The sequence below is a fragment of the Cytobacillus purgationiresistens genome, assembly GCF_030813235.1.
GTDB lineage: Bacteria > Bacillota > Bacilli > Bacillales > Cytobacillaceae > Cytobacillus > Cytobacillus purgationiresistens.
In genome coordinates this window covers 114926-230268 of record NZ_JAUSUB010000002.1, presented here as the reverse complement: position 1 = coordinate 230268, position 115343 = coordinate 114926, and the positions used below count along the sequence as shown (strand labels likewise).

Sequence of the window (115343 nt, the reverse complement as noted above, 5' to 3'; positions counted from 1 at the left end):
CTTACAGTATATAGAAATTTACCTATTATTTTTATATCATCACAATTCTCTTGACTATATTTTTGATCAGTATATCTTTCATCATATGAATACGGTTCTAAAATTATTAAATCTGTAAATTTATATACTTTTTTAAGAGTTGCAAAATGTCCATTCACTATAACTGCCGCAATTTCACCGTTTTCGACTTCTTGTTGTTTCCTAATAATAGCGTAATTTCCTGAAGGGGCAATTTTATTCATACTCTCACCATGAACAACTAACCCAAAAACCTCACTAGGATTAGCGATATCATATGATGGATAAACTTCATCGACTATATCTTCAATCGCTTCTATTGGCTGTCCAGCTGATATCTTACCAATAATAGGTATCTTAATCTCGCTTGCTTCATACGATGTATCCCTTTCGTTAAGTACCAATTCGTTAGCAATAATGCCAACTTGCATATTTTTATAAGTTGTATCAATATCAGATTTTGTAACACCAAATACTCTAGCCATTTTTTCCAGAACACCCGAACTAGGCTTTGCTCTGTAATTCATGTAATCGCTCATAGTACTTTTAGCAATTTCAATTTTTTCAGCAAGATCAGATTGAGTCATTTTATTTTCTTTAAGTAATTTCTTTATATTTCTTACAATCACTTTCTTTTGTTCCTCAATCATTAATTTCACCACCTTTAAATTATAATTTGTTATTGCATATTTACATTACCATATTACGAAAAATTCGTAAAGAATAATTTTTGTATGATTTTTTCGTATTTTGATATTGTAATTGCAGAAAATTAGTAATATCATGGAAAGCATAAGGAGGAGATAACATTGATAACTACACAATGGGCAATAAGTGAGCTTCGCGAACGAACTGGGTATAGTCAGGCAAAGTTTGCAACAGATATTCTACATGTCTCACCTAAAACACTCTGGCTATATGAACAAGATTCTTCGAATCTACCAGAAGATTTAATTAAAAAGTACATGTACCTGTTCAATTTAGCTTACGAGGACATTTTTTTTGGTCCTAAGTACGAAAAAATCGTACTAATACGAAAGGAGATTAATAGAAGAATTGAAATGTTAAAGAAAGCTGAAATTGTAGAGCAGTCCTCATGAAAGTTCAGCATATGTTTTATCAAGAGGTGATCAGAGTGAAGTTAAACATGACGGAAGAAAAACTTCTTAAATTAAAACCTATTTTTGAAAGCATCTTATCTAGGAAGTATGGAAAGGAAATAAAAATTACAGCTTTAAGATATGGACAACATATAAGTGTAGGAGATAAATAGTTTGGCAGCCAGCCAGAAATGGCTTTCTCTTTTTACCATCATTGCGAAATTTGAAGAACGAAATCAGTTCTACTTGAAGGGAGGTGAGCATAGTGGAAGAGAGCAAAAAAATAACTACTATTTCAAAAATTGTTGGCACTTTAGTTGAAAGTGAATCTAGTGCATTAGAAGCTTTAGAAGTGTTAGAAAAAGCAAAAGAAACTTTTTTAGAAAGATGTTGGCACATATCAGCAAATAAAAAAGCAGACTAAAATAGTCTGCCCAAAATATTTAACCATACATGTCAATGATTGTTGTAATGCAATTTGTCTGTAAAATCAATGGTTTGTTTCCTTCGAAATTTGTGTTTTTGAAAGCGAAAGAATGAGTTCTATATTCCATCTTATGACTTGAATCATTCCGTTCAATACCAATGAACTTGTATCTAGTTAGATTGTTCATTAACTCATTGTAGTAGTCCTTTTGCCAAGAATAACCTGAATGAGTTACTTCAATATTAGGTATTTCATTGTAAAAGGAAATATCGTCAAAGCCATCAACAATGATTTCCAAGCCATCAGAAATACAAATGTTAAGAACCATATCCATACGTATCACCTACCTTTCTAAGCAAATTGTAACAGAATTGTAATCGGATGTAGTGGATTAAATTGAGATTAATACCAAATTAAGGAGGTGAGAAAAGTGGAATGGACAGAGTCAAAAGCAAGACCTGACCTTGTGGGACAAACAGCAACGGTTACTCGCAATTTAACAATTGTGGATGCACGGGAGTACTCAACTGGAATTTCCGTGAGAGTACAGGATGAAATGGGTGATGAATACTGGACTGGATTAGATGATATTGATTTGGAAAGATAGGAGGAAGGCATAATTGAACCAATCAAAACGCTATACAGTGGTTAATCATTACAACAAGTATTACAGTTTCTTAGATCGATTACCTAGGAAGAAACTTAAATGTAAAACATGTGGTCATAAATCTTCATTTCATAGAGGGAAAATTAGATTTGCTAAAAAGTATTATGACGGGCCATTTTGTGCAAAGTGTGGAACTAAAATCAAAAAAGGGAGTTGGAATAAATGGAAATGCAGGAAGAAAGCATGAATTTTAAGATTAGTGAAATGTTCTTACAATTTGCTCTTGATATGACATTAAAAGAAAAATTTAACGCAGCCGATTGGGCTAATAAGGCGAGTAAGACATATTACAAAAGGTATGTTGCAGAAAAAAAGACCCGTTGCGCCAACAACGAGTCAGAAACATTTAATATACATTAACCAACTTCAGTTTAAATAATGTTGTAAAAAAAATCAACTGGAGGTTTAGAAAATGCCATATTTTGATTCAAAGGAGAGGACAGTATTCAGTCCACATAATCCTAAACTAGAGCCTTTCTATAGTTATCTAGATCAATATCAAAAAACATTCAGTGGTAGTAATTTCTTTGAGGAATTAATTGATACTTACGAATACCTAGATCAAGTATTTAAGGAGGAAAAATAAATGAACCAACTGCAGCAAATGGAAGTAGAAATTGATGTTAACCCTGTAAGTGACGAGGAATCGAGGTTTGAAGTAACTGATTTATCAAGTCTGACTTGGGTGTTCAAAAAGCTTAAAAAAGAAAAAGATAAAGAAAAAGAAATTAAACAGGTAGCTGCTGAACAGAGGCAGGAAATTTTAGAATGGGAACGCAGTGAGTTATCCACAATTTCTAATAGAGTTGAATTCTTTGAAAATATGATTTCTCAATATCACGCTAAACAGCTTGAGCAGGATCCGAAAGCTAAAACAATTAGCACTCCTTATGGAAAATCAAAAACGCGGAAATCAAAAGAAGCACCTGAAAAGGGTAATGAAGAAGCTATCCTGCAGCATGTCATTGAAAACGGGATGGATGATTATATAAAAAATAGTGTGAAATGGGCTGAGTTAAAGAAAACCCTCAAGATTGCAGAAGTATCCGGTGAGAAAGTTGTTGTGGATGAAAATGGACAACTAGTACCTGGTGTAACTGTTAAGCCAGAATCAATCACTTATTCTGTGGAGGTGTAATTTTGCAAATCACTAATGGCTCAGATATTAAGAAAAGTGAAAGGGCAAAAATCATCATCTATTCCAAACCAGGTGATGGTAAAACAACGGTTGCAGGACTACTGCCAGGTAAAACTTTGGTACTCGATATTGATGGTACCAGCCAAGTGTTAGAAGGATATGCAAATGTAGATGTGGCCAAGATTGATGTTGGTGATCCTCATCAAAGTATTCTAGATTTTTTTGCAATAGCAAAAGCAAATATATCAAACTATGACAATATCTTTGTGGACAACCTTACACACTATCAAAAGCTATGGTTGATGCATAGAGGTGAAAAAACCAAGAGTGGAATGCCGGAGTTAAAGGATTACGCTTTATTCGATAATCATTTGTTAAAGGTTGTTGAAACTTTCAATGGGTTAGATGCAAACATCATTTATAGTGCTTGGGAAACTACACGCAGCATTATCCATGATGATGGACAACAATATAACCAATTCATACCGGATATTCGAGATAAAATAGTCAATCACGTTATGGGTATTGTTCATGTAGTTGCTCGTCTGGTGAGAAAAACAGACGGTGCAAGAGGTTTTATTCTCGAAGGTAATCAAAGTATCTTCGCTAAAAATCATTTAGATCAGCGTATAGGCTGTATTCAAGAAGAATTAATAGTGTCATCCACAATTGAAAACACAGGGGGAAATAAATAATGTCATTCTTTAAATTTGATGAAGAAAACGCAAGTACAGGCTTTGAATTGGTTGCAGAAGGTAAATATGAAGCAGTTATTCAAAATGCGGAAGCAGGAACTACACAAGGTGGTAAGCCGAAATTACAGGTTGATTTTGAGATTCGTAGTGACGTGCCTCAGAAACATCAAGGTGCAAAAATTCTTTATAACACTTTCACTTTTGAACATGAGGTTGCAGTTAAAATTGTGAACTCATTGTTAAAATCTTGTGGGTTTGCTAATGGTCATCCATTTAAATCAGCAGATGACATGGCAAAGCAGTTGATCAATAAAAATTTAAAAATCACTGTCAAACATGAAGAGTATGAAAAAGAAGTTGATGGTGTTAAACAAAATCGTACAGCTGCTAAAGCTAAATATTATGATGCATCAGATGTAAATCCAGTAATGGAACCCGGTGCATTCACAGTAAATGATGAGGATATTCCATTTTAAAACTAAATAGAGAGGTTGGTTTTACCGACTTCTCTTTTTTATACCCAAAAACAGTGATTATACAATGGGACGCAAAGTGCAAAGGAGATAGAACGATATGGAGAAGATATATAAGCCTATTGTTCCTAAATGGGTTGGTGAAATTCTTGAAAGAGAAAGAAATCAAGATATGTTTGCTTCTCACGGACGAACAAAAAAATGGGATGAGTGGAAACGTAGATATTCACGAAAGTTAAAATATGCAAGGCTGAACGGTTGGATTACTGATAGATATTAATGCAACCTTCTGATCATTAAGTGAACTAATAAAAAATGGAGGGCGAAATGAAAGAAAATCCATACAATTTCAACGAAATCCCTGCTGAATTAAAAGCCCTTCCTCAATGGATTTTGTGGAGATCAGAGAAAAGAAATAACAAACCGACAAAGGTTCCTTATCAGGTAAATGGAGAAATGGCACAGGCTAATAATAGACGTACCTGGTCAACCTTTGCAACGGCAGTCAAATTCTATTTAGAAGGCGATTATGATGGTATAGGTTTTGTCTTTAGCAGACAGGACAACTATATAGGGGTTGATATTGATAACTGTGTTGTGGAGGGCAAACCTAATACATTTTCAACTGAAGTTATTGACACTTTAGATAGCTATACAGAATTTTCCCCATCGGGCAAAGGTGTTCACATCATTATCAAGGGAAATCTTCCACAATCTGTTTTAGGTACTGGAAGGAAAAATACTAAACATGGATTAGAGATTTATTCATATGGTCGCTATTTCAGTTTCACAGGGAATCGTGAAAATTCTAATGATGTTTATGAACGTACAGATGAACTTGCAGAAGTTTTTGAGAAGTACTTTGACGATAGTGATATTCAAGGCCGAGTGAATTTAGCAGAATTTGAGAAAGATGAAATTAAAATATCAAATGATGTTTTATGGGAAAAGATTTTTCGGAGTAAAAATGGAGATGATATTCGCTCATTGTACAACGGTAATTTAATCAATAATGATCATTCTTCAAGTGATTTAGCCCTTTGCAACCATCTAGCATTTTGGACAGGTAAATCCTCAACTCGAATGGATACCATGTTTCGTGAAACAGGTCTCATGAGGGATAAATGGGATGTTATTCATTTCAGAGATACCAATGAGACATACGGAGAAAGAACAATAGCAACAGCCATATCTTCTACCTCTACTACTATATTAGACAACAAAGAGCAATTCCAAGAATTTTCTTTTGAATTTGCTACTGGTGATGCAGATGAAGTTGTGGAGAAGAAACCAAGAAAGAAATTCCGTTTAACTGAACTTGGTAATGCCGAACGGATCGCGTATGAATATGGCCATGTTATCAAATATGTTTCAGATATGGGTTGGCTAATATGGGACGGTAAACGGTGGAAAATTGATACTAAAAAAGAAATTGAACGAATTACAGCTAAGGTACTACGTGGCTTGTATAAATCAGATGATGAAATGGAAACAAAATGGGCGCGTATGTGCGAAAGAAGAAACATTCGAATGAACAGCATTAAGGACCTCATGCCGTTGGTTCCAGGAGAGCGTGATGACTTTGACCGTCATAAATATTTACTAAATGTCGAAAACGGCATTGTAGATTTAAAAACAGGTAAGTTGCAGCAGCATGATCGTGAGTTGGGGCTAACTAAAATTACCAATATTACATTTGATAGAAATGAGAAATGTCCTGAATGGATAAGTTTCCTAGAACAGATTTTTCAAGGTGACAAGGAGCTTGTTGAATACATGCAGCGACTCATTGGATATTCTTTGACTGGTGAAATAACTGAGCAAATAATGGTATTCCTAATCGGTGGTGGCTCTAATGGTAAATCCACTTTTATCAATACTATTAAGGACCTAACAGGTGAGTATGGGAAGCAAGCTAAATCAGATACCTTCATCAAGAAAAAAGAAACTGGAGCAAATAATGATATTGCTAGGTTAGTAGGTTCGCGCTTTGTCTCAGCTATAGAAAGTGAAGATGGCGAGCAATTATCTGAAGCATTTGTTAAGCAAATAACTGGCGGGGAACCTGTACTAGCTCGATTCCTTAGACAAGAATATTTTGAGTTCATACCAGAGTTTAAAGTATTCTTTACCACTAACCATAAGCCAGTAATTAAAGGAGTAGACGAAGGTATCTGGAGGCGTATTCGATTAATCCCTTTCAACTTGCAGCTACCAAAAGAAAAAAGGGATAAAAAACTTCCTGAGAAATTGAGTCTTGAAATGTCCGGCATATTGAATTGGGCGATTGAAGGTTGCATGAAGTGGCAGCAGTCAGGATTAAATGATCCAGATATTGTGATGAAAGCAACAGGCGATTACAAAGAAGAGATGGATATTCTCGGACCATTCATATATGAATGCTGCTTCAAACAAGTAAATGTACAAATTGAAGCAAAAGAATTATATGAAGTTTATTCCAACTGGTGTTTTAAAAATGGTGAACATCAATTAAAAAATCGTGCTTTCTATCGAATTTTGGAATCGCAAGGTTTTAAAAGAGAACGAGGTAATAGAAATAAGTATTTCATCCATGGTGTTACTTTAATAGAGCGAAAAAATACTTTTATACAGCAAAAGTTACTAGAAAACGATGAAAATAGCGAAAGTGTTACTAAAAATAACACATTTAAATTCTCTTAAAAGCCTTATGTACCAAGGGTTCATCATACTTTTACTTTCGTTTTTGTTATTTTTGTTAATAAAAATATATATAACAAAAAAATATAAATATATATAAGTACTTATTAGGAGCATTAAAGCCCAAAATAGGTAACGAAAGTAACCAAGGTGCTTCAATCCCTTGGGGCTGTAAGGTTGAAAGGTGTTACTTTTTAGTAACACATGCTAATTTTAGGCGTTTTTTCGTAACACATTTAGTAGTTTTGAATAACAGAGGTGATAGATTTGCAAGTTTTAATGATTCTTAGTCAAATTTGGAAATCGGGTGCAAATATCTATCTTGATAAAGATGATGATCGTATTTCGATAAAAAACCAGAATTTAATACCTGTTGAAGTTATGAAAGCAGCGGAACAAGATTTCGTAGCAATTGATGACTGGTTTAAATCTTGGAAAAACTCAAGCGCGGAAAAAATCACGCTCATGAAAATGGTCCATCAAATATGCGGCTGGCAGCATAATGAAAAATTGAATGATTGGTTATGCGCTGAAGAGAAATCTCTTTCAATGTTCGATGACTGGATGATAGTCCTGGCTAAGAATGGCTGGAAGGACATCTATGAAGATTATCGGCAATTTGAAAATGATGAATCTAATGCAATGGCACATGAACTGTATAAGCGGGCTGTTGCATATGCGAAGAAAGGGGCATGACGATGAGGGAAATTAAATTTCGCCTTTGGTGCAAAGATTTAGAGGAAATTATTGAGGTAAATGAAGTGGGTTTCGAAAACAATAAGTTATGGTACATCGAATGCATTGACCATGATAAAGAGTTACTTTACTTTCCTGAAAAAAATGACCATGTATTAATGGAATACACCGGATTAAAAGATAAGAATGGTAAAAAAATTTACGAGGGGGACATTGTAAAGCATCTAGGAAGAATTGGGGAAATAACTTGGGAATGTGAATATAAAGCTTTAGGGTTTTATTTGAAATCTGGTGAAGACTTATTGGATGTTGTAAATCCATATTCATCCTGGGCATTAGTAATTATCGGAAATATTTATGAGAATCCAGAATTACTGGAGGAATCAAAATGATTTCTTATCATTACACAGATACAGAACTAAATAAAATCCTTAAAACACTCACGATCGTGATTGATACTCGTGAAAATGTAAATGGACATATTCTTGAGTATTTGCGTCAAAAAGAAATTCCAATTAAGAATCAGAAATTAGATACTGGCGATTATGGCTGCATGATTCCAAAAAATGAAGAGTTGGGGATAACTCGAGACATATTTTTAAAAAGCCGAGTGGAGCGTAAAGCTCACATGGATGAAATAACAGGTAATTTGCAAAAGGATACTCAAACAGCCTTTGAAAATGAATTGATTCGCTCAAAGGACATTCCATTCACATTAATTGTGGAGGACTTAAATGGATATGAAAAAATGCTTAAAGGTAAATATCGTTCAAAATATAACCCGTTAGCATTGCTTGGAAGGTTAAATACATTTAAAGCAAAATACAATTTTGAGATCGTGTACTTAGATCAAAAATATAGCGGCAATTGGATATACCACCATTTTTATTATCAAGCGAAACATTATCTTAGGACAGGCGTTTTCTAAAAACTTAGCTAAGAAAGTGGGGATAAGATGTGGATAAGTTAGAAGAAATCAAGTCATTTATAAAAGCTGGCAGGGTTAGGTTAATTCATATTAATTGGATGGTTAAAGAGATTGAAAGACTCAGAGAATTGAACCGAGCAATCAAAGAAAAGAGTCGATTCAAAAATTATTTAAATGTTGTTGAAGAAAATCTTGCTTTGGAAGAGAGCCTTAAAAAGGTTCGGGCACAAAGGGATTATTATAAAAAGCTCTACTCAACAAATACCGATATGAAGAAAGCTTTGTAGGTGATTGATATGGGAAGAGCTAGATTAGTAAACAAAGCGAAGCTGCAGCAAAGATTGAAGTATAATTTTGTACTAGAAAAATTGGAAAAGCTCGGAGTTAAAGAATCGCAGCAAGGTGTTCCCTTACACAAATTATCCTATGAAGAATTGAAATATGAATTAACTCTCGCTTCATTCCGTGAGATTGATGTCATTAATGATGAAAATAGGTGGTTCTAATGAGAAACATCAACTTTGAGGATTTACCTAAACATGAGGTATCACAAAGGTCCTTAAGGAAATTAGAGCAAGTCATGTTTGCTCAAGATGACTTTGGCATTCAAAAGTACGGTGTCCCTTTATCCCATAGTCATAAATATGATTGGTTGCAAATGTTCCTGGAAGAAATTGCTGACGGTATAAAATACATCCAATGCGAAATTGATCGTAAGGATTATATCATTCAAATGCTGCAGGCGGGATTGAGAGCTAATGACCCAAAGGAATATATAGAAATTGCTCTTAATCTGCTCACTGTGAAAGGAACAGGGAAATGAATCCAATTGATGAACTTAAAGAGATTGTTAAAACACAAAAATCAATCTCGACAAAAAAGCTTGAAGAAATAGTTTTCAAATTTGAAAAGATGTATATTGCACAAGGCAAAAGGATCCGAACTCAACAAAATAGTTTATCTCTTTTGAATGTTCGATATCAAAGAGAAAGAGAGAAGTCCTTGAAGAGAAAAGAAATGGTGGAACAATATGAAAATCTTAAAAGGCATCATCGAAATTTAACGCGAGAATACAATTTATTGATTGAAAAATATGAAGAAACAAGGGCGGTTAAGAAATGAATCTAGATACATTGTTTGCGCAGCAACAAATACTTAAAGATCGTATTGGCTATAACGGACCTGATCGTTTTGACAAATTGATTTTAGCTTTACTTGTGGAATTGGGTGAATGTGCGAATGAATGGCGCGGGTTTAAGTTTTGGAGTAAGGATCAGGAGCCGAGGACAAAAGTTCCCGTAACTGGATGGGGTGAACCTTATAAAAACCCACTCCTTGAAGAATATGTGGACGGGTTGCACTTTGTACTTGAATTAGGTTTAGAGATTAATGTAACGCCAGTTGTTTGTGACTTGTATCTAAAAGCAGATGATATTAATACCCAGTTTATAGGCTTATATCAAGCTATAACACATTTTAAAGTAACTAGAAGTAAATTAGCGTACTATTCTTTAATTGAAATCTTTGCAGGATTAGGTGAAATGCTTGGCTTTACATTGGATCAAATAGAGCAAGCGTATATAGAGAAAAATGCAGTAAATCATGAACGACAAAATACAGGATATTAATTAGGGGGACTAATCAATGGCAAAAGTACAACTTAATCAAAAAGAACAACATTACGCAGATACACGTGAGCAAGCGGAGGAAATTGTTTTAGATGCTAAAGAAAATGAGAATCTTCAAATGCACAAAATTACAGAGAAATATAACAAGTATGGTCAGTATTTCTTAATTGATCTAACTTACGCTTATCAAACTCCTAAAGAAGTAATGGAGAGTCGTCCACAAAATGATAATTTACCAGATGGACAAATGAGCATTGATGATCATGAAGGCATTGAATATAGTGTGGACGGTAATGGTGCTGTATCTGTTCCTGATGGTCAATTATCTCTTGATAATGAAGAAGATGAGGACGAGCCTAAATTACAGAGTGTTAAGTAATGGCAAAGAATAAAAGGCAGCGTAAATGGATGCTTCTCTTTCGAAAGGAAGAGGGGCAAGCTGTTTACTTATATGAACGTTTGCAAAAACATGATTTGAAACGGCGGTTAAAAGATGGCTGGAGAATTTGGTATTAACTTATTTTGTATTATGTTCACTAAATTTAGGAGGAATGAAAATGTACGAATACGAGCAGGAAGATTATTTCGAGATTGATGAAAACTTTGAATTTAATACTGGAATAAACAAATTGTTAGATGAGGAAGTTGAAAAACGTTTAGCCGAAAGGGTTAAAAACTATCAAGAGGCTATTGATCGTGATAAAAAATCACAAAAAACCATTAGTGATTTAAGGAGTGACATGCATAAATTACAACTTAATCTAGGTGCTGCTGAAAAAACATTCAAAAAGGAAGGTGCAGACGATACTTTAAGAGAGTTATTAGGCGGGTTTAAATTAGGAGATGAAGTGTGGTTTGTAAGGAGACGTTATAACCGGGTACAATGCGACACTTGCTTGGGAGATGGTAAGGTCATTGCTGAATTTAAAGGTGAGGAAATGAAAGTGCAATGTCCAAAATGTAATGGGTATGGACACAATTCAGATATTACTAAATCTGTTGAAAAAGGAATTATAAAAGAGATTGAAATGCACACTTGGGCAAATGGGAAAAAGTTTGAAGTGAAGATGTATATTGATCCAACCACATATAAACCTGGTGACACTGTTTCTGCAAGAACGGGAGAATTCTTTAAAACAGAAGAAGAGTGTGAAGCAACTTTAAAGGAGGAATGAACGTGCGTGAAGCAAGGAACGGATTAAGACCAGTAACAGCTATTTCATATCAAAAAGAATTAAAGGGTTACTTTCATTGTTTTAGTCAAGAAGGGAGCCTTGAGGAAGGTATAGGAACTTATGCAACTATCGAATTAGAAGACGGTTCCGTTCATCAAGTGGATGCTTTCCAGATGAAATTCGATGATGTTGAGGAGGGATGAACGTGCGTGAGAGAAAGATTAGGGGCTATGCAGTAGAGGAAATGGTCGGTAGCCAATGGGTTTATGGTTTTGGTGTATACGCTGTTGAGTTTGCTGAGCATTATGCAAAGGAAATCGGTAGAAAAAGAGATTGGCACTTGTATACAGAGGATGCTGGAATAGTCAGAGTTCATGAAGATTCAATTGGTGACTATATAGGCAAAAAAGACAAGGACGGTAATGAGGTTCATGAAGGGGATATTGTTACTCTTTTCTGCCAAGAAAACAAAGGTGCTTGGAATGACTTCAAAGTTACTGGGGTTGTCACTTACTTTGAACAGTTTGCTCAATTTTTGGTTAAACGTGAAAACTCACATCCTCAATTAGGGTTCGACTTATTTGAATTGTGTGACCATGAGGATTATGAATTATTGGAAATTGAAGTGATCGGCAACATTTACGAAAATCCAGAGTTAATCAACTCTTGAATTAATCAGTTTACTAGATAAGGAGGCAGGCTATGAAGCAGCTTGATCTATTTAGAGAAATAATCGTTGATAATTTCGCAGGCGGCGGCGGGGCGAGTACAGGCATTGAAATGGCAACAGGCTTATCAGTGGATATCGCAATTAATCATGATCCAGCTGCCATTGCCATGCACAAGTTAAATCATCCGGATACAGAACATTATTGCGAATCAGTTTGGGATGTAGATCCAAAATTAGCATGTCGTGGCCGTAAAGTTGGATTAGCTTGGTTCAGTCCGGATTGTACCCATCATTCAAAAGCAAAGGGTGGAAAACCAGTTAAGCAAGAAATACGAGGGCTGGCATGGATAGCCGTAAAGTGGGCGCTTGCTGTTAAACCAAGGGTAATCATGCTTGAAAACGTTGAGGAATTCAAAGATTGGGGGCCACTTGAACATGGTAAGCCAATAAAAGAATTGAAAGGTATCACTTTCAATAGTTTTGTTAAATGCCTTGAAGCATTAGGCTATGAAGTTCAATTTAGGGAGCTGCAGGCTTGTGATTACGGAGCACCAACAATTAGAAAACGGTTTTTCATGATTGCTCGTTCGGATGGTAGGCCCATTATCTGGCCAGAACCTACTCATGGTAATCCCAACAGTATATTAGTTAAACGAGGCAAGCTGGAGCCTTGGAATCCTTCCGGCGATATTATTGATTGGTCTATCGGTGTCCCTTCTATATTTGGCAGGAAAAGACCACTTGTAAAAAACACTTTAAATCGAATTGAAAGAGGCATGGAGAAATTTGTTATTAACGCAGAAGATCCTTACATTGTTCCTGAAAAGCACCAGGCAGCATTTCTAATTAGTTACTACACTGAGCAGTCTGATAAAGAAGTTAGGGGATTATCGCTTCATTCTCCTTTACACACAATTACTGCAGGCGGTAATCGATTTGGTCTTGTTACAGCCTTTCTTACAAAATATTACGGGCAGGGAGTTGGCCAAAGCTTAAAAGAGCCACTTCACACAATCACAACAAAAGATCGTTTTGGATTGGTTGCTATAAAGTCGGACGGCTATGCAATAAAAGATATCGGACTTAGAATGTTGCAACCGCATGAGCTTTTTTTAGGACAAGGATTTCCAAGTAACTACATTTACAATATCGGTAAAAAAACTGATCAGATACGGAGAGTAGGAAACAGCGTTCCGCCTCCATTTGCAGAAGCACTTGTAAGAGCGAATTTGCCAGAGTATTGCGTGGAATACAGCCGTTATAAGCCGGCTTTGGCTAATTAACACAAGAGTAATAACGATGTGCGCCCATAAGGGCTTGTAAGGATGCACTAGGTAGCACTAGTGTAGGTTAATCCCAAATGTAAACCTATCGTCATTCACCTTATCCGAAAGGGAAACCAGACGGGGAGTGTAGCATGGTGAAAAAGCCATAAGTTGGTTAGTTACCAAATCACGACTGAATGGCAAGACGAAAACTGTAAATAAGGATGAAAGCTATACTGCTTCAATGATAGCTCAAGGGCGAAAATTACTGCGTGTGATGTAAGGTAACTATCCGTCACAAGAGGAAAGGGCTTACGATGAAATGTGGCGTAAGAACGAATTGGGATTTCTTCTACCAATCACTATAAGTGCTTAAAGAGTGAATATCACATCCGAAATTACAGAAGCTTGTCCTTACTAACCTAAATGGGGATTACCTAAGTTGGAAAGCCTAACAGGGCTATAGCAGTGGTGCTTGAATATCCAATAAGGTAACGGAGTCCTCGTATTAGTCTGAGATAGGGAAAGCCTATCACATGGCGAAGGAGGACAGCTTGTCTAGTTTAATACAACAAAGGTTAATGCGTGAGGCATTAGATAATCTTTAATAAGTATTAAATACTTCCAACGGAAAGACAAGTGGAGAGCCGTATACATTGAAAGGTGTACGTACGGTTCGGAGGAGAGCGTTTGGAAACCTACCATAGCAATATGGAAAGGCGCTAGGCGCTTATCCTACAATTAAGGAGGGGTTTTAGTGAAATGCGAATACTGTACAGGCAGACCTTTATTGGAAAGAAAAAATTTAATGGTCAGTTACAGTAGTGATTATAAAGTGTTTATAAATCAGTGCAACTACTTAGAGGATAGTGTGATTGGCAACACCGTACCTCATTCATTGCATGGTGTAAAAATAAACTTTTGTCCTATGTGTGGGAGAGACTTAGGAAAACATTCTTAATGAACATTTCGAAGATTCAGCGAAACAAAATGATAGGAAAGTTAAATTTGGAATTGGATATTATGTGGAAATAACATTGTGGATTGATACCTATAGAATAAGGCAGAGGTGAATGAAAAAAGTGGTTATTCCCGCCTCATTCGAACTTAATTACTAAGTACAATAGAAACTTAGTATTGAATCCAACATTGCGTATCTCTACACCAGTCGGGGTTTACTTCACCAGCAGCAGATGCAGGAGACACAATTGCTATAGTAAGTATGGAAACTAACCCAAGTCTCACAAACCATTTTTTCATGATTTCACCCCCTTTGTATGAATCTGTAAATATTTTAACAGGAAAAGGCAATAGGGTGAATGTGAATTTGTATATTCTGAATAAATGGTTATTTATTACTATAAGGAAACAAAAGGTAGGAAGTGTTGACTAGAAAGAAAATGCGAAAGAAGGAGTGTTATTATGGATAGAACATTTTTTGTGATGATTGAAGGAAATGAACCTATTATTATAATCGTTAAAAATGATGTAAACAGACCCAAACTTTTAGACTGTCACAGCGTTTTGGAGAAATGGGTGACTGATAAAAACGACTTCAAACCCTACGATTATTGGGAAATTGATACTTGCGAAAAACACAATATTTAATGTTGCATTTCGATAAGTTTATGAAACAAAAGATAGAAATTGTTAAATAGAGGTGAAACGATGGTAATTAAGGCTGAAGATTTAGATTTTGTTCAAATAGAGGAATACAAAGATGAAAAATCAGTAACTACTGTGATATGCATTCAATTTAAAGACGGACAGATGAAGATATTTGAAATGGAAAATAGAAGATAGAAGGAATTTCCTAATTAAAAAGAGCCCATGTCGAGGCTCTTTCTAAAGGAGGATAGATTTGAATAGGATTTATATACTTTATGATATATATCCATAAGTGCTTGGACAAATTTACAAAAAGAAGAGCCCATTCCAAGGCTCTCTTAGAGGATTTATACATTAGTTGAATGTAATCTATATTTCTTACGAAATTCTTTATTAAATTGCTTGGACAGATTACCTATTTTTAAAAATAGAAAAGAGCCTTTTCAGGCTCTAATTACGTGAAACGTATCACTTGTTGTTAAGGGATTAAAGTGATGGGTGTTGGAGCATGGAATTAAAAAATTGTAGTTTTTTAGGAGATTAACCTTGCCCAACATTATTAGTATTTGAAGAGTTAAATAAATTATTCATTCTTACATTTTTTCTAAGTGAGAAAGGCTTAGAGTAAGTAACCGTTTAAATATGTAAGAATGAACTTTAAGTCAAAATGTAGTACTACCCATATTAGTTGACTTAATTTTCTTTGTTAAAAACCTTGTCTGTACGAGGCCTGTAATGAAAACAAAAAATGCAAATCCTAATTGAACATATTTCGTTTCCTTGGCATTTCTCTTAATTTTACGTGATTGGACTTGGGAAACAGTTATAGCAATAACGATTTGAATAATACTGACTATAATGATGAGCTTATTTGTATGCATGTCATTCAATTATTTCACCTACTTTTTCTTGATAAAACCGTGTACAACAACATTATTAATATGTCTTCAGAGATCAAAAAGTATACATGATATTTATTAAACTGGATAAGCAGAGAATTTCATTACAAATACAAATAGCGAAGGAGGAAAAATTCATGCTACAAGTAGGAGATTTTGTGGAAGTGGTAAAACCGTTTTATTGGTATCGGGATGAACGTTATGAAATTGGTGAAAGATTTATGTTTGAAGAACAGCATAAAGGGCATGATTTTCAGTTTTGGGTTAGAAAGGTTACAGCATAGTTCGATAATTTAGCGAAACAAATTGATAGGAGAGTTTCACTGAAATTTATGGTTCAAGCGAATTAAAAAGAGAGGAACATTAAGTCCTCTCGTTTAGCGATTATAGCTCAAAAATAAATTCTTCTCTGAATTTTCTCTTATGAACACTGTTATCATTTTTATCTATCCAGGTAACAATTACTTTTAATCTTGTAGCCTTAGTAAATAAAGGGAAGTTTGAATGGTGAAACATTGGTTCTGCTGTTTTAATACTTTCAGTAAACAATTCATATTCCGAAGTTGAACCAGGATGATCTCTATATGCCTCGACTCTAACTAGTTCTACATTGTCTTTACCAATATTATTGATGTCCAAGCTGTAAAGGTTATATAAATCTGGTTTATCCGATTTATTGCTTTGGGGATCATCATTGTCGGGTTCAGCTATTTCAACCTTCCATTGATTTGAAGAGACTGTTACAGGCAGGTTTTCTAATGTTTTCGCGAAGGTGTTAATTGAGACAGAGAACGATAGTAAAACAATAAGTGAAATTGCAATAAACTTTTTCACTACACTCACATCCTTATTTTTAAAGTTAGTGTTTTTATTATTTGTAAATTTTATACACATCACATTTTAAAGAATAAGGATATAAGAAACAAAAGGTAGGAAGTGTAAATTAGTAAAAAAAGCAACTCTATTCAGAGTTGCCGTGTAAATTAACCTTTGGAGGCTGATATAAGTCGTTGTTTCTCAGCGTCAAAAACTGCAGTTGTCATATGTTTTCCATCCTTTGAAACAGTAACAAAAACATATACTTGCCTTTGGGGATGAAATCCATCACCACTAGTTCTTGAGGAACCATATTTATCTGCTTTCTCAAACACTTTGTTTATATCTTTAAAAAATACCTTTTCGCGTATGTTTAATTCTGCATTCTGATATTCCTTGTAAAGATTTTTGTCGAGTGAATTATAAAATACGTCAACATCCATAAAGTTTTTCTCAGAGTTATCGGGATACTTATACCAAGGTTTAGCATTATTATTCTGTTCAGCAAGGGAATGATAACCACCCAAAATAAGGGATATAAGTAAAAAAGCAATAAAAGATATCTTTTTCATTTTATAGATAGCTCCTTTTTTACAAATAGCATTCCATTAAATTGAAATTTGATTCATGTAAGAAGAGAATTTTTAGGAAACACAAGATAGAGGGAGTTTATAAGTGGAACATGGATATTTAACTTGAAGAATTGGAATAATAAAACTGATATTTGGAGCACAAGCGAGAAGCTTTACCAATGACTAATATAGGAGGTTGAATTAAATTAATCATAAACATATAAAATGGATTTTTTTTGCTCTTGCTATATTGGCCATGGTGATTTGGGGAGTGTTATATATATATGATTTATTAGTAGCTTTATACGGAACAATGCTCGCTACTATTGTCTCGGTATCTTTAATAAATCTATATAAAGAATAGCATTAAAAATAAAAAAAGACAGGATTTCTCCCGTCAGAGCTAAGAAAATTATAACATTTGGGAGGGGTTCATGTGCATCAACAAATGTCATTTGTACTTCCAAAGATAGATAGAAAAGCTACTCAAGAAGCTGTGGAAGCACAATTAGAAAAGTATCGTTTATTCAAATACCTTTCCTTCGAAGAAAGAGAAGCGAGTGTAACAGCGAGCACCGAAGAACGTTTTCATGGGCCAACTAATGAGACATCCGATCAAACAGGTGATATTGCCATTTATAATGTTGAGCAAAGAAAGTTAAGAGAGGACTTCTGCAATCATGTGGAAAGAGCTGTTTCAAGGCTTCCAAAATTAGAAAGGTTTTTAATTGAAAAGAGATACATGTCTGTAGAGGCTGAATACACCTCAGATTTCCAAGTTTATTGCTTTGAATACCAACCTCCAATAAGTGCTGTAACGTACGGGAAAATACGCACCAAGGCGTTCTACAGGCTTGCGTTGAATTTGAACATTGCAGTTATCGAAAATGTATAAAAATAGTTTAAAAAAACTTTAAAAATATTAACAAAAAACTTTAAAAACTCTTTAAAACATTTGGCTTTGGACATGGTAAATTTATATTATCGAGAATAAAGCAAAGAGGCATTCCTTATGGAGTGCTTTTTGTTTTGAATAAAGAATATAAACAAAATTAAATGCGTATAACTATTTTAAAAATTACTCAGGGAGGTAGATATATGATTCCAGATAAACTGGATGCAGTCATAAGAACATATTGTGAAAGTGTGAATACAGGAAAACCTGCGGCATGTCAGCCAGTTCAAGAACGATATAAGGATATGGCAATAGATATAATTCACTCATATGGAATTTTAAGTTATACCGAACCATTATCTGATGGGTGGATAACAATATGGATGTATCGCTATACTCATATTCTTGACGTGATAAAACAGAGTCCGCAGGTTCCTAAATCACAATATGATCATTGGGTCATAGGTAAACTTTTCGGATATGATGAAAATTCTATTGAAAAGTTTTTACTTAGACACGAGTAAAATCTGTTTTATGACATTTAGGGCAAGGTGGTAAAGTGTCAGTATGGTCATCTAAGTAGATAACTGTACCACAAGATTTGCATTTGTAATTACCTTTACCTGGTTTTTCTCCTGTACTTGGCATATTATCACCTCCTAGGTTAATAGTTCGGTATACTCTGTGAAAATCCTCCTAAAAAGAAGGAAAATATCACCTTTTGTCGTATATTATATTCGAGATAAGGTGGTTGGTAAATTGAAAAAGTTCTTGGAAAAGTATCTTGAATGGATACTGATGATTTTATTAATTTTATGTATGATTATTATAATTGGCTCATTACTGTTTTTTATTTTCGATTTGGATGTATCAATAATTGCTGGACTCATCGGATTCGTTGGTACGATAATAGGAGGAATTATAACGTATTTGGGAGTAAAGTTAAGTCTAAAACATAGAGATAAAGAATTGTTTTTACAAACTGCAACTAAAAAAATGATAGAACTTGATAAAATATATCCCAAATATAAGGCAATTGCTGATGAAGCCTTTATATGTAAGTATGATATAGCTTTTAATGAAGGAACTCCTAAAAGGTTACAGTCTCTTTTAGAGAAATATATAGCTTATGCTGAAGGTGATATAGAGGTTTTATATAGTGTCATGGAATATTATGATATCCAATCATTTAAAGCATATTTAACTGAAATGAGATTCTTATCTCATAAAAATATTGAAACAACAAATTTTTCTACAAAAGAAGCAATCAAAGTAATTAATGATTGTACTAATTTATTCCTTAAGACTGAGTTTTATTTAAAAAAGAACTACGATAAATACAAAACAAAAGAAGGTGAATTTTTCTAGAGTTCTTCAAGATGCTCTTAAAGATTTGCTTGGTATGAAAAATAAATAATTATTTAAAGTCATCTCTTAACGAGGTGGCTTTTTATTATGTCAAAAGGGTGATGGTAAATGAAATGCATTAATATTATATTCCTTTCGTTCATCATAATTTTATTCAATACACAACCAGGAATAGAGAATGATCCATTAAGAACAAGAGATTGGAAGTACATGTGTTAGAGGGGGGAGGTAAATGGAATGGATGTTCAATGTGATAATTGCAATCAATTATATAATGTTAATCCAATAGATAAGAAGCATGGCAATGGAATAGTCGAGACATATTTCACTTGTCCTCTATGTAATCACCATCACTTAGTATACGTAACTAATCAAAGTATAAGGCGGCAGCAATACCAAATTAGAAAACTATATGAATCAATCCCTGTGTATGAACTAGGCACTGATTATAAAAAGGATTACCTGAAAAAATTCGAAGCTCATTTCAAAAAGATTAAAGACAAGAAAAAGAAGTTGGAAGTACAAATGAATAAATTGAAAGAGCAATTCGCATCCAGCTGATGGGTGCTATTTTTATGAGAGGGTGAGCAGTTGTGTAATGATAACTAATCATCAATACTATGACAAATACAAGCGCAATAAGAAAGCAAAGAAGTTTTATGACAGTGACCCATGGCAGAAGTGTAGGCTGCTTGCTTTACGGCGTGACTACTATCTTTGTCAATCTTGCTTAAGGAATAAGCTCATTACATTTGCTAACATAGTCCATCATATTAAATCATTGGAGGATCATCCTCATCTTGCGTTGGTATTAAATAACCTTGAAACAGTATGTGATGCATGTCATAACGCTGAACATCCTGAGAAGGGTGGAGGAAAGCCGAAGGAGAAAACAAAGGTAAGAGTCCTTGCTGTGGATGGGAACAGGGAGATAACATAGCCCCCCTACCATAGAAAAGAAAAAAATCGAATTCTCCAGACCGGGATGCTCCGTCGCTTGTAACGCGGGAAAAAAATTCATGAAAGGGGGGTAACGCATGGCAATTCCTACAGCATCGAAAATTAGAGAATATCTTGGTGAATCTTACAAAGAATCGGATGAAGAGCTAATTCAGCTTTATTTAGAGACTCATCAATTTTACAGAAGGTTAAATAAAGAAGTTAAAAATGGAAGTTTAATGTATGAACATACGAATAAGGCAGGGGCCACGAATTTAGTGAAGAACCCCCTTTCAATTGAGCTTACTAAAACTGTCCAAACCTTGAATAATCTGTTGAAATCATTGGGATTAACTCCTGCTCAAAGGAAGAAATTAAAAGATGGAAACGGCTCTGGTAATGGAGACGATGACGATGATTTCGATGAGTTCTAATCTTTTAGAAATGAATCCAGTTCAACTTGATAAGTGGTACCAGGACTGGAGAAGAAAACAGGTTCATTACGGCTTCATCCTTGTGGACTTCTCACCGCGACTTCTGACAACATGGTATGCGGAACAGGTTGTTAATCTCAAGATTAAAGCAAGTAAAAAGGTGATTTTAGCCTGTAAACGGCATCTAAATGATCTAAAAAGAGCAGGAACAGATGATTTTCCATATGTATTTGATGAAGTGAAGGGATTTAGACCAATCCAGTTTGTAGAGAAGTATTGTAAGCCATCCAAGGGTGATTATAAAAAATTAGTGCTGCAACCATGGCAGCATTTTATATTTGGCTCACTATACGGTTGGGTCCATAGAGATACTGGTGTAAGGCGCTTTCGTGAGGGCCTTATTTTTGTTGGTCGAAAAAATGGTAAAACAACCAAAATAAGCGGATTGTCTAATTTTGCAGTCTCAAAAGATAATGAAAATGGTGCAAGGGTTTATGTATTAGCAAACTCCAAACAACAAGCAGGGGAATTATTCGATGAATCTAAGGCAATGGTAGAAAGCTCTCCTAAACTCCGTAAGAGGTTTAGGACTAATCAGAAGGGTATCTTCTATGATAAGACAAAATCACGTGTAGAACCCCGTGCCTCGGATTCAGAGAAGCTAGATGGATTGAATACCCACCTTGGGATATTTGATGAGATTCACGAATTTAAAGACTATCGCTTAATAAATGTTATAAAAAAATCTCGTGGATCACGTAAGCAGCCTCTCATCCTCTACATCACAACAGCGGGCTATCAGCTGGACGGACCTTTAGTTGATTACTATGCACAAGCAGAAGAAACGCTTGAGGGTGCTGTGGATGATGAAAGAACATTTTATTATATGGCGGAGCTGGATGAAGAATCAGAGTTTGATAAGCCAGAAGAGTGGATTAAGGCTAATCCTAATATTGGCGTTTCTCTTGATTTAACGGTACTCATTGACGATTGGAAAAAAGACAAGCGCACACCGCAGGAACGTAATGACTACATTACTAAACAATTTAATTTCTTCGTCAATAATTCCAAGCAATCATTTTTAGATTATAAGACGATCCAGAAAAACAAGAAGGTTGTAGCTCTTTCTGATTTCAAAAGAAAGACATGTGTTGGGGCATTTGATTTATCGGATTCAGAAGACTTTACCAGTGCTTGCTTGGAATTTCCTATTTTAAATTCAGAAGAGGTTTTTGTCTTATCTCATTCCTGGGTGCCTGAAAAGAAAGTAAAGGAAAATAATGAAAAGATCCCATACTATGAATATGAAAAATTAGGATTATTAACCATAATACCGGGTGAATACGTAAAAAAAGAATATATCTTTGATTGGTTTGTTGAACAATCAAAAAAGTATCAAATTAAAAAGATAATGTATGATCCAGCTAAAGCATATCAGCTTGTTGAATCACTAAACTCATACGGTTTTAAAACAGAAGTAGTAAGACAAGGTTATCTTACACTTGGTCCAGCTGTGGATGATGTGAAAGAACGGTTCTTGGATGGGAATGTTATTTATAATTACCAAGAGGAAGGCAAAGATAAACCAACTATGAATAGGCTTTTCCGATGGTACGTGAATAATGTGAAAATGGTTGAGGATCGTAATAGAAATAAGCTTCCGCAAAAACAAGGTCGCTACCGTAAAATAGACGGTTTTGCGGCCTTTTTAAATTCACATGTGGAAGTGATGACATATTTCGTAAAACCACAGGGGGAAGGGAATGTGAAGTTTGTTTCTGTTAATGATTTATAGCAATTGAAAGGTGGTGATAAATTGAATTGGTTTCCTCGTTTTAAAATGGCTTTTAAAGGAGCAGCGGCAGGGTGGAAAGGTAAAGGGTTTGATTTTGTTAACTGGGCTGGTAGAACGTTTTGGGGTATAGATAATTCAAAATTAGCATCAAATGAAACTATATTTAGTGTAATCAGCAGGCTTGCTAATACCTTATCTTCGTTACCATTAAAATTATATAAAGATTATGATATTGTCATGAACAATACAGCGGATGTTCTAATTAACAGCCCTAACTCAAATATGTCAGGTTATGAATGGATTAACAAAATTGAAGTATCTAGGAATGAAACAGGAAATGGTTATGCAATTATTATGCGTGACATTCGTATGCAAGTTGAAGCTTTATGGCCGTTAGATTCTGCATATGTAACACCTTTTATAAATACTGATGATAATGAGCTGTGGTATGAGGTAAGAGGCGGCAGCACTTACTATATTCATAATATGAATATGTTTCATGTAAAGCATATAACTGGTACGAGCCGTTGGGAAGGTATTAGTCCATTGGATGTTCTAAAAAACACCTTGGAGTATGATAAGGCTGTTCAGGAATTTTCACTAACAGAAATGCAGAAAAAGGAAAGTTTTATGCTATCTTGGGAAACTAATGTAGATACTGATAAGAGGAAAGAAATTATAGAAGACTTCAGACGGTTTTATCGTGAGAATGGGGGCATTTTGTTCCAAGAACCAGGCGTTACTATAAATCAGATGGAAAAGAAGTATTTTGCTTCTGATACTCTTTCGTCTGAGAAGGTGACAAGGGTTAGGGTAGCGAATGTATTCAATGTTCCTGTGTCCTTTTTAAATGATTCTGATGGTGTGAACTTGAGTAGTAATGAGCAGATGATGATTCAATTCACACAAATGGGGCTTACTCCTATTGTTAGGCAATATGAACATGAATTCAATAGAAAGTTACTTACACCAGCTGACAGAAAAGCTGGTTTTTATTTTAAATTCAACCTTGGCGGCCTCCTAAGAGGTGATACCGCAGCAAGAACACAGTTTTACCAGGTCATGTTACGTGGTGGTGGAATGGAGCCTGATGAAGTAAGGCGATTAGAAGATTTACCTCCTAAAGGTGGAGCTGCTGCTCAACTATGGGTATCGGGCGATCTATATCCAATTGATATGGATCCAAAAGATAGAAAAGTAACTTCGAAAGGGGGTGAGGGATAGTGGGAAAAGGAAAGCAAAATAAATTCTTTGATATGAAGATGTCTGCGAATAATTCCAATTCAGCAGATATTTTTATTTATGGAGAAATTACCAAATACGCTTGGGAAGAGTATGGTGAACACTCAGCAACAACCTTTAAGAATGAATTGGATGCACTTGGAGATGATCTTGAAACTATTAATCTATACGTTAACAGTCCTGGGGGAAGCGTTTTTGAAGGGGTTACCATTCACAATATGTTGAAGCGTCACAAAGCAAGAGTTATTGCACATGTTGATGCATTAGCAGCATCAATTGCCAGTGTGATTATTATGGCAGCTGATGAAATAAGAATGCCATCTAATTCTATGCTTATGATTCATAACCCATGGACATTTGCGATAGGTAATTCAGCAGAATTACGCAAGCAAGCTGATGATTTAGATCGTATAGGTAATTCAAGTAAACAATCATACTTACAAAAAGCTGGTGACAAAATTACTGATGAAAAGCTACAAGAATTATTGGATGCTGAAACATGGTTATCCGCAGAGGAAGCTTATTCATATGGTCTGTGTGATGTTGTGGAAGATGCTAATCAAATGGCTGCATCAGTTAGTGATGATTTGTTTGCAAAATATAAGAATGTACCTAAGCATTTGAAGTTAGTAGTCAATAATAGCCAGATAGAAGATTCAGGGGAAGAAATTGCTATGAGAAAGAAAATAGCAGAAGAAGCAAAAGTAAATGCGAGTTATTTAAACACAATTTTAGGAGGAATTATTTAATGAAAACACTATTTGAATTGAAGCAGGATTTAATCACAATTGGTCAACAATTACAAAAGGTTGAAGGTGATCTTTCTCAAAAAGCCGTAGATCCGAAAGCAAGTATGGAAGATATCAAAGCATTGCAGCAATCAAAGAAAGATTTACAAATGCGTTTTGATGTAATTAAGGAACAACATGACACAATGGAAGCTGAACAGCAAGCGAAATTAGCTGCTCAAGCTACAACAAATTCAGCTGGTATTGCAAATGAAAATGACCCGAAACAAAAAGTTATCAAAGCAAAAGCCGAATTAATTAAAAACGTTATGGCAAACAAGCCTGTTTCAGGAGAGGTTTATCAAGCACTTGGAGACGATAATACAGGTGGTGGAAAATTTTTACCTAAGACAGTCTCAAATGACATTATCACAGAACCAAGCGTAAAAAATCAGTTACGCGAACTTTCTACTTTTACACAGATTACTAACTTAGAGATTCCGAAAATCAGCTTTACGCTTGATGACGATGATTTTATTGCTGATAAAGAAACTGCTAAAGAATTAAAAGCAAAAGGGGATACTGTAACCTTCGGCCGAAATAAATTCAAGGTGTTTTCTGGCTTATCCGAAACTGTATTGCTTGGGACAAATGCTAACATTGTCTCTACTGTTGAAAACGCCTTGCAATCTGGTGTAGCAGCTAAAGAAAAGAAAGTGGCATTCTCTGAATCTCCAAAAACTGGTGAAGAACATATGTCTTTTTATTCTGGTGATGTTGGAATTAAAGAAGTTACAGGTGCAGATTTATTTGAGGCTATAACTAACGCCATTGATGATTTGCATGAAGATTATCGCGATAACGCAACTATTGTAATGAGAAAAACTGATTTTACAAAAATCATTAAAGAGTTAGCAAACGGAAATACAACTCTTTATGGTGCACAACCAGAGCAAGTTCTTGGCAAGCCAGTAGTATTTATTGATGCGGCAAAAAAACCTATTGTTGGTGACTTTTCTTACTCGCATTACAACTATGATATTGCCACTACTCAATATGAGCGTGATAAAGATGTCAAAACTGGCATCGAGCAATTTGTGGTAACGGCATGGTTTGACCATAAAATCAAGTTGGCATCTGCTTTCCGTATCGCGAAGGTTGAGGAAACTCCCTAAGCAGCCCCAGCAACTATTAGCAACTAAGACAGACACTTCGGTGTCTCTGTCTTGGTCCTAAAGGAAATGGGGATTTTAAAGGAGGATTATGATGTCAACAACATACAATGTTTATCGGGACGGGGAGAAAATTGCGACAGGCCTTTCAGAGAAAAGTTTCACTGATAATGACCTAACCCCAAATACAGTATATGAATATCAAGTTAGTGCCGTTAATCAAATCGGGGAAAGTGAGTTGTCTACTTCAACGTCTGTCACAACGGATTTTAGCCAGCCAACGGAGGTTTCCGTATCTCCTGCGACGAATAACCTCACAGTTGGCGGGAAAAGGAATTTAAGTTTTTCTATCCTTCCTGACACAGCTAAACAAGAAGTTATTTGGTCTAGTAGTTCGAATGCAACAGCAACTGTCAATGCCGCGGGTGAAGTAACAGCGATTGCTCCAGGATCAGCCACTATCACTGCTAAGGCAAAAGATAAGGAAGTCATTGCTGGTACAGCTAGTGTGAGTGTTACACAGCCTGTTACCAGCGTTACGCTCAACAAAACAATTCTATCTTTAGATGTTTCTGTTAAGGAGAAGCTTACAGCTACTGTATCTCCAGCAAATGCAAGTAACAAAAACATTACTTGGTCTAGCTCTTTGGAATCTATTGCCACTGTTGGGTCTGATGGCACAGTTACTGCTGTTTCTGCAGGAGAATCTACAATTACAGTTAAAACTGCAGACGGAAATAAAACGGCTACTTGTGTAGTCACTGTGAACGAAGTTGAACCAGATCCGCCAGAAGAAGGTGAATGATATTGACTGAGACAGTGAAAGAATATTTAAGAATTGATGGAACCGAGGATGATAAGCTCCTCGGTTTTTTGATTGATTCTGCAAAAGAATATCTTACTGGAGCAGGAGTTAAAGGAACAGACTCCAAAAGATACGAGCTTGCTGTGATTATGCTAGTAACCCATTGGTATGAAAATCGAGAAGCAGTTGGAAAGGTACTAGGGAAAGTGCAGCTAGGACTACAGAGCATTATTTTACAACTGAAAGCTGAGGGGTTAAAAAGTGAGTAACCCAGCAAAGTATCGTCAAAGAATAACTTTTCAAAAGAAAGTCTCTATGAAGGATGAAGAGGGGAACAACGTAACTGATTGGCAAGATCAATTCACTGTTTGGGCCTCAATCAAAGGGTTACGCGGAAGAGATTATTTAATCGCTGGTGCTGATGCCGTAAAGATATCCACTCGAATCTATATTCGTTTCAGACTTGGTATTACCCATGATATGAGGATTCTTTTTCGTGACAAAGAAACAAAAAGATATTTCGATATCACTAATTCCAATAATGTGGAAGAAAAGAATATTGAAATAGAAATTTTAGCAAATGAGGTTGGTCTAAATGGCTAATTCATCTTTTCAATTTGATGGTATTAATGAGCACATTGAATTTTTCGATTCAATCGGTAGAGATATTGATAAGGTTGATGATCAGGCGTTAAAAGCCGGGGGCGAAGAAATAGCAAAAAGGCAGCGCAGTCTAGTAAATCGGAGCAAGAAGAACCAGGCACATATTGAAAATAACATCACAGTGACTAAAGCAAAAGAATCTGATGAAGGTAAATTTGTTAACGTTGGCCCAAATCAAAAAGTAGCATGGAGAGCCAAGTTTTTAGAATACGGGACATCTAAAATGCCTGCATATCCTTTTATAGATAAAGGTGCAGAACAGGGTGAAAATGATGCAATCAGTGCAATGGAGCAAGTTTATATGAGGGCGTTGAGCCAATGATGGAAGCGAATTTTGATGCAAAAAAGGAACTTTTATCAACCTTGGAAGGGAATCCATTACTATCTGAATGGGTAAAAGGCGGCTTTCATAACCTATTTGCGCCAGATTCAATAATTTATCCAAGAGTTATTTATCAAGAAATTAGAAATAGTGACAGTGATTATGCTGACAATGAACCACAATCAGCTATTGTGGGTTATCAGATTAGTATTTATTGCGACCAACAAACTATTTCTTCTCAAACTAAGATTGCTAAAGAAATAGATAAAACACTCAAGTCCATTGGGTATTATCGCTATGACTCACAGGACTTGTATGAAAAAGAAGATAATATTTCACACAAAGTGATGAGATATGAAAAAAAATTCATGTGAATGAGGGGATGAAGTAATTATGGGAAAAGTGATTCATGGTCTAGATATGTTTCATACTGCAATAGTAACCGAAGATAACCAAGTAGGTGTTACTTTTGGTGAAGTGGAGCCATTGTTAGGCGCAGTAAATGTATCGGTAAATCCAACTACTGAGCGTAACTCCTTTTATGCAGACAATATGTTATATGCTGTTCTGGATTCATTAGGGGATATTGATATGGATATGGAAGCGGCTGATCTTCCTTTCGAGATGCAAAAGAAAATCTTCGGTCACAAAGAAAAGAGTGGCGTACAATTTGCAAATGCTGATGATATTACAGCTGAATTAGCTGTAGGCTTCCGTGCAAAAACTTCTGGTGGCGGTTATCGTTTCTATTGGTTCTTGAAAGGAAAGCCTGAATTACTGCCTATCGAGCATCAAACAGATGAAGGGAACGTTACTCCACAAACAGCCAAGCTCAAGCTTAAATTTATGCCATTACAATATAATAAAAACTGGAAGGCACAAGCAGATAGTGCACAACTTAAGGGGTTAAATTGGTTTGAAGAGGTCATCTATGATGAATCTCAATTAACTGAAACACCCTAATCAACCCCTAAATCTAAAAACTAGCTCCAAGACAGATACAAGTGTGTCTTTGTCCTGGAGCTAGTTGAGGTTATAGGGGCTTTTAAATTTTTAAGGAGGTATTTATATGAAAAATATATCAGTTGTGCTAAGAAAAGAAGAAAAAGAAGAGCGGTTCGTTTCACCAGAATATGTACCAGGAAGTTTATTTCGAAGGGCTGCAGATGTAGCTGAACTTATCGAATCTCAATCATTATCATCTGACGATCTCGATGTACTAATTTCATTTGTATGTGATGTTTTTGATAACAAATTTACAATAGATGAATTTGAGGATGGGACAGATGCAAGAAGAATGATGGATACGATCTATGGTGTTGTCAATTTCGTATTAGGGAATATCACAGCTGCTAGTAAGCTGCTTGGAGGTAGCGAAGGTGAAAACAATAGCGATGAGGGAAAGTAACCCTGAGTGAAGCGGTCATGGATATGTACAATGCTCTTATAGATGTTGGCTTTACTCAAAATCAAATTGATGAAATGGATGTTGTATATCACTTGAAGTTGTTGGCTCAACGGAAAAAGGAAAAACAGAAAAAAGATGTCGTATTTATTGATCAAATACTCGGTTAGGGGAGGGAGATAATTTGGCAAAAGACATTAGAGTAAGGTTATATTCCAACTCAAAACAGTTTAATGGCGAAATGTCTGCTATCTCCCGTCAAATGAAGGTTGTAAAAGCTGATTTTGAGGCTAACCGGACATCTGTTACAAATTGGGGGAACCAGTTAAAGCAAGCTCAAGTAAAAGCAGATTTCCTTACACAGAAGCTGGCTTTACAAAGAACCAGAGTTAAAGAACTAGAGAAAGCATTTAATGATTCTGCAGCTAAAAAGGGTAAGGATGCAAAGGAAACTCAAAACCTTGCTATCCGATTAAAAAATGCTACAGCTGAAATGAACAAGATTAAGAATGCTATTACAGATACCAACCAAAAGATGAAACAGTTAGGCGATCAGAAGCATTCTAAGAAGTTAGAAAATGATCTAAAGAACCTTGCTTTGCAATCTAAGCTAATCGACTCACAATTTAAAGCGGCTAAGTCATCTGTAGATAATTTTGGAAATGAGTTAAAGCAAACAGGATTGCATGCGGAGCAATTAAATCAAAAAATGAAGGTTCAAAAACAAGTAGTAAGCACCCTTGAAAATGAATATAAAAGGGTTGCGAGAGCAAAAGGTAAAGACAGTCAAGAAACAAAGCAATTGGCTATTCGTTTGAATGAAGCACGCAGTAGTTTAAATGGAATGCAGAACAGCCTTAAACAAACGACTCAAAGAATGAAAGAATTAGATTCTGCTACAAAGAACAGTCGTATGAGCATGCAACAATTAGGAGACAGATTAAATACTGTTGGTTCTAATATGCGTGAAAAAGGTGCTGCGGTTGCCATATCAACTGGTATTGCTTTTGCTGCTCTTGCAGCCCCGATTAAAAAAGCTGTAGAAACAACAATGGAATTTGATTCTTCCATGTCAAAGGTTGCAGCTATATCAGGTGCAAGCGCAGGAGAACTGAAAAAACTTGATAAACAAGCTCGTGATTTAGGTGCTTCCACAGTCTTTATGTCTTCTCAAGTATCAGAAGGAATGCAGTATCTTGCTTTAGCTGGATGGAAAACTAATGATATTATGGCAGCCATGCCTGGTATGCTAGACCTTGCTGCAGCAGGTGCTTTAGATTTAGGCAGAGCAGCTGACATTACTTCTGATGTTATGTCGGCTTTTGGATTATCAGCTGAAAACGCTGGCCATGCTGCGGATGTATTTGCTTTCGCCCAAGCCAATGCGAATACAAACGTTGAACAGATGGGTGAAGCGATGACCTATCTTGCTCCTGTAGCTAATGCGCTCGGTTGGGAATTAGAGGAGTCTGCAGCTGCAACCATGTCATTAGCCAATGCTGGTGTAAAAGGCTCAATGGCAGGACAAGCCTTTGCCACTTCGTTATCAAGATTGGCTAAACCAACCTCTGCTATGAAAAAAGAAATGAAAAAGTTAGGAATGGAATTTTTTGACGCAGAAGGGAATATGAAGTCGCTCCCTAATGTTATGGCTGAAATTGAAAAAGGTACAAAAGGGATGACCAAAGAGCAAAAGTCTTCCACGTTATCAATACTATTTGGAGCCCAAGCTTACAAACACTGGGCTATTTTGCTTGAGGATGGATCAAAGAATTTAGCAAAAACAACAGAAGAACTAAAAAATGCAGATGGTGCAGCTGCTAAAATGGCTAAAACAATGATGGACAATACTAGAGGGAAAATCATTGCATTTCAATCAGCTGTGGAAGGGTTACAAATAAGTCTTGCCCGTCAACTAACACCTGAACTAGATAAGATTGTGGAAAAAGGAACTGAATTAGTTAGATGGTTTACTAGTTTAGATGAAGCCACTCAAAAGACTATTGCGAAGACTGCAGTAGTTTCAGCTGGATTATTAGGTGTAACAGCTGGTGTAGGAGCATTAGCAATGGCTATTGGTGGATTACTAATGTTTGCTGGTCCAGTAGGTCTTGCTATCACAGGTGGAATTGCGGCATTAGGAGCTCTTGGGGTTGCAACCTTTGCAGTAAAGGATCACCTTAAGAATCTTCAGAAGGAACAGAAGAAAACCAAAGAGGAGACTTTACTCTTTGGGGAAGGTGTATCTGAAGGGACTAAAAAAGCTGCAAATTCATATGTCAATTTACGCGAGAAAGCTGAATATCAACTTTTTGAGTTGACCCGAACATCTGGCAAAGAAGCAAAGAAAATGGCAGACAATCTCATAAACACTTATTCAGAAATGTCAGTTGCATTAATAAGTGAGCTTGAATCGATGAAAACAGATATGTTGGCCGTCTTAAGTAGTCTATATGAAGACACTGGAAGAAAAGCGGAAGAAATCGGTCAAAAAATGATTGACCGAATGGTCGGAGATATTGATGCCGATATTCAAAAATCAAGAGAAATGATAAAGTCCTTAAGAGAATTAAAGGAAGAAACCGGGCTCATATCGTCAGAAATGAGTGCAGATCAAAAGAAACATTTTAGTGAGATAATGGCATTCTTTGACCAGTCCACGATGCGCTTTGCGGCTAATCAAAAAGAAGCAGTTGCTATGTTTAATGCCATTCTTAGTGAGCAAGGGAACCTCAGTTATAAGCAAGCTAAGAAATATTATAAAGATATCAATGAGGTCTATAAATCAGGGCAAGCTGCTGCTAAAGAGGACTATGAATATCGTAACTCAATTATAGAGAAGAACTTTGCACAAGGATATATGGAAGCCGAAGAAAGAAATGCTTTATTGGAAAAGAGTACGGCTGATTATCAAAAATCTTTGGCGAAGAATACTGCAAGTTATGAAGATAACCTTAAAGCCCTTTATCAACAAATGTCTAAAAGTGGACAACTACTTGATCTTGAAACAGGTAAACAGTTTGAAAGACAATCAGAAATGCTTAATGGACTAAATGGATTTTATGGAAAAATCGAAGAAACTGAACAACAGTATCAAGAAAGATGGGCAAAGAAACAAATTGAGTATTTTGCCGAATTAGGCGCTAGTAAAGAAGAGGCAATGAGCCAAACACAAGAAGCCCTAGTTGGATTTTATAAAGGGATTGGTCTAACGCAATCAGAAGCCCAAGCTGAAGCTGCTAAAACTGTACGAGCTGCTCAAATGGAACTTGATGCTAACAAAGAGGTTTCTGAAAAAGCTGGTTATGGGCATGGTACCAGTTTTTATACAGGCATGGGTAGTGTGAAGGGAAATACAAAAAAATCAGCACTTGAAATTATTCAAGGAATGCAAAGTGAGTTTGCAAAGGGTAAGGATGTTACTCAATCTCATGGTAGAGACAAAGGGATGCGCCATAAAACTGGACTTGACTCAACAAAACAAATGAATGATGCAGCATCAAGAGCCTTAAGTGAAAGAGTTACTTCCACATTAGGGAAAACAACTGATGGTGGCGGCGGTAAAAAGGCTGGTTCTGAATTTGTTAAAGGTGTTAACAGTAATAAAGGACCTGCTTCTTCTGCTAGTACTTCTGTGGCTAAAACTGCTGAGAGTGGTTTAAAGAATACTAACACTTCATCAATAGGTTCTGCCTTTGTATCGGGATTTGCTGGAGCTATAAGAGTAGGTTCGGGTAGTGGTGGCTCAGTGTGGAGTGCAGCATGGAATGTAGGTAAAAGTGCTATTTCTGCTTTGAAAAAGGCTATCGATTCGAATTCACCATCTAAATTGACTGCAGAAGAAGGCGTAAACTACACAGATGGATTCGCATTAGGCATTAAAAAAAGTACAAAAACAGCTGTAAAAAGCGCGGTTGAGATGGCTAAGAAAACGCATGGTGCTTTTGATACTGAAATAAATAATCAAGCTTGGATAATTAGTTCTGCCGCAAAAGAAATCAAAGCATATAGAGGAGATAGTAGTAGTAATGATTCAAGACAAGCTGTAACCTCAACAGAAAATAATTATTATTTCACTTACCATTCTCCAAAGCCTATTGATCCATATGAATCCAGCAGACTTGCAAAACAAGCATTAAGAGAAGCAGCCCTACAAGTATAGTGAGGTGAGGAAGTGCAATCATTTAGAAAAAAAGAAAAGTTAATTATTGAAAATGACCAAGGGCAAACATTTGAAATATCAGTGTTGAGCCCTTTTTATTTGGATAATGCAGATGGGTTAGATTCAATGGAGAATGAATTCTACACCTCTATTAATTATGATACAGATGGAGAAAATATTGTAGGTTCGAGTATAAGGCCCAGAAATATAACGATAGAAGGTCGGATTAGTGAAGATAAAGAAATTAATCGTATAAAAATGATTCGCTTCTTTAATCCTAGGCGTAAATTCACATTGCAATATACAGATGGGGAAATAAGCAGATTCATTAATTTTAGAGTGGAAAAAGCACCTGTAATCTCAAAAGACACCTATCCAGTATTTGTTATCTCTCTCTTGTGTCCGAAACCATGGTGGTTTGATCGAGAAATCAAAACAGATGTTGCAACATGGGTTGGTGCTTTCTCTTTCCCGTTAATTATTCCCGAAGATACGGGGATACAAATGGGCTATAGAGAGCCTTCGGTTATTGTAAATGTCAATAATACCAGTGACAATATTTCTCCGTTACGAATAGAGTTTAGGGCAGTTGGTACCTTGATTAACCCATCTATTCTTAATGTGGAGACACGAGAATTTATAAGGATCGAAAAAGAAATGATTGCAGGAGATGTTATATCGGTTAATACAGAACGAGGTAATGAATATGTAAGATTATCTAGAAATGGCGTCACTTCTAATATTTTTAATGATCTTACGTTAGAATCTAATCCGCATTTATCTCTTGATATTGGGGATAACCTGATGAGATATGATGCAGATTCGAATGTAGATAATTTAGAGATAACCATATACTTTACTCCTCAATATGTGGGGGTTTAATGATGATATATGTATCGAATGAGAACTTTCAACGCATTGGAATGGTGGGGCGTTTTTCTTATTTGTTGTGGAGAAAAAAGTATAGTAACCATGGTGAAGCTGAACTGCATGTTGATGTTACAACAGAGAATATTAATCTACTGCAAAAAGGTAGAATCCTTTTTAGAAAAGATGATAATGAAGCAATGTTCATTTACTATCGTGGATTTAGTGAAGATGCCACTGGCAAAGACCAGCTAGTTATTAAATGTTTTTCTTTAATCAGATGGTTGGATCGTAGAGTCCTTTGGAGGATAGCAACTTATAACCATACCCCAGAGGACATTCTGAGAAATATGATTACAACAGAAATCATTTCTCCCTCTAATGTAAATAGGAAAATTTCTCAAATAAAGCTTGCCTCACGTAAAGGGTTTGGCTCACCAATTGAATTGCAAGCTTCATATGTGGATTTGTTAGATAAAATTGAAGCTATATGCAATACCTACGAGATGGGAATTAGGACAATATTTGATGGTAAAGAAGCTAAATTTGATTTGTATGAGGGAGTTAATCGTACAGTGGACCAAAGGGCAAACCCACGCATTATTTTGTCAAAGGATTTTTCAAATGTTCTCTCAAGAAAATATGAAGAGGCAGACAACGATTTGAAGAATACTGCACTCATTGGTGGAGAAGGGGAAGGGGCAAATCGGACATTAACCAGTATTGAGCAGGGTATGGGCTTGAACAGGAGAGAAGTATTTGTGGATGCCCGTGATATTTCAAATCAAACTGAAGATGATGTCCAGATTCCCGATGCAGAGTATAAAAAAATATTAAAGCAGCGAGGTTTAGAAAAACTATTAGAATTCGAAGATTTTTACTCACTTGAATGCGAGTTGGATGTGACAAAGGAAAATACAAAGTATGGCCGCGATTTCTTTCTAGGTGACATCATAACCATTCGTGATGACAAATTAGGAATCATTATGAATTCTAGAGTTGAAGAGGTTGATGAAGTGTATCAACAATCCAAAGGAATTTATGTTAGAGTCGGAAAATCCGTCCCAACATTAACGGAAAAAATGAAAAAGTTGGTGAATCGATGACATTGAGAAGTGGATTCTTTAATAGTGTAAATGGAGATCGGATTTATAAGGCTGAATCCTTTGCAGAATACTTCTCTACTTTTATTAGTAATGGAGTTTTTCCTAAACCATCCACAGGACTGCAAGTAATAGCGAATGATGATATGTCAGTGAGCTTAAGGGCTGGTAAGGGTTGGATCAAGGGGTATTACTTTTTTAACGATGCAGATTATAACTTAGTTGTGGACGTAGCTGATGGAGTATTAAAACGAATTGATCGTATCGTACTTAGATTAGACTTTTCCAACAGAATGATTGTACCCCTAGTTAAAAAAGGTTCGTTAGCATCCAGTCCAGTTGCACCATCATTACAACGTGATGCAGATGCTTATGAGCTTGGCATTGCAGATGTCCTAATCAACAATGGTACAACTAGGGTCTGGCAAGCTAATATCACTGATACAAGGCTTAATACTTCATTGTGCGGCATCGTACATGGATTAGTGAATCAAGTGGATACTACAACTATTTTTAATCAGTATTTGAATTGGTTTGAAGAGATTAAAACTTCAAATTCAGCAGATTTGGAAGCCTTTAAAGCGGCTGAAGAGCAGGAGTTTTTAGAGTGGTTCAATAGTCTGCAAATTATCCTAGAGGGTGAAGTTGCTACAAATCTAGCTAATAAGATCATCGCCTTGGAAAATGAAATAACAACTGTACAACAAACTAAAATAACAGCCGATACAGGTGCTCCTAAGAAAATTATCTCATCCAATCTAATTGAAGAAATTAAATCACTAGGAATTGGTATGCATACCTTTTATTCTCCACCTAATGTAGTTCAAGGCGTTCCATCTGTTGGACGCTCTCACAGTGGTATAGCGGTAATCAATGACTCAAGTGGAAATGGATATATAACAGCATTTGATTCAATGGGTATACGCTATTCCAATAGCATTTTAAATGGAACTCCCCAAGGTTGGTTTAGTGATAGAGTAAGATTATTTGTCACAAATAACACGAACATTATAAACCTGCCACCAGGACTTTATTATGGGCAGCGAGCTAGTGGTGCACCAGCTAATTTTGGAAATGATTACTATGAGCTTGATATTACAGAAGCGCCAAATGGGTTAAGGCATTATGAAATAACACGAAATTTTGATATGAAAACTTTTATTGGATCTCGGGATAGTGAGGAATTCAGAGGCTGGAGGGAAGTTGGTTTATTTATTCCTGGCGGGGAATCCTACTTGCCATTAAGCTTGCAAAACGGAACTCAATCGTATGGACCAACACAATTACCAGGAGTTGCAAGGGTTGGCAATTTAGTTTATTTAAGAGGGTCAGTAACCAACATTAATGCAGTGGGTAGAATCATTGCCACGTTGCCTTCTGAATTTAGACCGTCCCAAGTAACTTCTATAATTCAAAATACATCACAAATATCAAATAATGCAAGGGTGGCAAGGTGGGGAATACAAACCGACGGAACAATCAGACTTGATAATGTAACGGATAATAATATAGCGGCTAGTCATTGGTTGCCTATAGATGGATCATTTTTGGTATAGGGAGGGGAATGAGATGAGAACTTGTTATAAATATGATAAACATACTGGCGTATGGATCCCAGGAGAAGAAATTATAGTTGAATGGGGTCAAAATATTCCTGAACAGTACACTGATATTCCAGTGCCACAACCTTGTTGGAATCCTGTTTTTGATCCTATTGCGTTGATATGGATAGAAACGGCTTCAGAAGACGAAAAGAATCCTCCTGAACCACCATATATACCTACTGATTTAGATGAAATTAGATTAGCGCTAGCAGAAATGGATTTAATGCGAGTGCGAGATAAAACAGAAATGCAATTAGCGCTTGCAGAAGCTATTAATGCACTGATGGGAGCTGAATAAGATTGGTTAAAGTTTATGTGGATTTAATTAAAGTAGGTTTATGGGATATTGATAATGTTCCATCATTATGGAAAGCAGATGTACAAGCATTATTAGAGAAAGAGACAGGAGCCGAATAGGCTTTTTTATTTTGGCTTAGAAGGAGTGATCATCATTGACCATTGAACTAGGGGTACTAATTGCAATTGGGGGCTTGTTACTAAGCCTCCTTACTTTACAATTCAATAAGAGTAAAGAAACCAAGAATGATATCAAACATAATACAAGAATTGAAACTAGATTGGACCATATCGTTCAAGGTGTAGAGGATATCAAAGTTGACTTTAGAACAAACGAGAAACGAATGAATGATTTTGGAGAGCGTGTTACTCGTGTGGAGGAATCCACCAAGCAAGCCCATCGACGTATCGATCAAATTAAACGGGAGGAATCAAAATGATTAAAGATGTAGTTGCTCAAATCGTAGGTTTTTTATCAGCGATTATGCTGTTTCTAGGGACGCTAAATATCCAGTTTCAATGGCTTACAGAGTCGAGTATTAACGCATTTGGTGTAGTTTTATCAGCAGGAATATTTCTTGGTGTAAACTTGTACACCATTTATAAAAACCATTATGGATTTACGGATAAGGCTAAACAACAAAAAGCTTGGCTGGAAAAAGAAAATCTTAAATAAGCTGCCCTAAAGGGTGGCTTTTTTATATAAAAAACAAAATAAGGGAGTGGATTGGGATGGTAAAATTTTTTATTGATCCAGGACATGGAGGCACAGACCCGGGGGCAGTTGGTAACAGTCTTTATGAAAAACAATTAACATTATCAATGTCATTGAAAATAAAAGCTTATTTGGAAGAATATGAAGATGTAGAGATTAAAATGAGCCGTACAGGCGACCAAACACGTTCATTAAAACAGCGAACAGATGAAGCAAACGCATGGGGAGCTGATGTTTTTGTATCGCCGCATGTAAATGCTGGTGGCGGTGAAGGGTATGAGGATTTCGTTTATCCTGGCGTTAAAGGAATAACGCTTGAAATCCAAGATGCAATTCACGATGCTGTTATTAAAGAAACAGGCTTTAATGATCGAGGACAAAAAAAAGGAAATTTACACGTGTTGCGAGAAAGCCATATGCCGGCTATCCTTACAGAGAACGGATTTATTGACCGTAAATCTGACGCAGACAATTTAAAGCAATCAGCGTTCATTAACAAGATTGCCCGCGGTCATGTTAATGGTTTAGTCAAAGTATATAAGTTGAAAAAGAAAAAGGAATCAGAATCTAAGCCAAATACTTCATCTAAGACTTACAGGATTGCAAAAGGCGATACATTTTATTCTTTGGCCAAGAAATACAATACAACAGTCTCTAATTTAAGAAAGTTAAATCCAGGCATCGATGAGAAAAATCTTCAAATTGGCCAAAATGTTAAAGTAGCCTCCACAACAAAATATCACACTGTTAAATCAGGTGACACTGTTTCACAATTGGCCAAGAAACATGGCAGCACGATTAAACAAATTCGTGACTGGAACAAGCTAGATTCAAAATATACTATCTACCCTAATCAAAAGTTAAGAGTGAAATAATAAATACCCCCTCTAAATTGAGAGGGGGCTCTTAAACTAAAGCACCCGTTAGTTGAAGAAGAAAAGCGAAGTTTATTAAACTTAATGGGGAGTTTCCTCCAATTTTTAATTAGAGTTCAATTATTATTTGTATTTTTAAGACGATGAAATGATTTTGTTTGAGCAAATTGTTCAAACCCAATAGACTTGTAAAATTCATAGGTATCCGGGGAAGTACAAACAACAATTGCAGTTTTTGCTCCTTTTTCACTCAACGCATTGAGAGCAAGCTTACAAACCGAGTTAGCTAACCCCATTCTCCAAAATCCCGGATCCGTTCCCACAGGTTCCAGTAATCCAACCTTGTTAACTTCATCAAACCAAATTAAACAAAATGCTACTAACTCGCCATTTGGGGATTCTATTACCCAATCAAGAGATGAATCGTAAGGATAGGCATTCATAACATTCAAGTAACTTTCTTCTGTGACTCTTAATGATTGAAATGCAGCCCTATGTACTGCCACTCGTTTCTTTAAATCTTCAGAGCCCTTGATATGTCGAGCTTTAAACTTATCAGGCAATTTAACAGGGAAAGGACAGCTATCTAATGAAATTTTTGATAGGACTTCAGGAGTTTCTTCTACTGGGTTGAATAAAGAATCTTCTAAGGCTGAAATAAGATGAGACTCAGTTTCTAGGACGGTTACCCTTTGTTCATTGGTTTCAGTTATTTTATCAAACCAATCAATGACATCCTTAGATAATTCAGTAAAATTAGGGTCAACTTGAAACATTAAACTGCCAGGTAGTTTTATCCATCCCCAAGCCACTGGTTTATCATCCATTTCCCAAATTGCAGTAATCCATTCATCCTCACGCCCAGCGTGTCGATGGCGTTGCCAAGCTAAATCGCCAATATGGTAATTAGATTCCAGTGTCCATATAGCTTGTGTAAGTTTCTGCATTCGTTTTAAATCACTTGAATCTATATAAGTTCGAATGACAGGTTTACTCATTAATTTAATCTCCTCGATTCTTCTTGGTAATTGCAACTATCTTTTTGATATTCTTCCTATGGCCTCCGCTTTAAAAAGATCGTATTTAATCATCTTAAACTAACCGCAATGACTGTCCCTAAAATTGAACTCTCCCTTTTTCCATCAAACATTCACCTATTGATATTCAATAAAGATTTAATTATTCCTTCTTCAAATAACCTGCCCTTTAGTTATAAAAGCCCTTCTCATTCGAGAGGGGCTTATAAATCTTCTTCCGTTAATTGCTGTATAATTAATCCGTAATAAAACGCGAGTTTCTTCATCATAACTTAATTTGGAATTCGTAGTTGGAATGGCTTGGATGCTAACTATACAATTCGTATTGGACAAGTTTTAAGAGTAAAATAAAATTATTAAAAGCCAAGGCCCATTTGTAATCAGGTCTTGGCTTTTAAATTTTACTTAATTAAGCTATTAATTCTTTGCTCGATTTCATTTGAAACAGATAAAGGTCCGCCTAAAATATAGACATTATCTAAATTACTTTTATTTGCTACTAGATAAGAATCAACAACATTTGGTAAAGATTCGGGCTGAGTTAATAATATATGGTATCCTCTCATTGCTGCAAGTGGTGCACCAATCATTCCATCAGGGTAATTCATTCCGTTTGTAATTACAAATTTATTAGTAGTTACCATAAAGTAATTTGCAACATTAACAGATATCTCAAATCTACTATTTCCATTTATTCTATCGACATTCGCATACGTAGCAAGCTTAGCTTCTGCATTTTCAGAAACAGATAAAGGTCCTCCTACTATAACAATATTTTTAATTTGAGGGTTTTGACTTAAGTAGTTATCTACTGAAGAATGGAGTTTATCAGCATTACCAGTTAATAGAATGGGTATTTTTCTTTGACCGGCTACAGATGCCACTGATAACATGTCTCCAATTGCGTTTCCATTTACCACAATTGCTGTGTCTGTTGATTCATCAACTATTCTTTTAGCTGTATCAACTGCATTAGTATATCTACTATCTCCTGCAATTCTTTCGATTGACTTTATACCAAGCTGCTTAAGTTCATTTTCAACCTCGTTAGTTACAGACAATACACCACCTAAAATTATTGCATTAGAAGGCTTAAGTCTCTGTATTTCAGATTTAACTGCATTTGGTAAGGCATCTGACGGTGTCACTAAGATTGGAGCTTGTTCTTTTACTGCAAGATTAACAGCTGGGATAATATCACCATATGCTTCACCATTAGCAATGATTACTGTCGATGAATTAAAGCCCCATGAAGACAATTCTTTACTTACGTTAGCAGAAACCTCGTATCGACTGTTTCCACCTAGTCTTTTTATTCCTGGTGAGACTACCTGACGAGAATCTAGTATGGAGTTTTGATTCAATTCAGCATAAAAATCAACAAAGTTATGACCAAACCCTACATTTACCTTTTTAGAGAAGTTATTTTCTATAACGATAGGGTTTCCATTAAATTGTGTAACAGATGCAATTGTTGCATTAGTTGAACCTGTAACTGTGGTATCTAGTGCACCTTTTGTTAAGCGAAGGTAGTAATCGGGTTTAGATATATTCATTGTTGGAAGTACTGTAGATGAACTATCACTAAAACTTAAACCACTTAGAGTAATATTATAGTTTATAAAAGCTTCTTCCCCTGAGTGGAATGAAATTGTATATGTTCCAGGGGGAATCACGTCACCACTCACATAGATGACATTGTCTGGTGATGTAATATAATATTCTATTGGATTATTTTCAGTCTGATCTTTTACTGTAAGAGTACCTTTTGCTGTAGTTGAGAAAGTGTATGTATTTGATACTTGGTAATTTACTTTTCCTTTATAAGTTAAAGAAGTAGCAGCTTTTGTAAATGATTCGTCCAATAAGAATATACTAGAAATAAAAGTTATAAAGGTAATTAAAATAATTTTATTGAAAAACCTCAATGGTATTTCCTCCTTAATATTACAAATATGTTATTGACTTGATACAATTGATAATATAACATAATTTTTGTTGCATTATAATAATAAAATTAATTATTTTCATGAAGGATGTGGGATAAATTGTTAAAAAAGATACTCCTTTTTTTATCTTTTTGTTTCTTTTTTGCTAATTCTAATAATATACTAGCTGAAAGCAATTGGGATATTACTGTGTCGCCTACCGATTCTACTATTAAATTAAGTTGGAACGAAGTAGGTTATGAATACGAGATATACTTAGAAGATTATAAACAAGATGTATTAATCTGGGAAGGGAAAGAAAACAAACACACAATAAATAATTTAGAACCTGATCATATATATAAGTATAAAATTGTTGCTTATAATGAAAAAAAAGAAATAATAGATTTTGTAAGGGTTAATACAGCTACTAATAAAATTGTGTCTTTTAATAAAGGGGCTTTTTCCACATTAAATAATGTAACTGGCAACCAAAAATCGAATGAAGAAGTTAAGGAGAGCATATTAAACGATGCTACAGTAGAAGCTGTTATTGGAAAAGATGAAGTGAAATTCACTTGGGGAAATCTCCCTAATGATTACGATACATATGAAGTTTACAAAAATGCAGAATTAGTTGGGCAAGTATCTGCAGGTGAATATATTGATAAAAATATAGAACCAGGTAAAGAATATTCATATGAATTTAGAGGATACAAAAAACTGAGTGAGAAAGAAATTTCGGAGTTGAAAGAAAAAGCAGAAGAAGAAAATGTGAAGTTTAATAGTAAGCAAGAAAAGGAACTCTCTAAAAAGCCTTATTCTATTGGTTATAACATTAAAACATTAGAAGATAATTTAGAAGATAATATTAAAAAAAATGAAGTCGAATTAGATATGAATATTAATCCCTTTTCAGCTGGAATATCACCTGCTATAGAATATAGACCTGGTTATATATTAATTTATAAAACATTCATTCCAATGAATCGTGCACCTAATCCAATATCTAAAGTATCGAAATATAAAACCTTTCATGGTGACGGTAGAGTATACCCTAATTTTTTCTCAGATCAATATAGAACAAAATCTACAGTGGCCGTAATTTTTGGACCAAAGACTAGATTTCTTCATTTGGAAAAAGATGTGAGCAGGACATATGGTTATGATGCAAAAGGAAAACAAAATGGTAGTGCTAAGGAACCGAATACAGGGATGAAATTAACTAATACTAAAACCGGGAGTGATTGGGCTTCTTACACTTATAAACATGCAGTTAAAATCCCACTTATCGTCTCTCCACCAATTGATTATGATTATACAGCTAAAATTTATAAGAATGGTAGCTATAGGATAGAAGGATATCATGATACCGCGCCTTCACATGAACTACATATAGGCACTTATCCAGGAGATTCAAGAGCTCTAGTCTTCTTTGATAAGCATAGAAACTTCTTTGATTTATTTGGTATTGGTATTAATTATGTCGTGTATGGCTAAAAAAGTTAATTTTTAAGTAATATGATTTATATAATGTATATAACTAGGAAACTTTTAACGCCAATGGCTATCACATTTATTGCTGTTTTTTATTTGCTTTTTAATCTCCAGGATATTGAATACTCACTGGCTTGGGTTATTGGGATTTTTATTGTAATGTACTGTTATGCATTACCAGTTTCTCTATTTTCAGATTTTATTTTGAAAATATATCTGTTAAAAAGAATAGTTGGATTGATAATATATACATTATTTTCCATTTCAGCTATTGTGATGTTTTATTTAATATATAATGACTACTCTGATATAATAAGTCTCCTATTCTTGGAATCTGCGGCCGTGGTTCTTATAATAGTAATTATTTATTGGACGATAGATGAGCTATTACGATTTATTTATATAAAAATAAATTTGAAAATAAATACAATAAATTAAAAGCCCTCTATCTCTTAGAGGGTTTTGACTTCTAGGAAGAAATACTTAGGTATAGATTTAAAATCTAATTTATTTCTAAATTAATAACTTTTTAGCCCTCTATTGTTTCTATAAAGTACAACGATTCCATTTAATTTAATTTGTCCACTTGTCTAATACAATGACCTCACTTTCACTTGTGGAAATATTATAAGTGACTCCTTTCTCAACAAAACCTAATAGTTCAAAGTTCGACGAAATCTTGATTGAAATAATAATTTAATAATTCTTCGCATTTATTCTTAAGTCGTGGATTAAAGTAATTATGCTGTTCCTCAAATCCCTTATATAGAAATGAAAACATGGTGAAGGTATCATCACGACTAACTTGATGAACCTTCATATTACCTTTCCTCATCTTAACCCTTACTTCTTTTTGGTCCCTCTGCACCTTCTTCAGTGCATTTTCCACAAGCGTAAGATAAGGACGATTAATTTTAAATGGTGCCTTCTCAATAATCTGCAAATCACGTTCAAGAATAATGACTATCATGGGTAAGTATATGGCCTGCTCAATAATATTGCGGTCATTTTCAGGTATCCTAGTCATAATTAAACCCTTTCGACAGAAGTAATATCTTCGATCAGTATATAGATTTTCTCTTCGTTAACCTCAAATCTAATCTGCATTTTAACCATATCGACAGTATCAACAATCCCAGTTGAGTGTTTAAAAAATCCATTTTTCCAAGTAGTTATTTTTATAGGAAGGGTGTATTGGAGAGACTCCATGACAATGATTTGGATTTCCTCGAGCTCTTGTTCATCCAGCTGCGGCTTTGCTTGTTTATTTGAATCTGTTTGTATATCTCCAAGTAGTTTGACATGCTCTGGCATAAAAAACGCACCCTGCCATTTCATTTTTCCACGGTCACGAATCATAAATCCATCTCCTTATATAATTATTATATACAAACATTTGTTCTAAAATCAACTTGAAATAGAACGGTTGTTCCTATAATATTATATTTAAGGAGCTGATAATGATGAATCATTTGTTTAAATACTCAATTGAGGGAAGTAATACAATCAATTTAATTTATATTAACAACAAAGGGGAATTAACTTATAGATCAGTAATAGTGAGAAAAATAAATGTCGATAGTATTCTTGCTTATGATTTGAAAAAACAACAATTGAGGACATTTACTTTTGATGGGGTATTATCAGTTGCTAAACCAACGAGACAAAGAGGGGTCAGTAATGCATAACAAACTTACGAAGAGACAAAAAGAGACTTTGGATGCTGTTATCAATTATGTAAATGAAAACAATTATTCTCCATCTTATAGAGAAATAGCTAAGGAATTAGGTCTTGCTTCCTCTTCCACAGTGAGTGGAATATTACATTCATTAAGAAAGAAAGGTTTCGTCTGCTGGGAAGAAGGGCAGCCGAGAACATTAAGGATATTAAAAACCGCCTCGTAATGAGACGGTTATTTTTATTCTGTCTTCATAAATTTAATTGCAATTGCTCCAATATCAGCTTTAAATGTCATTGAAACTTTATAACCATTTTCTTCATAATAAAATTCTTCCTCTTCACTATTCATTATGTTTAAAAAGTGATCACTGAATTGTTTTACATCATCAAATAGAACATCTGCAATCGCATAGCTTGATGCTATTCCAGGTGTAGAATACTCAGTAGTTCCATCATTAATAATTTTTTTTAAGTTTCCAACACTATAAACTTGGTATCCGATAATATTTTTATCATTATCATAAAAAACTTCAAGAGTAAACATAGTTGTTGTTTCATCACTTATGCTATTATCTAATATTCTTTTAAAACCATAACCATCCTTAGTTCTCTCTATTTCTTGAAAATTTGAGGGATTAAGCTGGTTAATAAGAAGGTTAGAATTTTCTTCGAGAGTTTTAGCAGCCTTATTATATGAGCTTACAAAAATCTCGAGCTCATCGACCTCTTCTCCTGATGTTTCAATATTAGAGCATCCTGCTAAAAATAATAAGCAGATCAGTAAAATTATTTTTTTCAAGTTTATGATTCCTCCCATTCAATCAAATCATCGACAGAAACATTGAGTTTTTTAGCGATTATACCACTTTGTATTAGTGATGGTTGAGTTTTATTTTGTCTCCATTTTGAAAATGTTTGTTCAGATACCTCGCATGCTTTTGCCACATGTTTATTTTTTAACCCCTGCTCTTCCATCCAGTAATCTATTCGATTTCCTTTAATCATATGTATTTTCACATCCTTATACTACTATTTCTTGAAATTGCGTTTAATTTCCTTTAATGAATAGCTTCATAAAAATTAAAGAAAAATTTCATGTACATGCAATATTCAAGTCATTCGCCCATATACATTTACTATTCCAGATGAATATTCCAATTAAAATTCTAGGCTAGTATTCCAAAAGGAATAGTTGAAATCCTGTCATAACGATGGTTCAAGGTAGACTATCGATATTCCTTTTAAATGGGACTATTCTACGAATATACAAAGGGAAGGGTGGTGCTACATGTGATAGCAGAAGTCATTTCATCAGCGCTCGTTGGTGGAGTAGTGGGAGCATCTTATTTATACAAATTGGGGATGGGAGGGAATGATACTCAGAAGTTTGTCCGCATAGCTGATAATGCAGGGCTTGTATCAAAGGATGGGAGTAAGATACGTATTCACAGAAGAACGGTCAAAGAAAACTATGTAGAGTATGTGTTTCAACTTCCACAAGGATTGTCAGTTAATGATTTTCAACTAAAATTGGATCATTTTCAAGATGGTATTAATGCAAAGACTAAGTTACCAGATATCAATCTCAGTGATGTTAAAAGCATTAACCTTAAAACTAATCCAATTCTTCAAATTAGAGAAATACTTCAGAAAAAGAAAGAGCAGATAAAGGATATAGAGCTTTCGTTTGATGGGATGTTGAAGTTTAAAGTTTGGACTGCGCCATTAACTAATAATTTCCTTTATGAAAAAGAGTTATTTAAAAAGGTTAGTGGTTGGGAAGTTCCTGTCGGTATCACTAGAGAAAAATTAATAAAGCACAATTTTGAAACTGAATATAACTTAATTGTTGCTGGGAGTCCTGGGTATGGAAAGACAGTATTCCTAAAGAATATCATCACTACTCTAACAGCACGTCAAATAAAGAATGTTAATTTCTTTCTAATTGATCTTAAGGGAGGCTTAGCATTTAACCGATTCAAATGGTTAGAGCAAGTTAGAGGGCTTGCAAAAGATAAAAAGGAAGCGTTAAAGATATTAAAACAAGCACAATCCATGATGAATGAGCGTATAAATTTCTTGCTTCAAAGAGGGTATGAAGATGTAGCTGAAGCTGGTTTTCCTGAACGATATTTTGTTGTAATTGATGAAGCTGCCGATATAGCAAATGATAAAGACTGTCAGGAGCTTATCGAGGATATTTGCCGTAGAGGAAGGGGGGCAGGTTTTAGGACTGTCTATTGTACTCAATACCCTTCTAATCAAGCTATAAGCTCACAGGTGCGTCAAACAGTAAATGCACAAGTATGTTTCAGATTAAGAACTGCCGCAGCTAGTAGAGCTGTGTTAGATGCAGATGGGGCGGAAATTTTACCTAGGATACCAGGGAGAGCAATCTATTGGGCTGATGAAAGAAGTGTAGTCCAGACACCATATATTACAAATAAATTTATTGATAAAACAATCAAACCGAATATCACCTATAGAGCGAGAAAGGATGATGACTATGTTAGCAACTTTAACAAAGGAGCAAAGGCACGAAAATATACTCTTGAGCTTGAAGAAATTGGGCTTTCTTAGTCGTTCACAAATACAAAAGTTACATCGTTTAGGCGGTACCAGAAATGCTAATCGAGTGTTAAAAGCCTTATCAGATTATCTCAATGTGGTCCGTTTAAATGAAAATATATATTATCTAAATGCAGAAGGACGGCAAAGGGTTGGGTCAACAAAAGTGCTGAAAAAGACTCATCAAATCACCCATCATTTAATGCGAAATTCCCTATACCTTTCTTATGGATGTCCGTCCACATGGAAAAGTGAGATTAAGTTATCAGTAAAGGATGAAGTGACAGTTATTGCTGATGCTGTTTTTACTATGGCCAATACCTTCCACATTATTGAGGTAGACAACGAACAAAAAATGTCAATGAATAAGGTGAAAATCGAGAAATACAAAAGGCTTATAGAATTAAAAGTGTTTGAAAAACAGCCTAAATTTATTTGGATCACGACAACCGATTATAGAAAAAAACAACTTTTAGCATTATCAGATGGATTGCAGACTCGAATCTACTTGGCCAACGAATTTAATTAAAAGGAGCGATTATTATGTTCAAAAAGACAAAGACGATGAGCATCAAAGAATTTATGAACAGTCCAGCAGTTGAGCAAAAGGTCGAGTGGAAACCCATGGTAAAAATATGTGTAGTAGCTGGAGTGACAATTCTATCCCTAACATTCGGTGATGTTTCCTTAGCTTCTGCAGCTGCCATTGATGGTGTAGTAACTGCAAAGGTTATAAATGCCTTTAATCCTTTAGTTGAATTGGTTAAAGCTCTTAGCTACCCAATCTCTCTTGTCGTGATGTTAGGCGGCGGCCTATTCGTTATGATTGGTAATTCAGACAAAGGTTTTGAAATGATTCAGAAAGCTGGTTTAGGCTATATCCTTGTGCAAATGCTTCCGTTACTCATGGATCTACTTGTTGAAATTGCAAAGTCATTGTGAAACGAAATCATGATCAAAATAAAGCTTGTCCATAAGCTTATTTACAATCCCATTGAAGTAGGCAAATTCCCCTTTAATCATCCTCGTGCCTGCTTTCAACTTCATTACAAACTCCTTGAAAGCTTTAACGCCTATTTGAAGCTCTTGATCACCTGTAAATGCTCTTTTATCATTCTCATAATCAATTACTCTATTACACTGTTTAACTACTTTCCAAAACTCTTGTATAGTTTCAGCTTTTGAATAAAAATTACTTGTGAAATCTGCAAATGCTTTTGGAACCCAATGAGCTATAAAATTAGCTGATGATAGTTCCACGGATCTATTACGTTTATTTAATCTTTTATTATTTTGTTTTAAAGAAACAGGTTTTGTTTTAGTAGGACACTTCTCGGACTCTTTAGGCGGTGTCTTGTCGGACACATCATCTTGCACAGGTTGAATGATTATTGCATTTGCAGTTTGCAACATATCCTTTTTACGCTTCATTGATACCTGGCGGATCATGCCGAGGTCTTCTAGTTTCTTCATTAAACGCTGCACGGTTTTATAAGAGAGTTCTAGCTTGTCGGCAATCGTATTTTTAGACATATAGCTCACACCTAATTGCTTGCAACTGTGACGTTTTAAAAGCTCCAGTAATGCAATAAGTCTAACCTGTACGTCAGAACGCTTTACAGTGGCTCTTATGATGTCTTTATTTGTACGGATAGTCTTATTCATGCCTTCTATATCTTTAAAAGTGGAAAGGTTAATATATGATTCTTCATTTGCTATTACGTCAATACATTTCTTCATAATAAATGTCTCCCCAAGGAAACAAAAAAGCAACGATTCACCTGGCATACAAACCGTTGCTAAGAACCCTAGAATGTACTAAACTACATTTAGGGTACAGCAAATGTTTGCCTAGGGCATTAGGCGAACGGTATAAGTGTGTTGGTAGCACTTCTTATACACGCTGTGCTCTTTTGTTTTTATATTATGTCTTACATTGGCGGAGGTACAATTATTCCATGGGCAATCATCCCTGTTGCTGCCATTTGTAATGTTGATGTATTTGAACTTGCAAGAAGAAATTTTTTACCTGTGGTAATCGGACTTGCTGCAACAACAATTGTGGCAATGTTCTTAATATAAAAAATAGCTCCTTCTCTGTGAAGGGGCTATTTCGTTATTGTTCAACCTATTCTTCATCTTTTTGTATATAATACTTTGCAGCATATGCTGGTGACGATAGCAGTTGGGTGTACTCAGTTCCCGATTGCATGTCCTTATATGCATCAGTCGCCTCCCAATCTTTGAAATGAGTCTCTTTGTCCCAGATGGTGAGTATAAGGAATGTGTTCGTTTTCAAGGGTTCTAGCACTCGTACTGCTTGTAGTCCAGACAGATGAGCTAACTTCTCAGAAAGATTTTTATTATTGTATTCAAAGATCGGCTTTGCTTCGTCAGTGAGGGGAATATAATTAAAAACGGCAAACCCGCCGTTTCGCAAAGTGCCCTCTGAGTTGATGATTTTAAAAGATCTTGGTTGTTGAAATATGCTTTTTCCTGGTGTTTCATGGACTAATAATGTGTCTTGCGCATTCTGCATCATCACCATTGGTTTCTTAGTATGCTTCTGTTTAATGATGCTTAAAAAATTGCGTGTTCCACTCGTAATATATAAATTCATCTATGAATCACCTCTTGTTTTTCATTATACCTTTCCTTACAATGAACAGGAAATCTAATGTGAGTAGTTTGAATGAATTAAAAACGTCAATTTTTCGACATTTCCTAGAAGCAACTGTACAACTTTAAATGAAAAAAGTTATAGTAAATTTGGATAGGAGTTATAATAGGCTACAGGTTTCTATTTTTTACATAGATATATTACAATGATATGAGGATAAGTTTCGAAAGGTGGATACTATAAATGTCAATTACAATCAACGATACATTTCTTAAAGCTGCTAGGGGAGAGAGAACGGATTATGTCCCAGTTTGGTATATGAGACAAGCTGGCCGTTCACAACCGGAATATCGAGCGATTAAGGAAAAATATTCGTTATTTGAAATTACTCACCAACCTGAACTTTGTGCATATGTCACAAGGTTGCCGGTGGAGCAATATAACAACGATGCAGCGATTTTGTATAAAGATATTATGACTCCGTTGCCTGCAATTGGAGTGGATGTAGAGATTAAATCCGGGATTGGTCCTGTTATTGATAATCCAATTAAATCACTTGCAGATGTGGAGAAATTGGGAGAAATTGATCCGGAAGAAGATGTACCATATGTTCTCGAGACGATTAAGTTATTAACTAAAGAACAATTAAACGTACCTCTCATAGGTTTTACTGGTGCTCCATTTACTTTAGCAAGCTATATGATTGAAGGCGGACCTTCTAAAAACTATCATAAGACGAAGGCATTTATGTATTCAGAGCCAAAAGCATGGTTTGCATTAATGGATAAACTGGCTGATACGGCGATTTCATATGTAAAGGCACAAATTAAAGCTGGGGCAAAAGCGATTCAGATTTTTGATTCATGGGTTGGTGCATTAAACGTAGAAGATTATCGCTACTATATTAAGCCAGTAATGGAGAGGATTTTTGCATCCTTGAAGGAAGAAAACGTGCCGCTCATTATGTTTGGAGTAGGGGCAAGCCATTTAGTGAAAGAGTGGCATGATCTTCCTTTAGATGTAGTTGGGCTTGACTGGAGATTGCCAATTCAAGAGGCAAGAGCACTGGGCGTTTCCAAACCAGTACAAGGAAATCTTGAGCCAGCGCTGCTGCTTGCGCCTTGGGAAGTAATTGAAGCGAAGACAAAAGCGATTCTTGATCAGGGAATGAAGCAGCCTGGATACATATATAACCTTGGTCATGGTGTATTCCCTGAAGTAAAACCTGAAACGTTGAAAAGGCTTACAGCTTTTGTACATGAGTATTCTGCTGAAAAGATGGCAAAATAGTAAGAGGGAAAAACTGGATGATTTCGAAACAAATGTTAAGAGGTGGACAATTTGGCTAAGAAAAAAATCGGATTATTAGTAATGGCATACGGTACTCCGTATCGGGAAGAAGATATCGAAAGCTATTATACTCATATTAGACATGGAAGAAAACCAACGGATGAAATGCTTGAAGATCTTAAAGGTCGATATGAAGCGATTGGCGGAATCTCTCCTTTAGCTAAGATTACTGAGGATCAAGCTGTGTCATTACAAAATCATTTAAATGAAATTCAAAATGAGTATGAGTTTAAATCCTATATCGGTTTGAAGCATATTGAACCTTTTGTTGAAGATGCTGTTAAGCAAATGCATGAAGATGGCATTGAAGAAGCTGTCAGTATTGTTCTGGCTCCACACTTCTCTACTTTTAGTATTAAATCGTATAATGGGCGTGCCAAAGAAGCAGCAGAAAAGATTGGCGGACCCACTATTACATCGATAGAAAGCTGGTATAATGAGCCGAAATTCATTCAATTTTGGGTGGATGGTGTGAAAGCAGAGATTGACAAAATGACACGAGCTGAAAGAGACAATTATGTTCTAGTTGTATCTGCACATAGCTTACCAGAAAAAATTAAAGAATTGGGTGATCCATACCCTCAGCAGCTTCAAGAAACTGCTGAATTAATTGCTGAACAAGCAGGTGTGAAACACTATGCTGTAGGCTGGCAGAGTGCCGGGAATACTCCCGATCCATGGCTTGGACCAGATGTTCAAGATTTAACTAGAGATCTCTATAATGAAAAAGGCTATGAAGCATTTATTTATACCCCAGTTGGGTTCGTGGCTGATCATTTGGAAGTTCTTTATGATAATGATTATGAATGTAAAGTTGTGACTGATGATATTGGCGCAACTTACTTTAGACCAGAAATGCCAAATGCAAAGCCAGCATTTATCGATGCGATGGCAACCGTCGTATTGAATCATTTACAGCTTAAGAAATAAGACAAAAATAGGCCGTTCCAATCTTTTAGAAGTGAAAGATTAGGACGGCCGCTTTTACATAGAAATGTTTTTTGAGCAGTTGTTATATGAGTTGGTTTCAATTCTTAGAAATTATTAAGCACCGTAACGAAAATACTACTATAAGTAAAATGATTGTGGATAGTTGCTTATTCTCTACTAATGTTACCCATGATAAGATAAGGCTATCAGTCTTTGACCTTTGAATTTAAACTGCAAACAAGAGGGGGAAATATTTGAATATCAATCAAAAAGCAATTGATTTACTTGAAAAAAATGAATATGAAGATGCATTAATGTTATTTCAAAAAGCAGTATACGAAACAAGAAATGTACAATCTTTAACTAATCTTGCTTGGGTATATTGTTATGAAGAATATGATGACACAAAAGCACGTGGTTTAGTGGAAGAAGCAATAAATATGAATTCTACTTCACATTTTCCATATAATTTATTAGGTGAAATTTATATTAGGCAAGAAAAGTGGAAATACGCAAAAGATATTTTACTGAAATCAATCTCTATCTTCCCTTCCAAAACTTCTTATAATAATTTAGCTGTTGCTAATTATCATCTTGGTAACATAAAAGATGCTTCAAAATATTTTCTTCTGGCTTCAGAAAACTCTGATTATGCAATGTATAGTCATGTAAAGTGTTTAATTGAATTAGGAAATATTAGTGATGCAAAACTTAAACTTGATACATTTTCTGAAAATGATGATGAGTTTGTCGGTGAAGTTGATGTGGCGGATTTATATGTAGATTTGGGTTGTTATAAAGAAGCTATAAGATGGTTTGAAAAGGGTTGGAATGTTTATTGGAAACAACCTAATTGGATTAGTCGATATGTTTATTCGATGCTGAAATTAAATAATACAACTCGTTCTCATGAAATACTGAATGAAGTTATCAATCAAAAAATAGAAGAAATTAAAGAAGCATATGAAGAAGAATGCGATGAAGATTGGTCAGAAAACGATAAAGAAGTCAACATTAAAGAGTTACTTGATGAAAAGACAGAGTATGAACAAATGTTTGAACAAATCTCGTCTGGTTATATTCCCATCATGAAATTTGATACATCTATCCAGACAGCATGTTATCTATTTGGTTGCACACGTCATAATCATCCTGAGTATCAATAATAATACATTATAGAAAAAGAACAGGGATTTCCAATAGAAAGTCCCTTTCTTATACACGAATATCAACAATATCAACTAACAGAGCCTTTCTAAAAAAATGTTGTTCGTTTCATAGGTTTTGATTAGATAAACTATTGAAAAAAATTGATTAGAGCGAAAGGGTGCGAGACTCCTGCGGAAGCAGTGGGACAGGTGAGACCCCACAGGAGTGAACTGCACCCCAATCATTGGACACTCAAATGATTGGGGTGCTTTGATGAACAAGACAAAAAAAGTTAGCGGTTCAACTCTATTTATTGGGAAAGTTTTCTTATCATGAGGTTGCCGCATTTTTAGGGAGACAGGAAATCGGTGATGAAGTGGGTAGGATTATACCAAAAACATGGAGAAGAAGCGTTGGCACCAAGAAGTAGTTGTACTTTTTATGATCCATCATTTAAACTGAGTGTATTAAAATATCGTGCAGAAACAGGGGCATCATATTTTACTACTGCGATACACTTTAACTTATCTTCTCCTTATACCGTACAGCGTTGGGATGAGCAGCTTAAAAAAGCAGGTGGAGAAGCCTTTGTTTCCCAAAAGGAAGGACAAACCACTATGCCTAAAAAAGCGAAAACAGAAGAAGAAAAATTAGGAGAACTACAAGCAGAATTAGAACGTTTACGTATGGAAAATGCGTATTTAAAAAAGTTGAATGCCTTAGTTCAAAACAAGGAAAAATCACCAAAAGGGACAAAGCACCAGTAGTCTATGAATTAAGGCATGAATTTCCGGTGACTTCATTACTAAAATTAGCTGGGATTGCACGTAGTACTTATTATTACTTATTGAAGCAAATGAATAGCCCGGATCCAGATGCGAGCTTAAAGGCGGAAATAAAAGCAATAGATAACGAGCATCAGGGCCGTTATGGTTATCGCCGTATTCGAGGTGAATTAAAGAATCGAGGAATAAAAGTTAATCACAAAAAAGGACAACGTATCATGCAAGAGAGGTTTAAAAAGCATCGTCCGTATAAAGAAATATAAGTCTTTTAAAGGGGGAGTTGGGAAAATAGCGCCTCATATTTTAAATCGTCAATTTATAGCGAGTCACCCAAATGAAAAATGGGTGACGGATATCACTCAGTGTAACCTATTAGGAGAAAAGCTGTATTTATCACCTGTACTCGATTTATTTAATGGTGAAATCATCACCTACACCCTTGCCTCTAGATCTACCTATTCATTGGTATCTGAAATGTTAGAGAAAGCCTTTGAGCGTTTACCAAAAGGTCATCCTACGCTTATGATACATTCAGATCAAGGATGGCATTATCAAATGAAACACTATCGAGATAGGTTAAAGGAACGAGGCATTATACAAAGCATGTCACGCAAAGGGAACTGTTATGACAATGCCGTCATGGAGAATTTCTTTGGGATACTAAAATCGGAAATTCGCTACTTAAGAGAATTTGAAAGTGTAGAGCATAACGGATTAAAATAAAATTAAAAGGACTGAGTCCAGTACAATACCGGTCTCAGTCTACAGTTGCATAAATAATGTGTCTAACTTTTTTGGGTCACTTCAGAGCATCGCGACGAGGAGGCTCACAGCCCGCCTTGCAGAAAGCGGGCAACCTGAAGAGGAAATCAACCACTATCTGCGAAAAGCAACAAAGTATACGAAAACAGTCAAAATTATTATTGATATTAAAAAGATTTTATGATAAATTAAGTTTTGAACATAATGACTAAAATGTTCAATTGGTCAATAAGGAGCTGTGAGAAAATTGGCAGTCGATCGTAAACAGTTAATCATTCAAGCTGCTACTAAATCATTTTCACTTTTTGGGTATAAGGCAACTACAATGGATCAGGTAGCTAAGATTGCGAATGTAGGAAAAGGGACTATTTATACTTTTTTTAAAAATAAGGAAGAACTTTTTGATGAAATCATTTCATCTTTAATTAAAGAGATGAAAAGTGAAGCAGAGCAGGCGATTGACCCTGCACTTTCATTTCACGAAAATCTTCACAATGCCCTTTATAGAATTTTAGAATATCGTATGGAGCATCAATTAACCATTAAGCTCTTCCAAGAGGAAAAGGAAATGGGCACTCCGGCAGTCCTTGATGTGATGACCAGACTTGAAACTGAAATCATCAAGTATATTAAAGCAAAGGTCTTGCTAGGCATTGAAAAAGGTGAAATTGAAAAATGTGATCCAGAACTCACTGCATTTGTAATGCTTAAGCTATATGTCGCTTTTATTTTTGATTGGGAAAAAAGGCATACACCCTTGGATAAGGAAGAAATAGCACAGCTATTTGAGCAATATATTTTCAAAGGATTATCAAAATAGATGATCCTCATTTTTTGTCATAAATTGACCAAATGAACAATATAGTCAATAATCCACTAAAGCAATCAAGGAGGTTTTTTTTTGAGCAGTAATTTAGTAAAGGCAGAAGCAAAAGCGATTTTTCAAAATAAAAAGCTGTTAATTCCCATCATAGCGATTTTGTTCATTCCCATTCTATATACAGGTATGTTTCTTTGGGCATTCTGGGATCCATATGATCGTTTGGAGGATTTGCCAGTTGCGATAGTAAATGGAGATGAAGGGGCGGATTTTGATGGCACTGAGCTTCAATTAGGGGATGAGTTAGTAAAAAATCTTCAAGAAAGCAAAGACTTCGCTTTTAAATTCGTTGACAAAGAGAAGGGCTATAAAGAATTAAAGAATGAGCAATATTATATGCTCGTTGAAATACCAGCAGATTTCTCCCAGCGTGCGACAACCTTGCTGGACGATCAGCCACAAAAGTTACAGCTTATTTACGTTCCTAACGAAGGATATAACTTTTTATCTGCGCAGATAGGCGGCACAGCAGTAGAGAAAATTAAGTCTGCTCTATCAGAAAAAATAACTGAAACATATGCTGAAACCATGTTTGATAAGATGGGTGACTTGGCTGAAGGTCTGAATGACGCGAGCGAAGGAGCAAATGCGATTCGTGAAGGCACTGAAAAGGTGAATGATGGGTCAGTAGCACTTCACGATAATTTAAGCACGTTAGCTGAAAAGTCAATTCAGTTTAGCAATGGTGTGGATGATGCCAAGACTGGTTCAAATGATTTGGCTTCGGGTGCAAAATCGCTGGAGGAAGGACTTGGACAGCTGCTGGCCGGTCATCAAAAATTGACTGGAGCGGCAAAAGATTTACAAGCAGGAACAACGGATTTATCAGGTGGAATTAGTCAGACTAAGGATGGACTGCATGTTGTAAACAGTAATGTAGCACCTTTGATTAACGGTACTGCGGAGATAGAAAGCGGCGGAAATACTTTATCATCCGGTCTTCAAAACTGGCAGCAGCAAATGAACCAGTATGGTGCAGGTGTTGCAGATTTACAGAAAAATCTTCAAGGGCTGTTGGCGCAAATGCCTGAGGATAGCATGGAAAAAGTTCAGCTCGAGGAAGCACTTAACCAGTTAACTGCAGGCAGCCAGCAGTTAGCAGCTGGAGCAGGGCAACTGGCTGATGGCGGAACGAGGCTCGCGGGCAAGATAGGTGAATTGAATGCAGGGCAGCGGGCATTGCAATCTGGATTGACCAAGTTGGAAGAAGGGGCATCTTCACTTGAATCGGGTGCTGCTAAAATAAGTCAGGGGCAGTCAGACTTCCAAGCAGGAATAGGAGAATTTGGAAAGCAATTTGAATCAGCAGCTGCGGGCGCTTCAGAGCTTAGGGCAGGTGCTGGCGCTCTCTCAAATGGCATGTCCACCCTCCAACAAGGTTCTGCAGCCATGCAGGAAGGTGCCAGTAAATTAACGGACGGTGCCGGCAAACTTACTGAAGGAAACCAGGAGCTGTTAAATGGTTCCGGTGAACTAGCCAACAAGCTGGGCGAAGGAGCAGAAAAGGCAGGCTCAGTCAGTGCAACCGATCAGACTTTCGAGATGATGGCAGGTCCGGTCGAGATAGAAAATAATAGAATCAATAAAGTGCCAAATTACGGCACTGGATTTGCGCCATATTTCCTTTCTCTTGGCTTATTTGTAGGAGCGTTATTATTATCTATTGTTTTCCCTTTACGTGAACCAGTAACAGCTCCTAGAAGCGCTTTTAGCTGGTTTTCAAGTAAATTTGCTATTATCGCAGGAGTAGGTATTCTGCAAGCGTTGATTGCCGTATTCTTATTGATTGGATTATTAAAGATCGAAGTACAAAGCTTGCCATTATTTATTTTGTTTGCGATTATAACCAGCTTAACATTTATTGCGTTGATTCAATTTTTCGTGACTGCATTTGGCGATCCTGGCCGTTTCATTGCGATTGTGATATTAATTTTGCAATTAACGACAAGCGCCGGAACTTTCCCGCTTGAATTGATTCCAACACCGTTGCAAGCCTTCAATGCGTTTTTACCGATGACTTACACAGTAGCTGGATTTAAAGCGGTTGTTTCAAGTGGGGACTTCCACTTTATGTGGCAAAATGCAGGAGTGTTATTTGGATTTATTGTCTTATTCCTTGTCTGTTCCTTCACTTACTTTAAGCTTGCTTTTAAAAAGAAATATAGTGTGGGAATGGAAGAATAATATCTAATTTTATTCGTTTTTGTGGAGAAACAGAGTAAGTAACCAATCGGCATTAAAAAAGCTCTGAGCATTAGTGCTCAGAGCTTTTTCCCATCGTGTATGAATAAAATATCAATCTATCATATTATAAATCTGAAATTCCAAGGCAATGATCACATTTATTTCCATAGCATTCATGTTGCTCTTCCATTGACTTCCCACATTCTGAACACTGTTTCGCTGGCAAATTCCTAAAGAAATCCATAATGTTTTGAATCATGTTGAAGCCTCCTAATTTTCTGATTTGTTTAATTTGTTTAATTTATTTAATTTATTTCATTGTATTATAACAGAAAATAAATGTCAACATCTGTTTCAGTACAAAAGTAAAGGAATGAAAAAATGGGCATATTCTAGTATATTGATGTAAGGGATACTTTTCACTGATAAGGAGGAATAGGATTGAATTTTACGGTGATAGGCAGTTGTGGTGGTTATCCAAAAGCAAACGAAGCGAGTGCTGGATATTTACTCGAACATAAAGGGTTTTATTTGCTTATAGATTGTGGAAGCGCAGTTCTTTCAAAAATGCAAAGCTTTTTTCAACCTGAGGATTTAGATGCTGTAATTATCTCGCATTACCACCCAGATCATATTGCGGATATTGGTGTGTTGCAGCATGCCCGATTAATTCAAGGATTTTTAGGAATGAAGCGAGATTGTTTACCGGTTTATGGGCATGCTCTAGATGAGCAAGAATTTGCAAAACTGACTTATAAAGAAATAACTAAGGGTATACCTTACGAATCGGAAATGCCAATCAATATTGGTCCTTTTACCATTACTTTTTTAAGGACAGATCATCCAGTCCCGTGTTTTGCCATGCGAATAGAAGCTGATGGTCATGCCATTGTATATACTGCAGATACTTCTTTTAAGGAAGAACTTGTGACTTTTAGCAAGGAGGCAAATTTACTAGTGAGTGAATGTAATTTTTATAGTCACCAAGAAGGGAAAGGTGCAGGTCATATGAATAGCCACGATAATGGCAAGCTGGCAAACTCTGCAAATGTGAAGCATCTTCTTTTAACACATCTGCCCCATTATGGTACTATTGATAAGTTGAAGGATGAGGCTTCGGCTTATTATAAAGGTCCTATTTCACTTGCTGAATTTGGATTGTCCTTTCATATATAAAGAGGAGTGGATATGTAATGTTATTTATTGATAACCAAGGGATAACAGATCCAAGAATTAACTTGGCAATAGAGGAATATGCATTAAAAAATTTAGATATTAATGAATCTTATTTGCTATTTTACATAAATGAACCTTCAATCATCATTGGGAAGAATCAAAACACGATTGAAGAAATCAGTACAGAATATGTTGAGGCAAATGGTATTCATGTTGTTCGTCGTCTTTCGGGCGGCGGAGCCGTTTATCATGATTTAGGAAACCTGAACTTTAGTTTCATAACAAAGGATGATGGGGAGAGCTTTCATAACTTCTTGAAATTCACTGAACCTGTTGTAAAGGCTCTGAAGAAATTGGGTGTCAATGCTGAGTTAAGCGGACGTAATGACCTTACAGTTGATGGCAGGAAGATATCCGGGAATGCGCAATTTTCCACACGGGGAAGAATGTTCAGCCATGGTACTTTAATGCTTGATTCCGAAATCGAAAATGTTGTTTCAGCACTTAGGGTGAAAAAAGACAAGATTGAATCAAAAGGGATTAAATCTATTCGTAGTCGTGTGGCAAATATCTCTGAATTTCTAAACGAAAAGATTACAATCGAGCGGTTTCGTGAATTACTATTAAAGAATATTTTTGATGGTATTGAGGATATTCCTGAGTACAAGCTTCAAGAGGAAGATTGGAAGGAAATTGATAAGATCTCCAAAAATAGATATCAAAATTGGGATTGGAATTATGGCAAGTCACCAAAGTTTGATTTGCAGCACTCTCATCGTTTTTCAGTTGGCTCAATTGATATTCGTCTCGATGTGAATAAAGGCGAGATAAAAGAGTGTAAAATTTATGGAGATTTCTTTGGGGTCGGCGATGTAAGCGAAATTGAAGATAAACTGATTGGTATACGTTACGAGAAAAGCGAAATAGACAAAGCTTTAGAAGATATTAATATCAAGCATTATTTTGGAAACGTAACTAAAGAAGAGTTTGTTAATTTAGTGTATTAATTTATTTGGAGTGTTCACATAAAAGTGGACACTTTTTTTTATGTGGTCATTTAACTTTATTATGTCATTTCGCTTAAGAACACAGAGGAAGGAGCCTTTTATAATTTTAAATAGCTATTTTTCTATTAATTAATAAAAATTTTTCTAAATCTTCGATAAAAACAGACAACATACTTGAATGCGGAAATTTCTTTTAATATAATATATTTAGAAAACTATTATTTCGAAATGAATGATTATTCATTCAGAAAAGGGGGAGAAACTTGAATTTAACAAGTCAGCTTCACAAAACAGCACAAGAAAAAGGGCACAAAACAGCATATTATTTTATGGATCAATCAAGTACATATGCAGAACTTGATGCGTCTGTAACAAAATTTGCCTCAGGTTTATCATCAATTGGTATTAAAGAAGGAGACAATGTTGCGCTCTTATTAGGTAATACTCCGCAATTTGTTATTGGTTTGTACGGGGCGATGCGCTTAGGGGCAAAGGTGATTCCAATCAATCCTATTTATACACCCGATGAAATTGGCTATATTCTTAATAATGGAGATGTGAAAGCAATCATTATGCTTGATCTGTTAGTGCCATTAGCAGAAAAAATACATGGTTTGCTGCCTAAGGTGGAGCATTATATTGTATGTGAGACACCTCAAGGGCAAGAAGCAGGACAAGATGCTTCTGAATTATCTGTGTTTTCAAAAATGAAATCGTTTACACAGCTAGTGTTATCCGGGGATTTGGATTTTAAAGGTCCTGAACTGGAAGAGGATGAAACGGCCATTATTTTGTATACTTCTGGTACTACGGGCAAACCAAAAGGTGCGATGCTCACCCATCGCAATCTTTACAGCAATGCAAAGGATGTAAGTGATTACTTACATATCACTGAGGATGATCGCGTCGTTACAACTTTGCCGATGTTCCATGTGTTCTGCTTGACTGTAGCGCTAAACGCACCGCTAATGAACGGCGGAACGATCTTAATTGATCCAAGATTTAGTCCTAAGGAAATTTTCCGATTAGCTGAAGAGTATAAGCCGACTGTATTTGCAGGTGTGCCAACAATGTACAATTTCTTATATCAATATCCTGAAGGGAATGCTGAAGCATTTAGCTCTTTCCGGTTATGTATTTCTGGAGGGGCTTCAATGCCAGTAGCTTTATTGCAAAACTTTGAAAAGAAATTCAATGTCCTTGTTTCAGAAGGGTATGGACTGTCTGAGGCTTCACCAGTTACATGCTTTAACCCGCTTGATAGACCAAGAAAGGCAGGTTCAATTGGCCGCTCAATCATGAATGTAGCAAATAAAGTAGTCAATGAGCTTGGAGAGGAGCTTCCTGTGGGTGAAGTGGGAGAATTAATCGTTCAAGGTCCAAATGTAATGAAGGGATATTATAATATGCCTGAGGAAACAGCTGCAACCATTAAGGATGGCTGGCTCTATACAGGAGATTTGGCCCGAAAGGACGAAGAGGATTACTTCTACATTGTTGATCGCAAGAAGGATATGATCATTGTCGGAGGCTATAATGTTTATCCAAGAGAAGTAGAAGAAGTTTTCTATAATCACCCGGAAATTGTTGAAGCAGCAGTCCTTGGAGTGCCGGATCCAAATACAGGTGAGGCAGTGAAATGCTATGTTGTCTCGAAAAATCCGAATCTAACTAAAGAGGATCTATTAGACTATAGTAAAGAGCGTCTGGCTAAATATAAAGTCCCTTCTTCTATCGAGTTTTTAGAAGAACTCCCTAAAAACACGACAGGGAAAATTTTGCGCAGAGCATTAAAGCAGCAAGTTACAGAAATAAAATAGTGGGAAATTTCTAAAATCAATTGACAATATCAATTGATTGCTTTAGATTAATATTATTGAAAAGAACTATTTAATTGAATAGCCTATATTCATTCTTATCTAGAGAGGTGGAGGGACTGGCCCTTTGAAGCCTCGGCAACAGACATTTTGCACTGTGCCAATTCCAGCAAGCGGACGCTTGAACGATAGGATAGAGATTTAAGATGTTTTCTTAACCTCTTCCTATTTCGGAAGAGGTTTTTTTTGATTGTGAATCTAGGCAGACAAATGAATATTTTGCTGATTGGACCACCAAAAGCATGCAAGTGATGATTGTTAATCATCTCTCTTTGCTTTTGGTGTTTTTTATTTTCTTAGAGGGAGTGGATAGAAATGACGAAAGAAATCATATTGAATGCATTTGAAATGACAAGTGCGATGCATAATTCTCATGGTTTATGGAAGCATGCGGACTCTAAAAGGCATCGGCTATACAAAGATTTAGAATATTGGATTGGACTCGCTAAGCTGTTAGAAAAAGGGAAATTCGATGCTGTATTTTTTGCCGATGTTCTAGGTGTATATGACACATTTAAAAAGAGCAAGGAACCATCCATACGCGATGGTCTGCAATTTCCTGTGAATGATGGTGCTTTTGTCATTCCTGCCATGGCAAGTGTAACCAAGCACTTGGGATTTGCATTAACGGTGAGTACAACGTATGAATCGCCATTTGGAAATGCACGGAGGTTTTCAACCTTAGATCATTTAACAAAAGGACGTGTAGCTTGGAATGTAGTCACCTCTTACCTGCCTAATGCAGCTAGGAACTTTGGGCTGAAGGATATGATTAAGCATGACAAGCGCTATGACATTGCAGACGAATATTTAGATGTTTCCTATAAATTATGGGAGGCAAGCTGGGAAGATGGGGCGGTTATTGAGGATCATGCAAGCGGGGTGCTGGTTGATTCTTCTAAAGTTCATGAAATTAATCATTCAGGTGAATATTTTGATGTAGAGGGACCGCATTTAAGTGAACCCTCTTTGCAAAGAACACCAGTCATTTACCAAGCAGGTACTTCTCCAAGAGGGCGTGAATTTGCCGCAAAGCATGCAGAATGTGTATTTGTAGGGGGTCCAACACCGGAAAGAATCCGACATTATACAGAGGACATTAGAGAGCGGGCTGCTTCATATGGTAGAAATCCTGAACATATTAAAATCTTTTCTTTTCTAACTGTCATTGTCGGCAAAACGACGGAAGAAGCAGAAGAGAAGTTCGCTGAGCTCAATCGACTATGGAGTGCTGACTCTGCCAAAGCGCAATTTGGGGGTGCGAGTGGCTACGATCTCGCAGAATATGAAAATGACCAGCTGGACGATCCATTTGAATTTAAAAAGACGGAGCATGGTCACTATAAAGCGGCATCTTTAACAAAAGATGCATCAAAAAAATTATCAGTAAAAGAAGCACTTGCCCGACTGGAAGGGCTTGATAGAGAAACGATCATTGTCGGCAATCCAACCGAGGTAGCCGATGCAATTCAATATCAATTCGAGGCTTCAGGAGTAGATGGCTTTAATTTAAACCATTTGGTTACACCTGCAAGTTTAATAGAGTTTATTGAATTAGTTGTCCCTATTCTACAAGAAAGAGGACTATATAAAACTGAATATAAGGACGGAGCATTAAGAGAGAAGCTTTTTGAGCATGGCAGCCCAGTTCTAACGAGTGATCACCCAGGCAGCAAACATAGGAAAGGTGTTCATTCTGTCAATCGTTAATATCAAAATGGATATAGAGGTGCTAGTATGAAAAAAATATGGCTCACGTTTATATTAGTTGGATTTGTGATAGGGCTGTCAGCATGCAGCTCTGCTACAAGTGAGGAGAAGAGGAAGCTCGTTTTTGGTGCTACAGTTCCATATAGTGATATGTTAAAAGAAGGGGTTGTTCCTATCCTTGAAAAGAAAGGCTACTCTGTTGAAGTAAAGGAATTTAATGATTATGTACAACCGAACATTGCTTTGGATAGCGGTGATTTAGATGCAAATTTATTTCAGCATAAGGTATATTTAGAGAATTTTAATAAAGAAAAGGGCTTGGAGTTAATCGATGTTGTTTCAGTGCCGACTGCTCCAATTGGGATTTATTCTGTACAATATGGTTCATTAGATGAGATTAAAGAAGGAAGCACCGTAGCAATCGCCAATGATCCGACAAATTTAGCACGCGGTCTGACTGTATTAAGAGATGCAGGATTATTAAAGCTTGCTGAGGAAATTAATCCTGTGACAGTGACGGTGAAGGATATTGAAGATAATCCGAAGAATTTAAAGTTTCATGAAGTCGATGCTGCACAGCTGCCTCGTTCACTTGAATCTGTAGATTTAGCCGCAGTCAATGGAAACTTTGCTGTAGCTGCAGGGCTTGATCTAACAACGGCAATCTATCGAGATCAAATTCCTGATGAAATCCAAAACCGCATTGTGGTAAGAGATGGCGATAAAGATCAGCAATTTGTAAAAGATATCATAGAATCCGTTGAGTCTAAAGAATTTTTACAAGTAATTGATAAGCATTTCCAAGGATTTCATAAGCCGAAATGGATGGAAGAATAAACCTAGTCAAAAGTCTTAATTTTCAAAAATATATTGACAGTCATTTTATTATGTTTTAAAGTAATAATACAAAATAAAATAATTGTTTTCTTATCCAGAGAGGTGGAGGGACTGGCCCTTTGAAGCCTCGGCAACAGACTTAATTGAACTGTGCCAATTCCAGCAAGCGGAAAGCTTGAAAGATAAGAAGAGATAAAGATCGGTCCTTTTACCTCTTCTTATTTAAGAAGGGGTTTTATTTTGTGCATAATTAAATTTATCTCTCTTAAATCTGTATGAAAATGCATAACTCATAAAACAAATCGTCTATATTGGCTGGATGGTTAGGAGAAGTATTTGTATAAAGTTGATTAAACACATTGGTTAAATCGGAATTTGTTAATTGAGTTGCTGATTGGACCTCCAAAGGCATTTTTGTAACTAGAGAAAAGGTCGGTGGGAAAGTTAGCGGATGAGCTAAATGATCTGTGCTGGCTGTAGTGGCTAGCGCCTAGAGGTCACGAATGAACGGAAGTAAAGACCACCTTTATTTCATTCGCGTTTTATGCTTGTCGGGGCTGAGCGAGCCACCTCCGCATTTCAAGAAGTCCAGCTGCGGTGGCTAGCCCCTCGAGGTCATAAGTCACGAATGAATTGAAGGTAAAGACCACCTTCATTTCATTCGCGTCTTATGCTTGTCGGGGCTGAGCGAGCCACCTCCGCATTTTATTAAAGGGAGGCTGAGAAATGGAACAGTCAACAAGAGTGATCGATGGTGCAGAGTCATTTTTCTTCGATGGTAATGATACAGGCATTCTCATTTTACATGGGTTTATTGGTACACCTCAAAGTGTGAGGTATATAGGTGATGAGCTCGCTCAGTTGGGTTACACAGTATATGCACCCAGGTTAGCTGGTCATGGAACAGATTATCTTGATTTAGAGGAATGTACGTATCATGATTGGCTGCATTCCGCAGAGATAGGTTTGGAGAAGTTAAGAAAGCACTGCAAGTCAATTTTCATACTCGGACAGTCGATGGGCGGTACCTTGACTATATTGTTAGCTGAAAAGTTCAAGGGGATAGCAGGTATCATTCTTATAAATACTGCGTTATCCATTCCAAACCTTGACTATTTAAAAGGGAATACGATTCAGCAATATGTGGATGAGGGGACGCCTGATATAAAAGATAAAGAGGCGGATGAGATTATCTATAAAAAGGTGCCTGTGAAAGCCATTCATGAAATTCAAAAACTCATGGATATTGCCCCAGCAAGTATAAAAAGAATTCATTGCCCGCTCCTCTGTTTTAAATCGCTCGAGGACCATGTCGTACCTCATGAAAACACGGATAAGATTATAAAAGAGGTCGGTTCTCAAGATAAGGAGGTAAAAATACTCCAACATTCATATCATGTGGCCACGATGGATTTTGAAAAGGATCGAATTATAGAAGATAGTCACCTCTTTATTCAAACCCGAGTGTCTGCTGGTTATTTAGAAGATAGACAAAAGGAAGAATGGAGACTGCAAGGGAAAATTGGAGGACGGGAAATTGGCTAAGATTCTGCAAAATGCCATTAACAGGAGACGAAAGTTCCTGATTGCGTACCTAACAAAGGCTGACGAAACTAAATATCCAATTGCTGTATTAACAAACTTAACATTATCAGAACTAGAAGAAGAGTACAGGGATATTAAAGAAAATACATTGAGGAAATAAGGAGGCTTCCATGGATAAGTATATCGATCAAGAAAAAATCATTACAATCGTTTCCACATTGAAGCAACTCGAATATGGCTGTGTAACTGTGACTGTTCATGAAGGGGAAATTACCCAAATTGATATTACTGAAAAAAAACGATTTGCTCTAAAAAAGAAAGTTCTTTCAAAGAGTAAGTAAGAGAGAATTACTACGTTCTGCATGATAAGGAGGCTATGGTCATGCAACATAAGGATAATGGGATAGTAAAACAATTAAATGAGAAGAAATCCCTAGAAAAAAGTCATTACTTAAATTTACCGGACTTACAGTTTTTCAATTGGTGCAGTGAAAATTTTAAAATCAATAAGGGTGTCTTTAATACTGTTGATGAATGGTTTTATAAAAACGGTGTGGAAAACATTATGGTTCGCCGCATATATCTTCTTGCTTTCTTTGAATATGTCGCTGCCAACAGTGAAAACGTGAATAAGCAAAAAGTGATCCGCTTTGGACATGGCGGCCTGATAAGAAAGCTGCAGGATTTTAAGAGAATAATAGATTAAGAAGGTGACTTTGCATTAATCGAGTTTGGGGATTCCAATCTCAAATCACGTGGATTCCGTTTTTCAGATGAGAATGCGGGGGATTCCAATCTCAAATCACGTGGATTCCGTTTTTTAGATGAGAATGCGTGGGATTCCAATCTCAAATCACGTGGATTCCGTTTTTCAGATGAGAATGCGGGGGATTCCAATCTCAAATCAAGCGATATCTGTTTTTTAGATGAGAATGCGGGGGAATTCAATCTCAAATCAAGCGATATCTGTTTTTCAGATGAGAATGCGGGGGATTCCAATCTCAAATCACGAGAATTCCGTTTTTCAGATGAGAATGCGAGGGATTCCAATCTCAAATCAAGCGATATCTGTTTTTCAGATGAGAATGGGGGGATTCCAATCTCAAATCACGTGGATTCCGTTTTTCAGATGAGAATGCGGGGGATTCCAATCTCAAATCACGTGAATTCCATTTTTCAGATGAGAATGCGAGGGATTCCAATCTCAAATCAAGCGATATCTGTTTTTTAGATGAGAATGCGGGGGAATCCAATCTCAAATCACGTGAATTCTGTTTTTCAGATGAGAATGCGTGGGATTCCAATCTCAAATCACGTGGATTCCGTTTTTCAGATGAGAATGCGGGGGATTCCAATCTCAAATCACGTGAAGTCTGAGGAGGATATAAAAAATGACCAATAAAAGAGTGTATTTAAATGCATTTGATATGAATTGTGCGGGACATCAATCACCAGGCTTATGGACGCATAAGGATGATCAATCTTCAACCTACAAAGATGCTGAATATTGGACACATCTTGCAAAGGTTTTGGAAAAAGGAAAATTCGATGCTATTTTTCTTGCAGATGTATTAGGCACCTATGATGTATATCAAGGATCAAGAGATGCAGCTGTCAGGCAGGGCGTTCAGGTACCTGTTAATGATCCGGCATTTGTTGTACCTATAATGGCACAGGTAACCAAACATTTGGGTTTTGGCTTAACGGCTTCTACAAGCTATGAGCATCCATATGTTTTCGCTAGGAGAATCTCAACTCTTGATCATTTAACAAAGGGGCGAATTGGTTGGAATATTGTCACCTCTTATTTAAACAGTGCAGCTGTAAATATCGGATTGGACCAGCAAATTAGCCATGATGAACGGTATGAAATTGCAGATGAATATTTAGAGGTCGTGTATAAGCTATGGGAGGGGAGCTGGGAAGATGATGCAGTTGTTCTAGATAAAGAGAAAAGGCTATATGCTGATCCGGAAAAAGTCCATGATATTGAGCATGAAGGCAAGTTTTTTAAAGTACCTGGCGCTCATTTATGCGAACCATCACCACAGCGAACACCCGTGATTTTTCAGGCAGGTGCTTCTGCTAGGGGGAGGAAATTTGCGGCAGAGCATGCAGAACTAGTATTTATTAGCGTTCCGACTACGGAGGCGGGTAAAGTGGTTGTACAGAAGTTGCGCAAGGAGGCGGAAGTCATTGGGCGTGATCGACATGAAATCAAAGTTCTTTCGCTCATCACACCAATTATCGGACGGACGCAGGAAGAAGCAGAAGTGAAATATCGCGAGTATCAAGAGCATGCAAGCTATGAAGGTGCCTTAGCATTATTCGGGGGCTGGAGTGGAATTGACTTTGCAGGGCTTGAGCCCGATCAGAAAATCGAATACGTGAAAAATGATGCAATCCAATCTATCGTTGAAACATTTACCAATATTGATTCGACCAAGGATTGGACAGTAGATGAAATTGCGAAATATGTGGGTGTAGGCGGAATGGGCCAAGTTGCGGTAGGAACGCCTGAGAAAGTAGCCGATTTAATGGAGGAGTGGATTGTTGAAACAGGAGTAGACGGTTTTAATATAGCCTATGCAGTGACCCCTGGCACGTTTGAAGAATTTGTCGAGCATGTTGTGCCGATTTTGCAAGAAAGAGGCCTTGTAAGAAAAGAATATGAGGAGGGAACCTTCCGCAATAATCTATTTGGATATGATCAATTACCAGACCATCATATAGGACGACAGTACAGAGCAGTAAACCAGTAAACTACAATGAAAGAATCAAATCATAAGGAGTGAAAAAAATGACAAAAGTTGCGATTATATCAGGAGGGCCTTCTGCGAATTCAAGATTAAACGGTTTGGAAAATGAGACGGTGGCATTTTTAAAAAAGGAAGGTATCTCCTTTGAACAAATTAAGGTAAGAGAATTGCCTGCTGAGGATTTACTGCATGCGATATTTGATAGTCCGGATATTATAGCTGCCCATAAAAAGGTCGAGACTGCGGATGCCGTTATTATCTTGACCCCTGTATATAAGGCATCATATACAGGTGTTTTAAAAGCTTATTTAGATCTATTGCCACAAAAGGGATTTGTAGATAAAGCCATTCTTCCGCTCGTGATTGGCGGAACATTCGGCCATCTTCTTATGATTGATTACGCGCTTAAGCCGGTATTTTCAGCACTAGGAGCAACAACGATCTTTCATGGTGCGTATGTTTTAGATTCAGAGGTAGAGAGAACCGAGGATGAGTCCTTCTTCATTGACCATGAGGTCCAAAAAAGATTACAAAAGGAATTAAGTAATTTGGCCGCTTTTTTAAAAGTGAATGAGCCATTATTGAAATAATAAAATAATTGCCGATTAGACGACTAAAGGCAGCTTTCCTAAAATGGGAGGCTGCCTTTTTATGTGAGAAGTGCCAAGTTTGATTTTTATGGATAAGGAGGAGTAAGGTTGATTACTTTTGAACAGGTAAGCAAATCATTTGGGACAAAGGAAAATGAAATTAAGGCAGTCCAGGATGTCTCACTTGAAATAAACAAAGGTGAAATTTTTGGAGTAATCGGCTTTAGCGGTGCGGGTAAAAGTACGTTGCTTAGACTGGTTAATTTATTGGAGCAGCCCACCTCGGGGAAAATCATTGTAAATGACCAACAAGTGAATCAATTATCGCAAAAAGAACTGAGGAAGCTAAGAAGCAGAATCGGCATGATATTCCAGTCATTTAATCTATTCAGCTCGAGAACGGTTTATGGCAATATTGCCTACCCATTAAAACTTGCGGGCTGGACAAAAAACAAAATAGATGAGCGTGTAAAAGAACTGCTTCGATTTGTAGCACTCGAAGATAAAGCAGATAAATATCCTGAAAATTTATCTGGCGGACAAAAGCAGCGGGTAGGAATAGCGCGGGCACTGGCTACATCACCAGACATTTTAATATGTGATGAAGCTACATCAGCATTGGATCCTGAAACTACAGATGAAATCCTCAGTTTGTTGCGCAGAGTTAATAAGGAATACAGCATTACCATCATGCTAATAACCCATGAAATGCATGTTATTAAAAGTATATGCAACCGGGTCGCAGTCATGGAGAACGGAAAAGTGATTGAGGAGGGACAGGTGTTTGATCTTTTTACGAAGCCGCAAAAGAAGACTACTAAAAATTTTATCAGGTCCGTATTAAATGACCAATTATCCTATCATCTCTATGAAAAGCTGAAGAAAGAGCAGAGAGGAAGGATGTTTCGGATCATTTTCAAGGAAGGAGTGAGCAATGAACCGATTCTATCGCGTACGTGCAAGCGATATGAGGTTGATTTCAATATTATTTACGGTAATATCAATGAGCTTCAGGAAAGGCTGTTTGGTAGCTTGATAGTTGAATTTATTGGGGAGGAAAAGGAGGTTCAGAGAGTGATAGAGGAGCTGGCGGAAATTGTTGAACTAAAGGAGATGATCGAATATGAAAGTTGAATGGAATACCTTTTGGCCCCGTATTCTTGAAGCAACAGGTGAAACAATCACTATGGTGTTATTTACGCTCATCTTTGCTAGCATGATTGGATTGGCCATCGGGCTGCTGCTTTTTGTTACACGTAAAGGCAATATTTTAGAAAACCGTATCGTGTTTTTATCTCTTAATCTGTTAATCAATATCATCAGACCGATTCCATTTATTATCTTTCTGGTAGCGGTCAGTCCGCTGACACGTCTTTTTATGGGGACGACAATTGGAACTGCTGCGGCTGTATTGCCAATGACCATCGCGGCATCATTTGCAGTCGCAAGGGTGGTTGAGAATAATCTAGTCTCTATCGATCCAGGCATTATTGAAGCTGCACAAGCCATGGGTGCAAGCCCACTTCAAATCATATTTGGCGTCCTTATTCCTGAAGCATTAGGGCCCTTAATTCTGGGAATCACTTTTATAACGGTAGGTTTGATTGATTTTTCAGCGATGGCAGGAACTGTTGGTGGAGGAGGCCTTGGAGATTTAGCAATGACCTATGGCTATCAGAGGTTTGATACCTCCGTCATGATTGTCACGGTCGTCATTCTTATTCTGCTTGTACAAGTTGCACAGTTTATTGGGAATTTTTTATCAAGACTATTTTTAAGAAGATAATTGAATGGAAATGGGGAGCGTATAATGAGCAAAAAACTAAGTGGGCTATTTATTGTGCTATTAATCAGTTTGGTAATGAGCGGGTGTGCAGGGAAATCTGCGTCAAGTAATAATCATGTGAAAATCGGTGTGACCGGTTCTGATGGACAGTATTGGAATATTATTAAGGAAAGAGCCAAAGAGGAAGGTATCGACATTGAACTTGTGGAGTTTTCTGATTATACATTGCCAAACAAAGCGCTCGCCAATGGCGAGTTGGACGTAAACTCCTTCCAGCACCTAGCGTTTCTAAGCCAATTTATCGTTGAGAACGATGTGGATATTAAACCCATTGGTTCAACAATTGTGGCACCGATGGGACTATATTCGGAGAAATTCAAGACAGCCGAGGAAATTCCAGCAAATTCAACCATAGCAATACCTAATGATCCTGCCAATACCGGGAGAGGATTAAAGGTACTGGAAAAATCAGGATTAATTAAGCTAAAGGACGATGCTGGTTTATATCCGACACCCGATGATATTGTGGAAAATCCGAAAAATATTGAAATCCTTACAGTTGTAGCACAGCAAACACCACGTGTGCTTCCTGATGTGGCAGCTTCTATTATTAATAGCGGGATTGCTGGGCAGGCAGGGCTATTGCTGGAGGACGCAATATTTCATGATGATCCTCATAGTGAAGAAACGAGACCTTACTTAAATGTATTTGCTGTTCGGTCAGAGGATATTGACAATGAAACCTATAAAACGATTGCAAAAATCTATCAAGAAGAAAGAGTCATCGAAGCTGTGAAAGAAGATTCTAATGGTGCCAATGTGGTGGTTGATATTCCAGTAAAGGAATTGCAGTCGACACTTGATGAATTAATCAGCGATATTAAAGCGGGGAAAGATTAAATCTTACTTTTGAATAAAGGAAGGAAGCGATAGCATGGGGAAACAGATTCAGTTGAATGCATTCGAAATGGCAGGACCAATGCATAATTCACACGGTTTATGGAAGCATCCTGATAGTAAAAGACATTTACATTATAATGATTTAAATTATTGGATTGATTTAGCGAAGCTGCTTGAAAAAGGTAAGTTTGATGCGATATTTTTTGCGGATGTTGCTGGAGTTTATGATGTGTATCAAAAAAGCAAAGCCCCGGCGATTCGTGAGGGCGTTCAGTTTCCGCTGAATGACCCGGCATTAATTGTATCTGCCATGGCTAGTGTAACGACTGATTTAGCTTTCGCTGTCACAGTCAGCACAACATATGAGCATCCATTTTCAAATGCACGCCGCTTTTCTACTCTAGATCATTTGACAAAGGGGCGGGTGGCATGGAATATTGTTACCTCCTATTTGCCAAATGCAGCGAAGAATTATGGGCTGGCAAATATGGTGAAGCATGATGAACGTTATAACCGCGCTGATGAATTTTTAGAAGTTTCATATAAACTGTGGGAAGGCAGCTGGGAGGAAGGTGCTGTAGTGGCTGATGTGGATCATCATACTTTAATTAATCCAGATAAGGTCCATGAGATTAATCACAGCGGGAAGTATTATCAGGTGGCTGGACCACATATGACAGATCCGTCCTTACAAAGAACCCCTGTTATTTATCAGGCGGGTACTTCTGAGAAGGGGCGTGATTTTGCAGCAAAACATGCAGAATGTGTCTTTGTAGGCGGGCCGACAAATGAGAAAATCCGCTACTATATTCAAGATATTAAGAATCGAGCAGAAGGATATGGCAGAAATCCCGACAGTATAAAAGCTTATACCTTTTTAAATGTCATTGTGGCGCAGACGACGGAAGAAGCTGAAAAAAAGTATGAAGAGTATAGCCGGTTATGGAGCTCAGATGCTGCAAAAGCACAATATGGCGGTTCAAGCGGGTATGATTTAGATGAATACAAAGATCTGGATGCATACTTTGAGTATAAGCATACTGAACATGGACAGACACGTGCGGCTTCTTTAACAAAGGATGCGCCAAAAAAACTGACTGTGAGAGAGGTGCTGGAACGATTCGAAACAATAGATCGAAATCATGTCATTGTTGGTAATCCAACGGAAGTTGCAGACGCCATACAATTTTACTTTGAGGATACGGGAATAGATGGGTTTAATCTGGCTCATTTAGTGACGCCGAAAAGTTTGGAAGAATTTATTGATTTTGTTGTTCCGGAGCTTCAGCGTCGCGGTATTTATAAAAATGAATATGACCAAGGAACATTCCGGGAAAAGATCTTTGGTCCAGGCAGGTCGTTGCTTTCCAGCGATCATCCTGGAGCAAAATTTCGTCATAAGCATGTTCAGCAAATTTGAACAAGGGGTGAAAAAATGGGCTATAGGGTCGTAGGTAAAACAGGTATAAAAGTTTCCAATCTCTGCTTTGGCACGATGTCCTTTGGGGGAATTGCAGATGAAGCTGAGTCAAAACAAATGTTCAAACTTTGTCGAGATCGGGGTGTCAACTTTTTTGATACTGCCAATGTTTATAATGATGGAAGAGCCGAAGAGATATTAGGGAAGTGCATAGCAGATTGCCGCAATGAAATCGTGCTTACTTCCAAGGTAGGGTTTCCGGTAGGCAAGGATGTAAATGCAAGCGGTGCCTCTAGAAGACATATTTTTCAGTCGGTGGAAGAGAGCTTGAGGCGATTAGGCACGGATCGCCTTGAGTTTTACTTTATCCACCGGTTTGATGAAGATACTGATATAGAAGAGACGTTAAAGGCTCTTGATGATTTGCAAAGGCAAGGGAAGATATTATTTCCTGCAGTCAGCAACTGGGCAGCTTGGCAAATCATGAAGGCGCTCGGAATCTCTGAAAGAAGCGGCTTATCAAGATTTGAGCTGATCCAGCCGATGTACAATCTTGTTAAAAGGCAGGCGGAGGTCGAAATACTTCCGCTGGCTCAAGCGGAGCAGCTTGGAGTAATTTCATATAGCCCACTAGGGGGCGGGTTGTTGACAGGGAAGTACCGAGAGAACAGAAAACCAGCACAAGGCAGGCTGGTGGAGCAATTGAACTATGAAAAAAGATACGGTGAGCAGCAATATTATTCAGTTGCAGACCGATTTGTTCAATTTTCTGTAGACCATGGATACGATCCAGCGACATTGGCTGTTGCTTGGGTGAATAGTCATCCTGCCATTACTGCACCTATTATTGGCGCCCGCTATTTAAAGCAATTAGAGCTTTCGCTAGCAGCGGCTGAATTGCAGATTGGACCAGAGCTTCATCAACAAATAGCGGCTTTATCTGTTACTCCGCCTTTGTCGACAGACCATAGCAGAGAAGAAAATCTATTTAAGAAATGAGGTGAAAGTATGATAGAGACAAGGAGTAAAGATTTGCATATTCGTAATGAAAAAGAGGAACAGCTAGCAGAAAAAGCAGATAGATTGTCTTCACAAATAGAAGTGTATGCTGCGAAAAATGATGAAACTGGTGAATTCCCATTCGCTTCGTTTCAGTTGCTAAAAGACGCAGGAGTTCTTGGACTAACCATTCCGCGGGCTTACGGGGGAGAAGAAGCTTCACTATATGAGACGATTATAGTTTTAGAGAGGATTGCCAAAGGCGATGGTTCAGTTGCTCTATCTGTAGGATGGCATTTATGCTTATTTATAAATTATAGACATTCCCAAAAATGGGAAAAAGGCCAATTTTCCCGTATATGTAAAGATGTAATAGAAAAAGGAGAGGTCTTAAATATATTTGCAACTGAGAAAAATGGCGGAAATATTTTTAGAGGAAGCAAGCCTGAAACAATTGCCAGAAGAACGGCAACTGGATTTGAACTAACAGGAGAAAAGACATTCGCTACATTAGCTCCAATTGCAAACCCATTTATAGTGATTGCTTGGATAGAAGAGAAGGGGGTATTAGGCGAATTTTTAGTGAGAAAAAATGAAAATGTGGAATTGATTGAAACATGGAATACGATTGGTATGCGATCAACTGGCAGTCATAATATTTTGTTTCATGATGTTCAGCTCCCAGCAGATTCTCTTCTTTCAATCATGGATGGGAAGGGAGGTTCGAGAAACCGAGCTACTTTTTTATTTATTGCAGCCGTTTTTCTCGGAGTTTCGCATGCTGCCAGAGATTTTATTCTCGATTACACGGTTAATCACCGTTCTAATAGCTTGCAGGCATCCATATCAGATGTCCCTCATGTACAGCAGAAAATCGGAGAGATAGAGGTGCTTTTAACTTCCTCGCGCATGCTTCTTTATTCGTTGGCGGATAAATGGGACCAAGCGCAGACACTGGCTGATCGTGAGCAACTGTTTAAAGATTTCCAAGCAGCAAAATATATCATTTGCCATCAAGCTATAAAGATTGTTGAATTGGCTATGCAAATAGCAGGTGGGCGAGCACTTTCAAAGGATTTTAAACTTGAAAGACTGTTTCGTGATGTTCAATGCGGATTCCCGATGCACCCAGCTGATGATATGATTATTGGACAGCTGGCGAAGGAAGCGATTTTATTGTATAAGGAGGCATAGTAGGACTTGTCCTGAAAGTGCTACAAACATCGATCTCTTGAAATTTCCAAATAATTCATATATTCTGAGTAATAAGATGATATATTTATTTGAGGGGGGATTTATATGGCGAATTTAATATTAGATGATGGCGCTCAGCTTTATTATGAAGATCGAGGTAAAGGAGATCCGATTATCTTTATCCATGGTGTGTGGATGAGCGGCAAGTTTTTTAAAGAGCAAGTGCCATATTTTCAAAATGACTATCGGGTGCTTATCCCTGATTTGCGCGGACACGGGCAGTCTGAGCACATTCACTCCGGGCATACGATTGCGAACTACGCGAATGACTTGTATCAATTCATTACAAAACTCGGGTTAAAAAATGTGACACTTGCCGGCTGGTCTATGGGTGCTTTCGTTGTTTGGGAATATTTAAAGCAACATGGGGATGGGAATATTAAAGCAACAATAATCGTTGATGAGCTCGCTTCTGACTTTAAATGGCCGGACTTTGACATCGGTGCTTTCGATATGGCGATTTTGACCAGCTTTATGAGAGAAATACAAAGCAATCAAAGAGGCTTTCTTTCAGGATTTATTCCATTGATGTTTAAGGAAGAGCTAAAGGAAGAGGAGCTTGACTGGATGCTGGAAGAAACGACAAAATTACCTGAATCTATCGCAAGTGCTGTTCTTTTCGATCAATCTGTTGTTGACTATCGAGCAGACTTGGCTGCCTTTAATGTTCCGACCTTGCTTTGCTTCGGAAAAGAAGAGAAACTCATTCCGGTTGCTGCTGGTGAACACCTCCTAGAGCAACTGCCAAACGCCAAACTAGAGATCTTTGAAAACAGCTGCCACTGCCCATTCCTAGAAGAAACCCATAAATTCAACACAACAGTCGACAATTTTCTAAAAGGCTTATAGGTGCCTGTCACCTCCAAATAACGACAAATATCGACATTTGTATAGCTGTTTAGTGTTGAGGTCTATGTCTGTTTTTGCGGCATGGGCTGTTTTTAGTGGTTTTTGCACTTTTTTTCTCTTTCATGAAAGGGTTTTCAGCTTTGTTTAACGAATTTGATTTGGGTGGATAAACAGAAAGGATGAGGAATTTGACTGCTATTGTTGTAGAAATAAGAGATCATCTTGCAATCGTAACATTGAATAGACCTGAGGCATTGAATGCTTTTAATTATGAGACATTGCAGATATTGCAAGCCGAGGTTGAGAATATAAGGGCCAATCCAAATGTGCGTGTTGTCATTTTTACCGGTGCTGGAGAGAAGGCTTTTAGCGTAGGTGCTGATTTAAAAGAACGGAAAAACTTATCGGACCAAGAGGTTCGCAGAAATCTATATAAAATTGGCGAAGTGTTTAGTCTAATTGATCAGCTTCCACAGCCTACAATTGCGGGAATCAATGGCTTTGCTTTTGGCGGCGGCATTGAGCTTGCATTATCATGTGATTTTCGGATTGCAGCTTCAGAAGCTAAAATGGGGCTGACTGAAACAGGCCTTGCCATTATTCCAGGTGCAGGTGGAACACAGCGTTTACCGAGACTGGTCGGTGAAGCTAAAGCATTGGAGCTTATCTTAACTGCGAAAAGATTAACAGCAGAAGAAGCTTTACAAATCGGGATACTTAATAAAATTACAGCCCAGGAAAGTCTATTGGATACTTGCATTGACTTTGCGCAAGCAATGCTAGCCAATGGTCCACTTGCTCTGCAGCAGGCAAAATTTGCTGTTAAAAACGGCATGAATACAGACTTGCAAACCGGTATCCAAATAGAGAGAAAAGCCTATGAAGTATTAATACCAACTGAGGACCGAGTTGAAGCGCTCAATGCTTTTACGGAAAAAAGAAAACCTCAATTTAAAGGAAAATAAACATGTAGGTTTTGGCTATCTTTTCAGAAATGAGAAAAAAACATTGGGCACATACCCAATGTTTTTTCATTTAAGGCTGTTTATCTAATGCTAGTTTCAGCCCAAATCCAATTAAGACTAGGCCAGTTGCTCTATCCATGAACTTCTGCACTTTTTGTGACATAAGCCATTCACGTACATAATTAATACTGAAGACGTAAACAAAAAACCAAGTGATTGATAGAACTGTATAAATGACACCCATAAACATTAGTTGTAGAGCGGCATTCTCTCCAGGACTTATAAATTGAGGTAAGAAGGTTAAGAAGAACATGGCAACCTTAGGGTTGAGCACATTTGATAAAAGCCCTTGTTTAAAAGCTGACTTTTGCATCGCTGCAGCAACGTTGCCTTCATGACTTTCAACATCCTTCTTCTTTTTAATCGTAATAAAGGAAGATAGCCCTAGGTAAATTAAATAGATAGCTCCAACATATTTTATAATTTCAAAAGCAACTGCTGACTGCATGAGTATAGCTGACAATCCTAATGCTGCGGCGAAAGTATGTACTAAAGATCCAGTTGTAATACCTAAAGCCATTTTATATCCATCTTTTCTGCCGCCAGAAATGGTTCTTTTCGTTATTAAAGCTGTGTCGATACCTGGGCTCATTACAACAAATAATGAAAGTACTAAAAAAGTAAAGAATTCATGCATTTATCTCACTCCTAAATGAAATGTGAGGTGGCTGGCTCAGGGGCGACAAGCTTAAGACCTCGAGCCCATAGCCACAGCAACTAGACAAAATGAAATGTGGAGGGCATTGCTTAGCCCCGACAAGCAAAAGACGCGTAAGCAATGAAGGTGGATTTTACCTGCTTACAAGGCTAATGACCTAGTGGGGCAGGGTCTTCCAGCTAATAAGAAATTTCACAAGCTATTAGGTAAAATATGATCCATGATTAATACAATTCGGGATGTATTCCTTCATAATTTAATCCTTCATTTTTGGCTTGCTTAGAAGGGCAACGGTTCATTTTAAAAGAAACATTGAATCTAAACAAACCTCGACTGCTCTAGAATAGTAAGTAATCCATGCAATGAAATGGTCTTAATCATTCGCCATAGCGGGTGACAATTCCTTTAAGAAATTAATAATACATATTCGTATTTCTTCTGGACCAAAATATCAGCTTATTGTAGAACATCAATTATATTTATATTCGGAAATATCAGAATAATTAACAAGGATTCTTCAAATTTAATTAGAATATATATGGAAACGTTCTTCAGTGTATTAAAGCAGTTAGTTACTTTCTAGAAAAGTATGAGAGAAACTGAAATCTTTAGAAAATAATAAAAAGTTCTTGTCACTTTGATAGGATAGATTTATAATTTAATGAATAAAAGCATGAAAGCGTAAAAGCGTGAAAGCGAAAGGGGAATTTAATCAAATGGGGAAATTCAATTCGATTAAGATGTTAGCTGCTACTACTATAATTAGTGCTGCTTTTTTAAGTGCTTGCGGAAGTAGTGATAATACTAGCGGATCTGGAGGAGAAAATACTGATTCGGAAAAAACATATAAAGTCGGAGTCACTCAGATTGTTGAACATCCTTCTTTAGATTCAGCTGTAGACGGATTTAAAAAGGCACTGGATGAGAAAGGACTCAGTGTAACCTATGATCTTCAAATTGCACAAGGCGATCAAAATAATAATCAATCCATCGCGACAAACTTTGTTGGTGATAATGTGGATTTAATATTTGCGAATTCAACACCGAGTGCTTTAAGCGCATTAAATGCAACAAAGGATATTCCAATTGTATTTACTTCTGTTACAGATCCGATTGGTTCAAGCTTAGTTAAATCCATTGAGGAGCCAGGCGGCAATATCACAGGTACAATCGATAATCATCCGGATGCTATTCCTAATACGGTTAAATTTATCGATGACTATTTCGATATTGATACGATTGGTGTGGTTTATAACTCTGGAGAGTCAAATTCAGCAGCTCAAATCGATATCGTAAAAGAAGCTATTAAAGGTACTGATATGAAGCTTGCGGAAGCAACTGTATCCACTTCAGCTGAAGTGAAGCAGGCAACCGAATCCTTAATCGGCAAAGCTGATGTGCTCTATATCATTACTGATAATACAGTTGTAGCTGCATTAGAGTCTGTCATTCAAGTATCTAATGAGAATAAAATTCCGTTATTTGTAGGTGAATTAGATTCCGTTGAACGTGGCGGTTTTGCAGCATATGGATTTGATTATGAAGATATTGGCTATGAAGCTGGCGTGATGGCAGCGCAAATACTAAAGGGTGAAAAAGAACCAGCAGATCTGCCTATTCAATATCCGCAAAATTTAAAACTATTAATCAATAAAAAAGCGGCTGCAGATATGGGCATAGAGCTAAACGAAGAATGGAATGACGTTGCAGAATTTATCGAATAAGTAGGTGGATCCAACTTTGTTAGACAGCTTGAGTTAGAAAGGGAGAATAATATGGGAACGGCAATTTTTGGCTCCATTGAAGCAGGTGCAATCTATGCATTAATGGCATTAGGTGTATATTTATCATTTCGAATACTAGACTTCCCTGATTTAACGGTGGATGGTAGCTTTGTGACTGGTGGAGCAGTAGCAGCTGTGCTCATTGTTGGTGGCACCGATCCTTTCGTTGCAACTGTTGCAGCCATGGGAGCAGGGTTTTTAGCTGGATGTGTTACAGGCCTTCTCCATACTAAGGGGAAAATTAACCCATTGTTGTCAGGGATTCTAATGATGATTGCCTTATACTCTATCAATCTGCGGATTATGGGCAAATCAAATATACCGCTTTTGTCTGAAGAGACAGTGATTTCAAAGCTTACGGCATTCTGGCAAGGGCTTGGCATCGATCAGGCCCTCACCTTTTTCGGCTTTGTCCCGAAAACATGGGGAATTCTCATTCTTATGCTGATCCTTGCTTTTATTGTAAAGATCTTGATCGATTGGTTCTTGAAGACGGATCTTGGACTTGCCATTCGAGCGACTGGTAATAATGAAACGATGATCCGCAGCTTCTCAGCTGATACGGACACTTTGAAAATTCTTGGACTTGGCTTAGCAAATGCACTTGTAGCGTTATCTGGTAGTTTAATCGCTCAATATAACGGCTTCAGTGATGTCGGTATGGGTATTGGGATGATTGTTATCGGCCTCGCATCGGTCATTATTGGTGAAGCGATCTTTGGTGCAAAAACAATCATAAGAGCGACGCTGGCTGTAGTAGGTGGAGCGATTCTATATCGCATTATTGTGACACTTGCACTGCGTGTTGAATTTCTAGAAACAGGAGATATGAAGCTGATTACAGCTTTGATTGTCGTATTCGCACTCATTTTGCCTAAAGTGTTGGATAAACAGCGAGAAAGACAGCGGAAAAAGAAGCGGATGCTTCAGGCAAGAAAAAATGAATATGATAAACGAGGTGAAAATCTTGCTTCAATTAAAACAGATTCATAAGGTTTTTAATGAAGGCACACCAGATGAAAAGATGGCATTACAGCAGATGGACCTCCACCTAAAACCGGGAGATTTTATGACGGTCATCGGAAGCAATGGCGCAGGGAAATCCACTTTAATGAATATTATTTCCGGAAAAATGATGCCTGATTTAGGTGAAATCATTATTGATGGAAAAAATGTATCGGCAGTAAAAGAGAATAAACGATCTAAACTGATTGGCCGAGTGTTCCAAGACCCTATGGCAGGTACAGCTCCGGCGATGACGATTGAAGAAAACCTTGCGATCGCTTATACACGAACAAAATCACGGGGTCTGCAAAAAGGTGTTTCAAAGAATAGAAAAGTAATTTTCCAAGAAAAATTAGAAATGCTCCATCTTGGCCTTGAAAACAGGCTGCATGCTAAGGTTGGCTTATTATCAGGGGGAGAAAGGCAGGCGTTGTCCCTGTTGATGGCTACCTTTACCGAACCGAAAATACTGTTGCTTGATGAGCATACAGCTGCGCTGGATCCATCGAGAGCTGAGCTCATTACACAACTTACGAAAGAAATCGTTGAAAAGTATCAGCTCACTACCTTGATGGTCACACATAATATGCAGCAAGCCATTGACTTAGGAAACAGGCTGATTATGATGGACAAAGGACAAATGATTTTTCAAGCGGATGAAGAGGCGAAACAGCATTTAACTGTCGAGAAATTATTACTGGAATTCCAGCAAATTCGCGGTGAAAAGATGAATAGTGATAAGGCAGTATTAATTTAATACAAAGCAGTAGAGCAGATGTCGACCGGCATCTGCTGTTTTTTATATGGAGGAGAATGAAAGCTGAGACAGATTAATGTAGAAATTTACTGTTCTGTCTAGGGGGGAGGAAAGGAGAAAAGATAGAGGAGAAAAAGCGATATGCTCATCCAACTCCATCGAGAAGACAAGAGGTAGCTACGACTACAGGTAACATGGAATACAAATCACCCTAATGTAGCTTTAATAAAGTTTGATCAAAATAATTCGCTAATTATATATCTTGCGGCAATTAAATAAATCCATTTTGAAAAAAAGATTGATCAAAATGGATTTATTATTTGTGAAGTAGTATACAATTTTTATAAAAAAGTTTGATCATTTTCTACGTATGTTATTCCGCAATTGCGCCCGTTTGCTTAAGGTCGATGCCTTTTATAAAGACATCAAAAATGATTTTTATAGTTTGTCATTCGGTAAAGATAGCGAGATTCTCCAGTGTGGACATTAAACCTTCGTCGTGATCCTCCTTTCGTATTCCTTCAGGTACGTTTTCACAAACAATAGTGACCTTTGTACCTTCTGAAGTGGTTTCTAAGAGCCATTTCTGTGTCATCTCACCCGAGAACGCTGGATCCTCGGAATCGAATTTTACTGATTGCACAATTCGCTTGTCTGGAATCAACTCCAAAAACTCCCCTTGGGCTACGTCAGTGTTTTGGGAAGTCTTTCCAAGGTTTGAATGATCCATTTCGTACGTGAGGGTCACTCTATAAGTTCCGCCTTCGCGGGGGTCAAACATGTCAATATGACCCGACATTCCTTTCGGTGGAAGCCACGAAACCAATGCTTCCGGGTTTATGAATGACTGATAAATGGTTTGCGGTGATGCCATAATCACTCTTGAAGCAGAATCTGTTCTCTTATTATTTGACGTATTCGCCATGATGAAATCCTCCTTTTTGTCGTTGTGTCGCTGAGTCTATTTTTTTAAGTTTATCACCTATGAATGCTAGAAATTTCTTCTCGATTGCGGAATAGTATTTTTTCCATAAAATACCCTTTAGACAATCATACCCAAAGAGGTAAAATTTCGCATCTTTTTTATAAACGTTGCGACTTTATTTTAAACATCGCATTTTTTTCCAAACATCGCGACTTTATTTTCATTACACAACTAAAGCCTTACCTGGACAGAGCTGGTTCAATCTCATATGAGCCTCTGCAGAATGAAAAAAAGCCAAGGCAGATTCTGCCTTGGCTCCCCATCAAAATAATAAAGAGAGGCATAACCTCTCCAACATTATGGATAATACAAAACCGTTTGATATAGAATCATGTCGGTTCCGATATTCCTATAAATATGTTCCTTGTTAGCTAAAAACCGAATCGAATTTCCTTTTTCAATTTTGTAACACTCTTGGTGAATTTCTAATTCAAGTGTACCGGAAATGACCGTTAAATATTCTTCAACACCTTCATTATGCTTGTGTGAAGCGTGCTCGTATCCTGTCTCAATCTCAACTGAAAAAATTTCGAATTTTTTTCTTGGATCAAAAGGAAATATAGGGTAAACCCGGTAATTTCCCTCATATTCCATGATAGGTACCACATCATTTAGTTTAACCACATGAACAGAGGATGGTTCGTCCATAATTAAAGAGGAAAATGAAACTTGCAGCCCGGTTGCGATCTTCCAAAGAGTGGTCACTGTAGGGTTAGATTCACCACGTTCGATTTGCCCAAGCATCGCTTTGCTCACGCCTGTAAGTTCAGCAGTGGCATCGAGGCTGTGTCCTCTTTTTTTTCTTATACTTCTAAGGTTTGTACCAATATTTTTTTGAATGTTTTCCATATTCCCTCCGAAAAGTGTGGTGTATTATAACGCATATATGTATAATAAAACGCATAGGTGGTTTATTAAAACGCCCGTTATCTTTATTATAGTATATTTCTATCTTTTTATAAAAAATTTTTAATGGAGTGGAGAAAAATGACGGAAATAGTTTTGCAGAGACAGGATTCCTCTTTCAAGAAAGGAATACAAGCGGGCCTCACTATTGCAATTGGGTATGCTCCCGTTGCATTAACCTTTGGGCTATTAGCGAAGACCACAGGATTGACCATTGGGGAGACAGTCTTAATGAGTATGATAGTCTTCGCTGGAGCTGCTCAATATATCTCTTTAAGCTTAATCGCTCTAGGAACGAGTGCGCTGGAAATAATATTAACTACTTTTATTGTGAATATTAGGCATTTCTTGATGAGTACCGCGTTAAATGAAAAGGCAGAAGAGGATCATCTCTTATACAAAGCGATTTACTCCTTTGGTATTACAGATGAATCTTTTTCAGTTGTTGCTACTAGGGATGGAATTTTGAAAACGGGCTTTATTCTTGGTGTTAATTCAATAGGTTATTTTAGTTGGGTCATATTTTCAGCCATCGGGTTTGTGATTGGTGCCAATCTTCCGCAAATATTGCAGGAAAGTATGTCTGTAGCGCTATATGCCATGTTTATCGGGTTGCTTGTGCCTTCAATGAAAAACGGTATTAAGTTTGTTTTTCTCGCTGTACTAGCTGCATGTTTCAACTCGATTTTTATCTATACAAAAATCTTGGCCACAGGTTGGGGAATAGTCGCTGCAACGATTTCTTCTGCTGTCATCGTGGAGTTCATGGAAAGGAAGAAGAAATCACAAGGAGGGAAACAGAATGAGCAGTGAAATCGTTTGGATGATTATTGGTATGGGGATCGTTACTTATCTTCCGCGGCTCGCTCCGTTTATCCTTTTCAGAGGAAAGGAGCTCCCTCCATTTATTCAAGGTGTATTAAAGAATGTTCCGTATGCCGCACTTGGCGCACTGATTTTCCCAGGGGTTTTATCTATTAATGATGATATTTGGTTTGGTCTTCTCGGTGCGGCTGCCGCTTTTACTGCTGCCTATTTGGGTGCGAATCTGATGGTTGTTGTAATTGGCTCGATTGCTGTGTTAACTTGTTATTCCTATTTATTTACTTAATCACCTGCTAAAAGGCAGGTGGTTTTTTCTTATTCCCACTATTGGGTATGCTAGAAAAAGAAAAGAATGTTCATACTTTAGGTTCTATTTATGATTTTTTATACTAAACTAAATATGAAAGGGCTGTACAAAAAATAGTTGGTTGCGACGTCTCGCTCCTTAGTTCATAAGCCAAACAGGAATTCAAGGCAAAGAGGAAGCCCTGAGTAGGTTTTATGCTTTTCAGAGCTGCAAGACGTCTTCGCATTTTAGAGGAGGGGACCGGATGGCGAGAAAAATTGGCCTGTATGGTGTAGTTGCATATTTTCTATATGGTTTATTTTTTTATTGGTATTTATTCCATTTTGCTAATACAAGCCTTCCCTTTGAGTACCAGGGAACAGTGGCAGATCCCGCAACGTTCCTGAATGGCAGGGAATTAATGCTGAGCGAAGATTATTCTAAAATTCGAAACTTGTTATTCTTTTTATCCACACCATTCGAATGGCTGTTTTATTTGTTTATTTTACTGCTTGGCTTGTCTAATGCTTTTAAAAAGTGGGGCGAGCAATCATCAAAATATAAATTTGTAAAATCATCTATTTATGTGGCGTGGCTCTCGCTTTTTGCATTTATTGCAACAACCCCTTTAAGTTATATTAGTTTTACTCTTTCTAAACAGTATAATATTTCTACACAAAGCTTTGGCGGTTGGATGAAGGATGAACTGATTGATTTTTGGGTTAATTTTGGGATGATGATTGTCATTGTTTATGTACTTTATTGGCTCATCAATAGAAGTACTAAAAGATGGTGGTTCTATGCTTGGCTGCTTACCATTCCGTTTTCATTGTTTCTCATGTTTTTACAGCCTGTTGTGATTGATCCTTTATACAATGATTTCTATCCATTGAAGGACAAAGAGCTGGAAACGAAGATTTTAGATATTGCTAAAAAAGCGAATATTCCAGCTGAGCATGTTTTTGAAGTGAATATGGCTGAAAAAACGAATGCGCTGAATGCTTATGTAACAGGGATTGGTTCAAATTCGCGCATTGTACTGTGGGATACAACCTTAGACAAGCTGAATGATGACCAAATTTTATTTATCATGGCGCATGAGATGGCACATTATGTAGAAAAGCATATTTATATTGGGATTGCAGGCTACTTGCTGCTGTCACTTGTTGGCTTATATTTAACATCGAAGATAATGGAATGGGTGATTGCGAGATGGGGCGCAGCATTAAAGATACCGTCCGTTAATGACATTCGATCACTACCTTTGTTCTTGATGATTATTTCCATGTTACTCTTTGTCTCAAGTCCATTGTCTAATGCAGTTTCCCGATATCAGGAAACGAGAGCGGACAAATATGCGATTGAAATGACAAAGGATTCAGAAGCCGGAATTAAAACTTTCCAAGAGCTGACGCGCTCGGGATTAAGTCAAGTCAATCCGCCGTTATTAGTTAAATTTTTCCGCTATGGACATCCATCAATGCTTGAACGAATTACAATGCTGGAAGAGTATGAGATAGAGCATAGAGAAGATTAAATGATTTTTAGAACGGCTTTACTCTAAGATGTAGAGGCCGTTCTTTTTTTATGTGTAGATGGGCTTTGTAGATAATTTAACTATTCATAAGAAAATCCTCCGGTAGGGGAGGATTGATTTAAGCTATGTTCCAAATTGCTTGTGAATTTCAATATACTCCTTCGCTAGATAAATGAAGTCTGCTTTATTTCTTTGATCTAATGCTTCGTCTATTTTATGTTGTATGGTTGCTTTTTTTCTCTTTAGAATGGCTTCAGATAGGAGCATGTCGATGTAGAGGTCTAATACGAAGGCCTCTTTTTGCTTCTTGCGTTTCATTGCGCTTGCTTTCATAAGTTCGGCGTATGATTTTTCTTTCATAAAAATCACCCCAATGACTTTTTAATAGTATATGAAATTATATTTGTTTATTCAACTTATTTTTGAATAATTTAAATATTTTGTTTTATTTCAATAGACCATTTGATTCAACCTACACCAATTGAACTATAAAAAGTTTTGGAAAACAGGATGAAAGGCTGGATATATTTTGTTTAATTTGGTAAAATAGAACTAATTTTATAAATATTTTGTTAATTAATAAAAAATATAATCATGAGGAGTGTAAAGATGAAAAATCGGACAAGCCAATTAATCGAAGAATATGAAATCAATCCCAATACCTTAATGATTAAGCCTATTGAATATGGAAGTAAAATTTACTCGCTTATTTATGAACTGGATGAAGAGACCATTTCCCCATTCAAACCCCTTGATATTATCAAAAAGAGCTGCCGTTTTTTTGGAGCTAGCTATGAAGGCAGAAAAGAAGGTACGAGACAGCTGACAGGCGTCACCCATAAGGCACCTATTACCATTGATCCCACCAATTTTATTTATTTCTTCCCTACGGCTTCAGCCAATAACTCCAGTTGTATTTGGATTTCGTATGAACATGTTTTCCATCATCAGCCAATGGACGGCGGGATGACTGAGGTGGTATTCAAAAATAGACAACTGCATAGCATAGAAGTTTCTCATAATATCTTTCAAAATCAACTCCTAAGAACGGCATTGTTAAAAACAACTTTGAACAGCCGTATCGAAGAATCTGAAAGGAAAGCGATTTATTTCTTTAAAGGAAAAAGGGCAGATAAGGTTTCAGAAAGTATCCAATCCTTAAAATAATAGCTGATTCTTTAGGTTTAACTATCTGTAGCCTCTTTAGGGCTATGCCTTTTATATAAATAAAACTCAAGCAATTCGTGTACTTTATTTCGGATACGGGGGTTAAAGTAGTTATGCTGTTCTTCATAGCCTTTATATAGGAACATGAACATTGTAAAAGCTTCATCACTTTGAACTTGTTGAACTTGAAGCTGTTGGCTATTCATATAACGTTTGACTTCCCCTAATTCTTTTTGAATGACTTTCATCGTTTCTTCCACTAAGTTTAAATAAGGCTGTCTCAGTTTAAAAGGACTTTTATTAATTACAATTAAGTCTCGATTCAATACAATCAAAACCATCGGCAAATAAATTGCCTGCTCCATTATATTCCGATCCTTCTCTGGAATTCTTGTCACAATGGATCATACTCCTTTTAATGAAATAGAACATCTGTTCCTAATATATTTTACCCATTTAAAATTATTCATGCAACCGTAATTTAGTTGAATAGCTATTGAAAACTTTTCCATATCACAAATAAATTAAAGGAACATCTCATTTGCAGTTAAAAAAGCAGGGAAACTATTTCCGATGTCGAAGTATTAGAACAGCTAATGAGGGAGGATGAGATAAATGAGCATACAGAGAAACGTAAAACCTGAGGACTTATTTACATTAAAATCAGTCACTGATCCACAGCTTTCATCTAATGGAAGAGATTGTGTTTTTGTGGAAACAGTGATGATCGAAGAAAAAAATACATATAGCTCTCAATTATTTTACTTAAATGTTGAAGAGAAAAACCAGCCGGTCCAATTAACTTTTGGAGACAATCGCAATCATTCACCTCGCTGGTCGCCAGACGGCAATACTATCGCCTTTATATCCGATCGCGCTGACGGGAAAAGCCAAATATTTATCCTGTCCATGTCAGGAGGAGAAGCGAGAAAAATCACAAATGCGCGTAATGGTGCTGCAAATCCAGTGTGGTCTCCAGATGGAACAACAATCGCCTTCAATGTTTCTTTGAAGAATGGGGAATCACTTGAAGCAGATGGTGAAAAGGAAAGGGAAGAGGAAAAGAAAAACCCGATACCAATAGAAATTGAAAAAATGAAACATAAATCAGACGCACATGGATTTTGGGATGGGAAGTATCAGCAAATTGCCATTGTTCATGTCGAAACGCACAAGGCAGAACTCTTAACATTGGGAACGTATGATTATCAGCTGCAAAGCTGGTCACCAGATGGAAAATATATTGCAGCGGGTGCTGATTTAAGCGAGAACAAGGATTTTTCTTTCCAAAACGATGTATATTTAATCGATCCAAAGTCTAAGGAAATGAAGAATATCACAATTGGCAAAGGAAGCTTTGGTTACGCAACTTGGTCGCCTGACAGCAAGCATATTGGGTTGCTTGGGCAAACAAGAGAATATGAAAATGCAACGTTAGCAAAAATTTGGATTTATAATCTGGAGAAAGAAGAATTAACATGTCTTACAGCTGATTGGGACGTGCTAGTGGGAGATTACGTAGTTGCAGATTTTCAGCAGGGGGTGACAACTCCGGGAATTCTGTGGGGAGAAGATAACAACAGCTTTTACTTCCTAGCGACTGACCACGGAAACACGGTGCTTTATTATGGGACCCTAGATGGAGCGATGTATCCAGCTTTATTGGAGCCACAGCAGCATATTTATGGTGTATCAACAGGAGGAACGCTTGACCGGGCAGTTATTGCACTCAGCAAACCGACTCAACCGGGAGATCTTTTTTTATTAAATGTGATTACTGGCGAAAAAGAGCAGCTAACAAATGTAAATGATGCGTTTTTAAAAGAAGCCGTGCTTGCTGATGCAGAGCCGTTTCAATTCAAGTCATCGGATGATTGGGACATTCATGGCTGGATGATGAAGCCAGCTAATTATGTAGAAGGTGAAAAGTATCCATTGGTAGTTGAAATTCATGGTGGTCCTCATGCGATGTATGCGAATACGTATTTTCACGAATTCCAATCACTTGCAGCTGAAGGGTATGCCGTATTATTTATAAATCCGCGAGGAAGCCACGGGTATGGGCAGGCATTTGTCGATGCGGTTCGCGGTGATTATGGCGGAAAAGATTATGAGGATATTATGGAGGCAGTGGATTACGCTCTATCTGCTTACAGCTTTATAGATGAAGAACGTCTTGGCGTAACAGGGGGAAGCTATGGCGGTTTCATGACAAACTGGATGATTGGACACACAGACCGGTTTAAAGCCGCTGTGACCCAGCGCTCTATTTCGAACTGGATAAGCTTTTACGGTGTGAGTGATATTGGCTATTATTTTACAGAATGGCAAATCAAAAGCGATTTAAATGATATTGAAAAATTATGGAAACACTCACCCCTTGCTTATGTCGATGCAATGGATACACCATTACTCATTCTTCATAGTGAAAAGGATTTCCGCTGTCCAATTGAACAGGCTGAGCAATTATTTATTGCCCTTAAGCATCGGAAAAAGGAGACAAAATTCATTAGATTCCCTGAAGCAAATCATGAGCTATCAAGAAGCGGCAAGCCAAACTTAAGAATCAGTCGTCTGCATTATATTATTAATTGGTTTAAGGATTACTTAAACTAGAATGGTGCTGCAAACCCTCATTAAAAGGTTTGCGGCTTTTTTTTATAAAATTGTTCTATAATTAATAAAATAGGCATTTTAACCGATGATAAGAATAAGGACGGATAAAAAAAGTAAAAATTGCCAAAGTGTAAAATACAAGGCAAAATAGATAAGAGATAGGAAATAATAAAAATAAAAAGAAACTTTTTTCGACTTAAATCAGTCTTATTTAAATGGGGAAACATTTTTTTAAGTGAATGTGGCAGGAAGAGAGCTGCAGACTGGAATTTGATCCCGTTAATATGAATGAGAAAGGAATTTTAACATGAGATCAGATAGACATCAAAAGAAAAAACGAGGGAAAAGAAAGCCATGGAAAGTTATTTTGCTCGTTTTATTTTTACTTATAGGTGGAACATTGGCTTATTCTTATTTCCAATATAAACAAGGTGTACAACAATCAAAAGAGGATGGGTTTTCAGACTTGCCGGATGAGGTATATGAATTTAATGGGGCGAAGGATCAGTATGGCGGAACAAATATCCTCCTGCTTGGAAGCGATTCAAGAGGAGAAGAAAAAGCACGTGCAGATACGATCATGCTCGCTCAATACCATCCAGATAAAGGGACTTATAAATTAATCTCGTTTATGAGAGATATGTACGTTGATATCCCGGGCTACGGGAAAAATAGAATCAATGCATCACTTGCTTACGGCGGTCCGGATTTGTTAAGACAAACGATAAAGGAAAACTTCGGCATTGATTCGCAATACTATATGATCGCGAATTTTGACGGGTTTGTAAAAGTAATTGATGAAGCATTTCCAAATGGAGTTGAAATTGAAGTAGAAAAGGAAATGTCAAAGAATATTGGTGTGACGCTGCAGCCGGGGCTGCAAAGGTTAAATGGAGAGCATTTACTTGGCTATGTTCGCTTTCGCCATGATGCTGTAGGAGACTTTGGCCGAGTAGAGCGACAGCAAAAAGCAATGAAAGCTGTTGCCAGCCAATTTACGAGCTTTCAAACCATTCCTAAATTACCGAAGTTAGTAGGCGTTGTAACGCCTTATATTAATACAAATATGGGGACTGGGGATATACTATATATTGGTAAGGATTTCATTACAAAAGGCAATCCTGGCATTGAATCTATTACAGTTCCTGGAACTGGGATGTACGAAAATGCAAGAATTAATGGGATGTCAGTATTAACTATTAACCTGGAAGCAAATAAACAAGTCATTCATGATTTTTTAGCAAACTAACATTTTTTTAGCTGGCCCAATGAACGGTAGCAATGATTCTGCCAAAAATGCAGTAAGGTTGTTTTTTCATCAGAGAGAAAAGGTGATTTGACGATGGATCTGGAATTACTGAAAGCATGGTTTACACTAGATAATATATTAGCGTTAATTGAAGAATATCGTTCGTTTGGCCCGCTGCCTGGCATACTATTACCTTTGCTTGAAGCCTTTCTGCCTTTTTTACCGCTGTTTTTGTTAGTTATGGCAAATGCCAATGCATTCGGCCTTTGGCTAGGGTTTCTGTATTCCTGGATTGGAACGGTTGGAGGCGCTATGCTCGTCTTTTTATTGATCCGCAGGTATGGACAAGCACGGTTTCTAAGACTCATCAAACAAAACAATAAGGTTCAGAAACTGATGGCGTGGGTAGAGAAACACGGATTCGGTCCATTATTTGTTCTTTTATGCTTTCCGTTCACGCCATCTGCTATTGTAAATATCGTAGCGGGGTTATCAAGAATAAGCATTGCCCAATATGCATTAGCCATTATTACAGGAAAGATGGTTATGGTTTTTACGATGAGCTTTGTGGGCTATGACATTACTTCGCTCGTAACAAAGCCAATCAGAACGGCGATTGTTGCTGTTATTATCATCATCCTGTGGTATGTAGGTAAGCGGATAGAAGTAAAAATGAATATGAGCGTGGAGAAGAATAACCCTCCGAAGTACAAAGGATAATCTTTTGATTTAATGTCAGGAGGGAAATCAAATGAATGATGAATTAAGGAAAGAAAGTAGAGCTTGGTTTAAAGCCATTGCAATAGGGATTATGATATACATGTTTATTCGTATATTTTTCTTTTCCAACTATGTTGTACAGGGTGAATCAATGGCACCTACTCTTGAAGATGGCAATAAGCTGATTGTAAATAAAATGATGACCCAATTTGGTGAGTTGGATAGGTTTGATGTGATCGTTTTTCATCACAATGAACGGGATGATTTTGTGAAGCGTATCATTGGCTTGCCTGGTGATCAGATTGTTTATCATGATGATGACCTGTATATTAACGGAAAGATGATACAGGAAGAGTTTTTGGAAGAGAGGAAAAAGGAAGTGCCGCTCGGTACGAAGCTGACAGGAAACTTTACACTGGAAGAGCTCACAGGAGAAGAGACTGTACCAGAAGACAAGCTTTTTGTTATGGGTGATAATCGGATGGGCAGCTGGGATGGGCGTCACTTCGGTTTTATTGCTACGAGTCAGGTCGTTGGAAAGGTGAATATTTGTTATTGGCCATTGAGTGAAGCGGGGATATCATTTTAATGGAGAAAAGCTAGAAGCTATCAAATTTTTGAGTAGCTTCTAGCTTTTTCTTTTACAAAAGTAATGCTCGCTATTCAATGGATAGCAAGTGATGATCAAGCTCAATATGTTGCTTATACCAAATCTGCGTGGAGTTTTACTGGCAATAATTATGACTTTGATTTACATGTTTTATATTGCCATAACAGAAGAATTTATTTTTCGTGGTTTTCTCATTACAGCATTGAATAAATCCTTTGGCATGCATGTATCCATCATTATAGCTGTGTTTGTGTTTGTTTTCATTGGTCATCTTCCAAAGATCAACCATCTCTTTCATCACCCTCCTTATATCTTTCATTTGTTTGCATTTGGTTTGGTATTATCTTATGCGTATGTTCTATCGGAGTCGCTTTGGCTGAGTGTCGGACTGCATTGGGGATGGAATTTGGGCTCATTTTTGGAAGAGCGAATGTTACTTTAACAAACGAAGTCATGTACTCGTGGATAAATACTATTAGCTGGTTGTTGGTATTGGTCGATGTCTTTTTATTAATGTTGATTTACTGGATATATGGAAAGGATATAAAAAAAGAGCGATATCAATAAAAGAAAATTATTTTTTTGGAAAATTAAAATTTATTATTTTAAATTATAGGGATTTTGACATAAATTGATATAATATTAGTGTATTGGAAGTAAAAAGAAAGGAATGTGCTGCTGAAATTTGAAACAAAAGGCAAAGTGTACAGTAATATCAAAAATGATATACATAGTATTTTGAACTATATGGATGTTAAAGAAGATACTAATCTAGTAAATTAATATATTATGACTGCATCCATTAGAATCATAATTGGAGGTGTTTGCTTTGAGATTAGAAGGAAAAGTAGCAATTATTACAGGAGCAGCAAATGGGATTGGCTTTGCAGCAGCGGAAACATTCGCGAAAGAGGGAGCGACGGTAGCGCTTGCAGATTATCAAGCGGATTTAGGTGAATCCAAAGCGCAATTACTAAGAGATAAAGGCTACAATGTGAATTTTTATCAAGTGAATGTGGCTGATCGCAAAAGTATTGATGAAATGGCCAAAGCAGTCGAAGAAGACTTTGGGACCATTGATATTTTAGTGAATAATGCAGGGATAACAAGGGATGGCATGCTTGCGAAACTGACCCCTGCAGATTTCCAAGCAGTTATAGATGTGAATTTAACAGGCGTTTTTCATTGCACCCAGGCTGTCTTGCCTATCATGCTCGCCAAAGGTAAAGGGAAGATTATTAGCACTTCTTCCGTTTCAGGCGTAAACGGCAATGTGGGCCAAACCAATTATGCAGCAGCAAAAGCAGGTGTAATTGGCATGACAAAAACATGGGCGAAGGAACTCGGACGAAAAGGAATTAATGTCAATGCAGTGGCACCAGGTTTTATTGAAACGGCGATGACTGCAGCAGTTCCGGACAAGGTTATTGGACAAATGAAAATGATGGTTCCGCTCGGAAAGCTTGGCAAGCCCGAGGATATTGCCAATGCATATCTCTTCCTTGCTTCAAGTGAAGCAGACTATGTGAATGGAGTAGTGCTTCACGTAGACGGCGGAATTATGATGTAAATAGATAGAAGATTATAAAAAGTATTCCTATAGGAAGCTAAAAGGTGCGTTCGTATGAATAGAAAGCCTCTTAAAGGCCCTTTAGCATGCATAGCAGCCGCCAATTTGGCCAACTATTGCCAGTATGAAAGAAAAAGCAGTAAAAGTGCAACTAGTATGGCCAACTATTGCCAGTATGAAAGAGAAAGCAGTAAAAGTGCAACTAGTATGGCCAACTATTGCCAGTATGAAAGAAAAAGCAGTAAAAGTGCAACTAGTATGGCCAACTATTGCTAGTATGAAAGAAAAAACAGTAAAAGTGCAACTAGTATGGCCAACTATTGCCAGTATGAAAGGAAAAAGCAGCAAAAGTGCAACTAGTATGGCCAACTATTGCCTGTGCGAAAGGAAAAAGCAGCAAAAGTGTAACTAGTTGAATTAAATCGATAAACCTTGGTTAGATTACTCCATTATTTATAAAAGTGCCCAGGAAAAATTATCAGACTGAATTAAATAATGGCATTTCAGAAAAAGGTTATTGACCTTCTTTAACATGCAAGAGCTTAATTCCTTACTATCGAAAGAAATAACATTGAACTCCACTTGTTCTTCCTTCTTTGTTTGTGGTTCACTGATCTATAATTAAGGATTTTACTTTATACACCTCAAATTCAGGAGTTGGTGTACATTCCGCTAGTGCAAATGTCACATGTAACAACATAATATACAAATATTGATTTCTTTTTGCCACTTTCATAGAGCCCCCCTGCAAAAACTTTAAAATAATATCCCATCAACTATATAAATAGAATAAGCAGAGTAGTCCACTCTGTTGAACTCCTCTACCAATCCCCTTCTAGAAAGAAGGGATACTATTTATTAACGGCGAACCCATAGATCGATAGCGCACATGATTGAGACACGTAATGAAAAAGACAATAGTAGAGTGAAAATGCTCATGTAATCCATTTAGGAGTAACTCCAGTACTTGAATATGGTAAAGGGGTTTATTCTAATTCACTCCCAGTGATTTTTCAATCATGTGGTTAAACTGAATCATCAAATGGACTAACCTGGACAATCTCTAATTCAATAAAATCTATGATTTATGTGGTAAGATATTGAATATAAAATAGAGCATTTCAGATTGCATGGATTGAAAGATTGAAAATGCTGATTGGCATGGAGCTAAGGGCTCGAGGTCTTAAGTCAAGCCAACCCAAAAAGGAAAAATCACCTTTTTCGGTTGACTTGTCTTAAGCTTGTCGCCCCTGAGCGAGCCACCTCCGCATTTCATAGAAAGTGAGTTGAAAAGTAGATGTCCGTTCGTTTATTAATTGGCCGTTCAGGGAGCGGGAAAACAGAAACGTGTTTAAATGAAATTAGACAAGAATTAAAATCTGCGCCGGATGGCAGGCCAATCATCTATTTAGTGCCGGAACAGATGACATTTCTATCAGAATATAAATTAATTAATACACCGGGCCTAGGCGGTATGATACGCAGCCAAGTGTATTCCTTTACGCGCCTTGCATGGCGGATACTGCAGGAAACGGGTGGAATGAACCGCTATCATTTAAATAGCACGGGCATTAGCATGCTCATTCGAAAAATTATTGATGATAAAAAGGATGAATTGAAGCTATTTCAAAAGGCTGCTGATAAAAATGGTTTTATTCAGCAAGTTGAGCAGATGATGACGGAATTTAAACGATATTGCATTCAGCCCGAAGAATTGGCAGAGAAACAGGCCGAATTAGAGGCGGGTGGAAAAGCGCAAAAGGCATTAATGGACAAGCTGCATGACCTTGAGTTAATCTATGGAAACTTTGAGAAGTCTTTAATAGATAAATATGTAGATTCTGAGGATTACTTTCAGCTATTGAGCGAAAAGGCGAGTGAGTCAAACTATTTAAAGCAGGCTGAAGTGTTTATTGATGGCTTTTATAGTTTCACACCTCAGGAATATAGCATTATCGACCAATTGATGAAGGTGTGTAAGAAAGTAACAATTACGCTCACGCTGGATCAGCCATTCAGCCATGCTGCGCCTGACGAGTTGCATTTATTTAGAATGTCTGGTGAGACATGCCAAACCTTGTACGAGATGGCTAGAAATAATGGCTTACCTGTTGATGAGACAGTTCTAACCGAAGGGCTAAGATGGAACCATGGCTCATTACAACATTTGCAGCAGCATTTTGATACGAGACCGGCAGTAGCATTTGAGGGAGAATCAAAGATCAGTATTGCATATGCAGTCAACCGTCGAGCAGAAATTGAAGGCGTTGCACGGAAAATAAACCAGCTCGTTCGTGAAGAAAAAATCAGGTATCGTGATATCGCTGTTCTCGTGCGGAATGGGCATGAATATCACGAGATTATTTCTACGATATTCGCAGATTATCAAATTCCATTTTTTATTGATCAAAAACGGACCATGCTCAATCATCCAGTCATTGAATTGATTCGCTCAAGTTTAGAAATCATTTATGGCAACTGGCGGTATGAACCGATTTTTAGGGCGATCAAAACGGAGTTGCTTTTCCCAACTAAATTAGCTCCAGAAGTGCTGCGAGAAAAGATGGATCGTTTGGAAAATTATGTTCTTGCTTATGGTGTTCAAGGTTCGAAGTGGACGAATAAGCAGAGGTGGACGTATCGAAGAATGAAAGGGCTTGAATTGGAGAATACTGCCCAGACAAATGCAGAACAGGAGATTGAGCAGGAATTAAATAAATTACGAGAAATGATTACTGCTCCTTTATTACGACTTTCGAGGCGGTTGAAAAAGGCAGAGACTGGCCGTGCATTTTCTGAAGCGCTTTATCTATACCTGGAAGAAATAGATGTGCCGATAAAAATTGAGAAATGGCAGATGGCAGAAGAAGAGAATGGGAATCTTGTAAAGTCGAGAGAGCATAGCCAGGCATGGAATGAGGTTATTGAACTATTGGATCAATATGTGGAGATGCTTGGGGAGGAGGAAGTGTCACTAAAGCGCTTTGCTTCTGTTCTGGATGCAGGGATGGAATCACTACAATTCAGCTTAGTTCCACCTGCAATGGATCAAGTTGTCACGGCAGATTTGGAAAGGTCACGGGTGTCTGACATTAAAGCTGCTTTTGTAATTGGGCTAAATGAAGGTGTGTTGCCAGCAAAATTTCCTGAAGAGGGTGTCCTAGCAGACGCGGATAGGGAGCGCTTGCTGGCAAGTGGCATGAAAATGGCACCTGCGACAAAGCTGCGTTTATTAGATGAGGAATTTCTTGCATATAAAGCGTTTGTCACACCATCGGATTGGCTCTATATTAGCTCTCCGCTTGCAAACGAGGAAGGAAAGGCGTTAATGCCTTCACCGTATATTAAACGACTGACTGACTTGTTTCCAAATGCAAAGGAATTCTTCTATATGGCAGATCCTGCTGAGCTTAAAGAAGAAGAACAGTTGGAGTTCGTGGCAAACTTCAATACGGCATTAACCTATCTGACTTCACAATTGCAGTTAAAGAAAAGAAACTATCCAATTTTTGAATTTTGGTGGGATACGTATAATGTGTACATGCAAAATGTGCGCTGGAAGGGAGTGGCCTCCAAGGTTCTTTCAAGCTTAAATTATGAAAATCGTACGGCACAATTAAGCGATCAAGTAAGCAAAGATTTATACGGTGACACGATACAGGCAAGTGTATCGAGAATGGAGCTTTTCCATAGCTGTCCATTTTCCCATTATGCCCAGCATGGTCTAAAGCTGAGAGAGCGCCAAGTGTATCGTTTAGACGCACCTGACATTGGTGAACTTTTTCATGCCGCCTTAAAATATATTACTGAAACTGTAATGGCTAATAAGATGGCATGGAATGAAATGACTAAAGACCAATGTGAAATCCTTGCTAAAGAGGCAGTTGAAATGCTTGCTCCAAAATTACAAAACGAAATTTTATTAAGCTCGAATCGCCACTACTATATTAAGAGGAAATTAGAGCAAATCATTAGCCGAGCTTCTTTTATTATGAGTGAGCATGCAAAAGCAAGCGGCTTCGCTCCTGTTGGTCTCGAGCTGGGGTTTGGACCAAATGGAGAGCTGCCATCACTTGCCTTCCCACTGAAAAATGGAACAAGGATGGAATTGGTTGGAAGAATTGACCGCGTGGATAAAGCTCAGGATGAAAAGGGTGTTTTCTTGCGCGTAGTTGATTATAAATCCAGTGCAAAGGATTTAAACGTAAATGAAGTTTATTACGGTCTGGCCTTACAGATGCTGACTTACCTAGATATTATTATTGCCCATTCAAATGATTTGATTGGTGCTGAAGCTGATCCGGCAGGCGTACTTTATTTTCACGTACACAACCCGATGATCAGCGCAACTAAGATGTTGTCGCTAGAAGATATTGAAAAAGAGATATTTAAAAAATTTAAAATGAACGGTCTTCTTTTAGGGGAGGAAAATGTGGTTAGATTGATGGACCAGACGTTTGAGACAGGTGATTCTCCAATTATATCAGCTGGATTCAATAAGGATGGGTCATTATCAAAGCGATCTAAGGTTGCAAGCAAACAGGAATTTAATGATCTCCGTCGTTTTGTACGCCACAAATATAGTCTAACAGGCAATCAGATTACGAGCGGGCAAGTGGATATTTCACCATACAAAATGAAGGAAAAATATCCATGTACATTTTGTGCTTATAAATCGGTTTGTCAGTTCGATGAGTCACTTGATTCAAATGAATTTAGAATCTTAGATACAAAATCTAAGGAAGAAACACTTGAATTAATGCGCGAGGAGGTGGGGAAAGATGGCGAAGACAATCATACCGCCTAAGCCGATAGATGCTACATGGACAGACGACCAGTGGAAGGCAATCATGGCAAAAGGCCAGGATATCCTTGTTGCGGCAGCAGCAGGGTCTGGTAAAACAGCAGTCCTTGTCGAAAGAATCATTTCGAGAATCATCTCTGAAGATGAACCTTTAGATGTAGACGAATTATTGGTGGTGACCTTTACCAACGCTTCTGCGGCGGAAATGCGCCACAGGATAGGAGAAGCGCTGGATAAAGCGATTCAGGCTAATCCAGCATCGAGGCATTTAAGGAAGCAGGCGACATTGCTGAATAAAGCTTCTATCTCGACTTTACATTCATTTTGCTTGGAGATCATTAGAAAATACTATTATATGATCGATGTCGATCCAGCTTTTCGCATTGCAGATGAAACGGAAGCCCAATTGTTAAGAGATGAAGTGCTCGAGGAGTTATTTGAAGAGGAGTATGGCAAAGAAGGAAACAATGAATTCTTTGATCTTGTAGATACTTTTACGAATGATCGCAGCGATACAGCCTTGCAAGATGTGATTCGCAATGTGTATGATTTCGCGCGGTCAAATCCCTCTCCAACAGAGTATTTGGATCATCTTGTGAGCATGTATGATGTTGATGAGGAAATGGACCTGGAGCAGCTTCCTTTTGTTCAGTATGTGCTTGACGATATCACCCTCCAGCTAAACGGTGTCAAGCAACTGCTTGAGCACGGTCTGCAGCTGACAAAGCAACCAGGAGGGCCAGCTCCGAGGGCAGTCAACTTTGAGAATGATCTTCAACTTGTTGAAACGTTAATAGAAGCGAAAGATCTATCATGGAAAACGCTTTATGAAGCAATGCAAACCTATAAATTTGGCACTTTAAAAGCTTGTAAAGGTGATGAATTTGATGCGGAGCTTGTAGAAAGGTCTAAAAAGCTGAGAGACCAAGCAAAGAAAATGCTGCAAAAGATGAAAGATGAGCTATTTTTGCGAAAGCCTGAAAGCTTTATCCGTGATATGAAGGAAATGATGCCGTATATCTCAGGCTTATCTAATCTTGTAAAGGCCTTTTCAAAAAGATTTGAGCAAGTAAAGGTTGAAAAAGGTCTTGTCGATTTTGCAGATTTAGAGCATTATTGCTTAGCGATATTGGGGGATATTCAAGAGGATGGGACGATTAGTCCTACAGAAGCAGCCATCGGGTGCAGACAACAGTTTAAAGAAGTGCTGGTAGATGAATATCAGGATACGAATATGGTCCAGGAAGCAATTCTGCAATTGGTTACATCAGATTCGGAGCAGGAAGGCAATCTATTTATGGTTGGCGATGTAAAACAATCAATTTATCGATTCAGACTGGCAGAGCCGAATTTGTTTTTAGGAAAATATAATCGATTTACAGCAGCTGGCGATGAAGGTGGGCTGCGGATTGATTTGGCAAGAAACTTTCGCAGTCGTAAAGAAGTATTATATGGAACAAACTATATTTTTAAGCAAATTATGGGCGTATCGGTCGGTGAAATAGAATATGATGTTGCTGCTGAACTTGTAAAAGGCGCTTCCTATCCTGAAGAGAGTAGCCACCCCATTGAACTAACAATGATTGATTTAGCAGGAAGTGACGATCAGAAGAGCGAGGAATCGGAGCAAGAGGGATTTGATACAGCCGATCTTGAGCAATCGCAATTGGAAGCAAGGTTTATGGCGACTAAAATTAAAGAAATGATTGTTAGTCGCAAAGAGGTATACAATCCAAAGACTAAATCCACACGTCCGGTGATGTATCGTGATATCGTAGTTTTGCTTCGCTCAATGACATGGACACCGCAAATAATGGATGAGTTTAAGCAGCAGGGCATACCGGTTTATGCCAATTTAGCCAACGGCTATTTCGAAGCAACAGAAGTTTCCATTATGATGTCATTATTGAAAATCATAGATAACCCTTATCAGGATATTCCATTGGCATCTGTGCTCAGATCACCAATTATTGGCTTAACTGAAGACGAGCTCGCAAAAATTCGCATTCACAATAAAAAGGGTGCTTTCTATGATGCAGTAACTGCTTTTTGTACTGGTAAGCCTACGCCAGATAACGAGGAACTCTATGATAGGCTAAAACCCTTTATGGAACAGTTGAAAAACTGGCGGAAGATGGCAAGGCAGGGATCTTTATCAGAATTAATTTGGCATTTGTATAGAGAAACACGATTTTATGATTTTGCTGGAGGCATGCCAGGAGGCAAGCAAAGGCAAGCGAATTTGCGGGCTCTCTATGATCGCGCACGACAATATGAAGCTACTTCATTTAGAGGGTTGTTTAGATTTTTGCGATTCATTGATAGAATGCGCGAGCGTGGTGACGATCTTGGTGCGGCACGTGCGCTTGGCGAGCAGGAAGATGTTGTTCGTGTCATGACTATTCACAGCAGCAAGGGGCTTGAATTTCCTTTTGTATTTATCGCAGGGCTTGCGAGAAACTTTAATACAATGGACTTGAAAAAATCATATTTGCTTGATAAAGAATTAGGCTTTGCCTATAAATATGTGAATGCAGAAAAACGCATTTCATTTCCCTCACTGCCACAGCTGGCTTTTAAAAGGAAGAAGAAAATGGAAATGATTTCCGAGGAAATGCGTGTTCTTTATGTCGCTTTGACAAGAGCGAAGGAGAAGCTATTTCTTGTGTCTTCTGTAAAAAATGCCGATAAAAAAATAAAAGACTGGCAAATGGCAGCAAATTCTGCGGAATGGCTGTTAAATGACTATTCTCGGTCGAGCGCAGCCAGCTATCTTGACTGGGTCGGTCCATCGTTAGTACGTCATCAGGATGGAGAAAGAATCCGCGGAGAAGAAGGAAATATCAGTCCCCTGTTAAGTGAAGAGATTGTTGCTCATTCATCTTGCTGGGATATACAAGTAATAAGTGGCGAGGAAGCAGCAGTCTTACATGAAGAGGAGAATGAGGAAAAGGACAGTCTGCTTGAAAAGGTATATAAAGGTGAGCAGGTTCGAGTCGATTCACCGTATTTAGAGAGAATTTATGAACAGCTTTCCTGGTCATATCCTCATCGAAGTGCGGCCAGATCCCGATCTAAACAATCCGTTTCAGAAGTAAAGCGGCAAAAGGAAATCTTCTCAGTAGAAGAAAGCGGAACGGAACTGATGTCAAACTTCAAGAAACCGCTGCTAAACCGTCCGCTTTTTATGCAAGAGAAAACATTATCGCCTGCTGAACGGGGAACGGCCATGCATACGGTTATGCAGCATCTTGATTTTAATGAAGAATGTACAGAAGAAGCAATCGCAGCAAAACTTGAGATGCTGGTTCAAAGAGAATTATTGACAAGAGAGCAAGGAGAAATCATTGATCCAGGTCTTGTTGTTTCCTTTTTAACAACAGAGTTAGCCGGAAGAATGAAAGCGGCAGTCGACTTGCAGAGAGAAATTCCTTTTAGTTTATCACTTCCTGCAAGTGAAGTTTATCGCGAGTGGGATGGTGCAGACGAGGCCGTTCTCGTACAAGGGATTATCGATTGTGTATTTGAAGATGAAAATGGCTTGGTCTTAGTTGATTATAAGACTGATCGTATAACAGACCGTTTTAAAGGTGGATTAGAAGAGGCTGTCCCTCAGCTAAAAGACCGTTATCAAACCCAAATCGAAATGTATACAAAAGCACTCGAACTAATATTGAAAAGGAAAGTGAATGAAAGGTATTTATTTTTCTTTGATGGTGCACATACGTTGAAAATATAGCTACTAGTTCGTTGGTTGAACTTAGAACTTAATTAGGAAAGCTTATTAACAGTTCAAAAAAAGATTTGCCACTGTCGTTTTCGACAGTGGCATTTAAATTATGAGGACCTATGATTGCCGCAGGCACCGAAAATTAATTATTCCCAATATTCGGTTGATCGACAAGATTTGTATCAAGAACATTGCTGGCGCTCAGACCGTTATTTGTAATGATAAATCCACCAGTATTCGCTGCGCCAGATCCCGTTGTAGATTTGGAATTACTTTTAGGGGAAATATTGAGGGCATCACCAAATTGAACAATGCCGCCTCCCACATTTACAATTTGTACCGGACCAATAATCGCTGGCATAAATAACATCCTTTTTAGAAAGAAAATAACTGACTATGGAGTAGGATTTGGGAGAAGCTGACGAAAATGCTTGACCCTAGATTCCAAAGAAATATCTTTTGTACTCCCGATATGGAGGAATGAGCTTGCGGATACACCGATAATATCAATCTTGTTCACTTTAATGATCGGCTGGAGATGGAAGGTTTGAATATCGATATTTTCTGTTATTGGACTGACCTGAAACGGTTCCGTGAAAATATCGTATTCAGAAAAGCTGCCTTCTTTACCGTAGAACACATCTGTGTCCCGCTGTAACGCCAACGCCCTGGAAAAGCCTTGAATATAAGAAGTATCACCAATTTCAAATATGGATGAAAATCCAAAGGTGTCTACCTTAATATGATCGACGACAGATGTTCTTTTTAACATATCACGTTACTCCGGAGTGAGCGGCACAAATGGCCCGATAATTAATGACTCGGGTGGTGTATCGAAGGTTGAGGCGAGCTGTATGGTTTCAGCATCTCCAACTAGAAAGATAGAGGAGCTGGCGACAGCGATAATTCTAACATCATTAACGCATAGCTCTCTGTTATATACTTGATAATTCATTCCTGCTTCGTTCCTTTCATATTTTCGGGTAAGTGGCTTAAGAAGGCATGAACCCCATTTGCAATTTCCTTTTTAAGCTGTTGGATTACTTCTTCGTTTTGATGGAGATGATCATCTGCAGATTGTCTTATAGGCTGTTGTTTTAAATAAAAATCGATTCGTTTAGAAAGCTGTTTTCTAACATCCTCTTTAATAAATTCAGTATAGGATTCACCGGAGGCCATATTTAATTTTGCTTCAGCTTCTGCAACGATTTGGGGTAAGTCGGCTTCTATGAAGCGATACATTTCATTTTCGATTTCTATGTTCCGCTTTAATAAGTTTTTAGGTGACGCAGGCGTATTCATCTCTTTATTATCTACTGAAAAATCATCTATATCTTGAAAGTCGGAAGGGTTTAAACCAATATTTAATGTACCTTCAAGTGATTCCACTTTAAGCTGATCAAATTTATATTCAATTTTATCGATATGAATCGGTTGTTTGTCTCGATATTCTAATGATTCATCTTGCAGTTTCTTAAACTTTTTCTCGAGATTTTCTATTCTCTTATCCTGGTTTTGAATATAAGCTTGCAGCTGATGAAGGTAACCATATATATCTTGATTCATCTACATCACCACCCTTCTTGTTTTCATTATGGCTTGGCTGGAGCAACTAACGGTACAAAGGGAGTCCCGACAACAGTTCCTTCAGACAGAGGCGTATCAAATTCAGGAGCAGGCTCAGTAAACCCGCCAGTATTATATAAATGGGACGATGGTTTAATAATGCCTGCGCTGCCAATTTGGAAGACCGAAGAGTTTGAAACTCCGCCGATTTTAATCAACTGTATATGAATGGATTGCTGAATATAAAAATTACTCATATGACCACCCGATCTCTAAGCATTAAAGTAGTTTCCTTGGTCCACCCCATCATTATCGTACGTATTCGTTGAGCTATAATGGTTGACAACCTCAAGGCCATCCCCGGTATTGAATGATCCAGCTCCTGAAAATGTTTTAGCATTTGATAAAGGCATGATCTTATAAACATCTCCAATATTAAAAACAGAACTGCTCCCGATTGAAATGACTTGAACCGCTCCGACAATTGCTGGCATTTATGAACATCCTTTTCATATCATTTACTTTGATAAGCGCTTTAGGCATAACCCAGGTTTGCTTATTTACAGTTATCGTATGTGCCTAAAGAGATATTGTGATACAAAAAGCCCAAATTTCTTTCTCACTCGTTTTCATAAAAAAATGTTCTATAACAGAGAGGAAAAATATAGCTGTAATTGTTACAATTATGCTAAAATAATTATAATCAGAAATTTTAAATTATTTGTGAGGTGTTTTTTCGATGAACGTACCTTTAATTTTATCGCAGTTTTTAGACCGTGCTGTACGGTTATATGGTGAAAAGGAAGCGATATATGGTGATAACAAAGTACTGACGTATAACCAGCTCAATAAGCGCGTCAATCAGTTATCTCATGGCCTTAAGTCTTTGAATGTCAACAAAGGGGATCGAATTGCGTATTTAGCACCCAATTCCATAGAGATGCTCGAAGGGTTTTATGGGGTTTTACAGGTGGGAGGCATTATGGTGCCGCTCAATATCCGCTTAAAGCCGGCTGATTATGTATTTATTTTAAATCATAGCGAATCAAAGGTATTGTTAGTCGATCAAGACCTTTACCAGCTTATACAGCCTGTTAAGGATCAATTAACAACAGTAGAAAAAATCATCGTTCATTATAAAAATGATGATACGAATGAAACCGGTTACGACGCATGGCTATCAAGTTTTTCAGCTGAGAAGTATGAAAGAGAGTATTTAGAAGAAGATGATGTATGCAGTCTTCTCTATACAAGTGGCACAACCGGGAATCCAAAGGGCGTCATGCTTACACATCGCAATAATTACTTGCATGCCTTGAGTACGATGCACCATATTCGTGTAAACGATCAAGATACACTTATTCATGTGCTCCCAATGTTTCATGTGAATGGCTGGGGATCGCCATTTTACTATACAGCAAACGGTGCTTCCCAAGTATGCCTAAGGAGAACAACGCCTGAGGCGATTTTTTCCGCATTGGAAAAATATAAGGCTACTGTGCTCCATATGGCTCCAACCGTGCTGAATACCTTAATGCAATATTATGAGCGGTATACGCCTAGATTTGAGCATTCGATAAGGATTGTCATTGCAGGATCTGCACCGCCTCCAGCTTTTGTGACAAGAGTAGAGGAAGAGATGGGGTGGGAATTCATCCAGGTATACGGGATGACCGAATCGTCACCATTAAGTACAGTATCAACCATTCGCTCTCATTTAGATCATCTATCGGCAAAGGAAAAATATCGCATGAAAGCAAAAGCAGGCTATGAAATGATTGGTGCAGAAGTCAGGGTGCTAAATGAATTAGGTTATGAAGTTGAACCTAATGGCAAAGATATAGGAGAAGTAGTGGTTAGAAGCAACGGAGTGATGAAAGGGTATTGGAAAAATGATGAGGCAACGGCTGCTGCGATTTTAAACGGCTGGCTTCATACTGGTGACATGGGCACAGTTGATCACTATGGCAATATTGATATCGTCGACCGCAAAAAGGATATCATCATCAGCGGCGGAGAAAATATATCCTCTATTGAAATAGAAGGCATCCTATACGAGCATCCAGCAGTGCTGGAAGCAGCAGTTATTGCAGTTCCACACGAGAAGTGGGGAGAAACACCACATGCTTTCGTCGTGCTGCGAGACAAACAATCTACAACTGAGGAAGAGTTAATCTCCTTTACAAGAGAGAATATGGCACATTTTAAAGCGATAACAGGGGTGACATTTATTGAAGAACTGCCGAAAACGGCATCAGGAAAAATCCAAAAGATACATCTTCGCAACGATTATTGGGAAGCCAAAGGGGGACATGACGGCAGATATGTCAATTAGATAAATGGAACGGGGATTGCAGCTGAGAAACCTGCAATCTTTTTTCATTGTGCTTGGCAGTTGATTTGTTGAGGAAACATCCTTGCAGTTATAATGATTAATGTATAAGTTTCCATCTAAGGGCTAGACATGGTAAATGAAATCATTTTATGATGTAGTAGCTACTTGTTTTTTAAGAAAAGGAGATTATATATGTATCCGATATCTGACCAGAGCAGAATCACCTCAATTGATATCATGAGGGGGTTTGCATTACTCGGAATTTTTCTTGTGAATATGCTTTCCTTCCATTCCCCTTTCATTTACATTGATCCCTTCACATGGTGGAATGATGGTACGGATCGAACGGTGTTTATGCTCATTGATGTGTTTGTGCAAGCGAGCTTCTATCCTTTATTTGCCCTCTTATTTGGTTATGGTGTCATGATCCTAAGAGAGCGCGTGATCCTAAAAGGTTTATCTTTTCCGCTGATTGTATTCAGAAGGTTTTCCTTTTTGCTAGTTATTGGTCTTTTGCATGCGTTTTTTATTTGGCACGGTGATATTTTAGTAACTTATGCTCTACTTGGCTTTATATTTATTCTTTTTGTGAAAATGTCGGCGAAGAATTTAATTATTATTGGAATAGTCATATACACCCTGCCTAATATTCTATTAAGCTTGCTCTTGATTTTGGCCACATTGATAGAGCCTGAAAGCGGGATGACTCCATTTGTAAATGTTCAATCTTATATGGATACTTATCAAAATGGGTCGTTTGCTGAGATCACTTCTCAGCGAATTGCGGATTGGTATTTCACTAATAATCTTGGAACGTTTCCAATCTTAGCTATTTCCATTCTACCGTTATTTTTAATTGGAGGCGGAGTACAGAAACTTAAATTGCTTGAAAACATGGAAAATCATAAAAAGCTGATTCAAATGCTTGCTGCCTTTAGCTTGATCATTGGATTGATGTTCAAATCACTTCCTTATTTATGGGATGAAAATATGGCGGCACAATATATCCAAGACATTTTTGGCGGTCCGCTGGTGGCTATTGGGTATGGTTTATCGATTGCTCTCTTAGCTAACCAGAGAAGCATGAAAAAGATTTTATCGCCATTGACTTATGTTGGACGTCTTTCTTTAAGTAATTATCTTTTTCAATCCATTGTGTCTTCATTGATATTTTATGGGTATGGCTTAGGATTCTATGGTGAAATTTCAGTCCTATATGGTACGCTTATGGTTGCAGTGATTTTTATTATTCAAATTCTGTTTAGCCGTTTATGGTTGCAGTATTACTACTATGGTCCATTTGAATGGCTATGGAGAAGTTTCACATATTTTCACCTGCCAAGAATGAAAAGAATGCTATAAATAGCTGCATATCATAATACATTCAGAAAAATCTGCGTTATACTGGTTTTGAGAATACTAAATGAGGTGAAGATATGAAGTTTTTAACAGTCAATCATCATGGGTTGGAGAAATACGGAGTGTTAGTAAACAATGATACTAGCTTTCTCCCTCTTAAGGAAGCAGCTGAGAAGAAATATGGTGAAAATCGATTACCGGATACACTAATCGCAAGTATTGCTTCCAGTGAGGAATTGCTTAATGAAGCAAAGCATTTGAGCGAGTGGGCAGAAACAAATTCAGCGGCTGCTGAACTTGTATTGCCATTAGATGCGGTAGAAATATTGGCACCCATTCCACGCCCCTCAAAAAATGTTTTTTGTGTTGGGAAAAACTATGCTAAGCATGCAATTGAAATGGGGAGTGCAGCAGACATTCCGGAAGACATCATAGTTTTTACAAAATCTCCTACAGCTGTAACAGGGTCAGACATGGAAGTGCTGAATCACAGTAAACTAACTTCCCAGCTTGATTATGAAGGAGAGCTTGCGGTTGTAATAGGCAAGAAGGGAAAAGGGATTTCAGAAGAAGATGCATTGGACTATGTCTTTGGTTATACGATTGTAAATGATATCACGGCAAGAGATTTGCAAAGTAAACATAAACAATATTTTATTGGAAAAAGCTTAGACACATCTTGTCCGATGGGACCATGGATTGTAGATTCAGCAACGATTGATAACCCAAATTCTTTGACCATCCAAACCAAGGTAAATGGGGAATTAAGACAGGACTCTAACACACAGCAATTTATTTTCCCAGTGGAAAAAGTGATAGCAATTTTATCTCAAGGAATGACACTTGAGCCAGGAGATATTATTGCAACAGGGACACCGGCAGGAGTAGGTAAAGGTTTTAAGCCACCACGTTTTTTAAAGCCAGGGGACGAAATTGAAATATCAGTAGAAAATATCGGTACGCTTACTAATCGGTTAGAAGCTTAAAAAAAATTCAAAGAATGGACACAATATGTACAGGATTGGTTAAAGTTCAATCATTAGTTTAGAATTTAAAGAATGATTATGGTATGATGAAAACGAATTCATACCCATTGTTACAGGCTTTAACCAAGATGGTAAAGGTTGTAATAAGAACTTATAAAACAATTGGTTCGTTTAATGGAAATATTAATTATTGAAGGAGGTTTTTTACATGACACATGCTCACTTATCTACGTGGATAGTCGCATTCATATTATTCTTCGTGGCACTTATGTTGCAAAAGAACGGTAAAGACAAGGTTGTACATATGATTTTAAGACTTTTCTATTTACTGATCATCGCTACAGGTGTAATGATGCTTGTATCCATAAGTAATATTGATTTAATGTATGTATTAAAATCTATTGTAGGTCTTTGGGTTATCTCCATGCTTGAAATGATTTTAGTTCGCAGGAAAAAAGGCAAGGCAACTACAATCTTATGGGTACAACTCATTGTTGCTTTCCTACTAGTGTTATACCTGGGCTTAAGCCTTCCACTAGGCTTTACTCCTTTTATGAAATAGGCTAATAATCCTAGAAAAAGCTGCTTTTTTAAGCAGCTTTTTCTTTTTTTAATGTCTTTATTCCTGTATTTGTGTTATTTTTAAAATGAATAAACAAACAAGAACAGTCATAATAGTCTTTAATTCCTATTTGTAATACGACAAATTCAATTAGTGGTGATGATGGCTATGGCTCAAACAATTACATGTCGATACGAAAATGATAACCAGTTAAAAGGATACATTTTAGACAAACGCTTGCAGGATTCCTCTCAACTCCTTGTTCAGGTATATTCTGGAATTCTCGACCTGGAGAAGATTAGTCATCTCTTACATACATTACAATCTATATTACCTAATGCAGTCATAGCTGGCTGTTCAACCTCTGGAGAAATTATGAATGGTCAGATTTATGAGCAACAGATTATCTTATGTTTTACATCATTCGATAAGACAGAAATACTTCCACTGATGATTAATAAAGAAGAATTATCAAGGGAAAAGGCCATAAGTGAAACGACTATTAAAAAAATAGTCCGACCAGAGACAAAAGCGCTCATTTTATTAACGGCTGGATACGAAATTGACACCCAAGAACTTCTTGACAAGATTTACCGAGTTTACCCGCAGATGATAGTTACTGGGGGACAAGCGGGGGATAATGGTACGTTAGATCGGTCATATGTATTTTTGAATGGACAACTATGTTATGAAGGCGTTTTGGCGATTGCATTGAATGGAGAACAGCTTCGAGTCCAGCCCTTCACAAACTATAAAATTGAAGAAATCGGTCACTCTTTTACAGTAACAAAAGCTAGGGGATCAATGATTATCCAGCTGGACGATGGCATCCCCCTTCAAGTCTTAAAGCATTATTTAGGGGAGGCGTATATTAAACAGCTCCCATCCTCTAGCCTGCCCCTGCCTTTTCTTGTTAACCATAAGGACGAAAGCCTTCCGGTATTTATCACCAAAGTATTTAAAAATGGTTCAATCAAGTTAAATCGGAGAATATCTGCAGGGGACCAACTATCTGTTACCTATACGAAAGTGGAAAATGTGATCGAGGATATTGTAAAGTTGGCCAATCACCTAGCTGACTTTGAAGCAGAAACAATGTTCATCTTTAATAATATGAGTAGGAAATGGATTGCTGGTGATTTCACTGGGAAAGCGCTAAATTTAATGCAAATGATCGCTCCAGCGAATGGTTTCTTTTCGTACAGTGAAATATCCAATCATCAGGATAGACCTAAGCTCATTAATCAATCTTTAAGCGGTATTGCCTTTTCTGAGTCCCCCAGCATTAATATAAAGAAAAGGATGATTCAATCAGATGTATTTGGACAGATGATGAATGATGCTTACGCCCATCTAATAAAGGCATCTGACGATCAAAAAAAGGAATTGCTGTCAAATCTAAACATGACCAATCAATACTATCAAACGCTCTTTAAAAACAATCATGATTTGGTGTTTACTACGGATCATCAAGGCTATTTTACAAGTGTAAATCCAGCATTTGAGAAAAATACAGGATATACAGAGAAAGAAATTGTTGGTCAATCGGTTATAAAAATGATTTCAAAAGAGGTAGTACCCCGATTAAGAATGCATTTTATCAACGCTTTTAAGGGAAAGGAACAAGTTTACCACGCTGAATTAATCGGAAAATCAGGTGAAAAGGGACATTACCAAATTAAAAACGTTCCTATTATGATCAATGGAAAAATTGTCGGTATTTATGGCATCGCTAAGAACCTGACTGAAATGAAGAAGATAGAAGATAAATTAACGGAATTATCATATTATGATCATTTAACCGGTCTGCCAAATCGGACAAAGTTTATTGAGCAATTAAATATTCTTATTAAACGGGCACGGAAAAATCAGCAAAGACTAGCCATCCTTACAATCGATATCGACCGTTTTAAAATCATCAATGATAGCATCGGTCATTTCGCAGGGGATAAGGTATTGAAGAGTCTATCAGAAAGAATTGATAAATATGTTCCTGCAGGATCATATTTAGGAAACTTTGGCGGAGATAAATTCACATTGATACTATCAGATAAAATCAATGTTGAAGATATTATGAAGGCTTCTCAATCGATTCTGCATTCCATTTCTGAACCTCTATATTTTAATCATCAAGAATTTTACGTCACGGCAAGTATAGGGGTCAGTATTTATCCAAATGATGGACTGGATCAACATAGCTTGTTAAAAAATGCTGACATAGCTAACAACCTATCTAAGCAGATAGGCGGAAACCGGATTACATTTTTTTCAGATGAGATGAATGAACATCTCATCGCACGTTTTGAAATGGAAAGTTATTTAAGAAAGGCCTTACAAAATAACGAGTTTTCCTTATGTTATCAGCCACTCATAGATTTAGAGTCGGGTAAAATTTTTGGCAGCGAGGCACTTCTAAGGTGGAATCACCCTAAGTTGGGTCTAGTGCCACCAGTAAAATTTATCCCGTTAGCAGAGGAGACCGGGTTGATCAATGAAATAGGTAAATGGGTGCTAAATACTGCGTGTATGCAAAATAAACGCTGGCAGAGTCAAGGCCTTGGCCACTTAACAATCTCTGTGAATGTCGCAGCACAGCAATTCCAGGAGCCAAACTTTTTATCTATCGTTCAAAATGCACTACAGCAGTCGGAGCTTGAAGCAAAATATTTAACACTTGAACTAACAGAAAGCACAATGCTGGAAAATATTGATTACAGTATTTCAGTAATGAAGGACTTAAAGAACATGGGCACCAAGGTCTCCATTGATGATTTTGGTACTGGTTATTCCTCCTTAAGTTACTTGAAAGATTTACCGATTAATACGCTCAAAATCGATCGTTCCTTCATTAATAACTTAAAAATAGATACTTCCGATATCGCCATCGTCAAAGCTATCATTACGATGGGGCACGGCCTTCATGTGAAGGTGCTTGCCGAGGGAGTAGAAACCAAAGAGCAAATTGACTTGCTCAAGCAGTTGAAATGTCATTATGCACAAGGCTATTATATACACAAGCCGTTAACCATAGTAGACTTTGAAAAAGGTCTTAGAGAATCCTCATAAAAAAAAGAGCTGACATTAAAGTTAGCTCTTTTTCGCGCGTGCAGGAAAAGTTATGATATGGAAAAGGGAGTGAACAAAGAGCTAAGCTTTTTCAATGAAACAAATACATTTCCTTTGTAGTCGAGTTGTCTCTGCTTTTCGGTTTGGTCTGGCTGCGGCTCCTAGGGGCTCGAGGTCTTAAGTCAAGCCAACCAAAAAAGGAAAGATCAACTTTTTCGGTTGACTCGCCTTAAGCTTGTCGCCCCTGAGCGAGTTGCCTTCGCTTTTGAATTAGTCTAGCTGCGGCTCCTAGGGGCTCGAGGTCTTAAGTCAAGCCAACCAAAAAAGGAAAGATCACCTTTTTCGGTTGACTCGCCTTAAGCTTGTCGCCCCTGAGCAGTCGCCTTCGCTTTTGAATTAAGATGATATTTTTTCTATTACCATTCTTTTGCCGCTGTTGAGTGTGAACTCGAAGCGATCGGTTTCGTTTTCGTAGTAGAAGAAATGATGCTGGACACTGCAAATATATTCTTGATTATCGAATATCATGAAGTTGACACCGCTTTTTCTTTCACCATCATTAAAGAATGTTAGTTGATTGTAACAGTAAATACAATCGAATATTGAGAAGTTGATGCTATTTAAATTTGTAACAAATTGAAAAAAAGCATCGTCATTCACTTCATCTAATAATCTTTCAAGGGAGAATACAAGAAGTTTTCGAATGCGAATTTGATCTTGGTCCTTTAAATGGAATAATTCATCGGAACAAGAGACTTTCCCATTTTCTAACATGCTACCTTTTTTCCAACGTTTGAATCTGTATACTTCAATATCCTGTTGTATAAATTCATCTAATAAAGAGGCTTCGTCTGTTTCGTTATCAAAAAATACCCATTGATCATTAATAAACTCAACTATCCCCTCAGAAAAAGCACGAGTTTGATTCTCGATAAGTTTCGTCCGTTGCTGCCTGTTCATAAAAAACCTCCATTTACTCTATACACTCTATTTTTGGTCAATTGCTCGACGTTTTATAACCTTATATAGGACAATTAACCATTTTATTTAGCTTGCATAGAATGAATCCATGCATGATGTGCCCAACAATTCCACTAAAACCGCTTAGGACTCTATAAGTTTATCCTCAAGCTATGACTTGCTGCCGAATGTACTCCATAGTTCGTATGATAAAGAGGTGTGATAGAAAGGATGATATTTAATGTGTGGAATCACAGGCTGGATAGATTTTGCAACCAATATGGAAAATGAAAAAAACACGCTTGGCAAAATGACCGAAACGTTGGCTAGAAGAGGACCTGATGATACAAATATTTGGACTTCGCACCATGCAGGATTCGGCCATAAGCGCTTGGCTGTCGTTGACCCCATAGGCGGCAGACAGCCAATGACGATTGAAAAAAGGAGCAATCAATATACCATTTGTTATAATGGCGAATTATATAATACAGAAGATATTAGAAAAGAACTCCTTATAAAAGGATATTCTTTTAAAGGTCATTCTGATACAGAAGTTTTATTAACTTCCTTCATTGAATGGGGAGAAAATTGTCTTGAACGGTTAAATGGAATTTTTGCTTTTGCTTTATGGGATGAACAAAAACAAGAATTATTTATTGGCAGAGATAGATTAGGTGTAAAACCGCTGTTCTACAAAGAAACCTCTAAAGGAATTATATTCGGTTCAGAGATGAAGGCGATTTTAGCTCACCCAAGAGTAAAAACCGAGCTTGATAGAGAAGGGCTGGCTGAGGTTTTTGGACTGGGTCCATCGAGATCACCAGGAGCGGGTGTGTTTAAGGGCTTGAAGGAATTACGTCCAGCGCATGCTTTAAATTTTTCAAGAAAAGGAAAGAAGATTTGGCGTTATTGGAATGTGGAGAGTAAACAACATCAAGATAGCCTGGAAGAAACAGTGGATAAAGTTAAATATTTAGTGACGGATGCGGTGACAAGGCAACTCGTATCTGATGTACCGCTATGTACATTGCTATCAGGGGGCCTTGACTCCAGCGCGATTACCGCTATTGCGGCAACGGCCTATCAAAAAGAAGGGAAAAAGCCGCTTAAAACTTATTCTGTCGATTATGAAGGAAATGACCAGTTTTTTAAAGCGAATGACTTCCAACCCAATTCAGATGGCGTCTATATAAAGCAAATGACTGATACCTTTCAGACAGTCCACCAAAATTGCATTATCACTCAGGAAGAACTGGCACACTACTTAATTGAAGCAGTTCATGTTAGAGATTTACCTGGTATGGCAGATATTGATTCATCATTATTATGGTTCTGTAGAGAGATTAAGAA

At 37.3% G+C, this 115343-nt stretch carries 137 protein-coding genes, 2 pseudogenes and 2 riboswitches (2 of these 141 running past the window's edge); of the genes and pseudogenes, 111 read left to right on the top strand and 28 right to left on the bottom strand.

The window, feature by feature from the left end; genetic code table 11:
* Positions 1-668, bottom strand: partial view of a LexA family protein gene (locus J2S17_RS03805; protein WP_307472068.1) — the 5' portion only. 13 nt of this gene lie to the left of the window's left edge; the window shows 668 of its 681 coding nt (coding positions 1-668); it begins with the start codon at positions 666-668; its stop codon lies off the left edge, out of view.
* Positions 669-827: 159 nt separating this feature from the next.
* Between J2S17_RS03805 and J2S17_RS03800 the strand changes: the two genes are divergently transcribed.
* From J2S17_RS03800 to J2S17_RS03790, 3 genes are all read left to right on the top strand, one after another.
* A complete protein-coding gene (locus J2S17_RS03800) occupies positions 828-1118 on the top strand; it encodes a helix-turn-helix transcriptional regulator (protein ID WP_307472066.1) in 291 nt (96 codons plus the stop codon).
* The gene (locus J2S17_RS03795; protein ID WP_307472064.1) at positions 1115-1291 is read left to right on the top strand and encodes a hypothetical protein; all 177 of its coding nucleotides are present in this window, start codon (positions 1115-1117) and stop codon (positions 1289-1291) included. Before J2S17_RS03800 ends, J2S17_RS03795 begins: the two co-directional genes overlap by 4 nt.
* A gap of 92 nt (positions 1292-1383) precedes the next feature.
* On the top strand, positions 1384-1542 hold the full coding sequence (locus J2S17_RS03790; protein ID WP_307472062.1) for a hypothetical protein: 159 nt from the start codon (positions 1384-1386) through the stop codon (positions 1540-1542).
* Between the two features lie 19 nt (positions 1543-1561).
* On the opposite strand, the gene J2S17_RS03785 is transcribed toward J2S17_RS03790, so the two are convergent.
* Positions 1562-1879 carry a hypothetical protein gene (locus tag J2S17_RS03785; protein WP_307472061.1) on the bottom strand — a complete coding sequence of 106 codons (318 nt, stop codon included), beginning with the start codon at positions 1877-1879 and terminating at the stop codon, positions 1562-1564.
* A 96-nt stretch (positions 1880-1975) separates the two neighbouring features.
* Between J2S17_RS03785 and J2S17_RS03780 the strand changes: the two genes are divergently transcribed.
* From J2S17_RS03780 to J2S17_RS03670, 23 genes are all read left to right on the top strand, one after another.
* Positions 1976-2152 (top strand): hypothetical protein, encoded by a 177-nt coding sequence (locus J2S17_RS03780; RefSeq protein WP_307472059.1) that lies wholly within the window; start codon positions 1976-1978, stop codon positions 2150-2152.
* A gap of 222 nt (positions 2153-2374) precedes the next feature.
* Positions 2375-2572 carry a hypothetical protein gene (locus J2S17_RS03775; RefSeq protein ID WP_307472057.1) on the top strand — a complete coding sequence of 66 codons (198 nt, stop codon included), beginning with the start codon at positions 2375-2377 and terminating at the stop codon, positions 2570-2572.
* A 52-nt stretch (positions 2573-2624) separates the two neighbouring features.
* Positions 2625-2798, top strand: a complete 174-nt coding sequence (locus J2S17_RS03770) for a hypothetical protein (RefSeq protein ID WP_307472055.1) — start codon at positions 2625-2627, stop codon at positions 2796-2798.
* Positions 2799-3350, top strand: a complete 552-nt coding sequence (locus J2S17_RS03765; protein WP_307472053.1) for a host-nuclease inhibitor Gam family protein — start codon at positions 2799-2801, stop codon at positions 3348-3350.
* A 2-nt stretch (positions 3351-3352) separates the two neighbouring features.
* Entirely contained in the window at positions 3353-4045 is a 693-nt protein-coding gene (locus tag J2S17_RS03760) for an AAA family ATPase (RefSeq protein WP_307472051.1), read from the top strand.
* The gene (locus tag J2S17_RS03755) at positions 4045-4521 is read left to right on the top strand and encodes a DUF669 domain-containing protein (protein WP_307472048.1); all 477 of its coding nucleotides are present in this window, start codon (positions 4045-4047) and stop codon (positions 4519-4521) included. The genes J2S17_RS03760 and J2S17_RS03755 overlap by 1 nt, the downstream gene beginning before the upstream one ends.
* Before the next feature lie 97 nt (positions 4522-4618).
* A complete protein-coding gene (locus tag J2S17_RS03750) occupies positions 4619-4798 on the top strand; it encodes a hypothetical protein (protein ID WP_307472046.1) in 180 nt (59 codons plus the stop codon).
* 47 nt (positions 4799-4845) lie between these two features.
* Positions 4846-7200, top strand: a complete 2355-nt coding sequence (locus tag J2S17_RS03745) for a phage/plasmid primase, P4 family (RefSeq protein ID WP_307472044.1) — start codon at positions 4846-4848, stop codon at positions 7198-7200.
* A 276-nt stretch (positions 7201-7476) separates the two neighbouring features.
* Positions 7477-7893, top strand: coding sequence for a hypothetical protein (locus tag J2S17_RS03740; protein WP_307472043.1), 417 nt, complete (start codon positions 7477-7479; stop codon positions 7891-7893).
* A 2-nt stretch (positions 7894-7895) separates the two neighbouring features.
* A complete protein-coding gene (locus tag J2S17_RS03735; protein WP_307472041.1) occupies positions 7896-8285 on the top strand; it encodes a YopX family phage-derived protein in 390 nt (129 codons plus the stop codon).
* Complete coding sequence (locus J2S17_RS03730; protein WP_307472039.1) at positions 8282-8821, top strand: ERCC4 domain-containing protein; 540 nt, start codon at positions 8282-8284, stop codon at positions 8819-8821. Before J2S17_RS03735 ends, J2S17_RS03730 begins: the two co-directional genes overlap by 4 nt.
* 29 nt (positions 8822-8850) lie before the next feature.
* On the top strand, positions 8851-9108 hold the full coding sequence (locus J2S17_RS03725) for a hypothetical protein (RefSeq protein ID WP_307472037.1): 258 nt from the start codon (positions 8851-8853) through the stop codon (positions 9106-9108).
* 9 nt (positions 9109-9117) lie between these two features.
* A complete protein-coding gene (locus tag J2S17_RS03720) occupies positions 9118-9327 on the top strand; it encodes a hypothetical protein (protein ID WP_307472035.1) in 210 nt (69 codons plus the stop codon).
* Entirely contained in the window at positions 9327-9644 is a 318-nt protein-coding gene (locus tag J2S17_RS03715) for a hypothetical protein (protein WP_307472033.1), read from the top strand. Before J2S17_RS03720 ends, J2S17_RS03715 begins: the two co-directional genes overlap by 1 nt.
* Positions 9641-9943 (top strand): hypothetical protein, encoded by a 303-nt coding sequence (locus J2S17_RS03710; protein WP_307472031.1) that lies wholly within the window; start codon positions 9641-9643, stop codon positions 9941-9943. The genes J2S17_RS03715 and J2S17_RS03710 overlap by 4 nt, the downstream gene beginning before the upstream one ends.
* Complete coding sequence (locus J2S17_RS03705; protein WP_307472029.1) at positions 9940-10449, top strand: dUTP diphosphatase; 510 nt, start codon at positions 9940-9942, stop codon at positions 10447-10449. Before J2S17_RS03710 ends, J2S17_RS03705 begins: the two co-directional genes overlap by 4 nt.
* 16 nt (positions 10450-10465) lie before the next feature.
* The gene (locus tag J2S17_RS03700; protein ID WP_307472027.1) at positions 10466-10828 is read left to right on the top strand and encodes an organic solvent tolerance protein OstA; all 363 of its coding nucleotides are present in this window, start codon (positions 10466-10468) and stop codon (positions 10826-10828) included.
* Entirely contained in the window at positions 10828-10965 is a 138-nt protein-coding gene (locus tag J2S17_RS03695) for a hypothetical protein (protein WP_307472025.1), read from the top strand. The genes J2S17_RS03700 and J2S17_RS03695 overlap by 1 nt, the downstream gene beginning before the upstream one ends.
* 41 nt (positions 10966-11006) lie before the next feature.
* Positions 11007-11624 (top strand): hypothetical protein, encoded by a 618-nt coding sequence (locus tag J2S17_RS03690; RefSeq protein WP_307472023.1) that lies wholly within the window; start codon positions 11007-11009, stop codon positions 11622-11624.
* A 2-nt stretch (positions 11625-11626) separates the two neighbouring features.
* Positions 11627-11827: a hypothetical protein gene (locus tag J2S17_RS03685; protein WP_307472021.1), complete on the top strand. Its 201-nt coding sequence runs from the start codon at positions 11627-11629 to the stop codon at positions 11825-11827.
* Positions 11828-11829: 2 nt separating this feature from the next.
* Complete coding sequence (locus J2S17_RS03680) at positions 11830-12294, top strand: YopX family phage-derived protein (RefSeq protein ID WP_307472020.1); 465 nt, start codon at positions 11830-11832, stop codon at positions 12292-12294.
* 32 nt (positions 12295-12326) lie between these two features.
* Complete coding sequence (locus tag J2S17_RS03675; RefSeq protein WP_307472017.1) at positions 12327-13577, top strand: DNA cytosine methyltransferase; 1251 nt, start codon at positions 12327-12329, stop codon at positions 13575-13577.
* 739 nt (positions 13578-14316) lie between these two features.
* Positions 14317-14520 carry a hypothetical protein gene (locus J2S17_RS03670; protein WP_307472015.1) on the top strand — a complete coding sequence of 68 codons (204 nt, stop codon included), beginning with the start codon at positions 14317-14319 and terminating at the stop codon, positions 14518-14520.
* Between the two features lie 170 nt (positions 14521-14690).
* Here the strand turns inward: J2S17_RS03670 and J2S17_RS03665 are convergent, their stop codons facing one another.
* Positions 14691-14819 (bottom strand): hypothetical protein, encoded by a 129-nt coding sequence (locus tag J2S17_RS03665; RefSeq protein ID WP_307472013.1) that lies wholly within the window; start codon positions 14817-14819, stop codon positions 14691-14693.
* 162 nt (positions 14820-14981) lie between these two features.
* Here J2S17_RS03665 and J2S17_RS03660 point away from each other — a divergent pair, with 162 nt between their 5' ends.
* Positions 14982-15167 (top strand): hypothetical protein, encoded by a 186-nt coding sequence (locus tag J2S17_RS03660; RefSeq protein ID WP_307472012.1) that lies wholly within the window; start codon positions 14982-14984, stop codon positions 15165-15167.
* Between the two features lie 39 nt (positions 15168-15206).
* Positions 15207-15362 carry a hypothetical protein gene (locus J2S17_RS03655; RefSeq protein WP_307472010.1) on the top strand — a complete coding sequence of 52 codons (156 nt, stop codon included), beginning with the start codon at positions 15207-15209 and terminating at the stop codon, positions 15360-15362.
* Positions 15363-15829: 467 nt separating this feature from the next.
* On the opposite strand, the gene J2S17_RS03650 is transcribed toward J2S17_RS03655, so the two are convergent.
* Positions 15830-16057, bottom strand: coding sequence for a hypothetical protein (locus J2S17_RS03650; RefSeq protein ID WP_307472009.1), 228 nt, complete (start codon positions 16055-16057; stop codon positions 15830-15832).
* Between the two features lie 146 nt (positions 16058-16203).
* Between J2S17_RS03650 and J2S17_RS03645 the strand changes: the two genes are divergently transcribed.
* The gene (locus tag J2S17_RS03645) at positions 16204-16350 is read left to right on the top strand and encodes a hypothetical protein (protein ID WP_307472007.1); all 147 of its coding nucleotides are present in this window, start codon (positions 16204-16206) and stop codon (positions 16348-16350) included.
* Positions 16351-16450: 100 nt separating this feature from the next.
* On the opposite strand, the gene J2S17_RS03640 is transcribed toward J2S17_RS03645, so the two are convergent.
* Together J2S17_RS03640 and J2S17_RS03635 are read right to left on the bottom strand one after the other, a co-directional pair.
* Positions 16451-16900, bottom strand: coding sequence for a YozF family protein (locus J2S17_RS03640; RefSeq protein WP_307472005.1), 450 nt, complete (start codon positions 16898-16900; stop codon positions 16451-16453).
* Between the two features lie 149 nt (positions 16901-17049).
* Positions 17050-17454, bottom strand: a complete 405-nt coding sequence (locus J2S17_RS03635; RefSeq protein ID WP_307472003.1) for a hypothetical protein — start codon at positions 17452-17454, stop codon at positions 17050-17052.
* Positions 17455-17890: 436 nt separating this feature from the next.
* On the opposite strand from J2S17_RS03635, the gene J2S17_RS03630 reads away from it, so the two are divergent.
* Entirely contained in the window at positions 17891-18349 is a 459-nt protein-coding gene (locus J2S17_RS03630) for an ArpU family phage packaging/lysis transcriptional regulator (RefSeq protein WP_307472002.1), read from the top strand.
* Positions 18350-18552: 203 nt separating this feature from the next.
* Positions 18553-18873 carry a hypothetical protein gene (locus J2S17_RS03625; RefSeq protein ID WP_307472000.1) on the top strand — a complete coding sequence of 107 codons (321 nt, stop codon included), beginning with the start codon at positions 18553-18555 and terminating at the stop codon, positions 18871-18873.
* On the opposite strand, the gene J2S17_RS03620 is transcribed toward J2S17_RS03625, so the two are convergent.
* A complete protein-coding gene (locus J2S17_RS03620) occupies positions 18860-18997 on the bottom strand; it encodes a zinc ribbon-containing protein (RefSeq protein WP_307471997.1) in 138 nt (45 codons plus the stop codon). The two genes, J2S17_RS03625 and J2S17_RS03620, sit on opposite strands and share 14 nt — an antisense overlap.
* Positions 18998-19108: 111 nt before the next feature.
* On the opposite strand from J2S17_RS03620, the gene J2S17_RS03615 reads away from it, so the two are divergent.
* The 25 genes from J2S17_RS03615 (at position 19109) to J2S17_RS03495 (ending at position 38845) form a co-directional block, all read left to right on the top strand.
* Positions 19109-19717, top strand: coding sequence for a hypothetical protein (locus J2S17_RS03615; protein ID WP_307471995.1), 609 nt, complete (start codon positions 19109-19111; stop codon positions 19715-19717).
* Between the two features lie 237 nt (positions 19718-19954).
* The gene (locus tag J2S17_RS03610; RefSeq protein ID WP_307471993.1) at positions 19955-20278 is read left to right on the top strand and encodes a hypothetical protein; all 324 of its coding nucleotides are present in this window, start codon (positions 19955-19957) and stop codon (positions 20276-20278) included.
* 37 nt (positions 20279-20315) lie between these two features.
* A complete protein-coding gene (locus tag J2S17_RS03605; protein WP_307471991.1) occupies positions 20316-20657 on the top strand; it encodes an HNH endonuclease in 342 nt (113 codons plus the stop codon).
* A gap of 97 nt (positions 20658-20754) precedes the next feature.
* Positions 20755-21090 (top strand): phage terminase small subunit P27 family, encoded by a 336-nt coding sequence (locus tag J2S17_RS03600; RefSeq protein WP_307471990.1) that lies wholly within the window; start codon positions 20755-20757, stop codon positions 21088-21090.
* Positions 21071-22885, top strand: a complete 1815-nt coding sequence (locus J2S17_RS03595) for a terminase large subunit (RefSeq protein WP_307472216.1) — start codon at positions 21071-21073, stop codon at positions 22883-22885. Before J2S17_RS03600 ends, J2S17_RS03595 begins: the two co-directional genes overlap by 20 nt.
* A gap of 45 nt (positions 22886-22930) precedes the next feature.
* Positions 22931-24109 (top strand): phage portal protein, encoded by a 1179-nt coding sequence (locus J2S17_RS03590; protein ID WP_307472214.1) that lies wholly within the window; start codon positions 22931-22933, stop codon positions 24107-24109.
* Positions 24109-24876, top strand: coding sequence for a head maturation protease, ClpP-related (locus J2S17_RS03585; protein ID WP_307471989.1), 768 nt, complete (start codon positions 24109-24111; stop codon positions 24874-24876). Before J2S17_RS03590 ends, J2S17_RS03585 begins: the two co-directional genes overlap by 1 nt.
* On the top strand, positions 24876-26030 hold the full coding sequence (locus J2S17_RS03580) for a phage major capsid protein (protein ID WP_307471988.1): 1155 nt from the start codon (positions 24876-24878) through the stop codon (positions 26028-26030). Before J2S17_RS03585 ends, J2S17_RS03580 begins: the two co-directional genes overlap by 1 nt.
* 91 nt (positions 26031-26121) lie before the next feature.
* Complete coding sequence (locus tag J2S17_RS03575; RefSeq protein WP_307471987.1) at positions 26122-26832, top strand: Ig-like domain-containing protein; 711 nt, start codon at positions 26122-26124, stop codon at positions 26830-26832.
* Entirely contained in the window at positions 26829-27101 is a 273-nt protein-coding gene (locus J2S17_RS03570; RefSeq protein WP_307471986.1) for a head-tail connector protein, read from the top strand. Before J2S17_RS03575 ends, J2S17_RS03570 begins: the two co-directional genes overlap by 4 nt.
* Positions 27094-27435 (top strand): phage head closure protein, encoded by a 342-nt coding sequence (locus J2S17_RS03565; protein ID WP_307471985.1) that lies wholly within the window; start codon positions 27094-27096, stop codon positions 27433-27435. The genes J2S17_RS03570 and J2S17_RS03565 overlap by 8 nt, the downstream gene beginning before the upstream one ends.
* Positions 27428-27817: an HK97-gp10 family putative phage morphogenesis protein gene (locus tag J2S17_RS03560; RefSeq protein WP_307471984.1), complete on the top strand. Its 390-nt coding sequence runs from the start codon at positions 27428-27430 to the stop codon at positions 27815-27817. Before J2S17_RS03565 ends, J2S17_RS03560 begins: the two co-directional genes overlap by 8 nt.
* Entirely contained in the window at positions 27814-28191 is a 378-nt protein-coding gene (locus J2S17_RS03555) for a hypothetical protein (protein WP_307471983.1), read from the top strand. Before J2S17_RS03560 ends, J2S17_RS03555 begins: the two co-directional genes overlap by 4 nt.
* A gap of 19 nt (positions 28192-28210) precedes the next feature.
* Complete coding sequence (locus J2S17_RS03550; protein ID WP_307471982.1) at positions 28211-28780, top strand: major tail protein; 570 nt, start codon at positions 28211-28213, stop codon at positions 28778-28780.
* 106 nt (positions 28781-28886) lie between these two features.
* Positions 28887-29225: a phage tail assembly chaperone G gene (gene gpG, locus J2S17_RS03545; RefSeq protein WP_307471981.1), complete on the top strand. Its 339-nt coding sequence runs from the start codon at positions 28887-28889 to the stop codon at positions 29223-29225.
* A 17-nt stretch (positions 29226-29242) separates the two neighbouring features.
* Positions 29243-29392 carry a hypothetical protein gene (locus tag J2S17_RS03540; RefSeq protein WP_307471980.1) on the top strand — a complete coding sequence of 50 codons (150 nt, stop codon included), beginning with the start codon at positions 29243-29245 and terminating at the stop codon, positions 29390-29392.
* Between the two features lie 14 nt (positions 29393-29406).
* Positions 29407-33384: a phage tail tape measure protein gene (locus tag J2S17_RS03535; protein WP_307471979.1), complete on the top strand. Its 3978-nt coding sequence runs from the start codon at positions 29407-29409 to the stop codon at positions 33382-33384.
* Between the two features lie 12 nt (positions 33385-33396).
* On the top strand, positions 33397-34266 hold the full coding sequence (locus J2S17_RS03530; RefSeq protein ID WP_307471978.1) for a phage distal tail protein: 870 nt from the start codon (positions 33397-33399) through the stop codon (positions 34264-34266).
* 2 nt (positions 34267-34268) lie between these two features.
* A complete protein-coding gene (locus J2S17_RS03525; protein ID WP_307471977.1) occupies positions 34269-35357 on the top strand; it encodes a siphovirus ReqiPepy6 Gp37-like family protein in 1089 nt (362 codons plus the stop codon).
* Positions 35354-36910, top strand: a complete 1557-nt coding sequence (locus tag J2S17_RS03520) for a hypothetical protein (RefSeq protein ID WP_307471975.1) — start codon at positions 35354-35356, stop codon at positions 36908-36910. The genes J2S17_RS03525 and J2S17_RS03520 overlap by 4 nt, the downstream gene beginning before the upstream one ends.
* A gap of 13 nt (positions 36911-36923) precedes the next feature.
* Positions 36924-37256, top strand: a complete 333-nt coding sequence (locus J2S17_RS03515; RefSeq protein WP_307471973.1) for a YomQ N-terminal domain-containing protein — start codon at positions 36924-36926, stop codon at positions 37254-37256.
* A 2-nt stretch (positions 37257-37258) separates the two neighbouring features.
* A complete protein-coding gene (locus tag J2S17_RS03510; protein ID WP_307471971.1) occupies positions 37259-37375 on the top strand; it encodes a CD1375 family protein in 117 nt (38 codons plus the stop codon).
* 35 nt (positions 37376-37410) lie between these two features.
* Positions 37411-37695 (top strand): hypothetical protein, encoded by a 285-nt coding sequence (locus J2S17_RS03505; RefSeq protein ID WP_307471968.1) that lies wholly within the window; start codon positions 37411-37413, stop codon positions 37693-37695.
* Positions 37692-37931 carry a phage holin gene (locus J2S17_RS03500; protein WP_307471966.1) on the top strand — a complete coding sequence of 80 codons (240 nt, stop codon included), beginning with the start codon at positions 37692-37694 and terminating at the stop codon, positions 37929-37931. Before J2S17_RS03505 ends, J2S17_RS03500 begins: the two co-directional genes overlap by 4 nt.
* Before the next feature lie 56 nt (positions 37932-37987).
* Positions 37988-38845 (top strand): N-acetylmuramoyl-L-alanine amidase, encoded by an 858-nt coding sequence (locus J2S17_RS03495; RefSeq protein ID WP_307471964.1) that lies wholly within the window; start codon positions 37988-37990, stop codon positions 38843-38845.
* A 116-nt stretch (positions 38846-38961) separates the two neighbouring features.
* Here the strand turns inward: J2S17_RS03495 and J2S17_RS03490 are convergent, their stop codons facing one another.
* Together J2S17_RS03490 and J2S17_RS03485 are read right to left on the bottom strand one after the other, a co-directional pair.
* The gene (locus tag J2S17_RS03490) at positions 38962-39843 is read right to left on the bottom strand and encodes a GNAT family N-acetyltransferase (RefSeq protein WP_307471962.1); all 882 of its coding nucleotides are present in this window, start codon (positions 39841-39843) and stop codon (positions 38962-38964) included.
* Positions 39844-40283: 440 nt separating this feature from the next.
* Entirely contained in the window at positions 40284-41810 is a 1527-nt protein-coding gene (locus J2S17_RS03485; RefSeq protein ID WP_307471960.1) for a cell wall-binding repeat-containing protein, read from the bottom strand.
* A 120-nt stretch (positions 41811-41930) separates the two neighbouring features.
* On the opposite strand from J2S17_RS03485, the gene J2S17_RS03480 reads away from it, so the two are divergent.
* Positions 41931-43310 (top strand): fibronectin type III domain-containing protein, encoded by a 1380-nt coding sequence (locus tag J2S17_RS03480; RefSeq protein ID WP_307471957.1) that lies wholly within the window; start codon positions 41931-41933, stop codon positions 43308-43310.
* A 658-nt stretch (positions 43311-43968) separates the two neighbouring features.
* On the opposite strand, the gene J2S17_RS03475 is transcribed toward J2S17_RS03480, so the two are convergent.
* Positions 43969-44334 carry a YhjD family protein gene (locus J2S17_RS03475; RefSeq protein WP_307471955.1) on the bottom strand — a complete coding sequence of 122 codons (366 nt, stop codon included), beginning with the start codon at positions 44332-44334 and terminating at the stop codon, positions 43969-43971.
* Positions 44335-44336: 2 nt separating this feature from the next.
* Positions 44337-44666: a YolD-like family protein gene (locus J2S17_RS03470; RefSeq protein ID WP_307471952.1), complete on the bottom strand. Its 330-nt coding sequence runs from the start codon at positions 44664-44666 to the stop codon at positions 44337-44339.
* 104 nt (positions 44667-44770) lie between these two features.
* Between J2S17_RS03470 and J2S17_RS03465 the strand changes: the two genes are divergently transcribed.
* The gene (locus J2S17_RS03465) at positions 44771-44995 is read left to right on the top strand and encodes a hypothetical protein (RefSeq protein WP_307471950.1); all 225 of its coding nucleotides are present in this window, start codon (positions 44771-44773) and stop codon (positions 44993-44995) included.
* Entirely contained in the window at positions 44988-45212 is a 225-nt protein-coding gene (locus J2S17_RS03460) for a LexA family protein (protein WP_307471947.1), read from the top strand. The genes J2S17_RS03465 and J2S17_RS03460 overlap by 8 nt, the downstream gene beginning before the upstream one ends.
* Before the next feature lie 14 nt (positions 45213-45226).
* Here the strand turns inward: J2S17_RS03460 and J2S17_RS03455 are convergent, their stop codons facing one another.
* Entirely contained in the window at positions 45227-45787 is a 561-nt protein-coding gene (locus J2S17_RS03455; protein ID WP_307471945.1) for a hypothetical protein, read from the bottom strand.
* A 2-nt stretch (positions 45788-45789) separates the two neighbouring features.
* Positions 45790-45993 (bottom strand): helix-turn-helix transcriptional regulator, encoded by a 204-nt coding sequence (locus J2S17_RS03450; protein ID WP_307471941.1) that lies wholly within the window; start codon positions 45991-45993, stop codon positions 45790-45792.
* Positions 45994-46320: 327 nt separating this feature from the next.
* Here J2S17_RS03450 and J2S17_RS03445 point away from each other — a divergent pair, with 327 nt between their 5' ends.
* Genes J2S17_RS03445 through J2S17_RS03435 form a run of 3 tightly spaced genes read left to right on the top strand, consistent with a single transcriptional unit; the run spans position 46321 to position 48498 of the window.
* Positions 46321-47568: an FtsK/SpoIIIE domain-containing protein gene (locus tag J2S17_RS03445; RefSeq protein WP_307471939.1), complete on the top strand. Its 1248-nt coding sequence runs from the start codon at positions 46321-46323 to the stop codon at positions 47566-47568.
* Entirely contained in the window at positions 47495-48085 is a 591-nt protein-coding gene (locus J2S17_RS03440) for a replication-relaxation family protein (RefSeq protein ID WP_307471938.1), read from the top strand. The genes J2S17_RS03445 and J2S17_RS03440 overlap by 74 nt, the downstream gene beginning before the upstream one ends.
* 14 nt (positions 48086-48099) lie before the next feature.
* Positions 48100-48498 (top strand): hypothetical protein, encoded by a 399-nt coding sequence (locus tag J2S17_RS03435; protein WP_307471936.1) that lies wholly within the window; start codon positions 48100-48102, stop codon positions 48496-48498.
* On the opposite strand, the gene J2S17_RS03430 is transcribed toward J2S17_RS03435, so the two are convergent.
* Entirely contained in the window at positions 48490-49299 is an 810-nt protein-coding gene (locus tag J2S17_RS03430) for a helix-turn-helix domain-containing protein (protein ID WP_307472212.1), read from the bottom strand. The genes J2S17_RS03435 and J2S17_RS03430 overlap by 9 nt on opposite strands.
* A 183-nt stretch (positions 49300-49482) precedes the next feature.
* On the opposite strand from J2S17_RS03430, the gene J2S17_RS03425 reads away from it, so the two are divergent.
* Positions 49483-49638 carry a hypothetical protein gene (locus J2S17_RS03425; RefSeq protein WP_307472223.1) on the top strand — a complete coding sequence of 52 codons (156 nt, stop codon included), beginning with the start codon at positions 49483-49485 and terminating at the stop codon, positions 49636-49638.
* 46 nt (positions 49639-49684) lie between these two features.
* Here the strand turns inward: J2S17_RS03425 and J2S17_RS03420 are convergent, their stop codons facing one another.
* Positions 49685-50176 (bottom strand): antibiotic biosynthesis monooxygenase family protein, encoded by a 492-nt coding sequence (locus J2S17_RS03420; protein WP_307471934.1) that lies wholly within the window; start codon positions 50174-50176, stop codon positions 49685-49687.
* A 243-nt stretch (positions 50177-50419) separates the two neighbouring features.
* Here J2S17_RS03420 and hemE point away from each other — a divergent pair, with 243 nt between their 5' ends.
* The 7 genes and pseudogenes from hemE to J2S17_RS03385 all read left to right on the top strand — a co-directional run bounded on the left by hemE (position 50420) and on the right by J2S17_RS03385 (position 58216).
* Positions 50420-51466 carry a uroporphyrinogen decarboxylase gene (hemE, locus tag J2S17_RS03415; protein ID WP_307471932.1) on the top strand — a complete coding sequence of 349 codons (1047 nt, stop codon included), beginning with the start codon at positions 50420-50422 and terminating at the stop codon, positions 51464-51466.
* A gap of 51 nt (positions 51467-51517) precedes the next feature.
* Complete coding sequence (gene hemH / locus J2S17_RS03410) at positions 51518-52456, top strand: ferrochelatase (RefSeq protein WP_307471931.1); 939 nt, start codon at positions 51518-51520, stop codon at positions 52454-52456.
* A gap of 83 nt (positions 52457-52539) precedes the next feature.
* Positions 52540-52680, top strand: a pseudogene (locus J2S17_RS03405) (IS1595 family transposase); the annotation flags it as partial.
* A gap of 30 nt (positions 52681-52710) precedes the next feature.
* Positions 52711-53622: a tetratricopeptide repeat protein gene (locus tag J2S17_RS03400; protein WP_307471930.1), complete on the top strand. Its 912-nt coding sequence runs from the start codon at positions 52711-52713 to the stop codon at positions 53620-53622.
* Positions 53623-53918: 296 nt separating this feature from the next.
* Positions 53919-55166: pseudogene (locus J2S17_RS03395) on the top strand (IS3 family transposase).
* Positions 55167-55399: 233 nt separating this feature from the next.
* Positions 55400-55972 (top strand): TetR/AcrR family transcriptional regulator, encoded by a 573-nt coding sequence (locus J2S17_RS03390; protein WP_307471928.1) that lies wholly within the window; start codon positions 55400-55402, stop codon positions 55970-55972.
* Positions 55973-56053: 81 nt separating this feature from the next.
* On the top strand, positions 56054-58216 hold the full coding sequence (locus J2S17_RS03385; protein ID WP_307471927.1) for a YhgE/Pip family protein: 2163 nt from the start codon (positions 56054-56056) through the stop codon (positions 58214-58216).
* 124 nt (positions 58217-58340) lie between these two features.
* On the opposite strand, the gene yhfH is transcribed toward J2S17_RS03385, so the two are convergent.
* The gene (gene yhfH, locus J2S17_RS03380) at positions 58341-58475 is read right to left on the bottom strand and encodes a protein YhfH (RefSeq protein ID WP_307471925.1); all 135 of its coding nucleotides are present in this window, start codon (positions 58473-58475) and stop codon (positions 58341-58343) included.
* 182 nt (positions 58476-58657) lie between these two features.
* Here yhfH and J2S17_RS03375 point away from each other — a divergent pair, with 182 nt between their 5' ends.
* The 19 genes from J2S17_RS03375 (at position 58658) to J2S17_RS03285 (ending at position 77890) form a co-directional block, all read left to right on the top strand.
* Complete coding sequence (locus J2S17_RS03375; RefSeq protein WP_307471923.1) at positions 58658-59392, top strand: MBL fold metallo-hydrolase; 735 nt, start codon at positions 58658-58660, stop codon at positions 59390-59392.
* A 17-nt stretch (positions 59393-59409) separates the two neighbouring features.
* Positions 59410-60399: a lipoate--protein ligase gene (lplA, locus tag J2S17_RS03370; RefSeq protein ID WP_307471921.1), complete on the top strand. Its 990-nt coding sequence runs from the start codon at positions 59410-59412 to the stop codon at positions 60397-60399.
* A gap of 263 nt (positions 60400-60662) precedes the next feature.
* The gene (locus J2S17_RS03365) at positions 60663-62219 is read left to right on the top strand and encodes a fatty acid--CoA ligase family protein (RefSeq protein ID WP_307471919.1); all 1557 of its coding nucleotides are present in this window, start codon (positions 60663-60665) and stop codon (positions 62217-62219) included.
* Between the two features lie 92 nt (positions 62220-62311).
* Positions 62312-62411, top strand: a riboswitch (SAM riboswitch).
* A gap of 180 nt (positions 62412-62591) precedes the next feature.
* On the top strand, positions 62592-63986 hold the full coding sequence (locus J2S17_RS03360; RefSeq protein ID WP_307471917.1) for an LLM class flavin-dependent oxidoreductase: 1395 nt from the start codon (positions 62592-62594) through the stop codon (positions 63984-63986).
* A gap of 27 nt (positions 63987-64013) precedes the next feature.
* Entirely contained in the window at positions 64014-64823 is an 810-nt protein-coding gene (locus tag J2S17_RS03355) for a MetQ/NlpA family ABC transporter substrate-binding protein (RefSeq protein WP_307471915.1), read from the top strand.
* A gap of 87 nt (positions 64824-64910) precedes the next feature.
* Positions 64911-65012, top strand: a riboswitch (SAM riboswitch).
* Positions 65013-65549: 537 nt separating this feature from the next.
* Positions 65550-66368, top strand: a complete 819-nt coding sequence (locus tag J2S17_RS03350; protein ID WP_307471913.1) for an alpha/beta hydrolase — start codon at positions 65550-65552, stop codon at positions 66366-66368.
* Positions 66361-66528, top strand: coding sequence for a hypothetical protein (locus J2S17_RS03345; RefSeq protein ID WP_307471911.1), 168 nt, complete (start codon positions 66361-66363; stop codon positions 66526-66528). The genes J2S17_RS03350 and J2S17_RS03345 overlap by 8 nt, the downstream gene beginning before the upstream one ends.
* 10 nt (positions 66529-66538) lie before the next feature.
* Positions 66539-66709 (top strand): YezD family protein, encoded by a 171-nt coding sequence (locus J2S17_RS03340; protein ID WP_307471909.1) that lies wholly within the window; start codon positions 66539-66541, stop codon positions 66707-66709.
* A gap of 41 nt (positions 66710-66750) precedes the next feature.
* A complete protein-coding gene (locus tag J2S17_RS03335; RefSeq protein WP_307471908.1) occupies positions 66751-67074 on the top strand; it encodes a hypothetical protein in 324 nt (107 codons plus the stop codon).
* 685 nt (positions 67075-67759) lie between these two features.
* Complete coding sequence (locus tag J2S17_RS03330) at positions 67760-69130, top strand: LLM class flavin-dependent oxidoreductase (RefSeq protein WP_307471906.1); 1371 nt, start codon at positions 67760-67762, stop codon at positions 69128-69130.
* 38 nt (positions 69131-69168) lie between these two features.
* Entirely contained in the window at positions 69169-69717 is a 549-nt protein-coding gene (gene ssuE / locus J2S17_RS03325) for an NADPH-dependent FMN reductase (RefSeq protein ID WP_307471904.1), read from the top strand.
* Positions 69718-69825: 108 nt separating this feature from the next.
* Positions 69826-70851 (top strand): methionine ABC transporter ATP-binding protein, encoded by a 1026-nt coding sequence (locus tag J2S17_RS03320; RefSeq protein ID WP_307471902.1) that lies wholly within the window; start codon positions 69826-69828, stop codon positions 70849-70851.
* The gene (locus J2S17_RS03315; protein ID WP_307471900.1) at positions 70841-71503 is read left to right on the top strand and encodes a methionine ABC transporter permease; all 663 of its coding nucleotides are present in this window, start codon (positions 70841-70843) and stop codon (positions 71501-71503) included. The genes J2S17_RS03320 and J2S17_RS03315 overlap by 11 nt, the downstream gene beginning before the upstream one ends.
* A 24-nt stretch (positions 71504-71527) precedes the next feature.
* Positions 71528-72403: a MetQ/NlpA family ABC transporter substrate-binding protein gene (locus tag J2S17_RS03310; RefSeq protein ID WP_307471898.1), complete on the top strand. Its 876-nt coding sequence runs from the start codon at positions 71528-71530 to the stop codon at positions 72401-72403.
* A 34-nt stretch (positions 72404-72437) separates the two neighbouring features.
* Entirely contained in the window at positions 72438-73823 is a 1386-nt protein-coding gene (locus J2S17_RS03305; RefSeq protein WP_307471895.1) for an LLM class flavin-dependent oxidoreductase, read from the top strand.
* A gap of 15 nt (positions 73824-73838) precedes the next feature.
* A complete protein-coding gene (locus tag J2S17_RS03300) occupies positions 73839-74822 on the top strand; it encodes an aldo/keto reductase (RefSeq protein ID WP_307471894.1) in 984 nt (327 codons plus the stop codon).
* A 9-nt stretch (positions 74823-74831) separates the two neighbouring features.
* Positions 74832-76016 carry an acyl-CoA dehydrogenase family protein gene (locus J2S17_RS03295; protein ID WP_307471892.1) on the top strand — a complete coding sequence of 395 codons (1185 nt, stop codon included), beginning with the start codon at positions 74832-74834 and terminating at the stop codon, positions 76014-76016.
* 105 nt (positions 76017-76121) lie between these two features.
* Positions 76122-76925, top strand: coding sequence for an alpha/beta fold hydrolase (locus J2S17_RS03290; protein WP_307471890.1), 804 nt, complete (start codon positions 76122-76124; stop codon positions 76923-76925).
* Positions 76926-77113: 188 nt separating this feature from the next.
* Positions 77114-77890, top strand: a complete 777-nt coding sequence (locus J2S17_RS03285) for an enoyl-CoA hydratase-related protein (protein ID WP_307471888.1) — start codon at positions 77114-77116, stop codon at positions 77888-77890.
* 70 nt (positions 77891-77960) lie between these two features.
* Here J2S17_RS03285 and J2S17_RS03280 read toward each other — a convergent pair whose 3' ends face one another.
* Positions 77961-78587, bottom strand: coding sequence for a LysE family translocator (locus J2S17_RS03280; RefSeq protein ID WP_307471887.1), 627 nt, complete (start codon positions 78585-78587; stop codon positions 77961-77963).
* A gap of 737 nt (positions 78588-79324) precedes the next feature.
* Here J2S17_RS03280 and J2S17_RS03275 point away from each other — a divergent pair.
* Genes J2S17_RS03275 through J2S17_RS03265 form a run of 3 tightly spaced genes read left to right on the top strand, consistent with a single transcriptional unit; the run spans position 79325 to position 82154 of the window.
* Positions 79325-80332: an ABC transporter substrate-binding protein gene (locus J2S17_RS03275; RefSeq protein WP_307471885.1), complete on the top strand. Its 1008-nt coding sequence runs from the start codon at positions 79325-79327 to the stop codon at positions 80330-80332.
* Between the two features lie 51 nt (positions 80333-80383).
* Positions 80384-81385, top strand: a complete 1002-nt coding sequence (locus tag J2S17_RS03270) for an ABC transporter permease (protein WP_307471884.1) — start codon at positions 80384-80386, stop codon at positions 81383-81385.
* Positions 81360-82154 (top strand): ABC transporter ATP-binding protein, encoded by a 795-nt coding sequence (locus tag J2S17_RS03265; RefSeq protein ID WP_307471882.1) that lies wholly within the window; start codon positions 81360-81362, stop codon positions 82152-82154. The genes J2S17_RS03270 and J2S17_RS03265 overlap by 26 nt, the downstream gene beginning before the upstream one ends.
* A 448-nt stretch (positions 82155-82602) precedes the next feature.
* Here J2S17_RS03265 and J2S17_RS03260 read toward each other — a convergent pair whose 3' ends face one another.
* Together J2S17_RS03260 and J2S17_RS03255 are read right to left on the bottom strand one after the other, a co-directional pair.
* Positions 82603-83079 (bottom strand): SRPBCC domain-containing protein, encoded by a 477-nt coding sequence (locus tag J2S17_RS03260; protein WP_307471881.1) that lies wholly within the window; start codon positions 83077-83079, stop codon positions 82603-82605.
* A gap of 357 nt (positions 83080-83436) precedes the next feature.
* Complete coding sequence (locus tag J2S17_RS03255) at positions 83437-83988, bottom strand: helix-turn-helix domain-containing protein (RefSeq protein ID WP_307471879.1); 552 nt, start codon at positions 83986-83988, stop codon at positions 83437-83439.
* 138 nt (positions 83989-84126) lie between these two features.
* On the opposite strand from J2S17_RS03255, the gene J2S17_RS03250 reads away from it, so the two are divergent.
* The 3 genes from J2S17_RS03250 (at position 84127) to J2S17_RS03240 (ending at position 86693) form a co-directional block, all read left to right on the top strand.
* Complete coding sequence (locus tag J2S17_RS03250) at positions 84127-84858, top strand: AzlC family ABC transporter permease (protein WP_307471877.1); 732 nt, start codon at positions 84127-84129, stop codon at positions 84856-84858.
* Entirely contained in the window at positions 84848-85156 is a 309-nt protein-coding gene (locus tag J2S17_RS03245) for an AzlD domain-containing protein (protein ID WP_307471876.1), read from the top strand. The genes J2S17_RS03250 and J2S17_RS03245 overlap by 11 nt, the downstream gene beginning before the upstream one ends.
* 265 nt (positions 85157-85421) lie before the next feature.
* Positions 85422-86693, top strand: a complete 1272-nt coding sequence (locus tag J2S17_RS03240; protein WP_307471874.1) for a M48 family metallopeptidase — start codon at positions 85422-85424, stop codon at positions 86691-86693.
* 123 nt (positions 86694-86816) lie between these two features.
* Here the strand turns inward: J2S17_RS03240 and J2S17_RS03235 are convergent, their stop codons facing one another.
* Complete coding sequence (locus J2S17_RS03235) at positions 86817-87053, bottom strand: IDEAL domain-containing protein (RefSeq protein ID WP_307471872.1); 237 nt, start codon at positions 87051-87053, stop codon at positions 86817-86819.
* Between the two features lie 249 nt (positions 87054-87302).
* Here J2S17_RS03235 and J2S17_RS03230 point away from each other — a divergent pair, with 249 nt between their 5' ends.
* Entirely contained in the window at positions 87303-87860 is a 558-nt protein-coding gene (locus J2S17_RS03230; protein WP_307471870.1) for a competence protein ComK, read from the top strand.
* Positions 87861-87877: 17 nt separating this feature from the next.
* Here the strand turns inward: J2S17_RS03230 and J2S17_RS03225 are convergent, their stop codons facing one another.
* Positions 87878-88258 (bottom strand): YhjD family protein, encoded by a 381-nt coding sequence (locus tag J2S17_RS03225; protein WP_307471869.1) that lies wholly within the window; start codon positions 88256-88258, stop codon positions 87878-87880.
* A gap of 217 nt (positions 88259-88475) precedes the next feature.
* On the opposite strand from J2S17_RS03225, the gene J2S17_RS03220 reads away from it, so the two are divergent.
* The 9 genes from J2S17_RS03220 (at position 88476) to addA (ending at position 103168) form a co-directional block, all read left to right on the top strand.
* On the top strand, positions 88476-90476 hold the full coding sequence (locus tag J2S17_RS03220; protein WP_307471867.1) for a S9 family peptidase: 2001 nt from the start codon (positions 88476-88478) through the stop codon (positions 90474-90476).
* 307 nt (positions 90477-90783) lie between these two features.
* Positions 90784-91725, top strand: coding sequence for an LCP family protein (locus J2S17_RS03215; protein ID WP_307471865.1), 942 nt, complete (start codon positions 90784-90786; stop codon positions 91723-91725).
* A gap of 93 nt (positions 91726-91818) precedes the next feature.
* Positions 91819-92445, top strand: coding sequence for a TVP38/TMEM64 family protein (locus tag J2S17_RS03210; RefSeq protein ID WP_307471863.1), 627 nt, complete (start codon positions 91819-91821; stop codon positions 92443-92445).
* A gap of 31 nt (positions 92446-92476) precedes the next feature.
* Positions 92477-93034 carry a signal peptidase I gene (gene lepB, locus J2S17_RS03205; RefSeq protein ID WP_307471860.1) on the top strand — a complete coding sequence of 186 codons (558 nt, stop codon included), beginning with the start codon at positions 92477-92479 and terminating at the stop codon, positions 93032-93034.
* Between the two features lie 151 nt (positions 93035-93185).
* Positions 93186-93497, top strand: a complete 312-nt coding sequence (locus tag J2S17_RS03200; RefSeq protein WP_307471859.1) for a CPBP family intramembrane glutamic endopeptidase — start codon at positions 93186-93188, stop codon at positions 93495-93497.
* 387 nt (positions 93498-93884) lie between these two features.
* A complete protein-coding gene (gene fabG, locus J2S17_RS03195) occupies positions 93885-94625 on the top strand; it encodes a 3-oxoacyl-ACP reductase FabG (RefSeq protein ID WP_307471857.1) in 741 nt (246 codons plus the stop codon).
* Between the two features lie 124 nt (positions 94626-94749).
* On the top strand, positions 94750-95037 hold the full coding sequence (locus tag J2S17_RS03190) for a hypothetical protein (RefSeq protein WP_307471855.1): 288 nt from the start codon (positions 94750-94752) through the stop codon (positions 95035-95037).
* A gap of 885 nt (positions 95038-95922) precedes the next feature.
* A complete protein-coding gene (gene addB, locus J2S17_RS03185; RefSeq protein ID WP_307471854.1) occupies positions 95923-99432 on the top strand; it encodes a helicase-exonuclease AddAB subunit AddB in 3510 nt (1169 codons plus the stop codon).
* Complete coding sequence (gene addA, locus J2S17_RS03180; protein WP_307471852.1) at positions 99407-103168, top strand: helicase-exonuclease AddAB subunit AddA; 3762 nt, start codon at positions 99407-99409, stop codon at positions 103166-103168. Before addB ends, addA begins: the two co-directional genes overlap by 26 nt.
* A 133-nt stretch (positions 103169-103301) precedes the next feature.
* Here addA and J2S17_RS03175 read toward each other — a convergent pair whose 3' ends face one another.
* From J2S17_RS03175 to J2S17_RS03150, 6 genes are read right to left on the bottom strand one after another with little or no spacing between them, the layout of a single operon-like run.
* Positions 103302-103520 (bottom strand): spore germination protein, encoded by a 219-nt coding sequence (locus J2S17_RS03175; protein ID WP_307471850.1) that lies wholly within the window; start codon positions 103518-103520, stop codon positions 103302-103304.
* Between the two features lie 33 nt (positions 103521-103553).
* A complete protein-coding gene (locus J2S17_RS03170; RefSeq protein ID WP_307471848.1) occupies positions 103554-103931 on the bottom strand; it encodes a spore germination protein GerPE in 378 nt (125 codons plus the stop codon).
* Between the two features lie 6 nt (positions 103932-103937).
* Positions 103938-104114, bottom strand: a complete 177-nt coding sequence (locus J2S17_RS03165) for a spore germination protein GerPD (protein WP_307471846.1) — start codon at positions 104112-104114, stop codon at positions 103938-103940.
* A complete protein-coding gene (gerPC, locus tag J2S17_RS03160) occupies positions 104111-104725 on the bottom strand; it encodes a spore germination protein GerPC (RefSeq protein WP_307471844.1) in 615 nt (204 codons plus the stop codon). Before gerPC ends, J2S17_RS03165 begins: the two co-directional genes overlap by 4 nt.
* A gap of 26 nt (positions 104726-104751) precedes the next feature.
* Entirely contained in the window at positions 104752-104982 is a 231-nt protein-coding gene (locus J2S17_RS03155; RefSeq protein ID WP_307471843.1) for a spore germination protein GerPB, read from the bottom strand.
* 15 nt (positions 104983-104997) lie between these two features.
* Positions 104998-105219 carry a spore germination protein gene (locus J2S17_RS03150; protein ID WP_307471841.1) on the bottom strand — a complete coding sequence of 74 codons (222 nt, stop codon included), beginning with the start codon at positions 105217-105219 and terminating at the stop codon, positions 104998-105000.
* Positions 105220-105464: 245 nt separating this feature from the next.
* On the opposite strand from J2S17_RS03150, the gene J2S17_RS03145 reads away from it, so the two are divergent.
* The 5 genes from J2S17_RS03145 to J2S17_RS03125 all read left to right on the top strand — a co-directional run bounded on the left by J2S17_RS03145 (position 105465) and on the right by J2S17_RS03125 (position 113033).
* Entirely contained in the window at positions 105465-107060 is a 1596-nt protein-coding gene (locus J2S17_RS03145) for a long-chain-fatty-acid--CoA ligase (protein WP_307471839.1), read from the top strand.
* Between the two features lie 192 nt (positions 107061-107252).
* Positions 107253-108422, top strand: coding sequence for a DUF418 domain-containing protein (locus J2S17_RS03140; RefSeq protein ID WP_307471837.1), 1170 nt, complete (start codon positions 107253-107255; stop codon positions 108420-108422).
* Between the two features lie 74 nt (positions 108423-108496).
* Positions 108497-109405, top strand: a complete 909-nt coding sequence (locus tag J2S17_RS03135) for a fumarylacetoacetate hydrolase family protein (protein ID WP_307471834.1) — start codon at positions 108497-108499, stop codon at positions 109403-109405.
* 208 nt (positions 109406-109613) lie between these two features.
* Positions 109614-109967, top strand: coding sequence for a YisL family protein (locus J2S17_RS03130; protein WP_307471832.1), 354 nt, complete (start codon positions 109614-109616; stop codon positions 109965-109967).
* A 168-nt stretch (positions 109968-110135) separates the two neighbouring features.
* Positions 110136-113033 carry an EAL domain-containing protein gene (locus J2S17_RS03125; protein WP_307471830.1) on the top strand — a complete coding sequence of 966 codons (2898 nt, stop codon included), beginning with the start codon at positions 110136-110138 and terminating at the stop codon, positions 113031-113033.
* Positions 113034-113429: 396 nt separating this feature from the next.
* On the opposite strand, the gene J2S17_RS03120 is transcribed toward J2S17_RS03125, so the two are convergent.
* Positions 113430-113993, bottom strand: a complete 564-nt coding sequence (locus tag J2S17_RS03120) for a DUF2777 domain-containing protein (RefSeq protein WP_307471828.1) — start codon at positions 113991-113993, stop codon at positions 113430-113432.
* A 241-nt stretch (positions 113994-114234) separates the two neighbouring features.
* Here J2S17_RS03120 and asnB point away from each other — a divergent pair, with 241 nt between their 5' ends.
* Positions 114235-115343, top strand: partial view of an asparagine synthase (glutamine-hydrolyzing) gene (gene asnB, locus J2S17_RS03115; protein ID WP_307471824.1) — the 5' portion only. It continues 739 nt past the right edge of the window; 1109 of the gene's 1848 nt are visible here — the first part of the coding sequence; it begins with the start codon at positions 114235-114237; its stop codon lies beyond the right edge, outside the window.

Coding starts and splice junctions, on each gene's coding strand:
- J2S17_RS03610 (WP_307471993.1), top strand. CDS start 19,955: ATGGATGTTCAATGTGATAATTGCAATCAATTATATAATGTTAATCCA.
- J2S17_RS03150 (WP_307471841.1), bottom strand. CDS start 105,219: ATGCCAGCAATTGTCGGAGCGGTTCAAGTCATTTCAATCGGGAGCAGT.
- J2S17_RS03305 (WP_307471895.1), top strand. CDS start 72,438: ATGGGGAAACAGATTCAGTTGAATGCATTCGAAATGGCAGGACCAATG.
- J2S17_RS03765 (WP_307472053.1), top strand. CDS start 2,799: ATGAACCAACTGCAGCAAATGGAAGTAGAAATTGATGTTAACCCTGTA.
- J2S17_RS03300 (WP_307471894.1), top strand. CDS start 73,839: ATGGGCTATAGGGTCGTAGGTAAAACAGGTATAAAAGTTTCCAATCTC.
- J2S17_RS03435 (WP_307471936.1), top strand. CDS start 48,100: ATGTTCAAAAAGACAAAGACGATGAGCATCAAAGAATTTATGAACAGT.
- lplA (WP_307471921.1), top strand. CDS start 59,410: ATGTTATTTATTGATAACCAAGGGATAACAGATCCAAGAATTAACTTG.
- J2S17_RS03260 (WP_307471881.1), bottom strand. CDS start 83,079: ATGGCGAATACGTCAAATAATAAGAGAACAGATTCTGCTTCAAGAGTG.
- J2S17_RS03270 (WP_307471884.1), top strand. CDS start 80,384: ATGGGAACGGCAATTTTTGGCTCCATTGAAGCAGGTGCAATCTATGCA.
- J2S17_RS03360 (WP_307471917.1), top strand. CDS start 62,592: ATGACGAAAGAAATCATATTGAATGCATTTGAAATGACAAGTGCGATG.
- J2S17_RS03495 (WP_307471964.1), top strand. CDS start 37,988: ATGGTAAAATTTTTTATTGATCCAGGACATGGAGGCACAGACCCGGGG.
- J2S17_RS03175 (WP_307471850.1), bottom strand. CDS start 103,520: ATGCCAGCGATTATTGGTCCGGTACAAATTGTAAATGTGGGAGGCGGC.
- ssuE (WP_307471904.1), top strand. CDS start 69,169: ATGACAAAAGTTGCGATTATATCAGGAGGGCCTTCTGCGAATTCAAGA.
- J2S17_RS03715 (WP_307472033.1), top strand. CDS start 9,327: ATGAGAAACATCAACTTTGAGGATTTACCTAAACATGAGGTATCACAA.
- J2S17_RS03135 (WP_307471834.1), top strand. CDS start 108,497: ATGAAGTTTTTAACAGTCAATCATCATGGGTTGGAGAAATACGGAGTG.
- J2S17_RS03605 (WP_307471991.1), top strand. CDS start 20,316: ATGATAACTAATCATCAATACTATGACAAATACAAGCGCAATAAGAAA.
- J2S17_RS03745 (WP_307472044.1), top strand. CDS start 4,846: ATGAAAGAAAATCCATACAATTTCAACGAAATCCCTGCTGAATTAAAA.
- J2S17_RS03580 (WP_307471988.1), top strand. CDS start 24,876: ATGAAAACACTATTTGAATTGAAGCAGGATTTAATCACAATTGGTCAA.
- J2S17_RS03130 (WP_307471832.1), top strand. CDS start 109,614: ATGACACATGCTCACTTATCTACGTGGATAGTCGCATTCATATTATTC.
- hemE (WP_307471932.1), top strand. CDS start 50,420: ATGTCAATTACAATCAACGATACATTTCTTAAAGCTGCTAGGGGAGAG.
- J2S17_RS03235 (WP_307471872.1), bottom strand. CDS start 87,053: ATGAAAGAAAAATCATACGCCGAACTTATGAAAGCAAGCGCAATGAAA.
- J2S17_RS03620 (WP_307471997.1), bottom strand. CDS start 18,997: ATGCCAAGTACAGGAGAAAAACCAGGTAAAGGTAATTACAAATGCAAA.
- J2S17_RS03340 (WP_307471909.1), top strand. CDS start 66,539: ATGGATAAGTATATCGATCAAGAAAAAATCATTACAATCGTTTCCACA.
- J2S17_RS03190 (WP_307471855.1), top strand. CDS start 94,750: ATGAAAGAAAAAGCAGTAAAAGTGCAACTAGTATGGCCAACTATTGCC.
- J2S17_RS03590 (WP_307472214.1), top strand. CDS start 22,931: ATGGCTTTTAAAGGAGCAGCGGCAGGGTGGAAAGGTAAAGGGTTTGAT.
- J2S17_RS03515 (WP_307471973.1), top strand. CDS start 36,924: ATGAGAACTTGTTATAAATATGATAAACATACTGGCGTATGGATCCCA.
- J2S17_RS03470 (WP_307471952.1), bottom strand. CDS start 44,666: ATGATTCGTGACCGTGGAAAAATGAAATGGCAGGGTGCGTTTTTTATG.
- J2S17_RS03240 (WP_307471874.1), top strand. CDS start 85,422: ATGGCGAGAAAAATTGGCCTGTATGGTGTAGTTGCATATTTTCTATAT.
- addB (WP_307471854.1), top strand. CDS start 95,923: ATGTCCGTTCGTTTATTAATTGGCCGTTCAGGGAGCGGGAAAACAGAA.
- J2S17_RS03735 (WP_307472041.1), top strand. CDS start 7,896: ATGAGGGAAATTAAATTTCGCCTTTGGTGCAAAGATTTAGAGGAAATT.
- J2S17_RS03795 (WP_307472064.1), top strand. CDS start 1,115: ATGAAAGTTCAGCATATGTTTTATCAAGAGGTGATCAGAGTGAAGTTA.
- J2S17_RS03450 (WP_307471941.1), bottom strand. CDS start 45,993: ATGATTAAAGGAAATCGAATAGATTACTGGATGGAAGAGCAGGGGTTA.
- J2S17_RS03750 (WP_307472046.1), top strand. CDS start 4,619: ATGGAGAAGATATATAAGCCTATTGTTCCTAAATGGGTTGGTGAAATT.
- J2S17_RS03645 (WP_307472007.1), top strand. CDS start 16,204: ATGCTACAAGTAGGAGATTTTGTGGAAGTGGTAAAACCGTTTTATTGG.
- J2S17_RS03145 (WP_307471839.1), top strand. CDS start 105,465: ATGAACGTACCTTTAATTTTATCGCAGTTTTTAGACCGTGCTGTACGG.
- J2S17_RS03420 (WP_307471934.1), bottom strand. CDS start 50,176: ATGAATTTATATATTACGAGTGGAACACGCAATTTTTTAAGCATCATT.
- J2S17_RS03740 (WP_307472043.1), top strand. CDS start 7,477: ATGATTCTTAGTCAAATTTGGAAATCGGGTGCAAATATCTATCTTGAT.
- J2S17_RS03245 (WP_307471876.1), top strand. CDS start 84,848: ATGAGCAGTGAAATCGTTTGGATGATTATTGGTATGGGGATCGTTACT.
- J2S17_RS03460 (WP_307471947.1), top strand. CDS start 44,988: ATGCATAACAAACTTACGAAGAGACAAAAAGAGACTTTGGATGCTGTT.
- J2S17_RS03200 (WP_307471859.1), top strand. CDS start 93,186: ATGACTTTGATTTACATGTTTTATATTGCCATAACAGAAGAATTTATT.
- J2S17_RS03140 (WP_307471837.1), top strand. CDS start 107,253: ATGTATCCGATATCTGACCAGAGCAGAATCACCTCAATTGATATCATG.
- addA (WP_307471852.1), top strand. CDS start 99,407: ATGGCGAAGACAATCATACCGCCTAAGCCGATAGATGCTACATGGACA.
- J2S17_RS03440 (WP_307471938.1), top strand. CDS start 47,495: ATGTTAGCAACTTTAACAAAGGAGCAAAGGCACGAAAATATACTCTTG.
- J2S17_RS03700 (WP_307472027.1), top strand. CDS start 10,466: ATGGCAAAAGTACAACTTAATCAAAAAGAACAACATTACGCAGATACA.
- J2S17_RS03730 (WP_307472039.1), top strand. CDS start 8,282: ATGATTTCTTATCATTACACAGATACAGAACTAAATAAAATCCTTAAA.
- J2S17_RS03255 (WP_307471879.1), bottom strand. CDS start 83,988: ATGGAAAACATTCAAAAAAATATTGGTACAAACCTTAGAAGTATAAGA.
- yhfH (WP_307471925.1), bottom strand. CDS start 58,475: ATGATTCAAAACATTATGGATTTCTTTAGGAATTTGCCAGCGAAACAG.
- J2S17_RS03125 (WP_307471830.1), top strand. CDS start 110,136: ATGGCTCAAACAATTACATGTCGATACGAAAATGATAACCAGTTAAAA.
- J2S17_RS03465 (WP_307471950.1), top strand. CDS start 44,771: ATGAATCATTTGTTTAAATACTCAATTGAGGGAAGTAATACAATCAAT.
- J2S17_RS03675 (WP_307472017.1), top strand. CDS start 12,327: ATGAAGCAGCTTGATCTATTTAGAGAAATAATCGTTGATAATTTCGCA.
- J2S17_RS03635 (WP_307472003.1), bottom strand. CDS start 17,454: ATGAAAAAGATATCTTTTATTGCTTTTTTACTTATATCCCTTATTTTG.
- J2S17_RS03575 (WP_307471987.1), top strand. CDS start 26,122: ATGTCAACAACATACAATGTTTATCGGGACGGGGAGAAAATTGCGACA.
- J2S17_RS03230 (WP_307471870.1), top strand. CDS start 87,303: ATGAAAAATCGGACAAGCCAATTAATCGAAGAATATGAAATCAATCCC.
- J2S17_RS03170 (WP_307471848.1), bottom strand. CDS start 103,931: ATGTTAAAAAGAACATCTGTCGTCGATCATATTAAGGTAGACACCTTT.
- J2S17_RS03720 (WP_307472035.1), top strand. CDS start 9,118: ATGGGAAGAGCTAGATTAGTAAACAAAGCGAAGCTGCAGCAAAGATTG.
- J2S17_RS03250 (WP_307471877.1), top strand. CDS start 84,127: ATGACGGAAATAGTTTTGCAGAGACAGGATTCCTCTTTCAAGAAAGGA.
- J2S17_RS03770 (WP_307472055.1), top strand. CDS start 2,625: ATGCCATATTTTGATTCAAAGGAGAGGACAGTATTCAGTCCACATAAT.
- J2S17_RS03475 (WP_307471955.1), bottom strand. CDS start 44,334: ATGACTAGGATACCTGAAAATGACCGCAATATTATTGAGCAGGCCATA.
- J2S17_RS03355 (WP_307471915.1), top strand. CDS start 64,014: ATGAAAAAAATATGGCTCACGTTTATATTAGTTGGATTTGTGATAGGG.
- J2S17_RS03210 (WP_307471863.1), top strand. CDS start 91,819: ATGGATCTGGAATTACTGAAAGCATGGTTTACACTAGATAATATATTA.
- J2S17_RS03625 (WP_307472000.1), top strand. CDS start 18,553: ATGATTCCAGATAAACTGGATGCAGTCATAAGAACATATTGTGAAAGT.
- J2S17_RS03280 (WP_307471887.1), bottom strand. CDS start 78,587: ATGCATGAATTCTTTACTTTTTTAGTACTTTCATTATTTGTTGTAATG.
- J2S17_RS03290 (WP_307471890.1), top strand. CDS start 76,122: ATGGCGAATTTAATATTAGATGATGGCGCTCAGCTTTATTATGAAGAT.
- J2S17_RS03275 (WP_307471885.1), top strand. CDS start 79,325: ATGGGGAAATTCAATTCGATTAAGATGTTAGCTGCTACTACTATAATT.
- J2S17_RS03660 (WP_307472012.1), top strand. CDS start 14,982: ATGGATAGAACATTTTTTGTGATGATTGAAGGAAATGAACCTATTATT.
- lepB (WP_307471860.1), top strand. CDS start 92,477: ATGAATGATGAATTAAGGAAAGAAAGTAGAGCTTGGTTTAAAGCCATT.
- J2S17_RS03785 (WP_307472061.1), bottom strand. CDS start 1,879: ATGGATATGGTTCTTAACATTTGTATTTCTGATGGCTTGGAAATCATT.
- J2S17_RS03155 (WP_307471843.1), bottom strand. CDS start 104,982: ATGAGTAATTTTTATATTCAGCAATCCATTCATATACAGTTGATTAAA.
- J2S17_RS03425 (WP_307472223.1), top strand. CDS start 49,483: ATGTCTTACATTGGCGGAGGTACAATTATTCCATGGGCAATCATCCCT.
- J2S17_RS03490 (WP_307471962.1), bottom strand. CDS start 39,843: ATGAGTAAACCTGTCATTCGAACTTATATAGATTCAAGTGATTTAAAA.
- J2S17_RS03350 (WP_307471913.1), top strand. CDS start 65,550: ATGGAACAGTCAACAAGAGTGATCGATGGTGCAGAGTCATTTTTCTTC.
- J2S17_RS03710 (WP_307472031.1), top strand. CDS start 9,641: ATGAATCCAATTGATGAACTTAAAGAGATTGTTAAAACACAAAAATCA.
- J2S17_RS03315 (WP_307471900.1), top strand. CDS start 70,841: ATGAAAGTTGAATGGAATACCTTTTGGCCCCGTATTCTTGAAGCAACA.
- J2S17_RS03600 (WP_307471990.1), top strand. CDS start 20,755: ATGGCAATTCCTACAGCATCGAAAATTAGAGAATATCTTGGTGAATCT.
- J2S17_RS03335 (WP_307471908.1), top strand. CDS start 66,751: ATGCAACATAAGGATAATGGGATAGTAAAACAATTAAATGAGAAGAAA.
- J2S17_RS03690 (WP_307472023.1), top strand. CDS start 11,007: ATGTACGAATACGAGCAGGAAGATTATTTCGAGATTGATGAAAACTTT.
- J2S17_RS03570 (WP_307471986.1), top strand. CDS start 26,829: ATGATATTGACTGAGACAGTGAAAGAATATTTAAGAATTGATGGAACC.
- J2S17_RS03525 (WP_307471977.1), top strand. CDS start 34,269: ATGATATATGTATCGAATGAGAACTTTCAACGCATTGGAATGGTGGGG.
- J2S17_RS03330 (WP_307471906.1), top strand. CDS start 67,760: ATGACCAATAAAAGAGTGTATTTAAATGCATTTGATATGAATTGTGCG.
- J2S17_RS03500 (WP_307471966.1), top strand. CDS start 37,692: ATGATTAAAGATGTAGTTGCTCAAATCGTAGGTTTTTTATCAGCGATT.
- J2S17_RS03755 (WP_307472048.1), top strand. CDS start 4,045: ATGTCATTCTTTAAATTTGATGAAGAAAACGCAAGTACAGGCTTTGAA.
- J2S17_RS03775 (WP_307472057.1), top strand. CDS start 2,375: ATGGAAATGCAGGAAGAAAGCATGAATTTTAAGATTAGTGAAATGTTC.
- J2S17_RS03665 (WP_307472013.1), bottom strand. CDS start 14,819: ATGAAAAAATGGTTTGTGAGACTTGGGTTAGTTTCCATACTTACTATA.
- gpG (WP_307471981.1), top strand. CDS start 28,887: ATGAAAAATATATCAGTTGTGCTAAGAAAAGAAGAAAAAGAAGAGCGG.
- J2S17_RS03550 (WP_307471982.1), top strand. CDS start 28,211: ATGGGAAAAGTGATTCATGGTCTAGATATGTTTCATACTGCAATAGTA.
- J2S17_RS03695 (WP_307472025.1), top strand. CDS start 10,828: ATGGCAAAGAATAAAAGGCAGCGTAAATGGATGCTTCTCTTTCGAAAG.
- J2S17_RS03555 (WP_307471983.1), top strand. CDS start 27,814: ATGATGGAAGCGAATTTTGATGCAAAAAAGGAACTTTTATCAACCTTG.
- J2S17_RS03215 (WP_307471865.1), top strand. CDS start 90,784: ATGAGATCAGATAGACATCAAAAGAAAAAACGAGGGAAAAGAAAGCCA.
- J2S17_RS03540 (WP_307471980.1), top strand. CDS start 29,243: ATGGATATGTACAATGCTCTTATAGATGTTGGCTTTACTCAAAATCAA.
- J2S17_RS03595 (WP_307472216.1), top strand. CDS start 21,071: ATGATTTCGATGAGTTCTAATCTTTTAGAAATGAATCCAGTTCAACTT.
- J2S17_RS03295 (WP_307471892.1), top strand. CDS start 74,832: ATGATAGAGACAAGGAGTAAAGATTTGCATATTCGTAATGAAAAAGAG.
- J2S17_RS03520 (WP_307471975.1), top strand. CDS start 35,354: ATGACATTGAGAAGTGGATTCTTTAATAGTGTAAATGGAGATCGGATT.
- J2S17_RS03220 (WP_307471867.1), top strand. CDS start 88,476: ATGAGCATACAGAGAAACGTAAAACCTGAGGACTTATTTACATTAAAA.
- gerPC (WP_307471844.1), bottom strand. CDS start 104,725: ATGAATCAAGATATATATGGTTACCTTCATCAGCTGCAAGCTTATATT.
- J2S17_RS03165 (WP_307471846.1), bottom strand. CDS start 104,114: ATGAATTATCAAGTATATAACAGAGAGCTATGCGTTAATGATGTTAGA.
- J2S17_RS03560 (WP_307471984.1), top strand. CDS start 27,428: ATGGCTAATTCATCTTTTCAATTTGATGGTATTAATGAGCACATTGAA.
- J2S17_RS03310 (WP_307471898.1), top strand. CDS start 71,528: ATGAGCAAAAAACTAAGTGGGCTATTTATTGTGCTATTAATCAGTTTG.
- J2S17_RS03120 (WP_307471828.1), bottom strand. CDS start 113,993: ATGAACAGGCAGCAACGGACGAAACTTATCGAGAATCAAACTCGTGCT.
- J2S17_RS03705 (WP_307472029.1), top strand. CDS start 9,940: ATGAATCTAGATACATTGTTTGCGCAGCAACAAATACTTAAAGATCGT.